This is a genomic window from Azohydromonas aeria (assembly GCF_009760915.1).
Taxonomy (GTDB): domain Bacteria; phylum Pseudomonadota; class Gammaproteobacteria; order Burkholderiales; family Burkholderiaceae_C; genus Azohydromonas; species Azohydromonas aeria.
On sequence record NZ_VIDQ01000024.1, the window covers coordinates 1 to 86100 of the forward strand.

The following is an 86100-nucleotide window of genomic DNA, read 5'->3' on the forward strand; positions in this document are numbered from 1 at the left end:
GCCGGCCAGCGCCATCATCAGCCGGCTGACCGAAGCCACCTCGCGCTCGACCTCGGCCGCGGCCGCGGCGCGCTCCGGGCCCAGGGCCTGGCGGTGCAGCCGGCCCACGTCGTTCAGGCCCGAGATGCCCAGCGCGGTGAGCGCTCCCATGAACAGCAGCACCGCGGCGAAGCCCAGGGGCAGCATGGTGTGGGTCTTGAAATGGGCGATGGACAAGCGAGTCTCCTGGAATCTGTCTGAAAGCAGACGCCGCTATCGGCGCCCGGTGCCGGCGCTTGAGGCAGATCAGGAAGACACGCCGCCACGGCGCGACTTTGTGCCGGGTCCACGCCCACGGAGCGGAACGCAGCGGCCGATTCAGCGCTTGTCACAGCCCGGACCCGGCCGCTCGGCGCATTCGGCGAACACGCGCACCGTGCAGGCGGCGCAGGTGGCGCAGTCGAGCCGGTGCGTGATCGCGGCGATGGCGCGGCGCTTGTCCGGGAACACGTGGTCGGCGCCCAGCTCGTCGAGGAAGCCGTCGCGCCGCCACTGCGCCAGCACCGGCGGGCGCGGGCGGTGGAAGTAGAGGTCGCCGCCCATGGCGCGGCGCGCGCGCAGCTCCTGGCGCCACAGCTCCGCGCCGGCCACGTCGATGAAGTTCATGCTCTTGGCCATGACCAGCAGGTGGCGCTGCGGCGCGGGCGCGTCGCGCAGCGCCTGCAGCCGGTCGGCGACGTGGGCCGTGGCGCCGAAGTAGACCGAGCCCTCCATGCGCAGCATCTTCAATTGCGGGCATTCCGGCAGCGCGCCGGGCGTGTGCGAGACCACCACGAAGGGCCGGTGCGCGTCGCCACGGTCGCGGTCGAAGCCCATGGTGCGCATGGCCGGGCGCGAGGTGCGGTGCAGGTACAGGCCCAGCGACAGCGCGCTGCCCACGAGCACCGCGATCTCCAGGCGCAGCGTCAGCGTCGCGCCCAGGGTGACGAGCGCCACCGTGAGCTCGGAGCGGCTGGCGCGCGCCAGGCGGCGCCAGCGCGGGATGTCCAGCAGCGTCCAGCCCACCAGCACCAGCAGCCCGGCGACGGCGGCATGGGGAATGCGCGCCAGCAGCGGCGCCGTCAGCGCCACCAGCGGCACCACCATCAGCGCCGAGGTCACCGCCGCCAGGGCCGAGCGCGCGCCGGACTCCAGGTTGGGCAGGGAGCGGTTCAGCGAGCCGCAGGAAACGTAGCAGGAGAAGAAGCCCCCGGCGATGTTGGACAGGCCCTGGCCCAGGAACTCGCGGTTGGCGTCGATGCGCTGGCCGCTGCGCGCGGCCACGGCCTTGGCGATGGCGATGGACTGCGCCAGCGCCACCACCGTCAGCGCCGCCGCGATGCCCAGCAGCTGCGGCAGCTGCGACGGCTGCACGCCGGGCAGGTGAAACGGCGGCAGCGGCGAGGGCAGCGCGCCCAGCAGCCGCACCTGCCACGCCGCGGGCGCGAGCCGCTCCAGCGCCCAGGCCAGCGCCGTGCCTGCCGCCAGCGCCGCGAGCATGAAGGGCGAGCCGCGCCGCCGCCGCCGCAGCCCCGCCGCCACCGCCAGCGTCACGGCCGCCACCAGCAGCGCCCCGGGCTGCGGCACCTGCGTGAAGGCCGCGCGCAGCACCGTGCCGGCGCCCGGGCCCGGCGGCAGCGCCAGCCCCAGCGCGTCCTTCAGGGCATGCACGGCGATCAGCAGCGCCGCGCCGGTGGTGAACCCGAGCAGCGCGGTCGGCGAGATGAAATTGGCCACCGAGCCCAGGCGCAGCGCGCCGGTGGCGAACTGCAGCAGCCCGACCAGCACCGTCACGGCCAGCGCCAGCTCGATGTAGGCCGGGCTGCCCACGGCAGCCAGCGGCGCGAGCATGGCGAACAGCGCCAGCGAGTTGGCATTGGTGGGCCCGGAGACGACGTGGCGGCTGGAGCCCGCCAGCGCCGCGACGATGCAGGGCACCACCGCCGAGTACAGGCCGTACTGCGGCGGCAGCCCGGCCAGCGTGGCGAAGGCGATGCCCTGCGGCAGCACCAGCACCGCGCCCAGCAGCCCGGCCAGCAGGTCGGCGCGCAGGTCGGAGGCGCCATACGAGGCGGGCAACGGCAGGGGCAGGCGCAAGGCGGGTCGTCCGGGGAGGTCAGCGAACCACGAGGGTAGCGCGGCGCCGCGCGGCCCGAACCGCACCATGCCCGCGCCGCCAGGGCGTTTTTCCAAGCACATACCCGCCGAAAACGCAATGGTCTGTGCGCGGGCGCCACACCCCATCCGTGTCAGTTGTATCGGGGACTCATCCACCCCGTGTGCGGGAAACGGCTGGTTGCGTCGGGTGCAGGAATCCTGCGGCTGGCTACAGGCCGCCCGGCGCGCGCTGGCCTACTGGGACGCCATCCCACCTCTCAGCGCTGCATGTCCCGAGCGTCACCCCCACCCTTCTTTTCCTTCCCCCGTGTCGTCCGCCTGCCCCCGTCTTCCCTTCCCCCGTGCCGCGCCGGCCTGACGACGCATGGTCCTGTCCTGGAATGACACCTGGGCGCGGCTGCGGCGCGGCCTGCGCGGCGCCTGGCAAGGCGCCCGCTTCGTGGTGCGGCAGCGGGCGCGGCGTGCGGGCGCGGCGCGCTGGCCGCCGCGCACCCTGGAGCTGCAGGCGCTGGCGCGGCAGCTGCGTGACTTCGAGCGCGAGCTGGGCCGGGCCCGCGTGGGTTACGCGCGCAAGCAGCTGTCGCGCCAGCAGCTGGAGCAGCGCTGCCGGGACGTCGTGGCGCAGGCGCAGGGCCTGCTGCAGCCGCTGCACCTGCGCGCGCTCGCGGCGCCGGGGCCGTCGTGGGTGGTGGAGCGGCTGCGCGAGGTGCTGCACCGGTGGCACGAGCGCGCCGACGGCCTGCACGCGCGGCCGCTGCACCCGGCCGACGTGAGCGAGGTGCAGGCGCAACTGCTGGAGCTGAGCACGGCGCTGGCGCTGTGCGCGCACGTCGAAGAGCGCGACGGCGGCGGCTGAGGCGCGCCGCTTCGGCTTCAGTCCACCTGCGCGATGTGCAGCAGGTTGGTGCTGCCCGGCGTGCCGAAAGGCATGCCCGCGGTCACGGCGATGGTCTGGCCCGGCTGCGCGAAACCCTGGCCGCGCGCCAGCGCGCAGGCCTGGCGCGCCATGTCGTCGAAGCCGGCCACCGCCTCGCAGGCCAGCGCGTGCACGCCCCAGGCCAGCGGCAGCCGCCGCGCCACGGCCGCGTCGGGCGTGATGCCCAGGATCGGCGCGCGCGGGCGCTCGCGCGCCATGCGCAGCGCCGACGCGCCGGTGCTGGTGTAGGCCACGACCGCGGCCACGTCGAGCAGCGCGGCCGCGCGGCGCGTGGCGCAGCCGATGGCCTCGCCCACCTCGGCGCGGGCCTCGGTGTGCGAGGCGTCGAGCGCCTGGCGCTGCAGCGGGTCGTCCTCGGTGCGGCGGATGATGCGCTCCATCATGCGCACCGCCTCCAGCGGGTAGCGCCCCGAGGCCGACTCGGCCGAGAGCATCACCGCGTCAGCGCCGTCATAGATGGCGCTGGCCACGTCGGAGGCCTCGGCGCGCGTGGGCACGGGCGAGGCCACCATCGAGTCGAGCATCTGCGTGGCCACCACCACCGGCTTCCCGGCGCGGCGGCACAGCCGGATGATGCGCTTCTGCACCGCCGGCACGGCCTCGGCGGGCATCTCCACGCCCAGGTCGCCGCGCGCCACCATCAGCGCGTCGCAGCGCGCCACGATCTCCTCCAGCCGCTCGATGGCCGCGGGCTTCTCCAGCTTGGCCATGATCCCGGCGCGCCCCTGCACCAGCGCGCGCAGCTCGTCCACGTCCTCGGGGCGCTGCACGAAGGACATCGCCACCCAGTCCACGCCCAGGCCCAGGCCGAAGTCCAGGTCGGCCAGGTCCTTGGGCGGCAGCGCCGACAGCGGCAGCAGCACGTCGGGCACGTTCACGCCCTTGCGGTCCGAGACCGTGCCGCCGACCAGCACCTCGGTGTCCGCGTGCGCAGGGCCGGCGTCGAGCACGCGCAGCCGCACGCGGCCGTCGTCGATGAGCAGCTCCGAGCCGGGGCGCAGCGCCGCGAAGATCTCCACGTGCGGCAGCGCCACGCGGCGGCGGTCGCCGGGGCGGCTCACCTCCAGGTCGAGGCGGAAGCGCTCGCCGGGCTGCAGCGTGACGGGACCCTCGGCGAAGGTGCCCACGCGCAGCTTGGGGCCCTGCAGGTCGAGCAGGATGCCGATGGGCCGGCCCGCCTCGCGCTCGATGGCGCGGATGGCGTCGAAGCGCGCGCGGTGCTCGGCATGCGTGCCGTGGCTGAAGTTGAGCCGGAACACGTCCACGCCGGCCTCGAAGAGCGCGCGCAGCATCTGCGGGCTGCTGCTGGCGGGACCGACCGTGGCGACGATCTTGGCTTGGCGATGGCGACGCATGGATTGAGCGCTCCTGGGCTGCAGATGTTCTCTGGGGACGCCCATGGTGCGCGGCCGCGGCGCCGCGGGGAACGGCAGGCGGCGGATAGCTGCTATTCCGGCGCGGAATGCGGGACGCGGGCGATGCGCGCGCAACCACCCAGCCGAACATCTCCCGCAAGCCGCGCCAGGCGCATCGTCAGCCCGCGTCGAGATGCTTGCTGACGAAACGCCAGACCAGGCGCGAGGCGTCGGGGCCGTGCGGGTCGCCGAAGCGCTGGCGCGCGTCGCCGCCGCTCCAGGCGTGGCCCAGGCCCTGCACCTCGCACAGCGTGGCCACGGTGCGGCGGCCGCACTTGTAGTCGGTGACGTGCATGGCGTGGCGCTGTCCGCGCTTGACCTCGCGCAGCGCGCAGGTGCGCGCGCCGGCGGCCTGCGCCCATAGCCCGGCCGCGGCGGCGGCGTTGCGCACCGACACCACGGCGTCGGCGCTGCCGTGCAGCACCAGCAGCGGCGGCAGCGGCGCGCCGGCCAGCAGCGCCGGGCCCACCGGCACGGGGCCGGCGCGACCCAGGCCGAGCATGGCGCGCACGGCGGTGCCGGAAGAGCGCGCCACGCCCGGCGGCACGCCGGAGTGCATGGCCACGGCGCGAAACAGCTGCGGCCGGCGCACGCCCAGCAGCGCCGCCATGCTGGCGCCGGCCGACAGCCCGGCCACGGCCACGCGCGCGCGGTCGCCGCCGTGCAGCAGCGCCGCCTGCTCCACCGCGGCCACCAGCGTGGCGGCCTCGGCCAGCGCCTGGCCGCTGCGCGTGTCGTACCAGTTCCAGCAGCCCTGCGGATGCGCGCGGCGGTCCTGCTCGGGGTAGAGCACCATGAAACCTTCGCGCGCGGCCACGCGGTTCATGCCGGTGCTCAGCGCGAACTCGCGCGCATCCTGGCCGCAGCCGTGCAGCATCAGCAGCAGGGGCAGCGGCCGGCGCGGCACGGCGGCCACGGGCCGGAACAGCCGCCAGCGCCGCATCCCGGCCGGCCCCATCACGAAGCCCGAGATCCAGTCGCCCTCGCCCGGCGGCGGCGCATGCGCGGCCGCGGCGGCGCGGATGATCTCGCGCGTGGTCTGCTCCCCGGCCTGCGCCAGCGCGCGCATCTGGCGCGAGGCGGCGCGTTGCCACAGCGAGGCGAGTTTCACGGAAGTCATGGACGGCAGGCGCGGCGTGCGGCGCGGGGTGGAGCAGGCGGCGCATGCTACCCAAGCCACGCGGCGCCCGGCCCGGCCGGCGCCTGCAAATGCCCGGACACAGCCAATTCGTGCCGCGCCCTGATCTGTGCGCCCTGCCGCTGTCGATATTCCGGACATATCTGCGGACATGTCTCTGGACAAATCGCGGCCCTGCAGGCCTCAAAAAGGTTGAGCGGGCAATCGACGCGATTTTGCGCCGTGTCGGTGGCACACCTCGTGTGCCGGCTGTCGGGCACCTCTATTCACAAACCAGTAACAAAAGAATAATCGAGTATCAATAAATTGCTCGACCCCTGTATTACCGACCCGGAGTCCGCGCCTTGGCCACCACCACCGTCCCGAATACCGCCGCCGTCATCGGCAGCCCGAGCGTGAGCAGCGTGATCGAGGACACGGCCGTGAATGCCAGCGGCATGCTGGTGGCCAGCGGCAGCATCTCGATCAGCGACGCGAATGCCGGCCAGGCCAGCTTCAGGACCGCCGTCACCGCCGCCGCCGGCAACCTCGGCAGCCTCGTGCTCGGCAGCACCGGCGCCTACACCTACACGGTGGCCAACAGCGTCGCGCAGTCGCTGGGCGCGGGCCAGTCCAGGATCGACACCTTCACCATCACCTCGTTCGACGGCACGACCAAGGTGGTGAGCTTCACCATCAAGGGCGTCAACGACGCGGCCGTCATCGGCACGCCCACCGTGAGCAGCGTCACCGAGGACGTGGCCGTCAATGCCGCCGGCAACCTCACCGCCACCGGCAGCATCGCCATCAGCGACGCCGACGCCGGCCAGGCCAGCTTCAGGACCACCGTCACCGCCGCCGCCGGCAACCTCGGCAGCCTCGTGCTCGGCAGCACCGGCGCCTACACCTACACGGTGGCCAACGGCGCCGTGCAGTCGCTGGGCGCGGACCGGTCCAGGATCGATACCTTCACCATCACCTCGTTCGACGGCACGACCAAGGTGGTGAGCTTCACCATCAAGGGCGCCAACGACGCCGCCGTCATCGGCACGCCCACCGTGAGCAGCGTCACCGAGGACGTGGCCGTCAATGCCGCCGGCAACCTCACCGCCACCGGCAGCATCGCCATCAGCGACGCCGACGCCGGCCAGGCCAGCTTCAGGACCACCGTCACCGCCGCTGCCGGCAACCTCGGCAGCCTCGTGCTCGGCAGCACCGGCGCCTACACCTACACGGTGGCCAACGGCGCCGTGCAGTCGCTGGGCGCGGGCCAGTCCAGGGTCGATACCTTCACCGTCACGGCCGCCGACGGCACCGCCAGGGCGGTGAGCTTCACCATCACCGGCGCCAACGACGCCGCCGTCATCGGCACGCCCAGCGTCGCCAGCGTCACCGAGGACACGGCCGTCAACGCTGCGGGCAACCTCAGCGCCAGCGGCAGCATCTCCATCGCCGACGCCGATGCCGGCCAGGCCGCCTTCAGCACCACCGTGGCCGCGGCCGCGGGCAACCTGGGCCAGCTGGTGCTGGCCGCCAACGGCAGCTACACCTACACGGTGGCCAACGGCGCCGCGCAGTACCTGGGCACGGGCCAGACCAAGGTCGATACCTTCACCGTCAAAGCTGCCGACGGCACCGCCAGGGCGGTGAGCTTCACCATCACCGGTGCCAACGACGCCGCCGTCATCGGCACGCCCAGCGCGAGCAACGTCACCGAGGACACGGCCGTCAACGCCGCCGGCAACCTCACTGCCACCGGCAGCATCGCCATCAGCGACGCCGACGCCGGCCAGGCCAGCTTCAGGACCACCGTCACCGCCGCCACCGACAACCTGGGCCAGCTGGTGCTGGCCGCCAACGGCAGCTACACCTACACGGTGGCCAACGGCGCCGTGCAGTCGCTGGGCGCGGGCCAGGTCAAGGTCGATACCTTCACCGTCACGGCCGCCGACGGCACCACCAGGGCGGTGAGCTTCACCATCACCGGCGCCAACGACGCCGCCGTCATCGGCACGCCCAGCGTCGCCAGCGTCACCGAGGACACGGCCGTCAATGCCGCGGGCAACCTCATCGCCAGCGGCAGCATCTCCATCGCCGACGCCGATGCCGGCCAGGCCGCCTTCAGCACCACCGTGGCCGCGGCCGCGGGCAACCTGGGCCAGCTGGTGCTCGCCGCCAACGGCAGCTACACCTACACGGTGGCCAACGGCGCCGCGCAATACCTGGGCGCGGGCCAGGTCAAGGTCGATACCTTCACCGTCACGGCCGCCGACGGCACCACCAGGGCGGTGAGCTTCACCATCACCGGCGCCAACGACGCCGCCGTCATCGGCACGCCCAGCGTCGCCAGCGTCACCGAGGACACGGCCGTCAATGCCGCGGGCCACCTCAGCGCCAGCGGCAGCATCTCCATCACCGACGCCGACGCCGGCCAGGCCGCCTTCAGCACCACCGTGGCCGCGGCCGCGGGCAACCTGGGCCAGCTGGTGCTGGCCGCCAACGGCAGCTACACCTACACGGTGGCCAACGGCGCCGTGCAGTCGCTGGGCGCGGGCCAGTCCAGGGTCGATACCTTCACCGTCACGGCCGCCGATGGCACCGCCAAGGCGGTGAGCTTCACCATCACCGGCGCCAACGACGCCGCCGTCATCGGCACGCCCAGCGCGAGCAACGTCACCGAGGACACGGCCGTCAACGCCGCGGGCCACCTCACCGCCAGCGGCAGCGGCAGCATCTCCATCGCCGACGCCGACGCCGGCCAGGCCTTCTTCAGCACCACCGTGGCCGCGGCCGCGGGCAACCTGGGCCAGCTGGTGCTGGCCGCCAACGGCAGCTACACCTACACGGTGGCCAACGGCGCCGCGCAGCACTTGGGCGCGGGCGAGTCCAGGGTCGATACCTTCACCGTCACGGCCGCCGACGGCACTGCCAGGGAGGTGAGCTTCACCATCCATGGCGCCAACGACGCCGCCGTCATCGGCACGCCCAGCGTGGCCGACGTGGCCGAGGACGGTCCCGTCAACGCCACCGGCCAGCTCACCGCCATCGGGCGCATCGGCATCAGCGACGCCGACGCCGGCCAGGCCGGCTTCCGCACCACCGTGGTGGCTGGCGCGGGCAATCTCGGCACGCTGCAGCTGGCCGCGGACGGCAGCTACACCTACGCCGTGGCCCAAGGCGCCACGCAGCCGCTGGGCGCGGGCCAGACCCGGGTGGACAGCTTCACGGTCACGGCGCTGGATGGCACCACGCAGGTGGTGAACTTCACCATCCACGGCGCCAACGACGCCGCCGCCATCGGCACGCCCAGCGTCGCCAGCGTCACCGAGGACGTGGCCGTCAACGCCGCCGGGCACCTGACGGCCAGCGGCATCCTGAGCATCACCGACGCCGACACGGGCGAGGCCTTGTTCAACACGACCGTGGCGGCAGCGGCCGGCAACCTGGGCACGCTGACACTGGCCGCCGACGGCCACTACACCTACGCCGTGGACAACGCCCTGGTGCAGTCGCTGGGCGCGGGCGACAGCCGGGCCGATACCTTCACGGTGCGCGCCGCCGACGGCACCAGCCGCGAGATCAGCTTCACACTGCACGGCAGCAACGACGCCGCCGTCATCGGCACGCCCAGCGTGGCTAGCGTCACCGAGTACGCCGAGGCCGATGGGGACGGGCTGCTGGTGGCCCGCGGCCGCATCGCCATTAGCGACGCCGACGCGGGCGAGGCCGGCTTCGTCACCAGCGTCAGCGGCGATCCCGACAACCTCGGCACGCTGCAGCTCGCCGCCGACGGCAGCTACGTCTACAGCGTCGCCAGCAGCCTGGCCCAGGCCCTGGGCGCCGGCGAGGTCCGGGTGGACGTGTTCACCGTGCGCGCGCTCGACGGCACGACCGGCACGGTCAGCTTCACCGTCGGGGGCGCCGACCAGTCGGCCATCATCGGCACGCCGAGCGCCGTTGACGTCACGGAGGACCTGGACGTCAACGCCGACGGCAACCTCGAAGTCAGCGGCCTGCTGCCCATCACCGACACCGACCACGGCCAGTCCGCCTTCAACACCACCGTCGTGTCCGACCCCGGCAACCTGGGCGCGCTGACGCTGGCCGCCGACGGCCGCTACAGCTACGCGGTGGACAACGACGCGGTGCAGTACCTCGGTGCCGGCCAGACCCGCACCGAGAGCTTCACGGTGAGCTCGGCCGACGGCACCACCAAGACGCTGAGCTTCACGGTGCACGGCGTCAACGACGCGGCGCGCATCGGCCTGCCCGACACGGCCGAGGTCAGCGAGGACGTGGATGTCGAGGCCGACGGCCGGCTCACGGCCAGCGGTACCCTGTCGCTGGACGACGCCGATGCGGGCGAGGACCACTTCGACAGCGTCGTGCAGGGCGCGCAAGGCAACCTGGGCACGCTGCAGCTCGCCGCCGACGGCCGCTACACCTATGCCGTGGACAACGCCGCCGTGCAGTTCCTGGCCGAGGGGCAGCACCGCGTGGACAGCTTCACCGTGCGCGCCGCCGACGGCACGACCCGGGTGGTGAGCTTCACCATCCACGGCACCAACGATGCCGCGACGATCGGCGCGCCCACGCAGGCCGACGTCACCGAGGACACGGCCGTCGATGCGGCCGGCCGGCTGGTGGCACAGGGCATCATCGCCATGAGCGATGCCGACGCCGGCCAGGACGGCTTGCGCACCAACGTGGACGCCGCCGCGGGCAACCTGGGCTCGCTGACGCTGGCCGCCGACGGCCATTACAGCTATGCCGTGGACAACGCCGCCGTGCAGTTCCTGGGCGAAGGCCAGACCCGGGTGGACAGCTTCACCGTGCGCTCGGCCGACGGCACGGCCAAGGTGGTGAACTTCACCGTCCACGGTGCCAACGACGCCGCCGTCATCGGCACGCCCGACACGAGCGAGCTCACCGAGGACGTGGGCGTGGTGGCCGGCAAGCTGGTGGCCCAGGGCCGCATCGGCATCAGCGACGCCGACGCCGGCGAAGCCGTGTTCAAGGAGACGGTGGCCGCGGCCGACGGCAACCTGGGCACGCTGCAGCTGCGCCCCGACGGCCACTACACCTACGCCGTGGACAACGCGCTGGCCGGGGCGCTGGGTGCGGGCGAGACGCAGGTGGACCGCTTCACCGTCGAGTCGGCCGACGGCACGGCGAAGGAGCTGAGCTTCACCATCCACGGCGTCAACGACGCGGCCGTCATCGGCGTACCCGGCGCGAGCAACGTGACGGAGGACGTCGATGTCAACGCGGCCGGCCAGCTCGTGGCCTCGGGCCTTCTCGGCGTGAGCGACGCGGACGCGGGCCAGGCGACGTTCCGGACCGGCGTCGCCGCGGCGCCGGGCAACCTCGGCACCCTCGTGCTCGACGCCCAGGGCCATTACAGCTACAGCGTGGACAACGCCGCCACCCAGCACCTGGGCGCGGGCCAGGTGAAGGTGGACACCTTCACCGTGGCGTCGGCCGACGGCACCACGCGGGACATCGCCTTCACCATCACCGGCAGCAACGACGCCGCCGTGATCGCCACGCCCGGCACGCAGCACCTCGTCGAGGACGCGGACGTGCGCCTGGGCCTGCTCGTGGCCGAGGGCGAGCTGGACATCACCGACGCCGACGCCGGCGAGGCCTTCTTCAATACCAACGTCAGCGCCAGCGCCGGCCACCTCGGCCACCTGGTGCTCGATGCCGCAGGCCGCTACGCCTACACCGTGGACAACGCCAGCGTCCAGTTCCTGGACGCCGGCGACACCCACACCGATACCTTCACCGTGCACTCGCTTGACGGCAGCATGCAGCAGATCAGCTTCACGATCCACGGCGCCGCGGAAGCCGCCGTGATCGGCTTGCCCAGCGTCGCCGACGTCACCGAGGACGTGGCCGTGGCCAGCGGCAGCCTCGTGGCCAACGGCAGCATCGCCATCAACGATGCCGATGCCGGGCAGGCCCTGTTCCGCACCACCGTGGCCGCAGCCGACGGCAACCTGGGCAACCTGGCCCTGGCCGCCGACGGCAGCTACACCTACACGGTGGCCAACAGCGCCGTGCAATACCTGGACGCGGGCCAGAGCAAGGTGGACACCTTCACCGTGCAGGCCCTGGACGGCACCACCAGGTCGGTGAGCTTCACCATCCATGGCGCCAACGACGCCGCCGTCATCGGCACGCCGACCGTCGCCAGCGTCACCGAGGACGTGGCGGTGGCCAACGGCAACCTCGTGGCCAGCGGCAGCATCGCCATCAGCGACGCCGACCAGGGCCAGGCCGCCTTCGGCACCAGCGTGACGGCCACGGCCGGCAACCTCGGCAGCCTGGTGCTCGCGGCCGACGGCAGCTACACCTACACGGTGGCCAACAGCGCCGTGCAATACCTGGGCGCGGGCCAGAGCAAGGTGGACACCTTCACCGTGCAGGCCCTGGACGGCACCACCAGGTCGGTGAGCTTCACCATCGTTGGTGCCAACGACGCCGCCGTGATCGGCACGCCGACCGTTGCCAGCGTCACCGAGGACGTGGCGGTCACCAACGGCAACCTCGTGGCCAGCGGCAGCATCGCCATCAGCGACGCCGACCAGGGCCAGGCCGCCTTCGGCACCAGCGTGACGGCCACGGCCGGCAACCTCGGCAGCCTGGTGCTGGCCGCCAGCGGCAGCTACACCTACACGGTGGCCAACGCCGCGACCCAGTACCTGGGCGCGGGCCAGAGCAAGGTGGACACCTTCACCGTGCAGGCCCTGGACGGCACCACCAAGGTCGTGAGCTTCACCATCGTTGGTGCCAACGACGCCGCCGTGATCGGCACGCCGAGCGTGGCCAGCGTCACCGAGGACGTGGCGGTGGCCAACGGCAACCTCGTGGCCAGCGGCAGCATCGCCATCAGCGACGCCGACCAGGGCCAGGCCGGCTTCAGCACCAGCGTCACGGCCACGGCCGGCAACCTCGGCAGCCTGGTGCTGGCCGCCAGCGGCAGCTACACCTACACGGTGGCCAACGCCGCGACCCAGTACCTGGGCGCGGGCCAGAGCAAGGTGGACACCTTCACGGTGCAGGCCCTGGACGGCACCACCGGCACGGTGAGCTTCACCATCCAGGGCGTCAACGATGCGCCTGCCGGCACCGACAAGGCGGTGGCCCTCATCGAGGACAAGGCCTACACCCTGTCGGCCAGCGACTTCGGCTTCACCGACATCGACGGCGGCACGCTGGCCGGGGTGAGGATCAGCACGCTGCCCGGCGGCGGCGCGCTGTTCCTGAACAACGCCGCGGTGGCCGCGGGCGCCACCATCTCGGCGCAGGACCTGGCCGAGGGACGCCTGAGCTACGTGCCCGCGGCCAACTCCACCGCCGGGACGAGCTTCACCTTCCAGGTGCAGGACAACGGCGGCACGGCCAACGGCGGCGCCGACACCGATGCCTCGGCCAACACCATCACGTTCTCCATCTCGGCCGACGCGTTCGACCTGTCGTCCACGAACAAGTCGAGCAACGACACCTACACCGTCGGCACGGGCAACTCCGGCAACGGCTCGATCCAGGAGGCGGGCAACTCGACCTCGGCGAACGACTCCATCGTCGTGAGCGCAACGGCAGGGGGCACCTTCAGCAGCCTCAGCTTCGCCCGCTTTGGCGACCACCTGGAGTTCAGCTATGCGGGCACCGGCGTGGGCACCGCCTCGCACGTGACCGTGCTGGGCCAGTACGTCGCGGCGACGCAGGTCGAGACGCTGAGCTTCGCCGCCGCCACCAGCGTGGCCGGCTTCGCGCTGGGCACCGCCGCGTACTCGCTGACCGGCACCGCCACCTCGGCCGCCGACATCCTGGTGGGCGGCACGGGCAACGACTCGCTGGCCGGCGGCGGTGGCGGCGACCTGCTGTTCGGTGGGGCGGGCAACGACACGCTCAGCGGCGGCGCCGACCTGGACCTGCTCACCGGCGGCCTGGGCAGCGACGCGTTCGTGTTCGACTCCGTCGCGGGCCTGTCCCTGAGCGCCGGCGACACCATCACGGACTTCGCCACCGGCGTGGACCGCCTGTTGCTGTCGCGCAGCGTCTTCACCGGGCTGACCACGGCGGCCGGCAACCAGCTGGCCGGCAGCGAGTTCAGCGCGGTGGCCTCGGGCAGCACGGCCACCGTGGGCAACGGCGTCCACGTGATCTGGGACAGCGCCGCGGGCAAGCTCTACTACGACAGCGACGGCGGCTCCAATGCCAACCGGCTGCTGGTGGCGCAGGTGGCGGGCAGCGTCAGCCACAGCGACATCTTCGTGTTCTGAAGCGGCACCGGCCGCCTTGCCCGGCGAGATCAGGGTCCATCGAAGAGGCGTACCCGTTGCCATGGACCCATGGGTTGCGGATGCAGCGGCTCATGGGCCGGTTCGTTCAGGCCACGGCCCAGTACAGCAGCCCGGTGAGTGACAGCACGAGCACGCCGGCCCAGGGCAGCGTGGAGAACGAGGCCTCGGTACGCCGCACCAGCGAGGCCAGGGCACGGTCCAGCGCGGCCAGGCGCTCCTGCAGCGTGCTGCGACCGCTGTCGTGCAGCCGGGCCATGACCGCCACTGCCCGCCGCAGCAGCCGCGACAGCGCCCGCAGCGATGCGGCGGCGGGCTGCAGGAGGTCGCCTTCGGGCAGCGACCGGCGCGGGCCCGGCGCGCCCAGCCGCTGCCAGGCGAGGAACAGCGCCAGGGCCAGCAGCGCCGGCCACAGCGAGGCGAACGTGGCCTCCAGGTCCGGCGCCTTCGCACTGCCGGCGCGCCACGCCAGCCACCAGGGCAGCACCACGCCGGCAAGCACCAGCAGCGGCCAGGCGGAATGCAGCGCTGGCCGCCCGGCGTCGGCGGGCGCGGCGCGGGCCAGATGGAACACGCGCAGCATCAGCAGCGCCGTGGCCAGCGAGCTCAAGGCCAGCCACAGGACGGCGGCGTCGCCCAGCGGCGTGGCTCCCAGCGCGGACTTGAGCGCGTCCTTGGCCAGCGCGCCGCTGGTCAGCGGCAGGCCCACCAGGGCCAGCGCCGGCAGCGCCAGCAGCGCCAGCCGCACGCGCGTGGCGCCCGGGGCGCTGCCGGCCGCCAGGAACAGCGCCGCCTTGTTCAGGCCGTGGTGCAGCACCAGCAGCGTGATCAGCGCGCCGCCGCGCGCAGCGCCCGGCGCCAGCGTGGCCGCCATCGCGGTGAAGAGCAGCCCCATCTGGCTCACCGTCGAGTAGGCCAGCACCGTCTTGAGCTTCGGCTGGGCCAGCCCCACCGCCACGCCGTAGAAGGCGGTGAACAGACCCAGTGCCATTAGCGCGGCGACGGGGCCCGGCGCGGCGAAGGGCTCGGCCGGCACCAGGCGCAGCGCCCCGAGCAGGCCGGCCTTGACCAGCACGCCGCTGAGGATGGCGCTGGCCGGCACCGGCGCCACCGGGTGGGCCACCGGCAACCACACGTGCAGCGGCACGACGCCGATCTTGACCCCGAAGCCCCCCAGCAGCAGCACCGCCGCCACCGCGGCGTCGCGGCCCTGCAGCGCCTGCGGCAGCGTGGCCAGCGCCGCGTTGCCCAGCCGCGAACCGATCCACAGCAGGCCGGACAGCAGCAGCGCCTCGCCCAGCAGCGCCAGCACCAGGTAGATGCGCCCGGCACGCAGCGCCGCGGGCTCGCGCCCGTGCACCACCAGCCCGTAGCTGGCCAGCGTCATCACCACGTAGCCGGTATAGAAGGTGGCCAGGTCGGCCGCCAGCGCCGCGAGCACGATGCCGGCCAGCGTGGCCAGCCAGTACAGCGCGAAGGCGCGGAAGCGCTCGCCGACCTGCTGGCCCGCATACCAGGCGGCGGCGCTCCAGGCGATGCCGATGAGCAGCAGCAGCGTGCGCGCCAGCTCGTCGGCGGCCAGGCGCAGTCCCAGCAGCAGCCACGGCGCGTCCAGCACCTCGCCCGGCCACAGCACCGGCGCCAGCGCGGCCAGGCTGGCCAGCGGCAGCGCCGGGCGCAGCGCATCGCTGCGCCGCAAGCGGGCCGCCAGCGCCAGCAGCAGCCAGGGCGCGGTCACGGCAAGGGCGATGCTCCAGCCGGCCATGGTGTCAGAGCCCCTGCACGATCAGTTGTACCCAGCCCAGCGGGCTCCAGGCCGCTGCGGCGAAGGCGCCCACCCCGAGCGCCAGCGCTGCGGTCAGCACCGGCGGCACCGTCATCGCCAGCAGCGCGGCACGGCTCACGGGGTGCTCGTGCGGCGCCTGCGCCGGCGATGGCCGGAACCAAAGGCGGTGGATGAGCGGCAGGAAGTACGCGGCGTTGAGCAGCGTGCTGGCCACCAGCACGCCGATGGCCCACCCCTGCCCGGCGGCCAGCGCGCCGGTGCCCAGGTACCACTTGCTGACGAAGCCGGCCACCGGCGGCAGCCCGATCATGCCCAGCGCGCCGACCGTGAAGCTCACGCCCACCCAGGGCATGCGCGGCCCGACGCCGTCGAGCTCCTCCACGCGATGGATGCCCAGCCGCTCGGCCCAGACGCCGGCGCAGAAGAAGAGCGTGATCTTCATGAGCCCCTGGTGCACGAGGTGCGCCAGCGCGCCGGCCACCGCCAGCGGCCCGCCCAGGCTCACGCCCAGCACCACGTAGGACACCTGGCTCACCGTGGACCAGGCCAGCCGGCGCTTGATGTCGGACTGCCACAGCGCGCGCACCGAGCCGTACACGACCGTGGCCCCGGCCAGCAGCGCCAGCGGCAGGCCCAGGCCGAGCTGGGCCACCAGGGCCGGGCCGAAGACGTCCTCCACCAGGCGCACGATGCCGAAGGCCCCGGCCTTGACCACCGCCACCGCGTGCAGCAGCGCGCTCACCGGCGCCGGCGCCACCATCGCCTGGGGCAGCCAGCCGTGCACCGGCAGCAGCGCGGCCTTCACGCCGAAGCCCAGTGCGATGAGCCAGAAGATCAGGCGCAGCTGGTCCTCGCGCCCCGCGGCCCAGGGCGAGAGGTCGCCCTGGAGGATGAAGTCCTGGCCCGGCGCGATGGCCTGCAGCCCCACCAGGCCGGCCAGCAGCAGCGCGCTGCCGCCCAGCGTGTAGGCCAGATAGGTGCGGCCGCCGGCCAGCGCGGCCGGCGTGCCGCGGTGCACCACCAGCGGCCAGGTGGACAGCGTCAGCAGCTCGTAGAACAGGAAGAAGGTGAAGAGGTTGCCGGCCGCGGCCACGCCCATGGTGGCGGACACGCACAGGCTGAAGAAGCCGAAGAAGCGGGCGCGATCGGCCCCGTGCTCCAGGTAGCCGATGGCGTAGACCGTGGTCACCAGCCACAACCCGGCCGACAGCGTGGCGAACAGCAGCGTCAGCGCGTCGGCCTTGAGCACCAGGTCCACGCCCGGCAGCAGGAACATGCGGAACTCGAAGTGCTGGCCCGCCGCCACCGCGGCCAGCATCACCGCGATCAGCCCCAGCTTGAGCAGTGCCGCGCCCAGGTTGAGCCCGATGCGCAGCCGCTGGCGGCGCTCGCCGATCATGAATATGAGCAGCGAGGCGACGAGCGAGGTCAGCACCATCCACAGCGGCATGGCCTCGAAGGCGTCGAACGGGCGCGGGCTCACGGCAGCACCTCCAGGCCCGCCACGGCACCCTCGCCCCCGGGCGGAGCCACGCCCAGCAGGCGCAGCAGCGGCGCCGCCGCGAAGCCCATGGCCACGGCGCAGACGCCCAGCAGCAGCGCCGGCAGCGTCATCGCCAGCGGCACCGGCCGCACGGCCGCGGGCGGCCCGCCCTCATCGCGGGCGAAGGCGGCGGCCAGGACCCGGAACACGTAGCCGGCGGCCATCAGGCTGCCCGCCAGCAGCACCGCCACGATGGCCCAGGCCCCCTGCCCCCAGGCCGCCTGCAGCAGCAGCCACTTGGCCAGGAAGCCGCCGCTGGGCGGCAGGCCCATGAGGCTCACGCCGGCCAGGCCGAAGGCGAACACGCCCAGCGGCAGCGTGCGGTCGGCGCCGGCGAGCCGCTCCAGCCGCCCGCTGCCCAGGCCGTGCACCAGCGCCGCGGCGGCCAGGAACATCGCGGCCTTGGCCACCCCGTGCGCCGCCAGCTGCAGCCCCGCGCCCGCCCAGGCCGGCGAGGCGGCGGCGGCGCCCAGCAGCGGGAAGGCCAGCATCAGGTAGCCCAGCTGCGCCACGGTGGAGTAGGCCACCACCCGCTTGAGCTGGTCCTGCACCAGCGCCGCGGCCGAGCCGAACAGCACGGCCGCCGCCCCCAGCGTGCCCAGCAGCGCCAGCACCGCGTCGCGCTGCAGCCCCTCGCCCGTCCACAGCCACAGGCGGTAGAGCATGTAGATGCCGGTCTTGACCACCAGCGCCGACAGCACCGCGCTGACGGCGCCCGGCGCCTGGGCATGGGCCGGCGGCAGCCACACGTGCAGCGGGAACACCGCTGCCTTGAGCAGCAGGCCCACGCTGATCAGCGCCAGAGCGGGCAGCGTGACGCCGCGCCGGCCGGCCGCGGCCACCGGCGCGGCCAGGGCCGCCAGGTCCAGCGTGCCGTGCTCGCCGTAGAGCAGCGCCACGCCGAGCAGGTAGGCCAGCGAGGCCAGCATGCCCAGCAGCAGGTAGCGCATGGCCGCGCGCAGCGCCCCGGGCTCGCCCTCGGCGGCCACCAGCGCGATGGCGCACAGCGTCAGCAGCTCGATGGCGACGTAGACGTTGAACAGGTCCCCGGACAGGAACAGCGCCTGCAGCCCGGCCGTCATGAGCAGCCACAGCGGCCAGAAGCGCCCGCCGGCGGCGCTGGCCGGCGGGTGGCTGGCCAGCGCGTGCACCCCGGCGACGCCGCCGACGGCCGCCACCAGCCACAGCATCAGCAGCGCCAGGCCGTCCACGTACAGCCGGATGCCCAGCGGCACCGCCTGGCCGGCCAGCACCAGCTGGCGCGGCCCCTGGGACAGCGTCTCGGCGCTGAGCACGAGCAGCAGCAGCGGCTGGGCCAGCAGCGCGCCCAGCACGGCCCAGGCGCGCGCACGCCGCGGCAAGGCCACCGCCAGGCCGGCCGCCACCAGCGGCACGAACACCAGCAGCACTGCCGCTTCAGCCCCGCGCATGGTCCTCCCCGGCCGGCCCCGGGACCGGGGCCTCGTCGTCGGCGGCGGCATCGATGCGGATCTCGCCGGTCTCGCGATAGAGCCGGTCTAGCAGCGCCAGCGCGAAGGCGGTCACCGACACCGCCACCACCAGCCCGGTGAGCACCAGTGCATGGGAGACCGGGTCGGGCGTGCCGCCGCGCGAGGGCAGCACGACCAGCAGCAGGAACACGCCGCTGCCGAGCAGGTTCAGCGCCAGCAGCTTGCGCAGCAGGTGGTCGGCGGCCATCAGGCCGTAGACGCCGATGCCGACGATGCCGGCCGCGGCGAGCAGGTAGATGTCGTGCGAGCTCATGGCGGCAACACCCGCTTCCTTCTCATTCCGCGCCGCGGCCCAGGCCACCCGATGCGGCGAACAGCAGCACCAGCGTCAGCGCGATGGACAGCAGCAGGGCCGTTTCGATCAGCACCAGGGCCCAGTAGCCGGGCAGCGCCAGCGCCGCGCCGGTGGCCAGGCCCCACAGCCCGATGCCGCTGAACGTCAGCAGGCCCAGCACCAGCAGCAGCCGCTGCAGCACCGGCGGCTCGGCGGTGCCGCGCAGCCGCCCGCACAGCACCAGCAGCACGCCGGCCGCCGCGAGCACCGCCCCGCCCTGGAACGCACCGCCCGGCGCATTGCTGCCGGCATGCAGCAGGTGGAACGACACCAGCGCCGCCATGGGCACCACCAGGCTCAGCAGCCCGCCGACCAGCGGCTGCGAGGCCGGCGCCGCACGCGCCGGCAGCGGCAGGCTGTCGCCCAGCACCAGCCGGGCGGCCAGGTAGGCCGCCAGCAGCACGGCCGTCTCCAGCAGCGTGTCGTAGCCCCGGAACACCAGGAGCACCGCCGTGACGGGGTTGGAGAACGGCAGCGCCGCCATCTCGTCGAGCACCCGCGGGCCGGCGGCATCGGGGGCCGGCGTCACGGCCAGGCCGCCGGCGCCGAGCACCAGCACCAGCGCCGCGCTCAGCAAGCCCAGCGGCCAGGCCAGGCGCCGCAGCGGGCGGCTGGGCGGCTGGCGCCGGGGCACCGAGCGCACCAGGCGCCGGTAGCTCACCAGCAGCAGCGCACCGGTGAGGCCGGCGCCGATGGCGGTCTCCGCCAGCGCCAGGTCCGGCGCGCCCAGGCGCGCCCAGACCACCGCCAGCACCACGCCGAAGACGACGAACATCATGATGCTGCGCAGCAGCGCCGCGCCCGCGACGGCCGCCATGGCCAAGCCCAGCAGCGCCACGGCGAGCAGCAGGTCCAGCAACAGGCTCATGGCGCCCCGTCCACCGGCAGCGACTGCAGCCGCCGGGCCCGGCGCGCGATGAGGAACGCCGACACGCAGGCCGCCAGCAGGGCCAGCAGCCAGATCAGCAGCAGCAGCACCGCCACGTGCAGCGAGCGCGACAGCAGCGCCATGGCGGCGCAGACGAAGAGCAGGCCGAGGTTGTCCGCCTTGGTCAGGGCATGCAGCCGCGAGTGCACGTCCGGAAAGCGCAGCAGCCCCACGGTGCCGGCGAGGTAGAAGAAGCCCCCGGCCAGCAGCAGCAGCAGCGCCAGGCCGTCGAGGAACGCGCTCATGGGCGCTCCCGCGCGGCACGGGGCTGCGGCTGCGGCTGAAGCGGGGATGGCGGTGCCCCGCCGTCCGGCCCGGGCGTGGGCCCCTCGCCCGGCGAGGGGTCGTCGGCATCGCCCAGCGGCGTCGTCGGCAGGCCGGCGAAGGCCACGCTCAGCACCGCGGCCAGCATCACGAACAGCAGGGCCACGTCGCGCAGGGCCGGCTCGGCGTGCAGTTGCGCCAGCACCAACAGCACCGCCACCATGGTGCTGCCGAAAAGCAGCACGGCCGAGATGCGGTCCGATGCCGTGGGTCCGCGGTAGGCCCGCACCAGCCCCGCCGCCAGGTTGAGCAGCAGGAACACGAGGAAGATCTCCAGCGCGGCGGCCATGACCACGTCACGCTCCACGTCACGCCCTCCCGTCGAGCCCGAACAGCCGTACCAGCTGCCGCTCCAGCGGTGCCACCGGGTCCGGGCCGTCAACGGCGAGCACGTGCACGAGCAGCACCTGTCGCGCCTCGTCCACCTCGACGCTCATGGAGCCCGGCAGCAGCCCGATCAAGCCCACCAGCAAGGTGCGCGGCTGTCCGGCGGGCAGGCGCAGCGGGTGCTCGACGAAGGCCGGCGCCAGCGGCCGGCGCGGGTGCAGCGCGCGCACGGCCACGTCCATGCCACCGCGCACCGACTCGCGCAGGAAGAACAGCACGAAGCCCGGCAGCCGGCGCAGGCGCACGGGGTAGGCCTCGCCGGGCGCGGCCAGCAGGCCCGCCATGGTGCCCAGGGCTGCCGCGGCGACGCCGAAGCCCAGCGACTGCAGCCCGTAGAGGGCCAGCCAGGTCACCAGCAGCCCCGCGAACAGCATCACGCCCCAGCGCAGGCGCCCCGCGGCGTGGACTGAGGGTGCGTCGGCAGCGTTCCTCGAATACCGTTGTTCGCTCATCCATGCTTCCTTGTGAAGGCCCGGTGCCGCGGCGCGTTGCCATTGGCGGCGCCATGGCACCGGGCCGCCTGCTCAGCCGGTCATTCGCCCCCAGGTGGCCGGCCCCTGCTCGATGACGCGGTCGAGGGCGTGCGCCGCGCTGATAAGGGCCAGGTGCGTCAGGGCCTGCGGGAAGTTGCCCAGCTGCGCGCCGCTGGGCCCCAGCTCCTCGGCGTACAGGCCCAGGTGGTTGGCGTAGGTCAGCATCTTCTCGAACAGCAGCCGGCCCTCCTCGATGCGGCCGGCGCGCGCCAGGCATTCCACGTACCAGAACGAGCAAGGCGTGAAGGCGCCTTCCTGGCCGCACAGTCCGTCGATGTTGAGCTCGCCGCCGGCATCGGTGGTCGAGTAGCGCTCCACCAGCCCGTCCACGGCCAGCTCGCGGCGGATGGCTTCGAGCGTCGAGAGCCAGCGCGGGTCGGTGGGGCTGATGAACTTGACCATGGGCATGAGCAGCGCCACCGCGTCGAGGGTGTCGCCGCCGCGGTATTGCACGAAGGCCTGTTTGCGCGGGTTCCAGAACTCGTCGAGGATCTGCGAGGCGATGGCGTCGCGGGCCTGGTGCCAGCGCGGCAGCGGCGCGGGGCGGGCGAAGCGCCGCGACATGCGCAGCGCGCGGTCCAGCGCCACCCAGCTCAGCAACCGGCCGGAGAGGAAGTCCCGCCGCGGGCCGCGTATTTCCCAGATGCCTTCGTCCGGCTGGTCCCAGTGGGTGCACCACCAGTCGATGCGCCGTGTCAGGGCCTGCCAGACGTCGATGGACGCGGGTACGCCGTGCATGTCGGCCATGTACACGGCATCCACCAGTTCGCCCAGGACGTCGAGCTGCAGCTGCCCGGCCGCGGCATTGCCCACGCGCACCGGCCGCGAGCCGCGGTAGCCGGCCAGGTGCGCCAGCTCGTACTCCCGGTCCACGTGGCGCCCGTCCACGGCATAGAGGATCTGCGGCACGGCGCCGCCGTCGTACTCGGCGATGCGGTCATGCGCCCAGCCGATGAAGGCCCTGGCCTCGTCGGTGTAGCCCAGCCGCATCAGCGCATGGACCGTGAAGGCCGCGTCGCGCAGCCAGCAGTAGCGGTAGTCCCAGTTGCGCTCGCCGCCCACGTGCTCGGGCAGCCCGAAGGTGGCCGCGCCGACGATGGAGCCGTGGTCGGCCGAGGTCAGCAGCTTGAGCACCAGCGCCGAGCGCTGCACGATCTCGCGCCAGCGCCCGCGGTAGGTGGAGCGCTCGCACCAGTTCCGCCAGAACGCCATGGTGTCCTGGAACGACTGCTCGACGAAGGCCTGCAGCGGGCCTTCGCTGGGCCGCTCCTGCACGCACTCCAGCACCAGCACCGCCTCGTCGCCCGCACCCAGATCGAAGAGCGCGTGCACGTCGCCATCCCGCACGCCCAGCTCCGCGCTGCTGCGCAGCCGCAGCGGGCCCTGCGCCGTCTCGCTGGCGAAGACGGCGGTATGCGCATCGACGAGCCGCGCCGGCAGCAAGGTGCGCGCGTAATCGAAGCGTGGCGCGCAGTTGGCGTGCAGCGCCAGCCGCCCGCGCACGCCCCGGATGCGCCGCACCAGCGCGCTGCGCGGCTCGCCGGCGGCGGACACGGGCATGTAGTCGGTGACCTCGGCCATGCCGGCCTGCGACATGAAGCGCGTGACCAGCACGTTGGTGTCGGGCAGGTACATCTGCCGGGTGCGCACGTCCTCGTCGGCAGGACACAGGGCGAAGCGGCCCCCACGCTGCGGATCCAGCAGCGACAGGAACACGCTGGGAGAGTCGAAGCGCGGGAAGCAGAAGAAGTCGATGCTGCCATCGCTGCACACCAGTGCCGTGGTGCGCAGGTTGCCGATGACGCCGTGGGACTCGATGTCGGCGTATTGCACGTCCGCCCCGGGGCAGGCACCACCGCGCAGCGGCCGCTGCCGCGCGCTGCCCGCCGTGCCCGACGCTCCAGGATGGGCTGGCATGGCCGGCGCGCCGCTCAAGACCGGCCGGACGCAGCCCGCCGCGCCGGGGCCATGGGCTGCGGCGCGAAGCGCTCGCGCAGCGCGAAGATCTCCTGCCTGGCCTGCGCCAGCGTCAACTGGCCTGCCAGGGCGCGCCGCTCGACGTCGGCGGCCGCGGCCCGGTACTCCGGGGGCGGCACCGGCGTCGCAAAGAACAGGGAAGACGTGCTGGGATGCATGCTGCTGGACCTGGGTGGGGTGAAAGGGTTGACCAAGCGCGGATGCCGTCAGCAACGGCCTTGCTACACGGCATCGGGTACGGCGCCGACCAGCACCATCACGAGCGAGGCCACGGCCAGGCCCTGGGGCGTCATCCGGTTCATCGCGCTCCTGCTGCAAGGCAACGAGTGCAGGATCGCGCCGCGGTGTTGCAGCACGGCTGCGCAGGACCGGCGTGCGGTTTCATCTGAAATCCACGGCGCGCCACGCCAGGCAGCCTGAGCCCGGGCGCGGCCTGCGCAGCCGATTCAGGCCACGGGTTCCGTGCCGGGCAGCGGCAGGGCCGGCGGCTGACGCAGGGCGCGGTCGATGGCCCGCGCAAGCTCCGCACGCTCCAGCGGCTTGTGCACCACCCAGGCCACGCCGATGGACTCGGCGCGGGCCGCGAAGCCCGGCCCACCGAAGCCGCTGACCATCAGCACCGGCAGCTCCGGGCGCCGCTGGCGCAGCTTGCCGGCCAGCTCGATGCCGGTGAGCTGCGGCATGGCCTGGTCCGTGATCACGAGGTCGTACTCGCCGGGATGGGCGTCGAAGGCTTGCAGGGCCTGCAGCGGATCGCTGAACCCGCGCGGGTCGTATCCCAGCTCCGCCAGCTGCTCCTCGACGAGCTCGACGAGCGCGACCTCGTCATCGACCACCATCACGACCTGGCCCCGGCCGCGCGGAACGTGGCTGTCCGCCGCGGCAGCCATGCCGCTCGCATCGTGGTGCAGCGGCAGGTAGAGATCGAAGCGCGAACCCCGGCCCGGCCATGTCGCCACGTCGATGGCGCCGCCCATGTCGCTCACCATGCCATGCACCACCGCCAGGCCCAGGCCCGTGCCCAGATGCGGGCTTTTGGTGGTGAAGAAGGGCTCGAACAGGTGCGGCAGGGCCTCGGCACCGATGCCGGTGCCGCTGTCCGCCACGCTCAGGTGCACCCAGGCGCCCGGCGCCAGGAGCCCCTGCCACAGGACGCGCGGCTCGGTCGATTCTTCCACCGTCAGCGACACCGCCAGCTCGCCGCCTTGCGGCATGGCCTGCAGCCCGTTGCTGCACAGGTTCATCGTGGCCTCGAACAGGGCCGTCGAGTCACCGACAGCCACCGCTTGCGGTGCGTCGAGACGGTGCGTCACCGTCACCCGTGCCGGCACGGAAGCGCTGAGCAGGTCCAGCACTTCCTCGATCACGGGCTGGACCCGGAACGGCTGCCTGACCCGCACGCCGCCGCGCGTGAAGGACAGCACGCGCTCGACCAGCACCTTGCCGCGCCGGCCCGCGAGCAGCACGTGGTCCATGTGCCGCGCCACCGGGGTGCCTTCGGCCACCGCCGCGCGCGCGCGCTCGCCATACCCGAGCACCGCGGCCAGAATGTTGTTGAAGTCGTGGGCCACCCCGCCGGCCAGCGTGCCCAGCGCCTCGAGCCGCCTGGCGCGCTGCAGTTGCTCCTGCATCCGGTGCGCCTGCTCGTCGGCCGCCACCTCCGCGCTCACGTCATAGGCCGTGCCGACGCACAGGCGCAGCGTGCCGGGCCCTTCGCCCAGTGCCTGGCCACGGCAACGCACGTGGCGCCAGCCGCCATCGTCGCGACTGGGGCCGGGACCGGGGCGGACCCGCAGCGTGACGCTGAATGCCGGCAAGCGGCCGTCGAGGTGGGCCCGGATCGCCTCGTTCAGCGCGCCGCGGTCATCCGGATGGATGCTGGCCAGTCCGGCCAGGGCTTCGCCGCGAACCGGGCGCTCTTCGGGCGAGAGCCCCAGCAGCTCCTTCATGCGCGGCGACATGTAGGTTTCGCCGGTGGCCGGATTCCACTCCCAGACCCCCTCGCGCGCAGCCTGGAGGGCACGCAGCGTGCGCTCGCGCTCGGCCGCCAGCACGGCTTCGCTGGCACGGCGCCATTGCTGCTCGCGTACGCTGCGCAGGCTCAGCACCAGCGTCACCAGCAGCGCCGAGGACACGAACGCGGCGACCAGGCGGGCCTGCTGGCGCCACTCGGACAGCACCGCGTCGGCATCGCGCGTGACCACGAGCAACAGCGGCGCGCGCTTGAGCAGGTGAGGCGCCACCAGCCGCTGCCGGTTGCCAGCCTCGTCCACGAGGTGCGCCTTCGACACCTCGGCGCGATCCCACAGCGCGCGCGACAGCGCAGGCGCCAGCACGCGGGCGCTGTTCTCGCCCGGACCGTCGGAGAGCACACCGCCCTCGGGCCGGTAGATCTGCAGGCCCGTGTCCGGCGTGGGCGCGCTCAGCGCGAAGCCGGCATCGAGAAACTCCGCGTCGGCAAGCAGCACCACGAGGCCGTTGAAGTTGCCCTGCGCCGAGTGCCAGGGCCAGGACAGCGGAACCACCGGCTCGCGCGAGCCGGGAAGCTGCTGGGGCAGCCCGACGTGCAGCGTGGCGTCGTTGTCCTCTCGCGCCAGCAGGAAGTACGGCGCCGCGGCATGGCTGCCCGGGCCGGGCGGCTCGCCGCTGGAGGAGGCGACCTCGCGTCCCTCGGCGTCGAGCACCAGCAGCTCGCGGAACATGGGCAGCGCCGAGGCGCGCGCGCGCAGCGTGTCCTGCGCCTCGCGGCTGCCGGGCACCAGGGCGCCGCTGCCCAGGCCATCGGCCGTGGCTCGCAATGCCGTCTCCGCGACGGTGAGCGTGCCGTCGGCCTGCGCCGCCAGCGCCGCCGACAGGGCATCCAGCGTGCGCAACTCGCTGTTCATGGCCTGCTGTCGCAACGCCAGCAGGCCGAAAGCCACCCACGCCGCGATCAGCAGCGACACGGCCAGCACCAGCAGCATGCTGCGCTGGCGCGCGACGTCGCGCCAGCGCGGTGGCGGCACCGCGGCGCGGCTGGCGTACATTGCCTCGCTGTCAGGGTTCGTGCTCATGGCACCGCAGCCAGCGCCTGCCGGCCCTGCTCGATGAGGGAAGTTTTCATGGCCATGGAGGCCCTGTCTGGGAAAGGCATGTGATGCAGGAGATTCCGGCTCCGGGCCCAACGCTGCCGCCGCACGTCCTGGTCGTCGATGACGATCCTGCCCTGCGCGAGCTGCTGGAAGGCTACCTTGCGGAGAACGAGCTGCGCGTGACGGCCGTTGCCAGCGGCCGGGCCATGGCCGACGTCTTCGAACGCGAGGCCATCGACCTGGTCGTGCTGGACCTGCGCCTGCCGGGCGAAGACGGCATGCAACTGGCACGCCAGCTGCGCGAACGCGCACCGGTGCCCATCGTGCTGTTGACGGGCAAGGCCGAGGAGGCAGACCGCGTCATGGGGCTGGAATGGGGCGCGGACGACTACGTCACCAAGCCATTCAGCCCGCGCGAGCTGCTGGCGCGCATCCGGGCCGTGCTGCGCCGCTACCGCCAGCCCGCGCAAGCGCCGGTGCGCGACGGCCAGCGCCGCGCCTATCGCTTCGCCGGATGGGAGCTGAACCTGCATACGCGCCGCCTGACCGCTCCCGATGGCCGCAAGGTGGAGTTGAGCAACCATGAGTTCAGCCTGCTGGTGGCACTGTGCGGAGCGCCGCAGCGGGTGCTCAGCCGCGACCAGCTGCTGGAGCTGTCCCGGCTGCACAGCACGGAGGTGTATGACCGCACCGTCGACGTCCAGGTCCTTCGACTGCGCCGCAAGATCGAGTCCAACCCCTCGCAGCCCGTACTGATCCTGACCGAACGCGGCGCCGGCTACCTGTTCGCCGCACAGGTCGAGTCGTTGTACTGACCGCAGGGGATCCTCACCGGATCACGACTGCCACGCCTTCTCGCCTGCATGGTGGCCTCCCTTGCATGCCGCCCCGCCCGGGAGCCCGCCTCACTGGAGCCTTGAGCGCGAACCCGGCAGCTGCCATCTCGGCTGGCCGCGGGTCGGCGACCTGTCGGGGCCGGCCTCCTTGCCCAGCCGGAACTCCAGCAAGCTTTCGATCCTCGCCAGGACGCCGGCATCGATGGCCAGGGCAAATTCGGCCAGTTCCTGCAATTGATCGGAGCGAACTTCCAGTGTGTCGTTCGCATGTATGCGGAGCAGATGCCAGCGCCGGCGATGCACAAAGGCTCCGAAGGCACCATTGGCCACGGCCACGAGTGCCAGGGGTCCCAGTGGCCGCAGCAGGCATTCCAGCATTCGCGCGCGCAATGGCCCGTCCGCTTCTTCGTAGAGCCGCACGATCAGCATGCGCTGCGCTTGGGCTGGGAAGTCGCCGGTCATGCCAAGCCCAATGTCTGACGTCCAAGGCCGGCCACCCGCCCTGGTGCGGTTGAAGCTGCTTCGCATGCGAGCTCTCCTTCAAGCGATGGAGACAGCTTGCTGCGCCCGCCGGCAGGCTTGATGACAGTTGCAGGGTCCCTGCGTTACAGCTGCAATCCTCAGCACTTCACGAGGACCGAAGCTGCTCGACGCTCGTAAGGCTCGTGGGCCAGGAGCCGTGGCTTCTTTGGGTAGCCCGCATCCTCCAGCAAGGGTAGCCGCCCGGCCGAACCGGTCTTCCTGTAGATTGCTGCACTGCAGCAATCAAGCGATTCGACGGCCCACGAGGCCGCGCGTCGTGCCCCGACAAGCCGGTACCGCCGGCAACCGCCACAGGATCATGAGCCAGGACACGAGCGAGGTCAGTCCGCCAGACAGGCCGCCAGCGGAGTACCAGGCCGCCATGGCTGACATCGAGCAGCGAGCCGCGCGCGGCGAGCTCACGATCGCGCAAGCCAAGCAAGAGATCTTCGCGCTGCGCGAGCGCTTCGGCGCCAGTCCGGACCGGGTGACTCGTTGGGCAGCGCAGCAGGCTCAAGGCGAGAACAGTGAGGCGGCCGACAAGCCGGAGGAGTCCGACGGCGCCAAGCCGCCGGGCGGGCAGAGCTCCCGTCGTGCATCCATCGAGGAGCCTGACCTGGCACCATGAAGCCAGGGCAGATGTGACGGTCGGGCAAGCCTTGGTTCCGGGGTCTGCCTACAGGCAAGCGAAGTACCGCTGCCGACGGGGCAACCTGTTCCTGACGCTCCTTGACGCGTCACACGGTTGTCAACGCGACGACATGGAGGGCTGTCCCCGCCGTCATTGCACCTTGTCCAGGCACTGCTGCCGCTGCAGTTGAACCTTGAAGATCCGGTCTGCATCGGCCAAAAAGGCGCCATCTGAGCTGGCAGCAGCCCGGCAGATGCCCCTCTGCGGGGGCGAAGGGAACAACCGATGCACACGTCCGACCTGGCTGGAATGGCCGTCTTCTTCGCAGCCCTGGTGATCGTGCTGGGCGTCCTGTGGTGGATGCTGCGGCTCAACGCCAGGGACCTTGCAAGCCTGGAGAGGGAACTGGAGCGGTCCTTGTCGTCCCAGGATCCGCGCGGCACGGCGAGCGACGGGTAAGCACCGGACCGCAGCCGAAGGTACCCGCTCAATCGCCCGCTTGCTCCGGACCCGGACCCGTCCAGGCTCCCAGCGCCCGCAGCAGCGAGCGCTTCTTGTCCTGGTGCGCCCGCATGCGCCGCAGGATGTCGTCGAGGACGCGCATGGCATCGGCGATGAACGGCCCCTTGTTGAGCATCACGCACTCGGCCCGCTCGCCCATCGCGGCGTCCGTGATCTCGGCTCGCGAAGGCATGCCGGTCTTGGCCAGCGACTCCAGCACCTGCGTGGCCCAGATCACCGGCATGTGCGCGGCCTCCGCCGCCCACAACATCTCTTCCTGCACCTCGGCCAGCCGCTCGAAGCCGCATTCCACCGCCAGGTCGCCCCGGGCGATCATGATCCCCGCGGCCGGGCTGGCCATTGCCGCGAACATCAGCGTGGGCAGGTTCTCGAAGGCGCGCCGAGTCTCGATCTTCAGCACCAGCCCCAGGTGCGTGGCGCCCAGTTGCGCCAGCCGCTCGCGCAGCGCGTCGACGTCGGCGCTGCCCTGCACGAAGGACAGGCCCACCATGTCGGCACAGCGGGCGACGGTGGCCAGGTCCTCCAGGTCCTTGGCCGTCAGCGCCGGCAGCGTGAGCCGGCTGTCGGGCAGGTTGATGCCCTTGTCCGCCGCCAGCCGGGCACCGGCGGGCGGCGCCTGCGTGATCTCGACTTCCAGCCCTTCGGCACCCGCCTCGCGGATGACGGCGCCGATGTGGCCGTCGTCGAACCAAATGCGCTCCCCGGGCCGGACCTGCTCGAAGACCTCCGGCAGCGTGCAGGGCACGCTCGGCAGCGAGCCGACGCCCGCGTCGTCCGCCGGTACGCCGCCCGGCATGCCCACGCCTTCGCGTGTCACGCGCAGCCGGTCGCCCGGGCGCAGCAGCAGCCGGCCGGGCTTGCAGGGCACGTCGGCCACGCCCGTGTCATGGGCGTGCCGGCCATGCCGCTTGAGCTTGAGCCGGGTCTGCTCCGCCACGTAGATGGTGCGGTCGCATTCGACCAGCACGCCGGCGTCGTCGCACGCCACGACGAGCAGCTCGCGCCGGGCGTCGCGGGCATCGTTCAGCCGGATGCGGTCGCCAGCCTTGAGCCGCGCAAGCCAGCCCTCCTCCACGCCCAGGTGCGCCTGCGCGCCCGGCACGGCCGCGGTCGAGCCGGCGGCCCGCAGCCCCAGCCTGGCGGGGGCGACCACGTGCCCGTACTCGTCTCGCACCGGCTTGAGCTTGAGCACGGCCGGCCCGGGCGCGATCGGGCCCGTGCGCAGCTTGGGGCCGCCCAGGTCCATCAGGATGCGCACCGGCCGCCCCGCCTGCGCCGCGGCCTGGCGGACCCGGGCGGCCATCGCCTCCCATTGCGCCGGGCCATCGTGGGCGCAGTTGATGCGCGCGATGTCCATGCCGGCGTCCACGAGCCGGCGCACCAGGCGATCGTCCGCCGCAGCCTCCGAGGGCAGCGTGACCATGATGCGAACGTCACGACCGGCCGGGCAGGCGCCCAGCAGGTCCAGCGCGTGCCGCTCCAGCAGCTCGCGGCTGCCGCGCATCCCCACGGGCTCCTCGCTGGAGCGGTCCGTCCAGGGCAGGCCGCCGAGCCGGTGCAGGATGCCCAGGGCCTTGTCCAGGTTGGCCAGCACGTGGGACTCGGAGCGTCCCAGCGACGACACGCCCAGCGTCGCCAGCTTTTCCTGCAGCGGGCGACGGTCCGCGCGGCGCAGGGCCAGGTAGTGCGCCAGGTTGCGCGCGCTTTCCCGGTACGGCGCCGAGACGCCCGCCAGCCGGGGCACGAGCGCCTGCTCGTGCTGCAGCAGGGACTGCCTCACCGACCACAGTTCCTCGATGATCGAGCGGCAAAGCCCGGCATCCCAGCCATCGCCGGCCGCCACCGGGTCACCGGCCTGACCGCCCGTGGAGGCCACTGCCGCCGCGAGTCCGACCTCCCCGGGCTGCTCTGCCGACTCCTTCATGCGTTCTTGCCTCAACATGTATATCGCCCTGGAATGCCCGGCCCTGCAGCCGCCGGCAAACCGCTGGAAAGACCTTCACCGTAACCATCGCCGATGGCTCCATCGTGACGCCGTCCACCTGGGCCGCGACCCGCGCGAGCGCAGTCACGGGCTCGGGCCGAAGCATCGCCGCGGGGCAGGCGCCGACAAGGCGCTGCGCGGCACAGCAGGAAGGGAAGCGAACCGCCCGCAACGCCTACCGCACGAGCCCGCCGTGCAGTCCGGTGCCCGCGCCGGGTGAGGGTTCAAGGGTGTTGTCGGCAGCCTCGTCGGACCCGGCTGACGCGGCATCGGCATGGCTTCGCAACTCGTCCTGCCACGACCGGCTGTCCTGCCCACGGACGTCGTCCACTGGCCCGGGTACTGCCTCGCCCGTGCCGGGCGGCCTCGGCGCTGCCGCGCCGATCGGCGCAGGCCGCAACGCGTCGTCGGGAACGTCTGAAGGGGCCGCCGCCGGCTCGTGTGCATCCATCGAACACCTCGTTATGCCCACGGTGGGCTGCCATGCCCTCCGAGCATTCGGAATGCCGGGCCAGGCCGGCCCGGGCTTATGCGGCTGCGCGCCCTGGTCACAAGACCGTCACAAGGCTGCCCTAAGGTTCTCGCCTTTGACGACGTCGCGCCAGGGTCCTGTGCGGCAGGTGGCGGCAAGGCACACGGCCTGCCCGCACCCGGTGCCTCTCATGCCCGCGCGACCGCTGCACGACATGACCCTCGTCGCCTCCTCGCTGCCCATGGCTGCCATCGACATGGGATCGAACAGCTTTCGCCTGGAAGTCGGCCAGCTCAAGGCTGGACGCTACCGCCGCCTGGACAGCGCCAAGGCCGTCGTGCGGCTGGGGGCCGGGCTGGATGAGCATGGCCTGCTGCGCCACGACGCCACGGAGCGCGCGCTGCAGACGCTGCGGCAGTTCCGCGAGCGGCTCACGGGCTTCGAGCTGGGCGGCATCCGTGCCGTGGCCACGCAAACCCTGCGCGAGGCGCGCAACCGCGAGGAGTTCCTGAGGCGCGCCACGCAGGCGCTGGGCGCGCCGGTGGAGGTGATCTCGGGGCACGAGGAGGCCCGGCTCATCTTCGTGGGCGTGGCCAAGCTGCAGCCTTCCACGCTGCCGCGGCTGGTCATCGACATTGGCGGCCGCTCCACCGAGCTGGTGCTCGGCTGCGGCGCCCGCGCCGGCGCGGCGGAATCCTTCGGCGTCGGCAGCGTGTCGCTGTCGCTGCGCCACTTCGGCGACGGCCGCCTGACGCACGATGCTTTCGCAGCCGCGCAGGCCACGGCCCAGGCCGTGTTCGAGCAGGCCACGACCGACTTCGCGCCCCACCACTGGCAAGAAGCGCTGGGTGCTTCGGGCACCGCCGGCGCCGTGTCCGCGCTGCTGCTGGGCCACGGCATCACCGACGGACGCATCACGCCACGGGCCGTGCACTGGTGCATCGAGCGTTGCATCGACGCCGGACACGTGGAGCAGTTGCAGCTGCGCGGCCTGCGTGACGATCGGCGCCCGGTGCTGGCCGGCGGCCTGGCCATCCTGGCCGCCTTGATGCGCGGGTTCGGCATCCAGGAGATCGTCCCGGCCAAGGGCGCGCTGCGCCAGGGCGTGATCGTGGACCTCAGCGGCCGGGAGCCGTGCGCCAACGACCCGGCAGCGGACCTGCGCGATGCCGCGGTCGCCGCGCTGCAGCGCCAGTTCCACTGTGACCTGGCGCAAGCCCGGCGCGTGCACGACACGGCACTGGCGCTGCACCGCGACATCGCCCCGGACGCGGCGGCGGAGGAGCAGCACGAGCTGGCCTGGGCCTGCGCCCTGCACGAGATGGGCCGCTGCATCTCGCACCACGACTTCCACCGCCATGGCGCGTACCTGATGGGCCATGCCGAGGCGCCGGGATTCGCGCCAAGCCAGCAACGGCGCGTTGCCGAGCTGATCCTGGCGCAGCGAGGCGGGCTGAAGAAGGTGGAGGAGCTGCTGGCGCGACGCGTCTTCGCACGCCAGGCGCTATGCCTGCGCCTTGCCGTCATCCACTGCCATGCCCGGCGCAATCATGATCGCCCGCGGCTGCGGCTGGCCGTCACCGGCGCCGGCCGCCACACGTTGCGCTGGAAACCCGACGGCATCACCCCCGACCCGCGCACGCTGCACCTGCTGCGCGAGGAAGCCGCGCTGTGGAAGCAGCAAGGGGGCTTCGAGCTGGTCGTCAAGGGCGGCTGACGGCACTGCCAATGCCGAGCTGCAGGCGCTGGCACTGCTGCAGGGCCGTGCCGAGGAGTGAAGCGCCGACGACCCGATCCGCCAGCCCGGGCCTTCACTGAAAAAGGCATTGCCTGAGGCCAGATTTTCCCGTTTCGTCTGGAGCGGTCACCGATCCGACACGGCCTCGTCACGCATTCGTCACGGCCCTTGCGCAGCATCGTGGTCCATGCAGCGTGACCTCACCTCCTTCCCCGAGCCCGGCATGGCGTCCGGCCCGCACGACGCCGCGCCCCTGAAAGTACGCACCGTCTGGATCTCGGACCTGCACCTGGGCACGCCCGGCTGCCGCGCCGACGCGCTGCTGGACTTCCTGCGCAGCGTCGAGTGCGAGACGCTGTACCTGGTCGGTGACGTCATCGACGGCTGGCAACTGCGCCGCGCCTGGTACTGGCCGCAGTCGCACAACGACGTGGTGCAGAAGCTGCTGCGCAAGGGCACGCGCGTGGTGTTCGTGCCGGGCAACCACGACGAGTTCGCGCGCCGCTACATCGAGCACGAGTTCGGCGGCATCGAGGTCGTGGAGGACGCCATCCACGTCACGGCCGACGGGCGCCGGCTGTGGATCACGCACGGCGACCTCTTCGACGGCGTGATCCAGTGCGCCAAGTGGCTGGCCTACGTCGGCGACAACCTCTACGAGTTCACGCTGCGCCTGAACCGACACTTCAACCGGCTGCGCGCGCGCCTGGGGCTGCCGTACTGGAGCCTGTCGAAGTACCTCAAGCTCAAGGTCAAGCGCGCGGTGAGCTACGTCAGCGACTTCGAGCACGCCGTGGCGCAGGAAGCGCGCAAGCGCGGCGTGGACGGCGTGGTGTGCGGCCACATCCATCACGCCGAGATCCGCGACATCGACGGGCTGCTCTATTGCAATGACGGCGACTGGGTCGAGAGCATGACGGCGCTGGTCGAGCACTTCGACGGCGTGCTGTCCATCGTGGAGTGGGGGCAGTCGGCGACGCCATGGCTGCCGCAGGCGCCGCCGCAGCCGGCACAGGCGCCGGGTGGGGCCTTAGGGCCGCAACCCTGGCAACCGCCGCTGCCCCAGCCCGCGCGGGTGCTGCCGTGAAGATCGCCCTGGTCACCGACGCCTGGGCGCCGCAGGTCAACGGCGTGGTCACGGCGCTGGTCGAGCTGGTCGAAGGCGTGCGCGAGCGCGGCCATGAGGTGCACGTGATCGAGCCACGCGCCTTTCGCCGCTTTGCCTGCCCGGGCTACCGCGAAATCGAGGTGGCGTGGCGGCCCGGCCGCGGGGTCGCGCGGCAGCTCGATGCGCTGCAGCCGGACGTGGTGCACATCGCCACCGAGGGCCCGATCGGCGCGGCCGCGCGGCGCCACTGCCTGCGCCGCGGGTGGGCCTTCACCACCGCATTCCACACCCGCTTTCCGGAGATCCTGGCCAAGGCGCTGCACGTGCCGGTGCGCTGGAGCTACGCCTGGTTCCGCCGCTTCCATGCCCCGGCCGCAGCCGTCATGGTGCCCAGCGAGGGCATGCTGCGGCTGCTGCAGTCGCATGGCTTTGCCAATGCACGGCCCTGGTCGCACGGCGTGGACCTGGGCCTGTTCCGGCCCGCCAACCCGCTGCCGGCGAAGTGGCGTCGCCCGGTGTTCCTCTACGTCGGCCGCGTGTCCTGGGAGAAGAACCTGGAGGCCTTCCTGTCGCTGGAGCTGCCCGGCACGAAGGTGGTGTATGGGACCGGACCGCTGCGCGAGCGGTTGCAGGCGCAGTATCCAGACGTGGAGTGGCGCGGCATCGTGCCGCGTTCGCAGTTGCCAGCCATCTACAGCAGCGCCGACGTGTTCGTGTTCCCCGGCCGCAGCGAAACCTTCGGGCTGACGATGCTCGAAGCCATGGCTTGCGGCACGCCGGTGGCAGCCTACCCGGTGCCCGGACCGCTGGATGTGGTGGGCACTTCCGCCGGCGGCGTGCTGCGCGAGGACCTGCGCAGCGCCGTGCTGGAGGCCCTGGCGCTGCCGCGCCACGGTGCGCGGATGCGGGCACTGCAGTTCGACTGGCAACAGGTGTGCGAGCAATTCCTGCGCATGGTCGTGCGGGTCGACCACCGCGCCGGCGATGTCTGCCCGGCTGCCTCGCTGAACGCCACGGAGCCGCATTGATGATCGGCACCGGCAGCCGCAGCCGCGCCACCAGCGTGCGCAGCAGGTCCAGCAGCCGCGCCTGCACCGACGTCCAGCCCCGGGGTGTGCTCGTCCAGGAGCACCGGGCGCGGACAGCTGGACGGGCGCGGCTGCCGCTGGGTGGCCGAGAACGGGACGGCCCCAAGCCCGCCCTGGCGTTGTGACCTCAACGACAGGCGTCTGGACCGTCATGCGCATGACACGGGCCGGGGCTACGTTGGCAGTCGGCGCAGCCGTTGCGTTCACCACCTTCCACGATCCGATCCGCCATGCACAAGCACACCAGCACCCTTTTCACCATTGCCATCGTCGCGCTGCTCCAGGGCTGTGGCGGCGGCGATGACGGCCCGGCCTACAAGACGCTGTCAGGCAATGCCCCGCTGGTGATCGGCCACCGCGGCGCCAGCGGCGAGCTGCCCGAGCACACGCTGGAGGCCTATGCGCGCGCCATCGACCAGGGCGCCGACTTCATCGAGCCCGACCTGGTGATGACCAGGGACGGCGTGCTCGTCGCCCGCCACGAGCCGGTGCTCGACGGCACCACCGACGTGGCCGCCAGGTTCGACGCCTCGCGCATGTCCACGCGCAACCTCGACGGCGTGCCCACCACGGCCTACTTCGCCAGCGACTTCACGCTGGCCGAGCTCAAGACGCTGCGCGCCAAGCAGAGCCGGGCCGGCCGTCCGACGCAGTTCGACGGCCAGTACGCCATCCCGACGCTGGACGAGGTCATCGCCCTGGCCAAGTCCAGGGGGGCGGCCGCGGGGCGTACCGTGGGCATCTACCCGGAGATCAAGCACTCCACCTTCCACGCGGGACTGTTCGGCGCCAACGTCTTCGAGGACAAGCTGGTGGCGGCACTGCACGGCGCTTACGGCAACAGCGCTGCCGCGCCGGTGTTCATCCAGTCCTTCGAGGTCGCCAACCTGCGCTACCTCAATACCCGCACCAACATCCGCCTGGTGCAGCTCATCGATGCCGACGACGTCAAGGACGACGGCTCGATGTCGCTGGTGGCGCCCTACCGCCAGCCCTACGATTTCGTGGTGGCCAATGACCCGCGCCTGTTTTCCGACCTGCTCACCAGCGCCGGGCTGGATTTCGTCAAGACCTACGCCGACGCCATCGGCCCGTGGAAGCCGTACCTGGTCAGGACCGTCAACGATGGCGTGGACCGCACCGGGGATGGCAAGGTGAGCATCGAGGACCGCCGCGTGGATGGCAGCACCGGCGTGATCGAGCAGGCGCATGCCAAGGGTCTGCTGGTGCACACCTGGACCTTCCGCAACGACGCCAGCGGCTACGGCTTCAAGGACCCGAAGGCGGAGATGCAGTACTACATGAAGCTGGGCATCGATGGCGTGTTCACCGACTTCCCGGCCACAGGTGTCGCGGCGGTGAAGGAACTGCGTTGACCCGGTTCGGGCTGCCGCGTCGTCAGGCGCCGGCCGCCTCGCAAGGAGCTATTGCCGCGTGTTGTGACGGCCGCGTGAAGGAAGGCGTGCCGAGTGGCTCATGCCGCCGCAGCGGCACAAGCGTGGAACGGGCCGCAGGAGAAGGGGCTGGCCGAGCGACGAAGCAGACGGCCCATCAGAAGCAGCGCCCGGGTTGGGTGTACCGGGCGGCTTGCGGGCACGACAGGTGTACCCACTACTGCGCCCTGGAGCGCGCAATGGAAAGCAGCGATGCTTGCCGAGGCGCCTGCGCTGGACGCGCACCATTCAACGCGCGTAGCCGGATGTTGATCACGCACAGCGTGCCGACCCGGTGCCCATCCGGGCTCTTGAGTGGCACGCCGGCGCAAGAACGCACGCCGGGCGCTTCGGACACCAACGGTAGTCATGACGAATACGGTTGGTGGGGAAGATATTGAGCGGCCATGCGTTGAATCGAAGTCTGTTGGATTACCGCGGTTGGCGCATCGGCTGCACAAGACGAATGGCCTTCCCGATCGGTGTCATGCAACAAGCTGGGCCGAAGCAAGCCGGCCGATGGTGCAGATGGCATCGTCGAACCGCGTGTCACTGGCTTGGCCGTAGTTCAAGCGCAGGCAATTCGCAAAGCGCTTGTCGGCGGAGAACAGGTGGCCCGGTGCGAGGCTGATGTTCTGCGACAGCGCCAGCCGGTGCAACTGCAACGCATCGACCTGTGCCGGCAGCTCCACCCACAGGAAGTAGCCGCCTTCGGGCCGCGTCACGCGCGTGCCGTTGGGGAAATGCCTGGCAATGCCGCGCAGCGCCCGCGCCTGCGCATCGGAAAGCGCCTGGCGCAGCTGGCGCAGGTGCCGGTCGTAGCCGCCCTGCGGCAGGTAGTCGGCCAGCGCTTCCTGGGTCGGCACGGCCGTGGCCAGCGTCGTCATGAGCTTCAGCCGCTGCACCGGCTGCGCGAAGCGCCCGGCCGCCACCCAGCCCACGCGCCAGCCCGGCGCCAGGCACTTGGAGAACGAGCTGCAGTGCATCACCAGCCCCTGCCGGTCGAAGGCCTTGCACGGCGGCGGGCGCCGCAGACCGAAGTACAGCTCGCCATAGACGTCGTCCTCGATCAGCGGCACCTCGTGCCGCGCCAGCAGTTCCACCAGCGCGCGCTTGTTCTCTTCGGGCATGAGGCTGCCCAGCGGGTTCTGGAAGTTGGGCATGAACCAGCAGGCCCGCACCGGGTGCTGCCGCAGCACCTGCGCCAGCGAGTCGAGGTCGATGCCGTGACGCGGGTGCGTGGCCACCTCCACCGCCTTGAGCTGCAGCCGCTCCAGGGCCTGCAATGCGGCGTAGAAGCAGGGCGACTCCACCGCCACCACGTCGCCCGGGCGCGTGACGGCCTGCAGGCACAGGTTGAGCGCCTCCATCGCGCCGTTGGTGATGACGATCTCGCGCGTGTCAATGCCCGTGCCTTCCACCACGTAGCGCAGCCCGATCTGGCGGCGCAGCCGCTCGCTGCCCTCGGTGAGCTCCTGCACGATGGCTTGCGGATCGAGCCGGCGCATGGCCGGCGACAGCCCGCGGGCGAGCTTGTCCAGCGGGAAAAGCTCCGGGCTGGGAAACGCCGAGCCCAGAGGCACCACGTCGGCCTGCCGGGTAGAGCCCAGCACCTGGAACACCAGGTCACTGATCTCCACGTGCGTTGACTGCGCAACGGGCTGGGCAGTGGCCGGCTCGTTGGCGCTGGTGCCGCGCTGCGCGTTGACGTAGTAGCCCGAGCGCGGCCGGGCCTGGATCAGCCCGCGGGCTTCGAGCAGGTAGTAGGCCTCGAACACGGTCGAGGGGCTGATCTTGCGGCTGGTGCTGGCCTGCCGCACCGAGGGCAGCCGGTCGCCGGCGCGCAGCACCTGGGTGCGGATGAGGTCGGCGATCTCGTCCGCGTATTGCTCGTAGCGCTTCATGCCGGGGTCCACTGATCTGTATCGATGTTCACGGCGGGCCACTGTACTGATCTGCCTGCCTGCCGTGGACAAGGCCCCTGCTGCCGTATCTGATCCGGTCATTTGGTGCGGCATCTGAGTCTTACCCGATCAGCACCTCCTTGGCACAGTCCGGCGCCATCATCCGCGGTGCGACCCTCTTTCTCGGCGACGAGGTCGCGCCGCCTTCGAAACGGCCTGGAACTCATGCACGACACACGCTCCGCCGTCACGGCGCTGCCCCTACCCGCCCGACAGTGGCTGCGGGATCACGCCCCCAGCCTCGACCGCACCACCCGGCATGCCGCCGCGCTGCTGCCCCTGCTGGCAAAAGCCGGCTTGCTGCACTCCGTGACGAACCTGGACGCCGCCGTGGACGCGCTGGCCGACGTGTCCTCGGAGTCGCTGGCCGCGGGCTTCGTGCTGTATTCGCAGCGTGGCTTCATCGAGATGCTGCGGCTGGCGCACAACGTGGCGCTGCGCGAGCACCTGCTCGCCTCGCTGGAGGAAGGCCGGCTCGCGGGCGCCCTGGGCCTGTCGGGCGCGTTCGCGCATCTGTCCCAGGGCACGCCGCTGCCGGTGCAGGGCACCGAAACGCCGCGCGGCTGGAAGCTCAACGGCCGCCTGCCGTGGGTCGGCAACCTGCAGCACGACGGCTACGCCGTGGCCATCCCGGTGGCATTCGAAGGCCTGACGGACTTCGCCATCGTGATGCTCGGCAGCGAAGAGAACGGCGTCACCCCGACGCCGGACCCGGGCACCGCCGGGCTGCGCAGCATCCGCGGCGCGGCGCTGCGGCTCGACCGGGTGCATTTCCGCGAGGATGAGTTGCTGCATGGCAACGGCGCGTTGTTCATGCGCGGGTTGTCGCCTGCATTGCTCGCGCTGCAGTGCGGGCTGGCCATCGGCGTGGCGCGTGCGGCTTGTGCCGCCGCTCAAGACCATGCCGGCGCCGGCGCGGTGTTGCGCCGCATCACCCTGGAGCGACTGGAGACCGTCGTTGCGGAACACCGCGCCGTGCTCGGCGAAGGCCTGCTGGCGGGCCGCCTTCTGCAGGACACCCTGGCGCTGGAGAAGCTGCGCTCCGGCTTCATCAAGCTGGCCCGGATGGCCGTGCAGGCCGAACAGCAGGCGGTCGGTACCGACGCCGTACTGGCCGGCGAGGACGGCGGCTGCGCCCGCCGCAGCCGGGAAGTGCAGTTCCTGTCCCTGCTGCGCCCCGGCGCCGCCGAGCCGCAGCCCCAATGGACGCCTGCCCGGAGAGCCGCATGAGTTCCACCCATCGAGTCATTCCCATCCAGGCGGCCGATGAGGGCGAGCGCATGGCTCCCCCCATGTTCGAAGCCAAGCGCAAGGTCTATGCGCGCAGCGTCAAGGGCCGCTTCGCGCGCTGGCGCTGGGCCCTGGTGTGGCTCACGCAGATCCTCTTCTACGGCCTGCCCTGGCTCGCCTGGAACGGCCGCCAGGCCGTGCTGTTCGACCTGGAGGCGCGGCGCTTCTACCTGCCCGGGCTGGTGCTGTACCCGCAGGACTTCATCTACCTCAGCGCGCTGCTGGTGCTGTCGGCCTTCGCCCTGTTCTTCTTCACCGCGGTGGCCGGGCGCATGTGGTGCGGCTTCGCCTGCCCGCAGACGGTCTACACGGAGATCTTCATGTGGATCGAGCGCCGCATCGAGGGCGACCGCAGCGCGCGCATGCGGCTCGACCGCGCACCCTGGAGCGCGGGCAAGCTCGCACGCAAGGGCGCCAAGCAGGCGGCATGGATCGCCCTGTCGCTGTGGACCGGCTTCACCTTCGTCGGCTACTTCACGCCCATCCGCGAGCTGGGCCACGCGGCCCTGGCGCTGGGCCCGGGCCCTTGGGAAGCCTTCTGGTGCGGCTTCTACGCCCTGGCCACCTACGGCAACGCCGGCTTCCTGCGCGAGCAGGTGTGCAAGACGATGTGCCCCTACGCGCGCTTCCAGGGCTCGATGATGGACAAGGACTCGCTCATCATCGGCTACGACGCCCGCCGCGGCGAGTCGCGCGGCCCGCGTGCGCGCAGCGCCGACCCCAGGGCGCTGGGGCTGGGCGACTGCATCGACTGCACGCTGTGCGTGCAGGTCTGCCCCACCGGCATCGACATCCGCCACGGGCTGCAGATGGAGTGCATTGGCTGCGCCGCCTGCATCGACGCCTGCGACGGCGTGATGGACAGGATGGGCTACGCGCGCGGGCTCATCCGCTACGCCACCGTCAACGGCCTGGCGCAGGGCCTGAGCAGGGCGCAGATGCGGGGCCGCGTCGCGCGGCCGCGCGTGCTCGTCTACGGCACGCTGCTGCTGGCCGTGGGCGCAGCCTTCGTCACCGGGCTGGCGCTGCGCGACCCGCTGCGCGCCAACGTCGTGCGCGACCGCGGCGTGATGGCACGCATGGCGGAGGACGGCGCGGTGGAGAACGTCTACCGCGTGCTGGTCATGAACGCCACCGAGGCGCCGCAGCGCTACCGCATCGCCGTCTCGGGCCTGCCCGGCCTGGCCGTGGAAGGGGACACCGAGCTTGCTCTGGCGCCGGCCGCCGAGCGCTCCATCCCGGTGAGCGTGCGCCTGCCGGCCGAGGCCGCCGCCGCGCTGGATGAGCGCACGCAGCACATCCGGTTCGAGGTCACGCAGCTCACGGATGCAGGCCGCGAGACCACCGTGCACGAGGCCAGCACCTTCCTGCTGCCAAGATGAAGGGCATGACCACGACCCGCCCTTCTCCCTCGCCGGCCTTCAGGCTGCTCAGGCTGCTGGCCGCCGCGGCCCTGCTGGGTGCGCTGCAGTGGCTGGGTGATGCCATCGTCGCGGCCACCGGCTGGCCGGTGTCGGGCTCGGTGCTGGGCATGCTGCTGCTGCTGGCGCTGCTGTGCCTGCGCGGCGGCGTGCCGGCGAGCCTCGACGCGGTCACGGCGCCGCTGCTGCGCCACCTGATGCTGCTGCTGATCCCGTCGGTGGCGGCGGTGAGCCTGTCCCTGGGGCTGCTGGCGCAGCACGCCGGCGCCTTCGTGCTCACGGCGGTGCTCGCCACGCTGCTGACCGTGGGCACGACGGCCTGGGTGCTGCGGCGCCTGCTGCGGCGGCACCGGCCATGACGCCGGCGCTGGCCTGGCCGCTGCTGACGCTGGCGGCCTATGCCGCGGCGTTGTGGCTGTACCGGCGCAGCGGGCATCACCTGCTGTGCCTGCCGGTGCTCACCGGCACCGCGCTGGTGGTGGCGCTGCTGGCGCTGTCGGGCACCGCCTACCCGGTCTATGCCGACGCCACCCGGCTGCTGCGCTGGCTCACCGGCCCGGCCGTGATCGCCCTGGCCGTGCCGCTGTACCGGCAGGCCGCGCTGCTGCGCCGGCTGGCGCTGCCGCTGCTAGGCGCGCTGCTGGCAGGCTGCGCCGTCGCGGTGGGGGCCACGCTGGCCCTGGCCTTCGCGCTGGGCGCGCCGCGCGAGGTGGCGCTGTCGCTGGCGCCGAAGTCCGCGACCATGCCGATCGCCATGGCGGCCGCCGAGCGTGCGGGCGGCCTGCCCGCGCTGGCGGCCATGGCCGTGGTGGCCACGGGCGTGCTGGGCACGCTGCTGTGCGCGCCGCTGCTGCGGCGGCTGCGCATCGAGGACGAGCGGGTCACGGCCTTCACGCTGGGCCTGGCGGCGCATGCCATCGGCGTGGCGCGAGTGCTGCAGACGCGGCCGGACACGGTGGCCTTCGCCGCGCTGGCCATGAGCCTCAACGGCGTGGCCACGGCGCTGGCCGTGGCGCTGCTGGCGCGCTGGCTCTGAGCCGTCCCGGGTTTGAAACCAGGAGTGCGTCGCGCGGCGCGCGGGTCTCGGTCACACTGGCGCAGCGGCCCGGATTGGTTCTCCCGTCGGGAATCCGCCGGGCCATCCGGAAAACACACTCATTGACCTTGCCATGCGCACGAGTTTCCACCTGGCCTACCACGTTCGCGACCTTGACGAGGCACGCGCCTTCTATGGGAGTCTGCTGGGCTGCCGCGAAGGCCGAAGCACCGACACCTGGGTCGATTTCGACTTCTTCGGTCACCAGATTTCGCTGCACCTCGGTGAACCCTTCGCGGTCACGAATACCGGACTGGTGGGAGACCACCAGGTGCCCATGCCCCACCTTGGACTCGTGATGGCCATGCCGGACTGGAAGGACCTGGCCGAGCGGCTGACGAGCCAGCAGGTGGACTTCGTGATTCCGCCCAGCGTGCGGTTCGAAGGCGAGGCTGGCGAGCAGGCCACGATGTTCTTCCGCGATCCGAGCGGCAACCCGATCGAAGTCAAGGGCTTCGCGGACCTGGACAAGGTGTTCACGAAATAGGACTGGCAAGTCTGGCGCGTTGCATGCGCTCTCGGGTATCCGCAGGTCACCGATGAGCTGCGGATGATGCAGCCTGGATGGCGGCGCTACGGCGCCGCCCGGCACTCGTCCAGCGCCTTGCCCACGGCCAGCAGCGCCCGGCCGCAGTCGTTGCGTGTCAAGGCGCCGCCCAGGCACAGCCGCAGCGCCTCGGGTGGCTGACGGTCGGTGGAGAAGGCGCTGGCCGCCACTGCCGCCACGCCCAGCGCCTGCAGCGATGCGGCGATGTCGCCGGCCACGCAGCGGCCGTCGGCGCCCTGCGCCAGCGGCAGCCAGGCGTGAAAGCCGTTGGGTTGCGTGCGCACGCCGCGCGCACCGAGGTGCTCGCGGATCAGCGCGCTGCGCCAGGCGCATTCCTCACGGATCGCCGCGAGCACCGCGCTCGCCTGTCCCTGCTCCAGCCAGTCGGCCACCACGGCGTTGGTGATGGGCGAGGCCATCACCGTCATGGCCCGCAGCGCGCCGGCCAGGCGCTGCGCCGTGGCCACCGAGGGCGCCAGCACCTGGGCCGTGCGCAGCCCGGCGCCGAGCCACTTGGAGAAGCCGCTGACGTAGTAGGTGAGCTCCGGCGCGAAATCGGCCAGCGGCGGCGGCGTGGCTGCGGGCAGCATGCCGTAGGCATCGTCCTCGATGATCGGGATGCTGAAGCGCTCGGCGATGTCGGCCAGCCGCTCGCGCCGGCGCATCGGCAGCGTCGCGGTGGTCGGGTTGTGCAGGTTGGGACACAGGTACAGGGCGCCGACGGGCGCGCTGCGGCACGCCGCCTCGAAGGTCTCGGGCCGCAGGCCGTCCTCGTCCATCTCCAGCGGCAGCAGCTGCACGCCCAGGTGCGCCGCGATGGCCTTGAGCCCGGGATAGACCAGCGGCTCCACGCACAGGCTTTGCCCCTTCTTCACCAGCATCGACACCAGCGCCAGCAGCACGGCATGGATGCCCGGTGCCACCAGCACGCGCTCGGGCGCGGCCGTCGGCACCCACTGGCGCAGCCAGGCGGCGGCCAGCGCGCGGTCTCGCGAGGTGCCGCCGAAGTCCTGGTAGCGCATCAGGTCGTGCAGCGGCGTGGCGGCGATGGCCGCGGCCGCTTCTTCCTGCAGGGCGCGCAGGGCCGGATGGTCCTCGATCTCCGGCGGCATGTTCATCGTCATCTCGGCGCCCGTGCCCGCGCGCAGCGGCAGTCCGATGAAGGAGCCGCGCACGAACGAACCCAGCCCGGGCCGCGAGGCGACGAGCCCGCGCTCGCGCGCCTCGGCAAAGCCGCGCACCACGGTCGTGTAGTTGAGCTGCAGCTTCACGGCGAGCTCGCGCAGCGGCGGCAGCCGCTCACGCGGCGCCAGGCGGCCCTGCTGCAGGTCCTCCGCGATCAGCTCCGGAATCAGCTGGTACGCGGGCAGCGTGCTGCCGCGCAGGCGCGCAAGCCAGTGGGTGAAGGGCATGGCGTCAAGGCCGCGAGGGCCGGTGTTGCATGGGCGCCGCTGCCGCACGAAACGTGCCGATCGCAAGGCCTGATCGCATCGGGTTCTCGCCTTGAGGCTGATCAATCCCGGTGCATCCGCCCCATTGATCGGATGCATTGATTGCATCGGGCCGCGACCGGTCTTGGTGCGCGTGGCGGCAGGGTTCCCGCGGCGCCCGCCGGCCGGATGGCTGCGCGGTCCGGGTGGCGTTCGCTCTGTTGATCGGGTGTTGGTCGCATGCGCGCCAGGCGCCGTGGCATGGCCGTCGCAATGGAGTCCAGCGTCCGGCACCCGCCGGGCGCGCTGCCGGCAGCCACCGAACCGCGGCTGCGGCACCGCTCCAACACCGCACGAGGACGAGCCATGCCCAAGGTCACCCATCCCGCCGCCCAGAAGGGCGATTTCCTGGTTGATTACGAAGAGAAGGTCTTCGAGGACGTGAAGGCCGAGCCCGGCGAGAAGGCACTCGTCACCTTTCACACCGTGGCGTTCGAAGGCTCCATCGGCCTGGTGAACCTGCTGCAGGCCACGCGGCTGCAGCGCAAGGGCTTCGACACGTCGATCCTGCTTTACGGCCCGGGCGTGACGCTGGGCGTCAAGCGCGGCTTCCCGAAGCTGGGTGACGAGGCCTTCCCCGGGCACCAGAACTTCAACAACCAGATCACCAAGTTCATCGCCGAGGGCGGCAAGGTCTACGCCTGTCGCTTCGCGTTGCAGGCGCTCTACGGCCACGGCGAGGGCGCGCTGATCGAGGGCATCCGCCCCATCAACCCGCTGGACGTGCTGGACCTGGTGCTGCTGCACCGCAAGGCCGGCGCCTTCATCCTCGACAGCTGGACGCTGTAAGCGAAAGCCCGACATGGCTGACACGAAGCAGCGCAAGTCGGTGCGCGCCGCGGCCGCGCAGATCGCCCCCGACCTCGACAGCGCCGACGGCACCACCGCGCGCGTGCTGGAGACCATCCGCGACGCGGCGCGCCGGGGCGTGGAGCTGATCGTCTTTCCGGAGACCTTCGTTCCCTACTACCCGTACTTCTCCTTCGTGCAGCCGCCGGTGCTGCAGGGCCCGGCGCACCTGCTGCTCATGGAGCGCGCCCCGACGGTGCCCGGACCCATGACCGATGCCGTGTCGGCCGCCGCGCGCGAGGCCGGCATGGTGGTGGTGCTGGGCATCAACGAACGCGACCACGGCAGCCTCTACAACACGCAGCTGGTCTTCGACGCCGACGGCACGCTCTTGCTCAAGCGCCGCAAGCTCACGCCCACCTACCACGAGCGCATGGTCTGGGGCCAGGGCGACGCCAGCGGCCTGAAGGCCGTGGACACGCGCGCGGGCCGCGTCGGGGCACTCGCCTGCTGGGAGCACTACAACCCGCTGGCGCGCTACGCGCTCATGGCCGAGCACGAGGAGATCCACTGCGCGCAGTTCCCGGGCTCTCTGGTCGGCCAGGTCTTCGCCGACCAGATGGGCGTGACCATCCGCCACCACGCGCTGGAGTCAGGCTGTTTCGTGGTCAACGCCACCGGCTGGCTGACCAACGAGCAGATCCGCGCCGTCACGCCCGACGAGAAGCTGCAGGGGGCGCTGCGCGGTGGCTGCCACAGCGCCATCGTCTCGCCCGAAGGCAAGTACCTGGCCGAGCCGCTGACTGAAGGCGAGGGGCTGGTCGTCGCCGACCTGGACCTGGCGCTCATTGCCAAGCGCAAGCGGATGATGGACTCGGTGGGCCACTACGCCCGCCCCGAGCTGCTGAGCCTCGCGATCCGCCGCGAGCCGGCCGCCACCACGCAGCCGCTGCGCCCGGCTGCCGACGAAGTTGCGGTGGCAACCCCACCGGCCGCAGACAGTGGCACCGCCCCGCCCTTTACCGCGCCGGACGTTCCGCGCCGCGCCGCCTGACCTTCCACCACCCAGGACCCGCCCATGACCGACCTCGCCATCGCCATCGCCACGCCTTCGGGTTCCCAGGACCCCGGTGCCCTGCACCGCCTGATGACCGAGTTGCAGTCGCAGGGGCTGCGCCTGGCCGACCCGGGCAGCGGCGCGCCCAGCCGCCGCGGCGGCGCCGGGCCCTCGGACCACAAGGCCGTCACCGTGGACGGCACAACGCTGATGGTGCCGGTGCACACCCACACCGCCTTCAACTCGCCCTTCGTTGCCGACGCGCCCGGGCCCGACGGGCGCAGCACGCTGCGCCGCGGCAGCATCCCCATCGCCAGCATCGCCTTCCCGGCGCAGCCGCGCTTCTATGCGCGCAGCACGGCCGACGGCATCCCGTACAGCCACATCGCCACGCTGCACGGCGCCGACGTGCTGGCCACCACGGTGCTGCAGACCTGCATCCGCTACGAGAGCCGGCGCAAGGCCTGCCGCTTCTGCGCCATCGGCCAGTCGCTGGCAGCGGGCCGCACCATCGCGCGCAAGACCCCGCAGCAGCTGGCCGAGGTGGCGAAAGCGGCCGTGGAGCTCGACAACGTGAAGCACATGGTGATGACCACCGGCACGCCGGCCACGCCGGATCGCGGCGCGCTCGTGCTGTGCGAGAGCGCGCAGGCCGTGAAGGCGGCGGTGGACCTGCCGCTGCAGGCGCAGTGCGAGCCGCCGGACTCCGATGCCTGGTTCCAGCGCCTGAAGGACGCCGGCGTGGACACGCTGGGCATGCACCTGGAAGTGGTGGGCGAGGCGCTGCGCCAGCGCATCCTGCCCGGCAAGGCCGAGGTGCCGCTGGCGCGCTACTGGGACGCCTTCGAGGCGGCAGTGGCGGTGTTCGGCCGCGGCCAGGTGTCCACATACCTGCTGGCCGGGCTGGGCGATTCGGCCGAGACGCTGCTGGCCACGAGCGAGCGGCTGCTGGCGCTGGGCGTCTATCCGTTCGTGGTGCCTTTCGTGCCCATCAGCGGCACGCCCCTGGAGGACTACCCGGCGCCGCCGGCCGAGTTCATGCGCAGCGTGCTGGAGCCGCTGGGCCGCCTGGTGGCGGAGGCGGGGCTGCGCGCCGGCGACATCAAGGCCGGCTGCGGCCGTTGCGCCGCCTGCTCGACGCTGTCGCGCTACGAGACGCCGCTGGCGGCCTGAACCCCGGGAGCCCACGCATGAGCCTCGCCACGCTGCCCGACCCCGTCACCACGGCCCTGCCCGCCTGGTGCGAGCTACCCTCCACCTTCGAGCCGCAGGAGTTCCGCATCCAGTGGGCCAGCGGGCCCTGGATGCAGGCGCAGGCGCTGGCGCTGCGGCGCCAGGTGTTCTGCGGCGAGCAGCGGCTGTTCGATGGCGACGACCTGGACGACATCGACCTGTGCGAGCCCAGCACGCGGCTGCTGGTGGCGTTGTCGTGCTGGGGCGGGCAGCCCGACGAGGTCGTCGGCACGGTGCGCATCCACGAGGAAGTGCCGGGGCGCTGGTGGGGCTCGCGCCTGGCGGTGCGGCACGACTGGCGCCGGCATGGCGCCCTGGGCAGCACGCTCATCCGGCTGGCCGTCAGCAGCGCGCACGCCTGCGGCTGCATTGACTTCCTGGCCCATGTCCAGGCGCAGAACGTCCCGCTGTTCCGCCGGCTGCATTGGCAGGTGCTGGACGAGGTGACGCTGCACGGCCGCCCGCACGCGCGCATGCGCGCCGACCTGGCGCACTACCCGCCCTGCGCTACGCCCTACGCCGGCTTCGTGCTGGCCCGGTCGCCCCAGGGAGGCCGCCATGACTGATCTGCAAGCGCTGGTCGGCGCTTTGCGCGCCAGCCGCGGCTTCGCGCACAAGGGCGACATCGGCGCCGTGCTGCAGCAGCTCGATTCAACCTCGGGCGGCGAGCGCACCGGCGTGCCCAATGGCGACGACTGCGCCGCGCTGCCCGACGGCGCCGGCGGCTGGCAGCTGCTGGCCATCGAGGGGCTGGTGCAGGACTTCGTACAGGCCAGCCCCTGGTTTGCCGGCTACAGCGCGGTCATGGTCAACCTCAGCGACGTGGCCGCGATGGGCGGGCGGCCAACGGCAGTGGTGGATGCGCTGTGGAGCCGCGACGACGGGCAGACCGCCCAGCTGCTGGCCGGCATGCGCGCGGCCTGCGAGCGCTACGGCGTGCCGCTGGTGGGTGGCCACACCAACCTGCGCAGCGACGCCGGGCAGCTGGCCGTGGCGGTGCTGGGGCACGCCCGGTCGCTGATCTCCAGCTTCGCAGCCCGGCCCGGCGACCGGCTGCTGATGGCGGTGGACCTGCGCGGGCACTGGCACGACCCCTACCCGTTCTGGGACGCCTCCACCGAGGCGCCGGCCGCGCGGCTGCGCGAGGACCTGGCGCTGCTGCCCGCGCTGGCCGAAGACGGGCTGTGCGACGCGGGCAAGGACATCTCCATGGCCGGCGTGCTGGGCACGGCGCTGATGCTGCTGGAGTGCTCGGCCGCGGGAGCGCGCATTGCGCTGGATCGGCTGCCGTGCCCGGCCGGCATGCCGCCCTGGCAGGCTGGTGGCGCGACAGCGGCCGAGGCGCGGCTGCGCTGGCTCAGTGCCTTTCCCAGCTTCGGCTACCTGCTCAGCGTCAGGCCCGGGCACGCCGGCGCGGTGGCGCAGCGTTTCACGAAGCGCGGCATCGCCTGCGCGGACATCGGCGCCGTCACGGCCGAGCCACGCGTGGTGCTGACATCGAACGGCACGGACGGCGCCGCGCCGTGCGAGGCGACGCTGTGGGACTTCGCGGCGCAGCCGTTCATGACCGGGCGGAGGGCAGCATGACCGGGGCCCTGCGCATCGCGCTGCTGACGCACTCGGTGCTGCCGCGCGGCGGCGTGGTGCACACGCTGGAGCTGGCCGAGGCGCTCGGCGCGCGCGGCCACGCGGTGACGGTCATCGCCCCGGCGGAGCCAGGACAGCGGTTGTTCCGCGCCGTGAGCTGCCGCGTGGCGCTACTGCCGCTGCCGCGCATCGGCGGCACGCTGGTCGAGCAGGTGGGCCAGCGCATCGCCGCGCTGGAGCAGGGCCTGCCCGCCGTGCTGACCGCCGGCCGCTTCGATCTGCTGCACGCGCAGGACAGCCTCAGCGGCAACGCGCTGTCCACGCTGGCGCAGCGTGGCCCCGGCCTGCCGCCGTGGGTGCGAACCGTGCACCACCTGGACGATTTCAGCGAGCCGCAACTCGCGGCCTGGCAGGCACGCGCCTGGCGCGAGGCCCGCGCGCTGGCCTGTGTCAGCGACATCTGGTGCGACCGGATGCGCCGCGAGCACGGCGTCCAGCCGCAGCGCATGTTCAACGGCGTGAACCTGGAGCGCTTCACGCCCATTCCACAAGCCGGCGACGCGGAGCTGCTGCGGTCCCTGGGACTGCCGGACGACGGTGCGCCGCTGTGCCTGGCCGTGGGCGGCATCGAGCAGCGCAAGAACAGCCTGCGCCTGCTGCGCGCCTTCGCCCGGCTGCGCGCCGCCGACCCGGCCTGGGCCGATGCCCGGCTGGTGATGGCCGGCGGCGCCAGCCTGCTGGACCATGGCCCCGCGCTGCGCGGCTGGGGCGACGCGCTGCGCGAGCTTGGTCTGAGCGAAGGAACGGATGCCGCGGTATGGCGCACCGGGCCGCTGCCCGACGCGGCCCTGCCGGCGCTGATGCGCCGCGCCCGGCTGCTCGCCATGCCGTCGCTGGTGGAGGGTTTCGGGCTGGTGGCGCTGGAGGCGCTGGCCTGCGGCACGCCGGTGCTGGTGTCGCAACGACCCCCGTTCACCGAGCACCTGGCCGGCTGCCCGGCCGTGGCGTGGTGCGACCCGCTGGACGAGGGCTCCGTGGCCGCGGGCCTGCAGCAGGCTGCCCTGCTGCCGCGTCCGTCCTCGCCACCCAGCGTCTGCCTGGAACACGGCTGGGCGCGCAGTGCGGCCCTGCACGAAGCCTGGTACCGCGAGGTGCTGGCCCCGGACGCCGTTCCCGTCTTCATCGCCCCCGCCCATTCAGTCACTGCTTGAGAGGACGCGCATGCCCGCCATGCATTACACGCTGCGCTGGCCCGATGCCAGCGAAACCACCTGCTATTCGCCCTCGCTGGTGATCCAGGACTACTTCCAGCCCGGCCAGGCCTACGCGCTGCAGGACTTCATCCAGCGGCTGCGCGAGGCCACCGCCATCGCCAACGAGCGCGTGCAGGCCAAGTTCGGCTTCACCTGCTCGCGCGCCGGCGACCAGCTCGACCGGGTCGAGACGCTCGTGCGCCGCTGGGCCGAGCAGCCGGGCGCGCGGGTCGAGGTCGTCGGCTTCAGCCCAGCGCATTGAAAGCGCCGCAACAGCGCACTCCTTCACTTCCACCGTTGAGACCGCATCATGAGCATCACCTCGCCCGAATCCCCTGCCAAGCTGGCTGATCACTACCCCGTCGTCGTGGTCGGCGGTGGGCAGGCCGGCCTGTCCACCAGCCACTACCTCCAGCAGCAGGGCATCGGGCACGTCGTGCTGGAGAAGCGCCGCGTCGGCCACTCCTGGCGCAGCGAGCGCTGGGACAGCTTCTGCCTGGTCACGCCCAACTGGCAGTGCCAGCTGCCCGACTTCCCCTACGCCGGTCCGGACCCCAAGGGCTTCATGCTGCGCGACGAGATCGTGGCCTACCTGGAGGCCTTTGCCGCCAAGGTGCAGCCGCCGCTCTTCGAGGGCGTGGCCGTCACGCGCGTGAGCCGCCAGGCCTCGGGCGCCTTCGAAGTGGAGACCTCCATCGGCACTTGCCACGCCGACCACGTGGTGGTGGCCACCGGCGGCTACGACATCCCGATCGTCCCGGCTTGCGCCCATGCCCTGCCCGCGGACATCGTGCAGGTGCACTCCGTGGCCTACCGCAACCCGCAGCAGCTGCCGCCGGGCGAGGTGCTGGTGGTGGGCTCGGGCCAGTCGGGGGTGCAGATCATGGAAGACCTGCACCTGGCCGGCCGCAAGGTGCACCTGGCGGTGGGCTCCGCACCGCGCTCGCCGCGCGTGTACCGCGGCCGCGAAGCCACCGAGTGGCTGCACGAGCTGGGTTTTTACAAGCTGACGGTGGACCGGCACCCGCTGGGCGACGAGGCCCGCCACAAGACCAACCACTACATGACCGGCCGCGATGGCGGCCACGAGATCGACCTGCGCCGCTTCGCGCTGGAAGGCGTCCGGCTCTACGGCACGCTTGACGACATCCGCGACGGCCAGGTCACGTTCAGGTCCGACCTCACCCGCAACCTCGACGAGGCTGACGAGGTGTACTGCAGCATCCGCCGCGACATCGACAAGTACATCGCCGCCAACGGCATCGAGGCACCCGAGGAGGCGCCGTTCGAGAAGGTCTGGGCGCCCGAATCAGACCCGACGGCACTGGACCTGCGCGCCACCGGCATCACGAGCATCGTCTGGGCCATCGGCTTCCGGCCCGACTACCGCTGGATCGACCTGCCTGCCTTCGACGGCCGCGGCCACCCGCGCTTCACGCGTGGCGTCTCGCCCGTGCCGGGGCTGTACTTCCTGGGCCTGCCCTGGCTGCACACCTGGGGCTCCGGGCGCTTCCTGGGCGTGGCCGACGACGCGCAGCACCTGGTGGACGTGATCTCGCAACGGCTGGCCACCTCGCGCGAGGCCCGGCAGCCCGCAGCCCGGGCGGTCCAGCCCGCCCTGGCCTGAGCCGCCGCGCCATGCCGACCGGGCACGCGCTGGCCGCATCGGCCGCATCGGCCGAACTTCCGCAGGGCGTCGCGGACGTCATCGTGGGCATGCCGCAGCTGAACAGCCTGGGCCTGTCGGAGAACTGGCTGCTCAAGGAGGCCGGCGATCGGCATTGGCAACACCTGGCCGCCAGTCTGGGCTGCCGGCCCGGCGCCCTGCGCGACGCCCAAGACCGCCGCGTCTATGCCGCCTTCACGCAAGTGCACCTGCGTGAGGCCCGGCTGCAGGGCGTACAGGAAGACCAGCGGCTGCGCTGGCAGTTGCGCGGCACCCGGGTGGGTCGCTCGCAGCATTACAGCCGGCAGTGGCTGCTCGGCCCGGACGGGGCGCTGGCGCAACTGGAGATGCTCTCGGTGTTCGTGGCCCGCGAGCGCGCCGGCGACAACCACTCGGTGGTGCGCGTGCCGCTGGTGCCGGTCCCATCCGCTTCCAATGCTGGTGATAGCGAGGAAGCGGCGGCCTACGCGCAGAGTACGCGCGCCGTGCGTGCCGGCGCCTGGCATGAACGCTTCCTGGTCGGCAAACACGCACCGCTCCTGGCACGCGATACGGTCCGCCCCTGTCCCGCCAACGATTTCAATGGCGCCGGGCTGCTGTACTGCGCCAGCTTCCAGGCCCTGACGGATCGCGCGCACTGGGCCTGGGGCTTGGCCGACGACCGCGCGGCGGTGCGCGAGCGGCAGATCGTCTTCCACGGCAACGTCAACGTCGGCGAGGAGATCGAGTTGCGCCTGCTGGCCCGGCGCCAGGCCGGCTGTGGCCACTGGAGCTGGACCCAGGTGTGCCGCCGCAGCGACGGCCAGCCCGTGGCAGACATTGCGACGCATCGCCGATAGCCAGAACGGGTTGGAAAACCGGCTGTTACGGCCTGTTCGGGAAACAGGCAAGCTCTCCATACCAGGGCGGCTACGGCCCGGAAACAGCAAGGCTGCTGGCAGACCTCTGCACGCTCCATGCCCTTGCCGTTCGCATCTGATACGCAAAAAAATCGTACCAGCTGAAGCTGTTCTGGCCACCGCCTGATCCGTACTCTCACGGCATTCCCGCAGGACGCCGCACGCACTCGTCGTGCGCCCTGGACACCGGAGCCCGTGACCCTCACGGTTTGGCTTCGCGAAGCAGTACCCCGACGTGGCCCCGCTCCAGGGCCGTGCTGCTCCACGGCGCTTCCCCAGGACAGCCCATGTTCGACTTCGATGCCTTGCTGCTCGCCCGGATCCAGTTCGGGTTCACCGTCTCCTTTCACATCGTCTTCCCGGCCCCTGACCATCGGCCTGGCCAGCTTCCTGGCCGTGCTCGAAGGCGCCTGGCTGCGTACTCAAGAGCAGGTTTACCTGGACCTCTACCACTACTGGCTCAAGATCCTTGCCGTCGCCTTCGGCATGGGAGAGCACCAGCCGGCCAAGCTCGCGGCCATCGAGGGCCATTGGGAGAACCACCCCGGCGCAGGCGTGCCGCTGATCCTCTTCGGCATCCCCGACATGGCAGCCGAGGCGACGCGCTACGCCGTCGAGATCGCGCGCCTGGGCAGCCTGCTGCTGCTGGTCCTTCTGGGCTACAGCGGCTTGGGCATCAGCCTGTGGCCCAACATCATTCCACCCGGCATTTCCATCTGGGAGGCGGCTGGCCCGCCGCAAAGCCTGGGCTTCGCGCTGGTGGGCGCGCTGCTGATCGTCCCGGTCATCCTGATGTACACGGCCTGGGGCTACTGGGTTTTCCGCGGCAAGGTACGACACGGCGACGGATACCACTGAAGGCAATCACGGATGAATACCATGCAATCCACTCGAAAATTGCAACAACTGGGCTGGTTGCTGTTGATTCGGCTTGCCAGCGTGGCTTCTGCGTTGAAACTGGTGATGCGTATCGGCGATGAGAAACCACCCAGTGCCACCATTTATCTACTTGCGGGCAGCTGGAAAAAGCGCAAGCACGTGGAAAATCGATCGTGAGTCGTAGCAGGTCTACCGATCAAACCAGGCACACGCTCTTATGCCGCGTGAAGGTCATGATCCAACAGAAGTCGAATCCGACAATGACTGAACAAAATGAAGTTGCTGAAGCATTTTTTTGACGTGGCGCTGCTCACAGTACACGGTGTCGAGTAATGGCCAGAAACGCTCAATTGATGGAGTGGATTCCCATAATCTTCTTCATTTTCAAGATTCTCGTGTTCGGCACAGGCATGTTCTTCGCCATCAAGTGGCATTACGACAAAGAGAAGAAGGAAAAAGAGAAGGAGGAGGCAAAGAGAAGTAAAGAAACCAGCGGACCGTAGCCGCAGCGAAAGCTTTACCCGCCCAAGCCCCTTACCATCCCGTGCCAAAAGCACTGGATCGCGTTACCGAACGCCGGGTATCGCTGCGCTTGATCGACCGTGGCTGGATGGCGCCGAGCAGACCACGCCTTACGTCAGCCAGGCCGGCGTTGACCGGCAGATTGCCGATGACAACCACCTGCACGTCACCTTCGCGCTCGATAAGGACCGCTTGGTTCACGGCGCCAATGTTCAGCTCAATTGCTGAGAGAGTTCCGGCACGGCCGTGACTATGTCAGCCTCCAGCCGAGCTTGTCGGCCAGCGGCGTGAGCACTTCGGTGAACTTCTCCGCCGAGCCCAGCGCGCGGCCGCCGCTGACGATGATCTTGGCCGCCGTCAGCTCGGGCCGGTCCGACTTGGTCAGCTCGCGGCCGACGAAGGCGCTCTTGCCGCTGTCGCCCACCGCCGCGATGGTCTCCACCGCCGCGCTGCCGCCGGTGGCCGGCGCCGCGTCGAAGCCGGTGGTGCGCACCGTGATGACCTTGACCGGGTCGGCGCTCTGCTGAACAGCGATGGCGTTGCCGGCGTAGATCGGGCGCTCGAAGGTGTCGGGCGCATCGACCTTGGTGATGTCGCTCAGCTGCGCCACGGCTGGGAGGCCGACATAGGACTGGCGGCGGAACAGCCCGCTGGGAACGCTGCTGGGCGTGTCCACCGTGCCGTTGTCGATGAAGATGCCGGATTCGAGCTGGAACACGGCCTTGAGGCCGCCGCCCAGGTCCTCGCTGCCCCGGATGCCCCAGCGGGACGTGTTCATGCCCCCCGAGGTCAGGCGCGTGACGGTGCCTCCCGTGGCGCTGGCATGGTTGACGACCTCCACGCCGGCATCGACCAGGCCGTAGAGGTTCACGCTGGTTTGGGCCTGCGCGACGAAAGCCGCCGGCAGGAGGGCCGTCGCGATGGCGATTTTTTCATCATGGGTGTCTCCTCATCTTCAGGTTATGGATGGAAGGCCGCACCTGGGCGGGGCGGGGCTGGGAACACTGGCCGCACGCTGGGTGCTGCCAGGCAGAGGGCGGACGTCTGCAACGGGTGCGGAAGCCCGCACGAGAGGGACCTCGGCGCGCGAGGCCGCTACGGCGCGCCGATGGGTCAGACCCTTTCGAGCACGACCGCGATGCCCTGGCCCACGCCGATGCACATCGTGCACAGCGCGTAGCGTCCGCCGCTGTGGTGCAACTGGTTCACGGCCGTCGTCACCAGCCGCGCGCCGCTGGCGCCGAGCGGGTGGCCCAGCGCGATGGCGCCGCCCCACGGGTTCACGCGCGGGTCGTCGTCGCGCAGGCCCATTTGGCGCAGCACGGCCAGGCCCTGGGCCGCGAAGGCCTCGTTGAGCTCGATCACGTCCATCTGCTCCAGGCTCAAGCCCGTGAGCTGCAGCACCTTGCGCGTGGCCGGCGCCGGGCCGATGCCCATGATGCGCGGCGCCACGCCGGCGGTGGCCATGCCCACCACGCGCGCGCGCGGCGTCAGGCCCTGGCGCGCGGCGGCCGCTTCGCCGGCCAGGATCAGCGCGGCAGCGCCGTCGTTGACGCCCGAGGCATTGCCGGCGGTGACGGTACCGTCCGGGCGCACCACGCCCCGCAGCTTGGCCAGTGCCTCCAGCGAGGTCTCGCGCGGGTGCTCGTCCCGGCTCACCACCAGCGCCTCGCCCTTCTTCTGCGCAATCGTCACCGGCGTGATCTCGGTGGCCAGGAGCCCGGCCTTCTGCGCCGCCACGGTCTTCTGCTGGGAGGCCAGCGCGAACCGGTCCTGGTCCTCGCGGCTGATGCCGAACTCGGTGGCGACGTTCTCCGCCGTCTCGGGCATGGAATCCACGCCGTAAGCCGCCTTCATCGCCGGGTTGACGAAGCGCCAACCGATGGTGGTGTCTTCCACCGAGTTCTGGCGGCTGAACGCGGACGTGGCCTTCGGCATGACGAAGGGCGCGCGGCTCATGCTCTCCACACCGCCGGCGAGCATCAACTCGGCCTCGCCGGCCTTGATGGCCCGCGCCGCGGTGCCGATGGCGTCCATGCCCGAGCCACACAGGCGGTTCACCGTGCTGCCGGGCAGGCTCACCGGCAGCCCGGCCAGCAGCAGCGACATGCGCGCGACGTTGCGGTTGTCCTCGCCGGCCTGGTTGGCGCAGCCGTAGATCACGTCGCCGAAGGCTTCCCAGTCAAGGTTGGGATGGCGCGCGGCCAGCGCCTTCAGGGGCACGGCGCCCAGGTCGTCGGCGCGCACGAAGGAAAGGCTGCCGCCGTAGCGGCCAAAGGGCGTGCGCAGCGCGTCGCAAATGAAGGCGTGTCGGGTCATGGGAATCTTTTGATAGGTTTGGTGAAAGCAGGGGGTCACTCGGCCTGCTGCAGCACGTGGCGCAGGTCGCCGCGCACGAAGCCCGCGCCACTGAGCTCAGCCAGCCAGTCCATGTCCTGGGCGAGCGCCTCGGCGCCGCGCTCGCGCGCCCAGAACACCGGACCGCCCTCCCAGCGCGGGAAGCCGAAGCCGTTGACCAGCACCACGTCCACGTCGCTGGCGCGGCGGGCCACGCCCTCGGCGAGCAGCCGCGCGGCCTCGTTGACCATGGCCAGCAGCGCGCGGCGCTGGATCTCGCCATCGCCCAGCGTGCGCCGCACCAGGCCCTTGTCGGCGCGGGCCTGCTCGATGAGCCCATGCACGGCAGGATCGCTCTTGCGGCCCCGGCTGCCGCTTTCATAGAGGTAGTAGCCTGCCCCGGTCTTGCGCCCAAGGCGCCCGGCCTCGCACAGCCGGTCCGGGATATGCACGTAGCGCGCGGCCGGATCGCGCGTGGCGGCCTGCGCCTGGCGCATGCGCCAGGCGATGTCCAGGCCCGAGAGGTCCGCCACCGCGAACGGTCCCATGGCAAAGCCGAAGGCCTCCAGCGCGGCGTCCACCTCTTCGGGCCAGGCACCTTCCTCGATCATGAATTCGCACTGCCGACGGTAGGCCGCGTAGATGCGGTTGCCGATGAAGCCGAAGGCATTGCCCGTGACGACGGGCAGCTTGCGCAGCCGCTTGGCCAACACCAGCCCGGTGGCCAGCACGTCGGGCGCCGTGGCCGCACCGCGTACCACCTCCAGCAGCCGCATCACGTGGGCCGGGCTGAAGAAGTGAAGCCCGATCACGTCCCGCGGGCGCCGCGTGGCCTGCGCGATCGCGTCCAGGTCCAGGTACGAGGTGTTGGAGGCCAGCACCGCGCCGGGCCGGGCCAGGCCGTCGATGCGGGCGAACACCTGCCGCTTGACTTCCAGGTCCTCGAACACCGCCTCGATCACCAGGTCGCTCAAGGCCAGCACCGACCAGTCGGTGGTGGGCTGCAGCCGCAGCTCGCACTGCGCGGCCACCGAGGCCTTGAGCTTGCCCGCCTGCACGCGGCCCGCGTAATGCTCGCGGATGCGTTCAACGCCACGCCGCAACGCGGCCTCGTCCTGCTCCAGCAGCGCGACGTCGAAACCGGCATCGAGCGCGGCGATGGCGATACCGGTGCCCATGGTGCCCGCGCCGATGACGGCGACGTGCTGCACCGGGCGGGGCGCCACGCCTTCGACTTCGGGCAGCCGCGCGCTGTCGCGCTCGGCGAAGAACTGGTGGCGCAGCGCGCGCGCCTCGCGCGAGACGCGCAGGTCCTGGAAAGCGGAGCGCTCGCGCAGCAGACCCTCATCGATCGGGAACTGCGCCGCGGAGACCACGGCCTCGATGGCCGCACGTACCGCCGGGCGCCCCTTGCCGGCCTTGAGTGCGGCCGCCGAGGCCTGCTCCACGGCCTGGGCGTCTGCCGCCGGCACGCCGCGGTCGCGCACGCGGGCCTTGCTGCCCACGAGGCGGCGCGCATGCGCCACGGCCGCCGCGCGCAGCTCGCCTTCAGCCTCGCTGTCGATGAGCCCCAGCGCCAGGGCCTGGCCGCTGGTCACTCGCGCACCGCTGCACACCAGCTCGATGGCCTTGGGCACGCCCACCAGGCGCGGCAGCCGCTGCGTGCCGCCCGCACCGGGGATGATGCCCAGCGTGACCTCGGGCAGGCCCACCACCGTGCCGGCAGCGGCCACGCGGGCATCGCAGCCCAGCGCCAGCTCGAAGCCACCGCCCAGCGCCGCACCGTGCAGCGCCGCGACCACGGGCTTGTCGCAAGCCTCGATGGCGGCAATGACGGCGGGCAGCTGCGGCTCCTGCAGCGGCTGCCCGAACTCGCGCAGGTCCGAGCCGGCGATGAAGGTGTTGCCCGCCCCGATGAGCACGGCGGCCCGGAGGCCGTCGTCGCCGGCCACCGTCTCCAGGGCCTGCAGCAAGCCGCGGCGCACTTCGGCCGAGCCGGCGTTGACGGGCGGGTTGTCGATCACGACGACGGCCACGTCGCCGTCGCGTTCCAGGTGCACACGGGCGGTCATGTCGCTGCTCCGGTCTTGTCGTTCAGCGCGCCAGCACGGCCACGCCGTCGGCGGCGCGCACGCCCTGGCCCTGCGGCAGCACGAACACCGGGTTGATCTCGGCCTCGGCCAGGCGGTCGCCGAGCTGCGCCGCCATGGCGGAGAACGCGACGATCGTGTCCACCAGCGCCTCCACGTCGGCCTTGGGCCGGCCCCGGAAGCCGTCGAGCAGCGGCCAGGTCTTGAGCTCGTGCGCCATCGACAGCGCTTCCTCGCGGCTGAGCGGCCCACCCAGCGGCAACAGCCGCATCGTGGTGTCCTTGAACAGCTCGGCGGTGACGCCGCCCATGCCCAGCAGCACGGCCGTACCCAGCGCGTCGCGGTGCAGGCCCAGGATCAGCTCCGTGCCGCCGGCCACCATCTCCTGCACCAGGAAGCGCTGCGGCCGCACGCCGGCCCGGGCTTCCACTTGCGCGGCCATCTCGGCCAGCCGCGCGCCGACATGCTCGGCCGTCAGCCCCACGGCCACGCCGCCCACGTCGCTCTTGTGCGTGATCTCGCCCGACAGGATTTTCAGCACCACCCGGCCGCCCAGCTCGCGCGCCGCCTGCTCGGCCTCGGCGGCCGTCTGCACGACGACCTCGCGTGCGCAGGGCACGCCGAAGCGCGCGAAGAGCTGCTTGGCCTGCGCCTCGTCCAGCGAGCCGGTGGGGAAGTCGCCGGCCGGCACGGCGGCCGCCTGCGGCGCCTGTTCCTTCTCCACGGGCGCCTTCCACCGGCTGGCCTGCAGCATCCCGCCCAGGGCGGCCGTGCAGCTCTCGGCCGCGGCAAAGGCCGGCACGCCGCGCCGGGTCAGCAGCGCGCCCACTTCGGGCGCATGCGGGCTGACGTAGGCCAGCACCGGCTTGTCGGACAGGGGCAGGCAGTCCTGGATCGCGCCGGCCATGAGCTCGGGCATCGCCAGGCTGGAAGAACCCACGATCACGACCAGCGCGTCGTAGCTGGGGCTCGCCAGCACCGCCTTGATGGCGCCGCGCAGCAGGTCGGGCCGCAGCCCGGCCAGCGTCACGTCGATGGGGTTGCGGTCCAGCGCGGCGTGGTCGCCGGTCTGCAGCGCGCGCAGCGCGGCGGCCGTCTCGGCGTCCGGCGCCGGCGTCTCGAAGCCCGACACGCCCAGGCTGTCCGACACCAGCGTGCCGGCGCCGCCCGTGGAAGTCAGGATCGCCACGCGGTTGTTGCGCAGCACGCGGCCCGTGGCCAGTGCGGCCGGGATGTCGAGCAGGTCGCTGAAGGTCTGGGCCCGAATCACGCCGGTCTGCCGGAACAGCGCGTCGTACATGCGGTCGGCCCCGGCCAGCGCGCCGGTGTGCGACACGGCCGCCTGCGCGCCGGCCTCGGAGCGGCCGATCTTGAACGCGACGATGGGCTTGCCGGCCCGCGCGGCCCGCAGCGCCGCGGCGCGGAACTTCTCCGGGTTGCGCACCGTCTCGACGTAGAGCGCGATCACCCTGGTGGCCTCGTCGTCCACCAGGTGGTCGATGAAGTCAGCCAGCTCCAGGTCCACCTCGTTGCTGGTGGAAACCAGCTTGGACAGCCCGATGCCCCGCGCCGCGGCGCGCGACAGCAGCGCGCCCAGGATGCCGCCGCTCTGCGACACCACGCCGATCGAGCCCACTGGGAAATGCTCCATCTCCAGCGCGCCGGTGGCCGACAGCACGATGTTGTCGGTGAGGTTCACCAGCCCGATGGTGTTGGGGCCCAGCAACCGCATGGAGCCCGCGGCCTCGATGAGCTGGCGCTGGCGCCGCGCGCCTTCCTCGCCGGTCTCGGTGTAGCCGCTGGCCAGCACGATGGCCGCAGCGCAGCCGCGTGCGGCGAGGTCATGCACCGCCAGGTGCGCCCGCTCGGCACCCAGCAGCACGATGGCCACGTCGGGCACCGCCGGCAGCGAGGCCACGTCGGGGTAGCAGCGCAGCTCGCCGATGCGCTCGGCCTTGGGGTTCACGGGATAGATGTCGCCCTGGAAGCCGTGCTTGACCAGGTACGACACCGGGCGGCCGGCGGTCTTGGTGGCATCGGCCGAGGCGCCGATGACGGCGACGCTGCGGGGCTTCAGGAGTCGGGAGATGGCGTCCATGTCGATACTCACTTGGCGGACTTGGCGAGGAACGCCATGACGGATTCACGGTGCTCGGTGCTCGTGTAGCAGATGCCCTGGGCCTGGCTGCCCTGGGCGAAGACCTGCTGCGCGCTGAGCTCGAAGCTCTGGTTGAGGATGGTCTTGCCCAGGGCCAGCGCGGTGGCCGAACCCCGGCTCAGCTCGGCGGCCCAGGCCTGGGCATCGGCCACGAGCGTCTCGGCGCTGACCTTGCGGTCCACGATGCCCAGCGACAGGGCCTCGTCGGCATCGACTTTGCGGCCGGTGAAGATCAGCTCCTTGGCCTTGGGCAGCCCCACGCGGCGCGGCAGGAAGTACATGCCGCCGCCATCCGGCACGATGCCGCGGTGGATGTAGGACCAGGTGAAGCTGGCCCACTCGCTGGCGATGATGAAGTCGCAGGCCAGCGCCGTGTCGGCACCCAGGCCCGAAGCCGCGCCGTTGACTGCGGCAACCACCGGCTTGGGCATGGTGTGCAGCAGCGCCTGGGTGTGGTGCACGCGCTGCTGTCGGTGCCAGCCGTTGAAGGCGATCTCGCCGGCCGGAGCGTTCATGCGGCGCTCCATGCCAGCGATGTCGCCGCCGGCACAGAAGCCCTTGCCGGCGCCGGTGAGGACCAGGGCGCGGATCGTCTTGTCGGCGGCCACGTGCTCCAGCGCCTCGATGAACTGGGTGCGCATGGCGTCGCTCATGGCGTTGCGCTTGTCGGGGCGATTGAGGGTCAGCGTGGCGATGCCGGCGTGGACCTGCAGGTCGATGAATTCGTTGCTCATGATGAAAGTGACAAGGAGTTGAAGAGATCAGTCGGCCTTGAGGTTGTTGTCCTTGACGACCTTGCGCCAGCGAGCCTCCTCGGTACGCACGTAGGCCTCGAGTTCGGCCGGTGCGCCGGCGCTGATCACCAGGCCCTCCTGCTCCACCTTCTTGGCGAATTCCTCGGTGCGCGCGGCCTTCCTGGCGGCAGCGTTGAGCTTCGTGATCACGTCGGCCGGCGTGCCGGCGGGCGCGTACAGGCCGTACCAGCTCTCCACCACATAGCCGGGCACGGTCTCGGCAACGGGAGGCACGTTCTTGAGGGCGGGCGAACGCTCGGGCGTCGTGACCGCCAGCGCGCGCAGCTTGCCGGACTCCAGCAGGTTGGCCACGGCGGCCGCAGTGCCGAACATCATGTCCACCTGCCCGGCAAGCAGGTCGTTGAGCGCCGGGCCCGCGCCGCGGTAGGGCACGTGCAGCGTCTGGACCTTGGCCAGGTGGTTGAACATCTCGCCGGCGAGGTGGGCCGAGGTACCGTTGCCCTGGCTGGCGAAGGTGAGCTTGCCCTGCGACGCCTTGGCCGCCGCGACGATGTCCTTGACGCTCTTGTACGGGCTCTCGGCCCGCACCACCAGCACATTGGGGCCGCGGCCGACCAGCATCACCGGCGCAAAGGCCTTGTCCCAGGCATACGGCAGCTTGGGCATCAGGCTGGGATTGACCGCATGGGCGAACGACGCCATCACCAGCGTGTAGCCGTCGGCCGGGCTCTTGGCCACGGCATCGGTGCCGATGACCGTGCCCGCGCCGGGCCGGTTGTCCACGACGATCGTCTGGCCGAGTTCCTTGCCCATGCCCTGGCCGAGCGTGCGGGCGATCATGTCCGTGCCACCGCCCGGTGCGAAGGGCACGACGAGGCGGATCGGCTTTTCGGGGAACGCAGCGAGCGCGGTGCCCGTGGCCAGCGCCACGGTGGCGACGAACGTGCCCAACTTCGCCAGGTGAGAGCGCAAGGCAATCTGCATGGGTTGTCTCCTGATGGTTGTGCCGATGACGGCGTTGTCCGATGCGGCTGAAGGCGGCTTGCATGGCCGCCATCGATGCCCGGAAGGGTAGGTGGCACACTCGAGAATTGCACCGCCCGATTTCCGACAGATGGAAATTGAACACTGGCCCAGGGAGGAGGACGCCATGGAAAAGCCCAAGGCAACCGCTGAGGAAAAGCCCTTCAGCGGCGAGCGGAACCGCTCGCTGGAGCGGGGTGTGGAGATCCTTCGAGCCTTCCGCCCGGGTGCGGACCTGCTGGGCAACGGCGAACTGGCCGAGCGCACGGGGCTGTCGCGCGCGACGGTGAGCCGCCTCACGCAGACCCTCGTGGACTGCGGGATGCTGGAGCGCGACAGGAGCCGCCGGGCCTACCGCCTGGCCGCCCCGGTGCTGAGCCTGGCCCACGCCATGCGCACCGGCTCGCCCGTGCTGGCGGTGGCTGGCCCGCTCATGCGCAGCGAAGCCGAGAAGCTCAAGATCAACGTCGGCCTGGCGGTGGCGGACCGCGACGAGATGGTCTACCTGGAATCCGTGCGCTACAGCCGCCGCGTGGCCTGGCGCAACGTGGTGGCCGGGCAGCGCGTACCGATGGAGCTCACCTCGCTGGGCCGCGCCTGGCTGGCTGCCGCCGACGAGCCGGAGCGCAAGCGGCTGCTCGCGCGCTTCAAGGCCCGGCGCGGCGGCGAATGGGGACGCCTGTCGCGCGAGATCACGCAGGCCGTGGCCAGCGTGAGGGATGCGGGCTACTGCTGGGCTTCCTGGCAGCCACAGGTCGTGGCCCTCGCCACCCCTGTCGTGCTGGACCGGCATCCCGTGCACGTGCTCAACATGAGCGTCACCGGCGACGAGACGCCGCAGGCCGTGGTGGAGCAACTGCGCGAGCCGCTGCTGGCCCTGGCGAAGCGGCTGCGGGAGGGGATTTCGGCTGCCTGACCCGGAGCCGGAACGCGTCGTGCGCAGCCCTTGGTCCATGGGAGCGGACGGGCAGCATGCGCAAACCCATAGCCTGCACGCATAACTGCTATCGATCCATTGCCCTGTTGTCATGGTGATGGGCTGTCCAGAATCAGCGCCATGACGAACCGGATGCCCCGCGGTGCCGTGCAGCGGTGCGGCAAGAGGCATCGAACAAGACCCAGGAGACAGCCCCATGATCCGACGCACCCTGCTCGCAGCCGCTCTCTGTGCCGCGCTGCCACTGGCAGCCCATGCTCAGGCCAAGAGCACCCGCATCGTCGTGTCCTTCCCGCCGGGGGGGCCGGTGGACTTCGTGGCCCGTGTCCTGGCCGAGCAGTTGGGCAAGGAGCTCGGCCACATGGTGATCGTCGACAACAAGGCCGGGGCCAATGGAGCCATCGGCGCCGGCGAGGTGATGCGGTCCAAGGCCGATGGCAGCACGCTGTGGATCACCAGCGTGGGCGCCGCGGCCATCAATGCTTCGCTCTATGAGAAGCTGCCTTACGACACGCTGCGCGACTTCACGCCCGTCTCGGTCGTGGTGAACAACGTCGAGCTGCTGGTGGTGAACCCGGCCGACCCGGCCAGGGATGCCGCCGAGTTCGTGGCCAATGCCAGGAAGTCCAGGAACCCGGTCACGATGGCTTCGTCGGGCATCGGCAGCATCCCGCACCTGGCCATGGAGCAGCTCAAGGACTCCACCAAGGTGGACTTGCTGCACGTGCCGTACAAGGGTGCGGCACCGGCCATCACCGACGTGATGGGGGGCCAGGTATCGGGCTTCTTCGGCGACGTCCCGGGGCTGATCACGTTCGTGCGCAGCGGCAAGCTCAAGCCGATCGGCATCGCCTCGACCAGGCGCCATCCGGCGCTGCCCGAGGTGAAGACACTGGCTGAGCAAGGCATCGCCAACGTCGATACCAACAACTGGTATGCACTGTTCGCGCCGGCCAAGACGCCTGCGACTACGGTCACGGCACTCAACGACGCCGTGCGCCGCGCCCTGTCGGAGCCCGGCGTGAAAGCCAAGCTGATGGACGTTGGCGCCGAGCCCGCGCCGTCCACCCCCGCAGAGCTTGCGGCGCTGGTCAAGCGCGACATGGACAAGTGGGGCAAGCTCATCCAGGACAAGAAGATCAAGGCGGAATGATGGCGACCCGCGTCATGTGCCGCCGTTGCCCTGCCCGCACGTCGCCGACAGTTTCATGAAATCGATCATGTGGTTCGCCCGCTTCTCCTGGGACGCATGGCAGCAGTGGCCCGGTGCCTGCGAGCTTGCAGGCGCGCGCGTCTATCGCTCGGAGGACGGTGCCGAGGGTTGCGCCTACTGGATGCAGGACGACCGCCCTGCCGGCCTGGCCGCCGGCGTGTCGCTGGTGCAGTTGAAACCTTTGCTCGTGGTGCCCGGCGCTTCGACAGGTGCCGACGCGCCGTGGCACTACATCGTCGCGACGGATGTGCTTCCAGAGCATGAGGCCGACTTCAACGCCTGGTACGAGCAGGAGCACCTGCCGGGACTTGCTGCCGTGCCCGGCACGGTGGCGGCGGCGCGCTACGCCAGCGTCGATGGCACGGGCCCGCGCTACCACGCCTGCTACGACCTGGCCGACCGGGCGGCCTTCAACAGCCCGGCCTGGCTTGCGGTGCGCGGCACGCCCTGGAGCGCGCGGGTGAGGCCGTCGTTCCGGAACACGCTGCGAACGATGTACCGGCGCGTGGCTTGATTCCAAGTTTTTTGCTGGTGGAACGATCCGCTCGTTCTTGAGGTATCGAAGGTCGAATCGGTCAGGCTGGAATGCCCGCACACGATGCGGGCCGTTCACCCTTCGATACCTCAGGGCGAACGGGATGGCTGATGCCGTTCAGGCCAGAGTGGCCCTCTCGTTCAGGTTCCAGCAGCGTTGAAGCACGGCCCGGGCCTCGGCTTCACCGATCACGGGCGACGCCAGCTCCATCAGCTTGCCTTCGAGGTCTTCATCAGTAAGGGGAAGCTCGGGGTCGCCCTTGCGGTCCGGCTGCAGGTGCGTGAAACGCCGGCCATCGCGCAGCACGACCTCGACCCGCGCCGCGCGGCGGCCGGGGAAGCCGGCGTCCACCTCCGGGTCCAGCGCGGCCGTGATGCGGGTCATGAGCGCACGGGTCGCAGGATCGTTCAGGCGCGCTGGCTCGAAGGCCGACAGCCGCACGCTGCCGTGCACCAACGCGGTCGCCACCATGTAGTGCAGGCTGAAACGGGCCTCGTCGGCGGTCCGGGGCTCGACGTGGCCGGCGATGTCCAGCGTCGGCTGGTAGACGCCCAGCTGCAGCCGCTCGATGTCGGCGGCCGCGAAGCCATGCTGGCGCTGCAGCTCCAGCGCACCGTCGATGGCCGGGAAGGTGTGGCCGCAACCGATGTGGTTCTTGAACGTCAGCCGGGTGATGTGGAAGTCCTGGCCCAGCGTGGCGCCCACCTGCGACCAGTCGGGCCCGGTGCTCATGGCCTGGCCCAGCCCGTGCTCGCCGTCGAGCACGTCGAGCGAGCAGCGCATGCCGCGCCCCGCCAGTTGCGCGGCCATCACGCCGGCCTCCGCCGCCCGGCCGGCATGCAGCGGCTTGGCCATGGTCTCCAGCCGGAACGCCTGCTGCAGGCCCGCAGTGAACGTACCGGCCAGCGCCAGCGCGTGCGCAAAGCTTGCCTCGTCCAGCGCCAGCAGGCTGCCGGCAGCCGCAGCGGCGCCGAAGGCGCCCATAGTGCCGGTGTTGTGCCAGAACTTGTAGTGCGGCCGACCCATCACGACGCCGATGCGGGTGGACACCTCGTAGCCCAGCACCACGGCGCGCAGGAACTGCGCTCCCGTGGCGCCCACGTCCTGACCGGCGGCCAGCGCCGCGGCGATGGTGGCGGCACCCGGGTGGTACATCGCATCCCGGAAGCTGTCGTCCACCTCGGCAGCGTGGGCGGCCGTGCCGTTGATGAGCGCCGCCGCTCGGGCCGTGGCTGCACGTCCCTGGGCCAGCCGCGCGCGGCCCCGGTCCAGGTCCTCGGCCAGCGTCTGCTCCAGCAGCCGCACGGCATCGGTGTCCAACCCCGGGAACAGCGAGGCGTACCAGTCGATTACGGCGCGCTTGGCATGGTGCAAGACCTGCTCGGACAGAGGCTGCTGCCGGAACTCGGCGGCATACCGGGCAAAAATTTCGGTGGTGTACATCTCAGCTCTCCTGCTGCAGGTGGTCGCTGGTCTCTTCCAGCCATTGGAGCAGCAACGTGTTGACAGCATCGGCCGCTTCGAACTGCACCCAGTGGCCGGCATTGGGCACGACCTGGATGCTGCAATCGTCGCGGCCACCTGCGAGCAACGGTGCCAAGCGGACCGGGTCCGCCGTGACATCGTGTTCGCCCCAGGCCAGCAGCACCGGCCCGTGGAATCGGGCCAGGCAGTCACGCAGGCCGCCTGTGCGCGATATCGGCTTGCTGTGAAACCGGGCCTTCACGCAGGCGTTGGTGTGAATGCGCAGAGCCAGACCCTCGGCGCTGGCGGGATGGTGGAGCATGTGCACCCACAGGTTGTGGCGCATCAGATCAGCCAGCGCCGCCATGTCACGCTGCTCATATGCTCGGCGCCAGGAGCGCTGCTCGCCGCGTGGCCGGCGCACGGTTCCGTGGCCGGCCGGGCCGAGGAGGGCCAGCCTGGACACGCCGCTGCGCCACAGCGCCAGATGAGCGGCCACCAGGCCACCGAACGAAAATCCCACCAGGTCGATGGGCGTGTGCGGACCCAGCAGCGCGCCGAGCGTCTGGTGGGTCGCATCCAGCAACGATCGCAGCGTGGGCTCGGGTGGCGGGGCTGAATCGCCATAGCCAGGCAGGTCCGGCACCCAGACCGCACGGTGTGCCGCCCAGGCCTGCACATTGCGCGCCCAATGAAGCCATGACCCATGGCTGCCGTGCAGCAGCACCAAGGGCCTTCCTTCACCGAAGCAGCGCCAGACGACTCGACCTCCCACAAAGGGGACTTCATGCCGCCGTGCCTTGCGCTCAAGCTCGGCCACGACGGCTACCGAGCGCTCATCGTCGAAGGGCGTCGCCAGCATGCGTCAGTCCAGCTTGATGCCCTGTTCCTTGACCACCCTGCGCCACTTTTCCTCCTCGGCGCGGGCAATGCGTCCGGTTTCCAGCGATGCGTCCAGGGTCAGCTGCATGCCCTCGGACGTGGCGCGCTTGCGAAACTCTTGCGTCTCCGAAGCCCGCCTGAAGGCTCCGTGCAGCTGGTCGACCACGGCGGCAGGCGTGCCGGCCGGCGCGAACACGCCGTACCAGACGTCAGCCTGATAGCCCGGAACGCCCGATTCCGCGAACGTGGGCACGTCGGGCAGCAGGGGTGAGCGCGCCGCGCTGGTCACTGCCAGCGCGCGCAACTTGCCGTTGGCGATGAACGGCGCCACGCTGGGCAAGGTGGCGAAAGCCAGGTCGATCTGTCCGCCCATCAGGTCGTTCACGACCGGGCTGGCACCCTTGTAGGGAACGTGCGTGACCTGGATCCTGGCCGTGAGCTTGAGCAGTTCGGCCGCCAGGTGCGTGGACGTGCCGTTGCCAGCAGAACCGTAGGTCAGTTTGCCCGGCTTCGTCCGGGCCTGAACGAGCAAGTCCGCGCCGGACTTCAGCGAGCTGTCGGCACGCACGACCGCCACGTTGGGCGCACGCCCGATCAGCACGATGGGGGCGAAAGCCTTGTCCTGGGCATAGGGCAGCTTCGGGAACAGGCTGGGCACGATGGAGAACGCGCTGGTGTTGAGCAGCAGCGTGTGGCCATCGGGCGGACTCTTGGCCACGGTGTCGTTGCCGATGACAGTCCCTGCCCCGGCCTTGTTGTCAACGACGATGGGCTGTCCCAGTTCCTTGGCAAGTCCTTCGCCCAGGGCGCGCGCCACGTTGTCGGTGCCGCCACCCGCGGGAAACGGCACCACCAGCCGGATCGGCTTGGTGGGGAAGCCCTGGGCGATTGCCGGGGGGACGACACACGCTAGAGCGGACAGCGCAAGCCCCGCCAGCCAAGTGCAAGACGCCATGGTGTTTTTCATCGGTTGTCTCCAGTTCGTTCGGTGTTCGCCGTGCGGGCCGCCGCTTGGCCGCGTGGCCATGCCTTGCGGCGCATTGCAGGGCCTGCCGTTCATTCCATCGTGATGGACTGGTCCTTGACGACCTTGCGCCACCGCGCTTCCTCGGCGCGCACGAAGCGCGCCGTCTCTTCCGGGCTGTCCAGGCTCAGGACCAGGCCCTCGTTTTGAGCGCGCTGGCGGAACTCCGCCGTCTGCGATGCACGCTTGAACGCGCTGTGGATCTGGGCAATGACGGCTGCCGGCGTGCCCGCCGGCGCGAACACGCCGTACCAGTTGTCGGACTGTGAGCCTGGGGCTCCGGACTCGGCGAAGGTCGGCACGTCCGGCAGCAGCGGGGACCGGGTCCCGCTGGTCACCCCCAGCGCGCGCAGCTTGCCGCTGGCCAGCAGCGGCGCGATGCTGGGCAAGGTGGCAAAGCCGACATCGACCTGTCCGCCGAGCACGTCCGTCACCACGGGGCCAGCACCCCGATAGGGAATGTGCGTGACGAAGACCTTGGCCGTGCTCTTGAGCAGCTCGGCCGCCAGGTGTGTCGAGGTGCCGTTGCCGGAAGATCCGTAGCTGAGCTTGCCCGGATGGGCGCGTGCCTGCGCGAGCATGTCCGCAGCCGACTTCAGCGGGCTGCCAGCACGCACGATCGCCACGTTGGGGGCACGGCCCAGCAGCACCACCGGGGCAAAGGCGGATACACCTGCGTACGGCAGCTTCGGCTGCAAGGCCGGCACGATGGCGAACGAACTGGTCGTGAGCAGAAGCGTGTGGCCGTCGGGCGGGCTCTTGGCGACCGCATCGTTGCCGATGACGGAGCCGGCCCCTGGCCTGTTGTCGACGATCACCGGTTGCCCCAGTTCCCGGGCAAGGCTCTCCGCCAACGGGCGGGCAATCACGTCCGTGCTGCCGCCCGGTGCGAACGGCAGCACCAGCCGGATGGGCTTCGTGGGGAAGGCCTGCGCCCACGCCTGCGGCGCGAGCGCAAGCAGCAGGGATAAGGCACAGGCCCGGCGACGCAGGCCGCGGCGGTGGCAGCTCATGTCAGTGCGCGACATTGAGCGCGACCAGGAAGCGCGACACCATGTTGTAGGCAGCCACCGTGGCCACCAGCTCCACGAGGCCCCTGGCGTCGAAGTGCTCGCGCAAGGAAGCCATCACCTCGTCCGGCACGACGATGTCGCGTGTCATGCGGTCGGTGAGATCAAGCACCAGCCGCTCCAGCGGCGTGAACGCATCCGGCAGGGCCGGCTGGCGCGTCGCCGCGATCTTGTCGGCCGCCACGCCGGCGCGCGACGCATGCGGCACATGCGCGTCGAACTCGAAGCCGGCGCCGTTAAGCACGGCAACGCGCAGGATGACCAGCTCGCGCAGGTCGGCCGGGATGCCGGTCTGGTTGCGCACCGCGGTGAGCATGCGCTCCCAGCCGGAGGCGATCGGCGCGCTGTTGAGCAGCACCTGGTACAGCAGCGACACGCGGCCGCGCTCGGCCATGATGCGGCTCTCGACTTCGGCCAGCTCGGCACGCGTGCCGGGCTGCACCAGCGGAACGCGGATGTGATCGTGGCTCATGCAGGTCCTTCCTCAGTCGCAGCGCGCCGTCATGCCGCCGTCAACGACGATCTCGGTGCCGGTGATGAAGCGTGCCTCGTCGCTGGCCAGGAACAGCACGGCGGCCGCCGTGTCGCGGCCATCGCCCATGAAACCCAGGGGAATGCGCTTCTGCCGCTGCGCCAGCAGCGCCTCGATGTCGCCGCCGGTGCGCTGCCTGGCCAGCCGCGTCTCGACCATGGGCGTGTGCAGCTGGCCCGGCACCACCGTGTTGACGCGCACGCCCTGCGCGGCGTGCTGCACCGCCACCACGCGGGAGAGCTGGATGATCCCGGCCTTGCTGGCGGCATAGGCCACCTGGGCGCTGCCGGTCCAGCGCAGCCCGGAGGTCGAGGCGATGTTCACGATGGAGCCGCTGCCCTGGGCCAGCATCGTCGGCAGCACGTGCTTGCAGGTCAGGAACACGCTCTTGAGGTTCACGTCGATCTGCAGGTCCCACATCTCCTCGGACAGCTCCACCGGGCCGCCGGCCGCGGAGCCCCCGACGTTGTTCACCAGCACGTCGATGCGGCCGAAGGCCTCGACGCAGGCGGCAGCCATCGCGGCGATGTCCTGGCTGCGGGTGACGTCACCCGACCAGGTCTTGATGCGCGAGCGGGCCTCGCCGGCCAGCTCCAGCGTCTGCGCCAGCCGCTCCGGGTCGCGGTCCACCGCCAGGACGCTGGCGCCTTCCTCGGCCAGGCGCACCGCGATGGCGCGGCCGTTGCCCCAGCCTTCGCCGACGCAGCCAGCGCCGGTGACGATGGCCACCTTGTTGTCGAACCGTTGTTTCATCAGTTGTCTCCGAAGCGATAGAGGCGTTGCGGGTTGTCGACCATCAGCCGCTGGCGCTGGGCCTCGTGCGGCGCGATGGCGAAGATCAGGTCCACGAGATGCCGCTCCACGGGCTCTGGGCCGGCATGGTTGGGATGGGGCCAGTCGTTGCCCCAGACCACCCGGTTGCCGAACTCGGCCACCAGCGTCCGCGCGAAGGGCTGCGCGTCCTCATAGGGCGGCCCCAAGCGCGTGATGCGGTCCATGCCGCTGACCTTGACCCAGAAGCGCTCGTCCTTCATCAACCGCAGCAGCGCCTGGAAGTCGTGCTGCTGCAGCCCCTTGGACGCGTCGATACGGCCGATGTGGTCGATGACCACGGGCACCGGCGAGCGCCTGAGCGCATCGGCCATGTCGGTGAGCAGGCCAGGGTCGCCGTGGATCTGGAGGTGCCAGCCCAGCGGTTCCAGACGCCGAGCCAGGGCCAGCACGTCCTCGATCGGCGCGCGGTGGCCAAGGTGGCCCATGTAGTTGAAGCGCACGCCACGAAAGCCCGCGGCGTCGAGCCGCCGCAGCTCGGTGTCGGGAACGTCGGTGGGCAGCAGCGCGATGGCGCGATAGGACTGCGGCCGGTAGGCCACCGCGTCTTCGGTGGCGCTGTTGTCGAAGCCGTGGCAGCTGGACTGGACGACGACGCAGCGCTCCAGGCCGAGGCTGTCATTCAACGCCACCAGGGCTTCCTTGGGGGCGTCCTGCGCCGGCACGAAGGTGCCGCCGCTCGCGTAGGGAAACCGGGCCCGGGGGCCGAAGACATGGCAATGCGCGTTGCATGCGCCGCGCGGCAGGCTGGGCAGGGATGAGGTCGTCATGGGCGCCAAGTCTGGGCGACGGCCGCCTGCTGGAATAGGCCGGCCCGGCTATAGCAGCTATTCTTGATGGCTATGGAGTTCCGACAGCTTGAGTCCCTGGTCGCGATTGCGGACACCGGCAGCATCAGCCGCGCGGCGGTGGCCGTGAACCTGTCGCAACCCAGCCTGAGCCGCCAGATCGCGCTGCTGGAGGAGGAGCTCGGTCAACGGCTGCTCGTGCGCACCGGACGCGGCGTGGCGCTCACGAGCGCCGGGGAAGCGTTCATCGTGCATGCGCGCGCGATCCTCGACACGTCGCGGCGCGCACGCGACGAGCTGCGCGACATGAGCGGCAACCCTGGCGGGCGCGTCACGGTGGGCATGCCGCCACGGGTCGCCCTGGGCATGTCGGTGCCCTTGATCCAGGGCTTCAGGAAGCGCTTTCCACGTGCGGTCATCACCGTGCTGGAGGGCCTGAGCCTGGCGCTGCGCGAATCGCTGGTCACGGGCAAGCTCGACATGGCCTTGATGTTCGACCCCCTGCCTTCGCCGCAGCTGGCCTACGAGCCGCTGCTGCGCGAGCGGCTGCTGCTGGTGGCACCGCCTAGCAGCAAGTTGCCCGCCCGTGTTGCGCTGACGGCGCTGGGGAACTACGCCCTGGTTCTGCCCAACGCGCCGAATGCCATTCGCGGGCTGCTCGACCAGGTCCTCGCGCCACGCGGGATCACGCTCGAAGTGCTGGCAGAAGTCGGCGCGGTGCAAACCGTGCTGGCGCTGGTGGCCGAAGGCGTGGGTTGCACCATCGTGCCGGACAGCGCCCTGGCCAGCAGCAGTGTCGGGGAGAAGCTGCCTCGCGCGCCCATCGGCCCGCCCGCGATCTGGAACACCCTGGTGCTGGCGACCCCTCTGGCACGGCCGGGAACGCTCTTGACCCGCGAGACGGCGCAGCTCCTGCGCCAGATCGACTTTCGCAAAGGATTGCCTGCCCGTCATTGACCGGACTTGCAGCGGCTGCCATTGGGGTTGCGGTGGCCGGCAGCCTGCATGTAGAAGCTGCTTTCGCGATAAGTCTTCCTATCACAGTAGCGTTCTCGGGTGAGCAAACGCACCGCGCGAAAAGGCGCCCAGCACCCCGGCCAGTCTGGACGAACTGCCCGACGCCGCAGCGCCAGCTGCGCGGCGTGCCTGGCATGAGGGCCTGCCGGTACCCAGCGCGGTCTTGCAGTACTTGCCTCGGGGCCGCGCGATGGACGCAGGCGCGCGTGTCGCCGCAGCCCCGTGCATGAATCATGGATCGGGTCGGTCAGCATGAGCCTGTGGGTAGAGCTGGACAGTGAGTCAGGTCGGGACGGCCGACTCGGCGAGTTGACGATGGTAGTTGGCCTCGGCTTCCGCGGGCGGGATGTTGCCGATGGGCTCCAGCAGCCGATGGTGGCTGAACCAGGCCACCCAGGTCAGCGTTGCCAGCTCAACGGCTTCCTTGCTTTTCCAGGATGCGCGGCGATGAATCACCTCGGCCTGGTACAGCCCGTTGATCGTCTCGGCCAGCGCGTTGTCGCAGGAGTCGCCCACGCTGCCCACGGACGGCTCGATGCCGGCTTCGGCCAGGCGCTCGGTGTAGCGAATGCTGACGTATCGGGTGAATTCAACCAGCCGTCGCAACACGTCCTGATTGGAGGTGTTGGTGAAGGCAAGAATGTCGAAGTCGGATCGACCGCTGCGCGCGAAGCTGCGCTCTCCGGGGCGACCGCCCGTGCTGCATCGCGCAGAGCGATGGCCGTTCTGGAGGGCAATCGCTCAGGGGCACACCAGCAGGCACGCAGCTCGCATCGCCGGCGTGTCGCCGGCCGTCGGCAATCGCTGGTTCCGATAATGCGGCGGTATGCCCCCATCCAACCTGCCAACGTCAGCAGCAGAACCTACAGGCCGATACCTCTCCTTCGCTGAGCGTGAACAGATCGCGCTGGAGTGCGCTCGTGGAGTAGGTGTTCGACAGATTGCCCGTCAGCTCGGTCGATCTGCATCGACGATCTCGCGCGAATTGCGGTGTCAGGCGACACAGTAACTTGACCCCCCGTGTTGCCTCACGAACGAATGTTACCGGTCGCCTGGATGGCTTCTTGAACGGGGAAGTCAAGGGAATCGACGCCCCATCGACATTGATCGACTATTTGCCGGACTGCTTCAGCACGCCAGATCTCAAGTGCCCGTTGAACGGTTCGCAGGTGCATCGAAGCGAAGGTTCCGGTAGGCGCAATCTCCTGGAGGCGCTTGCAGTACGTCCACTGCCGTAATGCCCGGCTGCACTGCGAGCCACTGGCGTATCTGCGCTTCGTACTTGTCGAGCATGCGCGGTCGCTTGGGGGCCGGCTCGGTGTCGCTTGACAGCGGGCAGACCTGTTCCATCACAACGTGGCGCTTGCAAGATGCGTGGCTCCATGCAGGCATGACAGCCCGCCTTCCACCGGTCGCCGCCTGGGCCAGACCAGGCCTGTTCCGCTGCCGAGCTGCCCGCAAGCCGCTACAGGCTCCAGGTAGCGCGCGTGCTCAGACGTAGCAGGGCCCTTCGATCAGCGGGTGTTCCTTGACGAAGTCCAAGTCGATCTTCAAGCCGACGCCCACACCCTCGTGAGGCCGCACGCAGCCCTGATCGTCCAGCGCATAGGGTGCCTTGTCCGCGAGCGCATCACGGAAGGGGTTGAGCGTAGTGACGTCGCCCTCGAAGTAGCCTGGGTTGTCGATACCGCAGAGGAAGTGGATCGAGGTGGCCATGTTGATGGCCGTGGCCGAGGTGTGCGGGTTGACCGTGAGCTTCCACGCGCCAGCCATGGCAGCGATGCGCAGCGCCTCGGTCACGCCACCTGTTTTGGAGAGGTCGGGCTGCACGAAGCGCACCGCTTGGTCCTCGAGCAGCGTGGCGAAGTCGTAGCGGGTGTAATGGTTTTCGCCGGCGGCCAGCGGCACCCGGCCCAGTGCCGCGGCTTGCTGATAGGCGCGGCGATCCTGCGGCGCAAACGGCTCCTCCAGCCAGCCGATGCCCGCCTCCTCGAACGCCGGCATCACGCGGCGCACGTCGTCCAGGGTGTAGCCGGTGTTGGCATCGACCAGCAACTCGATACCGTCGCCTACGGCCTGCCGCACCGCGCGAACGCGCTCGATGTCGCGAGCCGCGGTATCGCCCACGCGCAGCTTGAGGGCACGGTAACCCGCCGCCACATGGCGCTGTGCCTCATCCGCCAGCAGCGCGGGTGCTTGCCATCCCAGCGCGATACCACCCGCGTAGGCCTTGACCGGCTTGGCCGCACCACCGAGCAGCCGGTACAGCGGCCAGCCCGTGGCCTGGCAGCGCAGGTCCCACAGCGCCATGTCCAGGCCACTGAGTGCCAGTGCCGCGGCCGCCCCCATGCCGTGGCTGGCGAGTTGCATGCGGTAGACGCGGGCCCAGACGCCCGCCACGTCAGTGGCGTCCATGCCGAGGGCCAGGTCGCGCAGCGTCGTGTCGATCAACTTGGCGATGGCGCCCGGGCAACGGCCATGGTGCGCCTCGCCCCAGCCCACGTGGCCCTCGTCGGTCTCGACACGCACCAGCACGGCGTCGCGCTTGACGCTGCGCCCGATGCCCAAGCGCACCGACTTGTCGGCGGGGACAGGAAAGGAAATCGGGACGGCCTTCAGGTCGGCTATGCGCATGGTGGCTCTCGGTAATGGCAATTCAGCGGAAGATTTCGGGATTCACGACGTTGGCGGGCCGCTGCCCGCGCAGCAGCGCCAGCAGCGTGTCCACCGCGCCGCGGCTCATGGCGTGCAGGCTGGTACCCGTGATGCCGGCCACATGCGGCGTGAGCAGCAGGTTGGGCGCATCGAAGACAGGCTCCTGGCCGGTCAGCGGCTGGCGATCGTGCACATCGAGCGCCGCGCCACCCAACCGCCCCAGGCGCAAGGCCTGCAGCACGGACGCGGTATCGATCACTGCACCTCGCGACACGTTGATCAGCAGTGCATCGGGCTTCATCGCCGCCAGCGTGGGAGCATCGACCAGGCCGCGCGTCTGCTCGTTGAGCGGGCAACACAGGACGATCACGTCGGCCTGCGCGAACAGCTCTTCCTTGCTTGCCGCCTCCACGCCGGGCGGCAGCGTCTCGGGCCGCCGCGTCAGGCCCAGTACCCGCATGCCCAGCCCTGCGGCGACGGCGGCCAATCGGGCGCCTATCGCGCCCACGCCGACGATGCCGCACACGGCGTGCGCCAGTTCGGTGCTGCGGTCGGCCAGCGGACGGGCCGCGGCCCAGCCGTCGCCGCGCAGTGTCGCGTCCACGGCGGCCAGGTTACGGCGCAGGTGCAGCATGGCCGCCACGCAATATTCGACCACCGCCGCCGTGTTGGAGCCCGGCAGATTGGCCACCGGGATGCCGCGGGCGGTAGCGGCCGGCACCGGGATCATGTCCAGCCCGACCCCATGGCGCACCACGGCGCGCAGGCGCTGCGCAGGTTCGAAGACATCGGGGGCGAGCTGGCTGCGCACGATCAGGCCGTCGGCGTCACCGATCAGCCGCGCGATGGTGGCCGGCGCCGCGTCCGGCGCCACCACCACGTCGCAGTGCTGCGCCAGCTCGGGCTGCAGCAGCGGATGGATCGGGTTGGTGAGCAGGACCCGGGGTTTGTCAGTCAAGGAAAGGCACTCCTGCACGGACAGGGTTGGACAAGCGCCCCAGTCCTTCGAGTTCGATGGATACCGTGGTGCCGGGCCGAAGCCAGGCCGCGGGGTTGTGCATCGCCGCCACGCCGGCCGGCGTGCCGGTGGCGATCACATCGCCGGGCTCCAGCGGCATGCGGTGCGACGCGTGGGCGATGAGCTCGGCGATGTCGAACAGCATCGTGGAGGTGGAGCCGTCCTGCAGCCGCCGACCGTCGATGTCCAGGCGAATGCCGACCCGATACGGGTCAGGCAACTCGTCGGGCGTGACCAGGCAGGGACCCAGCGGCGCGGAGGCCGGCAGGTTCTTGCCGCGCACGAAGTTGCCGCCGTCGGCCTTGACCAAGTCGCTGCCACTGACATCGTTGTGGATGGTGTAGGCCGCGACGTGGCGCATGGCCAGCTCGCGGCGCACCCGCAGCGCGCGGCGTCCGATCACCACGGCCAGCTCGGCCTCGTAGCCCACGTTGCCCACGTCCGGTGGCACGAGGATCGGCTCGTCGGGGCCGATGACGGTGCAGCCCGAGCGCACGAAGATCACCGGCTCTTCAGGCGCAGCCATGCTGCGCTCGGCCAGCGCGTCGGTGAAGTTGAAGGCCGCTCCCACGACCTTGCCGGGGCGCAGCGGCGCCAGCAGCTGTACCTGGGCGCGCGGGCGCAGCGCGGCGGCTTCGAAACGTACACCGGACAGGCGCTCAACCCACCCCTGCAGGCCCTGCTCCACCAGGGCCAGCAACGAGGGCGGCGTCTTTCCCAGCAGCTCGCGGCAGCTCGGGTGCGACAGGTCAGCCACCTGCTCGCCCAGCAGCACCCCGGCGACGGCTTGGCCTTGCGACCCACGCAGACTCACGAAACGCATGGCCCGACCCTTCAGGAGACGCGGTAGCGGTCGAGAACCGATCGCTCGATCTCGATGCCCAGCCCGGCCCCGGTGGGCACCTGCACCTTGCCGCGCTGCTGCACGATCGGCTCGCGCGAGAGGTGGTCGCGGAAAGGGTTCTCGCACTGCTCGAACTCCAGCAGCGGCGGCATGGGGCGCAGGCTCGGCGGCTGGTCGGGTAGCGCTGCCAGGAAGTGCAGCGTCGCGGCCAGGCCGATGGCTGAACCCCAGGCATGCGGTACGCATTCCACGCCATGAGCCATCGCCAGCGTGGCGATCTTGCGGCACTCGCTGATGCCCCCAGCGGCGCAAACATCGGGCTGGACGATGTCCATCGCCTTGCGTGCGACCAGATCGCGAAAGCCCCAGCGGGTGAACTCGTTCTCGCCGCCGGCGACAGCCATGTCCAGCGCCCGGGTCACCTCCACGTACCCGTCCACGTCTTCGGGCGAGATCGGCTCCTCGAACCACTCGACGTCGAGCTTTTCCAGCTCGCGCCCGATGCGGATCGCCTGCGGCACGGTGAAGCAGTGATTGGCATCGACCATCAGCCGCACGTTCTCGCCGATGGCCTCGCGCACCGCGGCCACGCGACGGACGTCGAGCTTGGGATCGCCCAGGCCGATCTTCATCTTCACGGCCTGGAAGCCCTGCTCGACGAAGTCGCGCGCCTCCTCGACGGCCTCCTCGACCAGGCGGTCCATGTCGATGAAGTACAACCCTGTGGCGTAGGCCGTCACCTCGGTGCGGTGCGCGCCGCCGATGAGCTTGTGGACCGGTTTGCCACAGGACTTGCCGATGATGTCCCACAGGGCGATGTCGATGCCGCTGAGCGCGGAAATCGCCATGCCGCTGGAGCCGTAGTCCTTGATGCGGTTGTAGAGGTCTTCCCAGATCACCTCCACGTCAAACGCGTCGCGTCCGATGATGCGCGGCGCGAACTGCGTCTCGATGTAGGCCTTGGCCACGGCGGAGGGGCCATAGCACTCGCCCCAGCCGACGATGCCGTCGGCCGTCTCGATTTCGACGATGCAGGAGCCGCGGGTCTTGTAGAGCCAGCCGCGCGAGGACGTGAAAGGCCGCTCGACGGGCGCGGCAACGACGTGGCAGGTGACTTTCTTGATGGGACTCATTGGGGAGCTACCTGGCTGTTGAGGTTGGTGGACTTACTTCTTGTCGGCGACGAAGACCTTCTTGCCCACCTCGTTGAGCGACTTCTGGACATTGCCGATCTCTGTGGCCAGCGCGGCGCCGGTGAGGTCATCGACGACCGCGCCGCCCTCCTCCGCCAGGGCCTTGAACTTGGCACTCTGGATCGCCTTGCCAAAGATCTCGGTCAGCCGCTTGCGCACAGGCTCCGGCGTGGCCGCCGGCGCGACGATGTAGGCCATCTGCACCAGCGGGCCGTAGGGGAATACGTCCAGGCCCTTTTCCTTGAACGTGGGTACATCGGGCAGCGCCTTGAGCCGCTCGTTGGCAAACACGGCGATGGGCTTGACCAGGCCGCCGTCGATCTGCGCCTTGGATTCCGAAGGCTTGAGCACCGCGGCGTCGATTTGCTTGCCGGCGAGATCCGCCACCACCTTGGAGCCGCCGGTGTAGGGCACCGGGATGACGTCGCTGCCCGCCACGCGGCCAGTCATGACCGCGAAGATGTGGTTGAGGTTGTTGCTGCCCGGCGTTCCGATGGAGACCTTGCCCGGGTTCTTCCTGAGCTGGTCCATGAAGCCCTCCAGGTTCCCGGCCGGGCCGCCAGCCGGCACGAGCAGCAGCAGCGGATCGGTCGTGACGCGGGCAATCGGGGCGAACTGCTCGTTGCGCAGCGGCGTCAGGCCCTGAGCCATCAGCGCCAGGGTGGAACTCGTGCCCATGCCGATCGTGTAGCCGTCGGGCGCAGCGGTGGCGACCTTGGTCATGCCGATCGACCCCGTGGCGCCGGGCACGTTGTCCACGATCACCTGGACACCCTGCTCGGCCACCAGTTGGGCCAGCGCACGAGCCGCGATGTCGTTGGAGCCGCCTGCGTTCCACGGCACGACAAGGCGAATCTCCTTGCCGGGGAACTTGTCCGCCGCCGTGGCGGGAGCACTCGTCGCTGTCAGGGTGACAGCACCAAGTACGCCGGCCACCAGCCGGGTGGCAATTGAACGCAGTTCCATGGTGTCTCCTTGGTCGTTGGCGTCTGCGCATTGTTATAACAAACAACAAATCGCGAACTTCAAGGGAATTCCCGGATCTGCCAGACCGCGGATCCAGGCGGTTAGCGACGCATGGGGATGGTTACGCGGGCACAGCGGCGTCTGGCGGGCTGCTGCTCGGGCTGCATATCAAGGAAGAGGAGAACCGTTAGGCCCAGGCCCAGGTTCAGTGCGCGGCGGCTTGCTGCTCCAGCAGCGCACAGACGTCTTGGCGCGCGCTTTCGATATCAGCACGGATTGCCGCTGCAGCCTGATCGGCGTTGCCCTGACGCAAGGCATTCATTGCGGCCACGTGAAACTCGTAGCGCTTGAGGGCGGGCACGTACTCCGGCAAGGCCAGACGCAATGTCGGCCCGCAGCGCAGCCAAGCCGTTTCGATGATTTCCTGGACGATGGGCATCTTGCAAGTGCCATAGATGCCGAAGTGGAACCGGTAGTGCGCCTCCAGGTAATGCTCGGGCTGACGCTCGGCAACGGCCTGCTTCATCTCGTGCAGGCAATGCTCGACAGCATCAAGCTGCTCGTGGCTGGCGAGCGCAGCAGCCGCGGCTGCGGCTACCGGCTCCAGGCTGCTGCGCACGGTCATGAGCTGCGCGAACTGCTCGGCGTCCAACAGCGGCACGGTCGCACCTCCACCCTGCCCGACGGAGCCGCGCTCCAGGACACGTTCGGCAATCAGACGATTCACGGCATCACGTACCGGCGTGAGGCTGATGCCCAAGCTGTCCGCAACATCCCGCAGCAGGATGCGCTCGCCGGGCGCAAAGCGTCCCTCGAGCAGGGCGGCCTTCAAGGTTGCGTAGGCACGGTCCCACAGGGTGTCTCGGTCAATAGGCGTCAGACGCATGAACGGTGTCGAGCTGCCGAGGCAGGGAACGAGAAGAGGTGGCTGAAATCGCGCGGCGCGCTTGAGGAAGTCCAACTGCTGTTGTACGCCCTGAAGTATCGCCCACCGTCTTGTCCAGCTTTATCGATGCGCAGAAGGGCAACCGGTCGAACAAGCCGACTTGTCTCGACACGGCGACACGAACTTCACTACCAGTTTGGAACGCGCGCTGGCACGACCCAACCCGCCCAAGCCCTCGCCTCTGCGACTCATGGGCTCTGTGGGACACCGTGCTGTAGTGCTGTTTGTCCATCCGAAGGCATGCTGCGGTCGATCCAGCCGACGTCATGGGCCGCTTGCCACGCGGCGAGGACGGACGCCGTGGGTTCGAGCAGAAGGTTCATGCCACCACCAAACCAATGCATGGACCCTACCAACTCGAGGTTCTGACGAATGCTTCAATTTATTGATAAGCGCAATTATCAAGAACAGCAAAAATATCCACCACTAAAGGCAGATGCAGGCTCACGATCGCTTCGGCAGCAACAGCACCGGGCACCATATCCCCGTGGGCGGGCCGGGATGTCGTTCCTTGAGCCGGTACCTGACGCCTTGCCCCGATAGCTCCAGCCGCCCGCCGTGCCGGCTGGCACCGTCCTGACCTTGTTGCGCGATGGTCCTTGGAACGGAACGCCCCACGGACGCACCTCATCGGTCATGCCACCCGTAGGCCTTGACGATTGCCAAGGGGATCGCATGCGGCAGCATCCGGTGCCTGGACCGGCTGCAGGCCATAGCCCCAGCGCGTCTGCCGTCACCGGCTCGGGCCTGGACCTGCATGGATGCATGCCCTGCCCGTTCGGTCTACCTTTCCCCGTGACGGACGTTTCCACACCCTGCGCTGACCGTGGAACAAGCCTGCCGGCCCTGCTGCCCGGGACACCGCATCCCGCAGCGGGCGCCCACCGCGGCATGCGCGCCATGCAAGGGCTCCTCGCCGGCCCACATGGCCTAGCCATCAAAAGCTGGGGTAGAAGCCGTCGTCTGCCGCGTGGAACGAAGTTGTCCTTGCTGTGGCCGGGACGATCCTTTGTGGAAGCGGGCGTGGCGCGCCGTGGTGTCGAGACTCCAGCGTGACAACTGCACCGCTGGACAACCGCCGAAACAGGCGCGATGTCCGGCGCGGCTGGTGACGCCGACATGCCGGCTTGCGCTGATCCCGTAGACCGGGCCGGGTCGGCACGGGCCCTTCGGTAAAGCCATGCGCGCCGGGAGCGGTAGGCCAAAGCAGCCTGTCTCTGGACCAACCCACCAGCCGAAGGCCCGTCACGGCGTGGACGATGCAGCGCCGGCGCACGGCGGTCGGGTCACCAGACGACAGCCTTCGGCCGCTGCGTGCCGGGCCCGCGGTCGGCGAGCCTGCATCACTCCTGCCCTCAGGACGACGCCCGCTCCCGCTCAGGCACGGCGTGCTGGGGGTGGGACGGTCCCACCCCCTCATCCATGCCGACCCGCGCTGCTGCATCAGGCCGGCATGCGACAGGATGTCCGGCACCGGAAGTACCGGGCTGTAAGCGCCCTGTAGCGCCACCCGTAGCGCGGAAAACGAGAAAGGGGTGGGACAGTCCCACCCCTCCTCATCACTGCGACACGGCGGCGATCAGGCCAGCAACTTGCGCAGCGCCGCCTCCAGCGACGTCCATTGGTCGGCGCCGAGCACACCAGCATCAAGCTCGATCACCGTGCGTCCCCGCCCGTCCACGCGCAAGGTGGCGCGCCGGCCGCGCCCGAGGTCCAGCGCGCGCGGCGAGGGGTGGGACGGTCCCACCCCCCTGGCCGCGCCGGCCTTGCCCCGCAGGCAGGCCGTGAGCGCCGCGAAGGCCTCCGCGGCACCGGCGCGCGGCTCAACCTGGTCCGCGGCGCGGGCCGCGGCGAGCACCGCGTCCGGGTCCTGCTCCAGCGCGCGCTGCAGGTCCGCGGCCCAGCGGAACTGGATGGCATTGGGCGAGGGAAAGGCACCCACGACCTCCGAAGGCAGGTGCGCGATGCGAACCGCCTTGCCCACGTCGCTGACGCTGCGGCCGATGGCGTTGGCCAGCTGGGTGTTGGACGGGAACAGCCCCTCGTCGAGCGCACGCAGGTACATGCGGCCCTGCTCCCACGCCGAGAGGCTCTGGCGGCCGCGGTTCTCGCGCTCCATGTGGATGAACAGCTCGCGGTCCGGCAATTCCTGCACGACGCACAGCACCGGCAGGCCCAGCTCCAGGCAGGCGCGGTGGCGGCGGTGGCCGAACACGATCTCGTACCTCGCCTCGGCGCCGCCCTCGCCGGCGCGCGGCGCCGACAGCGGACGCACCTTGATCGGCTGCACGTTGCCGCCGGCGTCCCGGATCTCCTGCTTGAGCTCCTCGAACTCCGGGCCCTTGAACGCGTCCGGATGCCGGTTCGCCCAGCGGCTGGGCACTATGGCGCGCGCGTCCATCAGCTGCCCGCCGCGCTCGGTTTCAAGCTTGCGCACCTCGTCCTGCAGCGACTCGATGCGCTCCTCCAGCTTGGCGGTCTCGAACACGGTCGTGGCCAGCAGGCCGACACCGGTGCGCGGCGCCGGCGAGCGCGGCGCCGGCGCGGCCGCGCTCGCCGCGGCGTCATCGCCCTCGCGGCGCGCCTGCGGCAGGACAAAGGCGATGCCGGAGCCCTTCTTCTTCACGGGCGTTCCCTGTGTGGCCATGTCACGCTCCCAGTTGCTTGCGCCAGAAGCTCTGCGCCTGGTCCTCGATCAGCTCGACGAGCCGGTCGTAGGCCTCGCAGGCGCGCTTGAAGGTGCGCGTGCTGGCGTTGGTCGGGTTGCTGTCGTAGACCGTGCCGAACTCGGCGCTGGAGGTGCTGGCCGCCATGCTCTTCGGGATCTCCACCGGCAGCACCTTCTCGGCATAGGCCGCCGCCATCCACTCGCGCACCACCAGGCTGGCCTGGTCGGTGGACTCGACCTTGGCCGGCAGGATGTCGATGAAGGCGAACTCCTTCGTGCCGCCGCGGTTCTTCACCAGCTGCGTGGTCAGGTCGGAGAACAGGTCCCAGAACTGGGCGCTGGAGGCGAAGTCCAGCGCGCTGGGGGGCAGCGGCATGATGATGCCGTCGCTGGCCATCAGCGCGTTGATGGTGGTGTAGGACAGGGCCGGGGGCGTGTCGATGATGATCACGTCGTAGTCCAGCCGCACCGGGTCGATGCCGTAGTTCAGCACGTTCCAGAACTCGAACTTCGGGTCCTTGCTCTGCTTGGCCGGCAGCACGAACTCGGCCGAGAACAGCAGCGAGGCCGCCGCGACCAGGTCGATGCCGTCCCAGTAGGTCGGCCGGATGGCATAGGTGATGTCCGCCTGGTCGCCGGTGAACAGCGGCAGCACCGTGTCGTCCACGTTGACCTCGGAATCCGGCAGCAGCCCGAACAGCGTGGTGAGGCTGCCCTGCGGGTCGCAGTCGATGACGAGCACCCGGTGCCCGCGCAGGTTCAGCCCCTGCGCCAGGGTGAGCGAGGTGGTGGTCTTGGTGACGCCGCCCTTGAAGTTGCCGATCGCGATCGTGACGGCCTCGGCCCCTTCGGGGCGCAGTTCGTCCTTGCGCACGTCGCGCACCCAGCGCCGCGCCTCCTCCAGCGTGAACTCGCGCCGCGAGCCGGTGCTGTTGAGACGGCCGCTGGGCAGGTCGCCCTTGCGCACGCGGTAGTCCACCTGCCCCTTGTCCAGCCCGGTCAGCGCCATGAGCTGCGTGGTCGAGAAGGTCGGCGCCTTCTTGCGCGCGTCCGGCGCCAGCATGGCGCCGCGCACCTGCGCGACGATGGACTTCACCCGTTCGGCCTGCTCCGCAATGGCCTCCAGGGAGATGCTGCGCGCACCGTTGATCAAGAGCGATTCCACAAGGGGTCCTTTCCCGGGCCGAAGTTGCAACAGCAGCGGATTCTATAGAGAACGCCGTTTCAGCCGTCACAAGCCAAAGCTGCGACTTGTTCTCTGAAAGGCCCGGAAAAGCCGGACAGTTCTCAGCGAGGCTGTCCGGGATTTCTTCCACATCGGTCGATCTTCAGGAAATTCAGGACTTCAAGATTTCGAGCCTGTGGAAAAGCCATTTTTATTCAAGCGCGATAGGCACTTGCAAAAGCAAGGTGTCCGGGAACGGGCCGGCATGTGTCCGGCTTCAGGCCGGGATGCGTCCGGGTTTGCCGGCGAAGTGTCGGCCGATGCAATCAAGTGTCCCGGATTTCCGGCCCCGCCCTTCGGCCAAGCGCAGGATCGGTGCGCTTGGCGGTTCGTGGCTGCTGGCCGAGCCGTCGCGGCCGCTCCCTGTAAACGAACCGTCCGGCTTTTCCGGCCCCGCAGCGAAGCGGCAATGGCGCGAAACGTCCGGCTTTTCGAGTCCCGGCCCCGGGGTGGGCCGCCGGCAAGCGTCCGGAATTCCATGGACAAGGCGTCCCGCGCGCTCCTCGATCTGTCCGAAAACTGGCGGACATATACTGCGCCATGGCGAAGTCGTTGATCCCGGCCCGGAAGGACAGCCCCGCGGGCACGCTGAACAAGCCCGTGGCGGCGCTGGCCATCGTGCCGCTGAACAAGAGCCTGACCGTCACCGCGCGCAAGGCCTACAACGTGATGCTGCACATCGCGCAGCGCCAGTGCGGCCAGGGCCTGCACGAAGGCGGCTTCAGCGCGCCGCTCAACGCCATCCTGCGCGGCTTCGGCGTGGGCTCGAACATCGCCTCGGACGCCAAGCGCTACATCGAGCAGATGATGTCCACCAAGATCGAGTGGCGGCCGCTGAGCCGCGGCGAGCAGTGGAGCCTGCCGGCCGCCGGCGCGGGCGACGGCGCCGCGGCCCCGGCCCCGTCAGGCGAGGTGCAGGACGAGCTGCGCATGTTCAACATGCTCTCCGAGGTGCGGCTCTACAAGAAGAACGGCGAGAACTGGGTCACCTGGTTCTACCCGCCCACCATCCAGCAGCAGATGCTCGGCCCCAACCGCTGGGCGCGGCTGGAGCTGGAGACCATCGCGCGGCTGGGCACCTACACGGCGGTGGCGCTGTACGAGATCTGCGCCCGCTACCGCGACAACCCCGGCGGCGTGACCTCGCGCCAGCACTGGAGCTGGTGGGTCGCGGTGCTCAAGGGCTCGGAGCTGGCGCGCCAGCGCGAGTGGCGCAAGTTCAAGAACGAGTTCGTGGCGCCGGCGATCCGCGACATCAACGAGGCCAGCGACCTGGAGATCGAGCTGCTCGAATACAAGGAGGGCCGCGCCATCGCCGAGGTGCAGTTCGCGGTGCGGCGCAAGCCGGGTGCGGAAGCGCCGCGCGCGGAAGCGCCGCAGCCGGCCGACATGACGCAGGTGGCGCGCGCGCTGGCGCTGGGCCTGCGCGAGGCCGACGCCGACGCGTTCATCGATCGCTACGGCGAGGCGGCCGTGGCGCGGGCGCTGGACGCCATGCAGCGCCAGCTCGCCGCCGCCCACGGCAAGCCGATCCTGAACCGGGCCGCCTATCTCAAGACCATCCTGGCCGGGCTGGAGAACGATGCGCGCGGCG

At 70.8% G+C, this 86100-nt stretch carries 72 protein-coding genes and 7 pseudogenes; 34 read left to right on the top strand and 45 right to left on the bottom strand.

The window, feature by feature from the left end; all coding sequences use genetic code 11:
• On the bottom strand, positions 1 to 216 hold a 216-nt coding region (locus tag FJ694_RS15620; RefSeq protein ID WP_157268175.1), incomplete at its 3' end, for a hypothetical protein.
• A gap of 141 nt (positions 217 to 357) precedes the next feature.
• A complete protein-coding gene (locus FJ694_RS15625; protein ID WP_157268232.1) occupies positions 358 to 2184 on the bottom strand; it encodes a SulP family inorganic anion transporter in 1827 nt (608 codons plus the stop codon).
• Positions 2185 to 2500: 316 nt separating this feature from the next.
• Here FJ694_RS15625 and FJ694_RS15630 point away from each other — a divergent pair, with 316 nt between their 5' ends.
• A complete protein-coding gene (locus tag FJ694_RS15630; protein ID WP_157268176.1) occupies positions 2501 to 2992 on the top strand; it encodes a hypothetical protein in 492 nt (163 codons plus the stop codon).
• Between the two features lie 17 nt (positions 2993 to 3009).
• Here the strand turns inward: FJ694_RS15630 and pyk are convergent, their stop codons facing one another.
• Positions 3010 to 4428 (bottom strand): pyruvate kinase, encoded by a 1419-nt coding sequence (gene pyk, locus FJ694_RS15635; RefSeq protein ID WP_157268177.1) that lies wholly within the window; start codon positions 4426 to 4428, stop codon positions 3010 to 3012.
• Between the two features lie 178 nt (positions 4429 to 4606).
• On the bottom strand, positions 4607 to 5608 hold the full coding sequence (locus FJ694_RS15640) for an extracellular catalytic domain type 1 short-chain-length polyhydroxyalkanoate depolymerase (protein WP_157268178.1): 1002 nt from the start codon (positions 5606 to 5608) through the stop codon (positions 4607 to 4609).
• A 362-nt stretch (positions 5609 to 5970) separates the two neighbouring features.
• Here FJ694_RS15640 and FJ694_RS15645 point away from each other — a divergent pair, with 362 nt between their 5' ends.
• Positions 5971 to 13896 carry a VCBS domain-containing protein gene (locus FJ694_RS15645; protein WP_157268179.1) on the top strand — a complete coding sequence of 2642 codons (7926 nt, stop codon included), beginning with the start codon at positions 5971 to 5973 and terminating at the stop codon, positions 13894 to 13896.
• Positions 13897 to 14002: 106 nt separating this feature from the next.
• Here the strand turns inward: FJ694_RS15645 and FJ694_RS15650 are convergent, their stop codons facing one another.
• From FJ694_RS15650 to FJ694_RS15695, 10 genes are all read right to left on the bottom strand, one after another.
• Complete coding sequence (locus FJ694_RS15650; protein ID WP_157268180.1) at positions 14003 to 15679, bottom strand: complex I subunit 5 family protein; 1677 nt, start codon at positions 15677 to 15679, stop codon at positions 14003 to 14005.
• Between the two features lie 4 nt (positions 15680 to 15683).
• Positions 15684 to 17183: a proton-conducting transporter transmembrane domain-containing protein gene (locus FJ694_RS15655; protein ID WP_198320852.1), complete on the bottom strand. Its 1500-nt coding sequence runs from the start codon at positions 17181 to 17183 to the stop codon at positions 15684 to 15686.
• On the bottom strand, positions 17180 to 18673 hold the full coding sequence (locus tag FJ694_RS15660) for a complex I subunit 5 family protein (protein WP_157268181.1): 1494 nt from the start codon (positions 18671 to 18673) through the stop codon (positions 17180 to 17182). Before FJ694_RS15660 ends, FJ694_RS15655 begins: the two co-directional genes overlap by 4 nt.
• Positions 18660 to 19007 (bottom strand): NADH-quinone oxidoreductase subunit K, encoded by a 348-nt coding sequence (locus tag FJ694_RS37620; RefSeq protein ID WP_157268182.1) that lies wholly within the window; start codon positions 19005 to 19007, stop codon positions 18660 to 18662. Before FJ694_RS37620 ends, FJ694_RS15660 begins: the two co-directional genes overlap by 14 nt.
• Positions 19008 to 19029: 22 nt before the next feature.
• Complete coding sequence (locus FJ694_RS15670) at positions 19030 to 19956, bottom strand: Na(+)/H(+) antiporter subunit B (protein WP_157268183.1); 927 nt, start codon at positions 19954 to 19956, stop codon at positions 19030 to 19032.
• Positions 19953 to 20261 (bottom strand): cation:proton antiporter, encoded by a 309-nt coding sequence (locus FJ694_RS15675; protein WP_157268184.1) that lies wholly within the window; start codon positions 20259 to 20261, stop codon positions 19953 to 19955. The genes FJ694_RS15670 and FJ694_RS15675 overlap by 4 nt, the downstream gene beginning before the upstream one ends.
• Entirely contained in the window at positions 20258 to 20647 is a 390-nt protein-coding gene (locus FJ694_RS15680) for an MrpF/PhaF family protein (RefSeq protein WP_198320853.1), read from the bottom strand. Before FJ694_RS15680 ends, FJ694_RS15675 begins: the two co-directional genes overlap by 4 nt.
• A 1-nt stretch (position 20648) precedes the next feature.
• Entirely contained in the window at positions 20649 to 21179 is a 531-nt protein-coding gene (locus FJ694_RS15685) for a Na+/H+ antiporter subunit E (protein WP_157268185.1), read from the bottom strand.
• A gap of 72 nt (positions 21180 to 21251) precedes the next feature.
• Positions 21252 to 23177 (bottom strand): glycoside hydrolase family 15 protein, encoded by a 1926-nt coding sequence (locus FJ694_RS15690; protein ID WP_157268186.1) that lies wholly within the window; start codon positions 23175 to 23177, stop codon positions 21252 to 21254.
• Between the two features lie 14 nt (positions 23178 to 23191).
• Complete coding sequence (locus FJ694_RS15695; RefSeq protein WP_157268187.1) at positions 23192 to 23395, bottom strand: hypothetical protein; 204 nt, start codon at positions 23393 to 23395, stop codon at positions 23192 to 23194.
• Here FJ694_RS15695 and FJ694_RS36725 point away from each other — a divergent pair.
• Entirely contained in the window at positions 23394 to 23657 is a 264-nt protein-coding gene (locus tag FJ694_RS36725; RefSeq protein WP_198320854.1) for a hypothetical protein, read from the top strand. The genes FJ694_RS15695 and FJ694_RS36725 overlap by 2 nt on opposite strands.
• 26 nt (positions 23658 to 23683) lie before the next feature.
• On the opposite strand, the gene FJ694_RS15700 is transcribed toward FJ694_RS36725, so the two are convergent.
• Positions 23684 to 26290 carry an ATP-binding protein gene (locus tag FJ694_RS15700; protein ID WP_232540058.1) on the bottom strand — a complete coding sequence of 869 codons (2607 nt, stop codon included), beginning with the start codon at positions 26288 to 26290 and terminating at the stop codon, positions 23684 to 23686.
• An 83-nt stretch (positions 26291 to 26373) separates the two neighbouring features.
• Between FJ694_RS15700 and FJ694_RS15705 the strand changes: the two genes are divergently transcribed.
• Positions 26374 to 27123: a response regulator gene (locus FJ694_RS15705; protein ID WP_157268188.1), complete on the top strand. Its 750-nt coding sequence runs from the start codon at positions 26374 to 26376 to the stop codon at positions 27121 to 27123.
• 90 nt (positions 27124 to 27213) lie between these two features.
• Here the strand turns inward: FJ694_RS15705 and FJ694_RS15710 are convergent, their stop codons facing one another.
• Positions 27214 to 27672 carry a hypothetical protein gene (locus tag FJ694_RS15710; RefSeq protein ID WP_157268189.1) on the bottom strand — a complete coding sequence of 153 codons (459 nt, stop codon included), beginning with the start codon at positions 27670 to 27672 and terminating at the stop codon, positions 27214 to 27216.
• Between the two features lie 376 nt (positions 27673 to 28048).
• Between FJ694_RS15710 and FJ694_RS15715 the strand changes: the two genes are divergently transcribed.
• Positions 28049 to 28294, top strand: a complete 246-nt coding sequence (locus FJ694_RS15715) for a hypothetical protein (protein ID WP_157268190.1) — start codon at positions 28049 to 28051, stop codon at positions 28292 to 28294.
• Between the two features lie 288 nt (positions 28295 to 28582).
• Positions 28583 to 28756 carry a hypothetical protein gene (locus FJ694_RS15720; RefSeq protein WP_157268191.1) on the top strand — a complete coding sequence of 58 codons (174 nt, stop codon included), beginning with the start codon at positions 28583 to 28585 and terminating at the stop codon, positions 28754 to 28756.
• A 28-nt stretch (positions 28757 to 28784) separates the two neighbouring features.
• Here the strand turns inward: FJ694_RS15720 and FJ694_RS15725 are convergent, their stop codons facing one another.
• Positions 28785 to 30743 (bottom strand): pyruvate kinase, encoded by a 1959-nt coding sequence (locus FJ694_RS15725; RefSeq protein WP_157268192.1) that lies wholly within the window; start codon positions 30741 to 30743, stop codon positions 28785 to 28787.
• Positions 30744 to 31465: 722 nt separating this feature from the next.
• Between FJ694_RS15725 and FJ694_RS15730 the strand changes: the two genes are divergently transcribed.
• From FJ694_RS15730 to FJ694_RS15745, 4 genes are all read left to right on the top strand, one after another.
• A complete protein-coding gene (locus tag FJ694_RS15730) occupies positions 31466 to 32992 on the top strand; it encodes a Ppx/GppA phosphatase family protein (RefSeq protein WP_198320855.1) in 1527 nt (508 codons plus the stop codon).
• Positions 32993 to 33236: 244 nt separating this feature from the next.
• On the top strand, positions 33237 to 34100 hold the full coding sequence (locus FJ694_RS15735) for a UDP-2,3-diacylglucosamine diphosphatase (RefSeq protein ID WP_232540064.1): 864 nt from the start codon (positions 33237 to 33239) through the stop codon (positions 34098 to 34100).
• A complete protein-coding gene (locus FJ694_RS15740; RefSeq protein ID WP_157268194.1) occupies positions 34097 to 35149 on the top strand; it encodes a glycosyltransferase family 4 protein in 1053 nt (350 codons plus the stop codon). Before FJ694_RS15735 ends, FJ694_RS15740 begins: the two co-directional genes overlap by 4 nt.
• Before the next feature lie 290 nt (positions 35150 to 35439).
• Positions 35440 to 36585, top strand: a complete 1146-nt coding sequence (locus FJ694_RS15745) for a glycerophosphodiester phosphodiesterase (protein ID WP_157268195.1) — start codon at positions 35440 to 35442, stop codon at positions 36583 to 36585.
• 235 nt (positions 36586 to 36820) lie between these two features.
• On the opposite strand, the gene FJ694_RS37955 is transcribed toward FJ694_RS15745, so the two are convergent.
• Together FJ694_RS37955 and FJ694_RS15750 are read right to left on the bottom strand one after the other, a co-directional pair.
• Positions 36821 to 37000 carry a GAF domain-containing protein gene (locus FJ694_RS37955; RefSeq protein ID WP_375140222.1) on the bottom strand — a complete coding sequence of 60 codons (180 nt, stop codon included), beginning with the start codon at positions 36998 to 37000 and terminating at the stop codon, positions 36821 to 36823.
• 127 nt (positions 37001 to 37127) lie between these two features.
• Positions 37128 to 38546 (bottom strand): aminotransferase-like domain-containing protein, encoded by a 1419-nt coding sequence (locus FJ694_RS15750; RefSeq protein ID WP_157268196.1) that lies wholly within the window; start codon positions 38544 to 38546, stop codon positions 37128 to 37130.
• Positions 38547 to 38771: 225 nt separating this feature from the next.
• On the opposite strand from FJ694_RS15750, the gene FJ694_RS15755 reads away from it, so the two are divergent.
• From FJ694_RS15755 to FJ694_RS15775, 5 genes are all read left to right on the top strand, one after another.
• Positions 38772 to 39836, top strand: a complete 1065-nt coding sequence (locus FJ694_RS15755) for a hypothetical protein (RefSeq protein ID WP_157268197.1) — start codon at positions 38772 to 38774, stop codon at positions 39834 to 39836.
• A complete protein-coding gene (gene ccoG, locus FJ694_RS15760; protein ID WP_157268198.1) occupies positions 39833 to 41278 on the top strand; it encodes a cytochrome c oxidase accessory protein CcoG in 1446 nt (481 codons plus the stop codon). Before FJ694_RS15755 ends, ccoG begins: the two co-directional genes overlap by 4 nt.
• Positions 41279 to 41283: 5 nt before the next feature.
• A complete protein-coding gene (locus FJ694_RS15765) occupies positions 41284 to 41676 on the top strand; it encodes a CidA/LrgA family protein (protein WP_157268199.1) in 393 nt (130 codons plus the stop codon).
• Positions 41673 to 42353 carry an LrgB family protein gene (locus tag FJ694_RS15770; RefSeq protein ID WP_157268200.1) on the top strand — a complete coding sequence of 227 codons (681 nt, stop codon included), beginning with the start codon at positions 41673 to 41675 and terminating at the stop codon, positions 42351 to 42353. The genes FJ694_RS15765 and FJ694_RS15770 overlap by 4 nt, the downstream gene beginning before the upstream one ends.
• 133 nt (positions 42354 to 42486) lie before the next feature.
• Positions 42487 to 42900, top strand: a complete 414-nt coding sequence (locus FJ694_RS15775; RefSeq protein ID WP_157268201.1) for a VOC family protein — start codon at positions 42487 to 42489, stop codon at positions 42898 to 42900.
• Positions 42901 to 42986: 86 nt separating this feature from the next.
• Here the strand turns inward: FJ694_RS15775 and FJ694_RS15780 are convergent, their stop codons facing one another.
• A complete protein-coding gene (locus tag FJ694_RS15780) occupies positions 42987 to 44372 on the bottom strand; it encodes an aminotransferase-like domain-containing protein (protein WP_157268202.1) in 1386 nt (461 codons plus the stop codon).
• Between the two features lie 384 nt (positions 44373 to 44756).
• Between FJ694_RS15780 and FJ694_RS15785 the strand changes: the two genes are divergently transcribed.
• From FJ694_RS15785 to FJ694_RS36735, 13 genes and pseudogenes are all read left to right on the top strand, one after another.
• A complete protein-coding gene (locus tag FJ694_RS15785) occupies positions 44757 to 45239 on the top strand; it encodes an MSMEG_0572/Sll0783 family nitrogen starvation response protein (RefSeq protein ID WP_157268203.1) in 483 nt (160 codons plus the stop codon).
• A 13-nt stretch (positions 45240 to 45252) separates the two neighbouring features.
• On the top strand, positions 45253 to 46293 hold the full coding sequence (locus tag FJ694_RS15790) for a Nit6803 family nitrilase (protein ID WP_157268204.1): 1041 nt from the start codon (positions 45253 to 45255) through the stop codon (positions 46291 to 46293).
• A gap of 93 nt (positions 46294 to 46386) precedes the next feature.
• Positions 46387 to 47469 carry an MSMEG_0568 family radical SAM protein gene (locus FJ694_RS15795; RefSeq protein ID WP_157268237.1) on the top strand — a complete coding sequence of 361 codons (1083 nt, stop codon included), beginning with the start codon at positions 46387 to 46389 and terminating at the stop codon, positions 47467 to 47469.
• Positions 47470 to 47486: 17 nt separating this feature from the next.
• Positions 47487 to 48095 carry an MSMEG_0567/Sll0786 family nitrogen starvation N-acetyltransferase gene (locus tag FJ694_RS15800; protein ID WP_157268205.1) on the top strand — a complete coding sequence of 203 codons (609 nt, stop codon included), beginning with the start codon at positions 47487 to 47489 and terminating at the stop codon, positions 48093 to 48095.
• Positions 48088 to 49116 (top strand): sll0787 family AIR synthase-like protein, encoded by a 1029-nt coding sequence (locus FJ694_RS15805; RefSeq protein WP_157268206.1) that lies wholly within the window; start codon positions 48088 to 48090, stop codon positions 49114 to 49116. Before FJ694_RS15800 ends, FJ694_RS15805 begins: the two co-directional genes overlap by 8 nt.
• On the top strand, positions 49113 to 50327 hold the full coding sequence (locus FJ694_RS15810; protein WP_157268207.1) for an MSMEG_0565 family glycosyltransferase: 1215 nt from the start codon (positions 49113 to 49115) through the stop codon (positions 50325 to 50327). Before FJ694_RS15805 ends, FJ694_RS15810 begins: the two co-directional genes overlap by 4 nt.
• A gap of 10 nt (positions 50328 to 50337) precedes the next feature.
• Positions 50338 to 50631 (top strand): MSMEG_0570 family nitrogen starvation response protein, encoded by a 294-nt coding sequence (locus tag FJ694_RS15815; protein WP_157268208.1) that lies wholly within the window; start codon positions 50338 to 50340, stop codon positions 50629 to 50631.
• A gap of 48 nt (positions 50632 to 50679) precedes the next feature.
• Positions 50680 to 51996, top strand: a complete 1317-nt coding sequence (locus FJ694_RS15820; RefSeq protein ID WP_157268209.1) for an MSMEG_0569 family flavin-dependent oxidoreductase — start codon at positions 50680 to 50682, stop codon at positions 51994 to 51996.
• A gap of 11 nt (positions 51997 to 52007) precedes the next feature.
• The gene (locus tag FJ694_RS15825) at positions 52008 to 52874 is read left to right on the top strand and encodes a Pnap_2097 family protein (RefSeq protein WP_157268210.1); all 867 of its coding nucleotides are present in this window, start codon (positions 52008 to 52010) and stop codon (positions 52872 to 52874) included.
• A gap of 360 nt (positions 52875 to 53234) precedes the next feature.
• A pseudogene (locus FJ694_RS37775) lies at positions 53235 to 53363 on the top strand (hypothetical protein); the annotation flags it as partial.
• A gap of 30 nt (positions 53364 to 53393) precedes the next feature.
• Positions 53394 to 53792, top strand: a pseudogene (locus tag FJ694_RS36730) (cytochrome d ubiquinol oxidase subunit II); the annotation flags it as partial.
• Between the two features lie 12 nt (positions 53793 to 53804).
• Positions 53805 to 53990, top strand: a complete 186-nt coding sequence (locus tag FJ694_RS15835) for a hypothetical protein (RefSeq protein ID WP_157268211.1) — start codon at positions 53805 to 53807, stop codon at positions 53988 to 53990.
• A gap of 176 nt (positions 53991 to 54166) precedes the next feature.
• Positions 54167 to 54316, top strand: a complete 150-nt coding sequence (locus FJ694_RS36735; RefSeq protein ID WP_198320856.1) for a hypothetical protein — start codon at positions 54167 to 54169, stop codon at positions 54314 to 54316.
• Positions 54317 to 54347: 31 nt separating this feature from the next.
• Here FJ694_RS36735 and FJ694_RS15840 read toward each other — a convergent pair whose 3' ends face one another.
• The 8 genes and pseudogenes from FJ694_RS15840 to FJ694_RS15875 form a co-directional block, all read right to left on the bottom strand.
• Positions 54348 to 54536 (bottom strand): hypothetical protein, encoded by a 189-nt coding sequence (locus FJ694_RS15840; protein ID WP_157268212.1) that lies wholly within the window; start codon positions 54534 to 54536, stop codon positions 54348 to 54350.
• Positions 54537 to 54600: 64 nt separating this feature from the next.
• Positions 54601 to 54945: pseudogene (locus tag FJ694_RS15845) on the bottom strand (electron transfer flavoprotein subunit alpha/FixB family protein); the annotation flags it as partial.
• A gap of 18 nt (positions 54946 to 54963) precedes the next feature.
• Positions 54964 to 55263, bottom strand: a pseudogene (locus FJ694_RS37130) (porin); the annotation flags it as partial.
• Positions 55264 to 55448: 185 nt separating this feature from the next.
• Positions 55449 to 56654, bottom strand: coding sequence for a 3-oxoadipyl-CoA thiolase (pcaF, locus tag FJ694_RS15855; RefSeq protein ID WP_157268213.1), 1206 nt, complete (start codon positions 56652 to 56654; stop codon positions 55449 to 55451).
• A gap of 35 nt (positions 56655 to 56689) precedes the next feature.
• Positions 56690 to 58744, bottom strand: coding sequence for a 3-hydroxyacyl-CoA dehydrogenase NAD-binding domain-containing protein (locus FJ694_RS15860; protein ID WP_157268214.1), 2055 nt, complete (start codon positions 58742 to 58744; stop codon positions 56690 to 56692).
• A 22-nt stretch (positions 58745 to 58766) separates the two neighbouring features.
• The gene (locus tag FJ694_RS15865; protein WP_157268215.1) at positions 58767 to 60860 is read right to left on the bottom strand and encodes an acetate--CoA ligase family protein; all 2094 of its coding nucleotides are present in this window, start codon (positions 60858 to 60860) and stop codon (positions 58767 to 58769) included.
• An 8-nt stretch (positions 60861 to 60868) separates the two neighbouring features.
• Positions 60869 to 61654, bottom strand: coding sequence for an enoyl-CoA hydratase/isomerase family protein (locus FJ694_RS15870; RefSeq protein WP_157268216.1), 786 nt, complete (start codon positions 61652 to 61654; stop codon positions 60869 to 60871).
• A 27-nt stretch (positions 61655 to 61681) separates the two neighbouring features.
• Positions 61682 to 62659, bottom strand: coding sequence for a tripartite tricarboxylate transporter substrate binding protein (locus FJ694_RS15875; RefSeq protein WP_157268217.1), 978 nt, complete (start codon positions 62657 to 62659; stop codon positions 61682 to 61684).
• A gap of 166 nt (positions 62660 to 62825) precedes the next feature.
• Here FJ694_RS15875 and FJ694_RS15880 point away from each other — a divergent pair, with 166 nt between their 5' ends.
• The 3 genes from FJ694_RS15880 (at position 62826) to FJ694_RS37135 (ending at position 65362) form a co-directional block, all read left to right on the top strand.
• Positions 62826 to 63614, top strand: a complete 789-nt coding sequence (locus tag FJ694_RS15880; RefSeq protein ID WP_157268218.1) for an IclR family transcriptional regulator — start codon at positions 62826 to 62828, stop codon at positions 63612 to 63614.
• A gap of 217 nt (positions 63615 to 63831) precedes the next feature.
• The gene (locus tag FJ694_RS15885) at positions 63832 to 64788 is read left to right on the top strand and encodes a tripartite tricarboxylate transporter substrate-binding protein (RefSeq protein WP_157268219.1); all 957 of its coding nucleotides are present in this window, start codon (positions 63832 to 63834) and stop codon (positions 64786 to 64788) included.
• 55 nt (positions 64789 to 64843) lie between these two features.
• Entirely contained in the window at positions 64844 to 65362 is a 519-nt protein-coding gene (locus tag FJ694_RS37135) for a DUF4286 family protein (protein ID WP_232540059.1), read from the top strand.
• A 138-nt stretch (positions 65363 to 65500) separates the two neighbouring features.
• Here FJ694_RS37135 and FJ694_RS15895 read toward each other — a convergent pair whose 3' ends face one another.
• The 7 genes from FJ694_RS15895 to FJ694_RS15925 all read right to left on the bottom strand — a co-directional run bounded on the left by FJ694_RS15895 (position 65501) and on the right by FJ694_RS15925 (position 71956).
• Entirely contained in the window at positions 65501 to 66826 is a 1326-nt protein-coding gene (locus FJ694_RS15895) for an MmgE/PrpD family protein (protein ID WP_157268220.1), read from the bottom strand.
• Position 66827: 1 nt separating this feature from the next.
• Positions 66828 to 67709 carry an alpha/beta fold hydrolase gene (locus FJ694_RS15900; RefSeq protein WP_157268221.1) on the bottom strand — a complete coding sequence of 294 codons (882 nt, stop codon included), beginning with the start codon at positions 67707 to 67709 and terminating at the stop codon, positions 66828 to 66830.
• Positions 67710 to 67712: 3 nt separating this feature from the next.
• Positions 67713 to 68696: a tripartite tricarboxylate transporter substrate binding protein gene (locus FJ694_RS15905; protein ID WP_232540060.1), complete on the bottom strand. Its 984-nt coding sequence runs from the start codon at positions 68694 to 68696 to the stop codon at positions 67713 to 67715.
• Between the two features lie 89 nt (positions 68697 to 68785).
• Entirely contained in the window at positions 68786 to 69766 is a 981-nt protein-coding gene (locus FJ694_RS15910; RefSeq protein ID WP_157268222.1) for a tripartite tricarboxylate transporter substrate binding protein, read from the bottom strand.
• A gap of 1 nt (position 69767) precedes the next feature.
• Positions 69768 to 70295 (bottom strand): carboxymuconolactone decarboxylase family protein, encoded by a 528-nt coding sequence (locus FJ694_RS15915; RefSeq protein ID WP_198320857.1) that lies wholly within the window; start codon positions 70293 to 70295, stop codon positions 69768 to 69770.
• Between the two features lie 12 nt (positions 70296 to 70307).
• Positions 70308 to 71108, bottom strand: a complete 801-nt coding sequence (locus tag FJ694_RS15920; RefSeq protein WP_157268223.1) for an SDR family NAD(P)-dependent oxidoreductase — start codon at positions 71106 to 71108, stop codon at positions 70308 to 70310.
• Entirely contained in the window at positions 71108 to 71956 is an 849-nt protein-coding gene (locus tag FJ694_RS15925; protein ID WP_157268224.1) for an amidohydrolase family protein, read from the bottom strand. The genes FJ694_RS15920 and FJ694_RS15925 overlap by 1 nt, the downstream gene beginning before the upstream one ends.
• 72 nt (positions 71957 to 72028) lie before the next feature.
• On the opposite strand from FJ694_RS15925, the gene FJ694_RS15930 reads away from it, so the two are divergent.
• Complete coding sequence (locus FJ694_RS15930; protein WP_157268240.1) at positions 72029 to 72931, top strand: LysR family transcriptional regulator; 903 nt, start codon at positions 72029 to 72031, stop codon at positions 72929 to 72931.
• Positions 72932 to 73273: 342 nt separating this feature from the next.
• Here the strand turns inward: FJ694_RS15930 and FJ694_RS15935 are convergent.
• Positions 73274 to 73576: pseudogene (locus FJ694_RS15935) on the bottom strand (integrase core domain-containing protein); the annotation flags it as partial.
• A gap of 55 nt (positions 73577 to 73631) precedes the next feature.
• Here FJ694_RS15935 and FJ694_RS37960 point away from each other — a divergent pair.
• A pseudogene (locus FJ694_RS37960) lies at positions 73632 to 73991 on the top strand (helix-turn-helix domain-containing protein); the annotation flags it as partial.
• A 28-nt stretch (positions 73992 to 74019) separates the two neighbouring features.
• Here the strand turns inward: FJ694_RS37960 and FJ694_RS38105 are convergent.
• The 9 genes and pseudogenes from FJ694_RS38105 to FJ694_RS15980 form a co-directional block, all read right to left on the bottom strand.
• A pseudogene (locus FJ694_RS38105) lies at positions 74020 to 74199 on the bottom strand (hypothetical protein); the annotation flags it as partial.
• 283 nt (positions 74200 to 74482) lie between these two features.
• On the bottom strand, positions 74483 to 75625 hold the full coding sequence (locus FJ694_RS15945) for a mandelate racemase/muconate lactonizing enzyme family protein (protein WP_157268225.1): 1143 nt from the start codon (positions 75623 to 75625) through the stop codon (positions 74483 to 74485).
• 22 nt (positions 75626 to 75647) lie between these two features.
• A complete protein-coding gene (locus tag FJ694_RS15950) occupies positions 75648 to 76604 on the bottom strand; it encodes an NAD(P)-dependent oxidoreductase (RefSeq protein WP_157268226.1) in 957 nt (318 codons plus the stop codon).
• Positions 76597 to 77487 carry a fumarylacetoacetate hydrolase family protein gene (locus FJ694_RS15955; protein WP_157268227.1) on the bottom strand — a complete coding sequence of 297 codons (891 nt, stop codon included), beginning with the start codon at positions 77485 to 77487 and terminating at the stop codon, positions 76597 to 76599. Before FJ694_RS15955 ends, FJ694_RS15950 begins: the two co-directional genes overlap by 8 nt.
• Before the next feature lie 11 nt (positions 77488 to 77498).
• Positions 77499 to 78641 (bottom strand): mandelate racemase/muconate lactonizing enzyme family protein, encoded by a 1143-nt coding sequence (locus tag FJ694_RS15960; protein WP_157268228.1) that lies wholly within the window; start codon positions 78639 to 78641, stop codon positions 77499 to 77501.
• A gap of 33 nt (positions 78642 to 78674) precedes the next feature.
• A complete protein-coding gene (locus FJ694_RS15965) occupies positions 78675 to 79667 on the bottom strand; it encodes a tripartite tricarboxylate transporter substrate binding protein (protein WP_157268229.1) in 993 nt (330 codons plus the stop codon).
• 205 nt (positions 79668 to 79872) lie between these two features.
• Positions 79873 to 80628 (bottom strand): GntR family transcriptional regulator, encoded by a 756-nt coding sequence (locus FJ694_RS15970; protein ID WP_232540061.1) that lies wholly within the window; start codon positions 80626 to 80628, stop codon positions 79873 to 79875.
• A gap of 1564 nt (positions 80629 to 82192) precedes the next feature.
• Positions 82193 to 83260 carry a ParB/RepB/Spo0J family partition protein gene (locus tag FJ694_RS15975; RefSeq protein WP_157268230.1) on the bottom strand — a complete coding sequence of 356 codons (1068 nt, stop codon included), beginning with the start codon at positions 83258 to 83260 and terminating at the stop codon, positions 82193 to 82195.
• 1 nt (position 83261) lies between these two features.
• The gene (locus FJ694_RS15980; RefSeq protein WP_232540062.1) at positions 83262 to 84446 is read right to left on the bottom strand and encodes an AAA family ATPase; all 1185 of its coding nucleotides are present in this window, start codon (positions 84444 to 84446) and stop codon (positions 83262 to 83264) included.
• Positions 84447 to 85046: 600 nt separating this feature from the next.
• Here FJ694_RS15980 and FJ694_RS15985 point away from each other — a divergent pair.
• Positions 85047 to 86100 (top strand): replication initiation protein (locus FJ694_RS15985; RefSeq protein ID WP_157268231.1); only part of this gene is annotated, 1054 nt, incomplete at its 3' end.

What these genes read in the sequence shown, in the direction of transcription:
- FJ694_RS15625 (WP_157268232.1), bottom strand. Translation starts at nt 2,184, where the DNA reads ATGGTGCGGTTCGGGCCGCGCGGCGCCGCGCTACCCTCGTGGTTCGCT.
- FJ694_RS15630 (WP_157268176.1), top strand. Translation starts at nt 2,501, where the DNA reads ATGGTCCTGTCCTGGAATGACACCTGGGCGCGGCTGCGGCGCGGCCTG.
- pyk (WP_157268177.1), bottom strand. Translation starts at nt 4,428, where the DNA reads ATGCGTCGCCATCGCCAAGCCAAGATCGTCGCCACGGTCGGTCCCGCC.
- FJ694_RS15640 (WP_157268178.1), bottom strand. Translation starts at nt 5,608, where the DNA reads ATGACTTCCGTGAAACTCGCCTCGCTGTGGCAACGCGCCGCCTCGCGC.
- FJ694_RS15650 (WP_157268180.1), bottom strand. Translation starts at nt 15,679, where the DNA reads ATGGCCGGCTGGAGCATCGCCCTTGCCGTGACCGCGCCCTGGCTGCTG.
- FJ694_RS15660 (WP_157268181.1), bottom strand. Translation starts at nt 18,673, where the DNA reads ATGCGCGGGGCTGAAGCGGCAGTGCTGCTGGTGTTCGTGCCGCTGGTG.
- FJ694_RS37620 (WP_157268182.1), bottom strand. Translation starts at nt 19,007, where the DNA reads ATGAGCTCGCACGACATCTACCTGCTCGCCGCGGCCGGCATCGTCGGC.
- FJ694_RS15670 (WP_157268183.1), bottom strand. Translation starts at nt 19,956, where the DNA reads ATGAGCCTGTTGCTGGACCTGCTGCTCGCCGTGGCGCTGCTGGGCTTG.
- FJ694_RS15675 (WP_157268184.1), bottom strand. Translation starts at nt 20,261, where the DNA reads ATGAGCGCGTTCCTCGACGGCCTGGCGCTGCTGCTGCTGCTGGCCGGG.
- FJ694_RS15685 (WP_157268185.1), bottom strand. Translation starts at nt 21,179, where the DNA reads ATGAGCGAACAACGGTATTCGAGGAACGCTGCCGACGCACCCTCAGTC.
- FJ694_RS15690 (WP_157268186.1), bottom strand. Translation starts at nt 23,177, where the DNA reads ATGCCAGCCCATCCTGGAGCGTCGGGCACGGCGGGCAGCGCGCGGCAG.
- FJ694_RS36725 (WP_198320854.1), top strand. Translation starts at nt 23,394, where the DNA reads ATGCTGCTGGACCTGGGTGGGGTGAAAGGGTTGACCAAGCGCGGATGC.
- FJ694_RS15695 (WP_157268187.1), bottom strand. Translation starts at nt 23,395, where the DNA reads ATGCATCCCAGCACGTCTTCCCTGTTCTTTGCGACGCCGGTGCCGCCC.
- FJ694_RS15700 (WP_232540058.1), bottom strand. Translation starts at nt 26,290, where the DNA reads ATGAGCACGAACCCTGACAGCGAGGCAATGTACGCCAGCCGCGCCGCG.
- FJ694_RS15705 (WP_157268188.1), top strand. Translation starts at nt 26,374, where the DNA reads ATGCAGGAGATTCCGGCTCCGGGCCCAACGCTGCCGCCGCACGTCCTG.
- FJ694_RS15710 (WP_157268189.1), bottom strand. Translation starts at nt 27,672, where the DNA reads ATGCGAAGCAGCTTCAACCGCACCAGGGCGGGTGGCCGGCCTTGGACG.
- FJ694_RS15715 (WP_157268190.1), top strand. Translation starts at nt 28,049, where the DNA reads ATGGCTGACATCGAGCAGCGAGCCGCGCGCGGCGAGCTCACGATCGCG.
- FJ694_RS15720 (WP_157268191.1), top strand. Translation starts at nt 28,583, where the DNA reads ATGCACACGTCCGACCTGGCTGGAATGGCCGTCTTCTTCGCAGCCCTG.
- FJ694_RS15725 (WP_157268192.1), bottom strand. Translation starts at nt 30,743, where the DNA reads ATGAAGGAGTCGGCAGAGCAGCCCGGGGAGGTCGGACTCGCGGCGGCA.
- FJ694_RS15730 (WP_198320855.1), top strand. Translation starts at nt 31,466, where the DNA reads ATGCCCGCGCGACCGCTGCACGACATGACCCTCGTCGCCTCCTCGCTG.
- FJ694_RS15735 (WP_232540064.1), top strand. Translation starts at nt 33,237, where the DNA reads ATGGCGTCCGGCCCGCACGACGCCGCGCCCCTGAAAGTACGCACCGTC.
- FJ694_RS15745 (WP_157268195.1), top strand. Translation starts at nt 35,440, where the DNA reads ATGCACAAGCACACCAGCACCCTTTTCACCATTGCCATCGTCGCGCTG.
- FJ694_RS15750 (WP_157268196.1), bottom strand. Translation starts at nt 38,546, where the DNA reads ATGAAGCGCTACGAGCAATACGCGGACGAGATCGCCGACCTCATCCGC.
- FJ694_RS15755 (WP_157268197.1), top strand. Translation starts at nt 38,772, where the DNA reads ATGCACGACACACGCTCCGCCGTCACGGCGCTGCCCCTACCCGCCCGA.
- ccoG (WP_157268198.1), top strand. Translation starts at nt 39,833, where the DNA reads ATGAGTTCCACCCATCGAGTCATTCCCATCCAGGCGGCCGATGAGGGC.
- FJ694_RS15765 (WP_157268199.1), top strand. Translation starts at nt 41,284, where the DNA reads ATGACCACGACCCGCCCTTCTCCCTCGCCGGCCTTCAGGCTGCTCAGG.
- FJ694_RS15770 (WP_157268200.1), top strand. Translation starts at nt 41,673, where the DNA reads ATGACGCCGGCGCTGGCCTGGCCGCTGCTGACGCTGGCGGCCTATGCC.
- FJ694_RS15775 (WP_157268201.1), top strand. Translation starts at nt 42,487, where the DNA reads ATGCGCACGAGTTTCCACCTGGCCTACCACGTTCGCGACCTTGACGAG.
- FJ694_RS15780 (WP_157268202.1), bottom strand. Translation starts at nt 44,372, where the DNA reads ATGCCCTTCACCCACTGGCTTGCGCGCCTGCGCGGCAGCACGCTGCCC.
- FJ694_RS15785 (WP_157268203.1), top strand. Translation starts at nt 44,757, where the DNA reads ATGCCCAAGGTCACCCATCCCGCCGCCCAGAAGGGCGATTTCCTGGTT.
- FJ694_RS15790 (WP_157268204.1), top strand. Translation starts at nt 45,253, where the DNA reads ATGGCTGACACGAAGCAGCGCAAGTCGGTGCGCGCCGCGGCCGCGCAG.
- FJ694_RS15795 (WP_157268237.1), top strand. Translation starts at nt 46,387, where the DNA reads ATGACCGAGTTGCAGTCGCAGGGGCTGCGCCTGGCCGACCCGGGCAGC.
- FJ694_RS15800 (WP_157268205.1), top strand. Translation starts at nt 47,487, where the DNA reads ATGAGCCTCGCCACGCTGCCCGACCCCGTCACCACGGCCCTGCCCGCC.
- FJ694_RS15805 (WP_157268206.1), top strand. Translation starts at nt 48,088, where the DNA reads ATGACTGATCTGCAAGCGCTGGTCGGCGCTTTGCGCGCCAGCCGCGGC.
- FJ694_RS15810 (WP_157268207.1), top strand. Translation starts at nt 49,113, where the DNA reads ATGACCGGGGCCCTGCGCATCGCGCTGCTGACGCACTCGGTGCTGCCG.
- FJ694_RS15815 (WP_157268208.1), top strand. Translation starts at nt 50,338, where the DNA reads ATGCCCGCCATGCATTACACGCTGCGCTGGCCCGATGCCAGCGAAACC.
- FJ694_RS15820 (WP_157268209.1), top strand. Translation starts at nt 50,680, where the DNA reads ATGAGCATCACCTCGCCCGAATCCCCTGCCAAGCTGGCTGATCACTAC.
- FJ694_RS15825 (WP_157268210.1), top strand. Translation starts at nt 52,008, where the DNA reads ATGCCGACCGGGCACGCGCTGGCCGCATCGGCCGCATCGGCCGAACTT.
- FJ694_RS15835 (WP_157268211.1), top strand. Translation starts at nt 53,805, where the DNA reads ATGAATACCATGCAATCCACTCGAAAATTGCAACAACTGGGCTGGTTG.
- FJ694_RS36735 (WP_198320856.1), top strand. Translation starts at nt 54,167, where the DNA reads ATGGAGTGGATTCCCATAATCTTCTTCATTTTCAAGATTCTCGTGTTC.
- pcaF (WP_157268213.1), bottom strand. Translation starts at nt 56,654, where the DNA reads ATGACCCGACACGCCTTCATTTGCGACGCGCTGCGCACGCCCTTTGGC.
- FJ694_RS15860 (WP_157268214.1), bottom strand. Translation starts at nt 58,744, where the DNA reads ATGACCGCCCGTGTGCACCTGGAACGCGACGGCGACGTGGCCGTCGTC.
- FJ694_RS15865 (WP_157268215.1), bottom strand. Translation starts at nt 60,860, where the DNA reads ATGGACGCCATCTCCCGACTCCTGAAGCCCCGCAGCGTCGCCGTCATC.
- FJ694_RS15870 (WP_157268216.1), bottom strand. Translation starts at nt 61,654, where the DNA reads ATGAGCAACGAATTCATCGACCTGCAGGTCCACGCCGGCATCGCCACG.
- FJ694_RS15875 (WP_157268217.1), bottom strand. Translation starts at nt 62,659, where the DNA reads ATGCAGATTGCCTTGCGCTCTCACCTGGCGAAGTTGGGCACGTTCGTC.
- FJ694_RS15880 (WP_157268218.1), top strand. Translation starts at nt 62,826, where the DNA reads ATGGAAAAGCCCAAGGCAACCGCTGAGGAAAAGCCCTTCAGCGGCGAG.
- FJ694_RS15885 (WP_157268219.1), top strand. Translation starts at nt 63,832, where the DNA reads ATGATCCGACGCACCCTGCTCGCAGCCGCTCTCTGTGCCGCGCTGCCA.
- FJ694_RS37135 (WP_232540059.1), top strand. Translation starts at nt 64,844, where the DNA reads ATGAAATCGATCATGTGGTTCGCCCGCTTCTCCTGGGACGCATGGCAG.
- FJ694_RS15895 (WP_157268220.1), bottom strand. Translation starts at nt 66,826, where the DNA reads ATGTACACCACCGAAATTTTTGCCCGGTATGCCGCCGAGTTCCGGCAG.
- FJ694_RS15900 (WP_157268221.1), bottom strand. Translation starts at nt 67,709, where the DNA reads ATGCTGGCGACGCCCTTCGACGATGAGCGCTCGGTAGCCGTCGTGGCC.
- FJ694_RS15905 (WP_232540060.1), bottom strand. Translation starts at nt 68,696, where the DNA reads ATGAAAAACACCATGGCGTCTTGCACTTGGCTGGCGGGGCTTGCGCTG.
- FJ694_RS15910 (WP_157268222.1), bottom strand. Translation starts at nt 69,766, where the DNA reads ATGAGCTGCCACCGCCGCGGCCTGCGTCGCCGGGCCTGTGCCTTATCC.
- FJ694_RS15915 (WP_198320857.1), bottom strand. Translation starts at nt 70,295, where the DNA reads ATGAGCCACGATCACATCCGCGTTCCGCTGGTGCAGCCCGGCACGCGT.
- FJ694_RS15920 (WP_157268223.1), bottom strand. Translation starts at nt 71,108, where the DNA reads ATGAAACAACGGTTCGACAACAAGGTGGCCATCGTCACCGGCGCTGGC.
- FJ694_RS15925 (WP_157268224.1), bottom strand. Translation starts at nt 71,956, where the DNA reads ATGACGACCTCATCCCTGCCCAGCCTGCCGCGCGGCGCATGCAACGCG.
- FJ694_RS15930 (WP_157268240.1), top strand. Translation starts at nt 72,029, where the DNA reads ATGGAGTTCCGACAGCTTGAGTCCCTGGTCGCGATTGCGGACACCGGC.
- FJ694_RS15945 (WP_157268225.1), bottom strand. Translation starts at nt 75,625, where the DNA reads ATGCGCATAGCCGACCTGAAGGCCGTCCCGATTTCCTTTCCTGTCCCC.
- FJ694_RS15955 (WP_157268227.1), bottom strand. Translation starts at nt 77,487, where the DNA reads ATGCGTTTCGTGAGTCTGCGTGGGTCGCAAGGCCAAGCCGTCGCCGGG.
- FJ694_RS15960 (WP_157268228.1), bottom strand. Translation starts at nt 78,641, where the DNA reads ATGAGTCCCATCAAGAAAGTCACCTGCCACGTCGTTGCCGCGCCCGTC.
- FJ694_RS15965 (WP_157268229.1), bottom strand. Translation starts at nt 79,667, where the DNA reads ATGGAACTGCGTTCAATTGCCACCCGGCTGGTGGCCGGCGTACTTGGT.
- FJ694_RS15975 (WP_157268230.1), bottom strand. Translation starts at nt 83,260, where the DNA reads ATGGCCACACAGGGAACGCCCGTGAAGAAGAAGGGCTCCGGCATCGCC.